The organism is Micromonospora sp. NPDC051006, from assembly GCF_044456245.1.
Taxonomy (GTDB): domain Bacteria; phylum Actinomycetota; class Actinomycetes; order Mycobacteriales; family Micromonosporaceae; genus Micromonospora.
Genome location: NZ_JBITFP010000027.1, coordinates 1 through 89,023, shown reverse-complemented (window position 1 = coordinate 89,023; position 89,023 = coordinate 1). Strand labels below are relative to the sequence as shown.

The following is an 89,023-nucleotide window of genomic DNA, read 5'->3' as shown; positions in this document are numbered from 1 at the left end:
ATCTGCGCCCGCTCCCCGGACGACAACCGCTTCCCCGGCATGAACCAACATCCTCACGAAGATCCATCCCGTTGCAACAACCACTTGAGCCCAAGACGATGGGAGGCCACTATTTCCTGGATCGAGCACGATCTTGCCGGGCACGACCGGGCCGACCGGGCCGGGCGGGCCGGGCGGGCCGGGCCGGGCGGGGTCGGGCCGGGACGGGGTGGTGGGGTTAGGCGGCGGTGGTCCAGAGGGAGCGGAAGGCGGCGGCCTCGCCGGCGAGCCAGCGTTCGACCTGGTCGGCCTTGACGCCGTCGGGCATCCGGTGCGCCTGGCCGCGCCGGACGTCGACCAGGACCGGCTCGGCGTGCGGGAGCACCGCGTCCATGTGCCGGGCCATCAGGTGGAGCGTGGCGAGCGCCGTCTCCTCGCTCGGCGGGGCCTCGTCGAAGTGCAGCCGAACGGCCTCGACGCGTCCGTCGTCGTGGCGTAGGCCGAAGTGCGGGTTGATCTTGACAGGCAGGTCGCCGAGCATGGCGAGCGCGTCGCGGGTCTGGGCCAGGTCGACCGAGGCGGGCTCGCCGAGGGAGTGCAGCCAGGTGGTCGCGCCGGGCACCAGCGCCTGGTAGAGCGCGCGCCAGCGCGGCTTGACCAGGTCGACCACCTGGTCGAGGTGGGTGCCGCCGGTGTGGAAGGCGATGTCGGCCTTGAGCGCCTTGACGAACTGGCCGTGCGGGTTGAAGCCGTGCCGGCTGGCCCGCTGCTTGCGCAGCCCGCCGACGAAGGTCGCCTTGGTCGGGCCGGTGCGGTCGACGTAGCGGGTGAAGCCGAGCAGCGTGGCGTAGGGGGTGAGCGGGGCGGAGGCGGGCGCGGTCACGGTCGTCCTCCCAGGTCAGGAACCGGTTTAGTACATACATTCTAATCGACGATCCTGACATCGCCCAGCGAACGAAAGGGGCCGTCCGGGCATCCCGGACGGCCCCTGAAAAAGAAGTTCTAGAGCTGGCCGACGGAGGTGATCCGGACGACGGCGGCGCCCACCTCGTCCGAGGCGACCAGGTCGATCTCGGCGCTGATCCCCCAGTCGTGGTCGCCGTCCGGGTCGTCCAGGATCTGCCGGACCGCCCACCGCTCCCGGCCCTGTTCGATCATGAGCAGCGCCGGTCCGCGGGCGTCCGGCCCGGTTCCGATCGAGTCGTACGACTCGAAGTAGGGCGCCAGCGCGTCCGCCCAGGCGTCGTAGTCCCAGCCGTCCGCGGCGTCGAGTTCGGCGAGCAGGTCCCAGCGGCGCAGCGCGGCCAGCTCCACCCGGCGGAACAGGGCGTTGCGCACCAGCACCCGGAACGCGCGGGCGTTGCGGGTGACCGCCGGCGGTCGATCGTCGAGGGCGGCGTGCGCCTCGGCCACCTCGGCGACGTCGGATGGGTTGCGCAGCCGCTCCCACTCGTCGATCAGGCTGGAGTCCACCTGCCGGACCAGCTCGCCCAGCCACTCGATGAGGTCGACCAGTTCCTCGGTCTTCGCGTCCTCGGGGACGGTCTGCCGCAGCGTCTTGTACGCGTCGGCGAGGTAGCGCAGCACCAGCCCCTCGGAGCGGGACAGCCCGTAGAACTGCACGTACTCGGTGAAGGTCATCGCCCGCTCGTACATGTCCCGCACGACGGACTTGGGGGAGAGCTGGTGGTCGGCCACCCACGGGTGCCCCTGCCGGTACATCTCGTAGGCCGCGTCGAGCAGCTCCGCGAGCGGTTTGGGCCAGGTCACCTCGTCGAGCAGTTCGAGCCGGGCCTCGTACTCGATGCCCTCGGCCTTCATCGCGGCGACCGCCTCGCCGCGGGCCTTGAACTGCTGGGCGGAGAGCACCTGCCGCGGGTCGTCGAGGATCGACTCGATCACCGAGAGCACGTCCAGGGGGTACGCCGGGGATTCCCGGTCCAGCAGCTCGATGGCGGCCAGGGCCAGCGGCGACAGCGGCTGGTTGAGGGCGAAGTCGAGCTGGAGGTCGACGGTGAGCCGCACCCGGCGCCCGGTCTCGTCCGGCTCGGGCAGCTCCTCGACCACGCCGCCGGCGCGCAGCGCCCGGTAGATGGCGATCGCCCGGCGGATGTGCCGGCGTTGGGCGGCCCGCTCCTCGTGGTTGTCGGTCAGCAGGTGCCGCATGGCGGCGAACGCGTCGCCGGGGCGGCCGATGACGTTGAGCAGCATCGAGTGGCTGACCTGGAAGCTCGAGGTGAGCGGCTCGGGCTCGGCCGCCACCAGCCGGTCGAAGGTGGGCTGCCCCCAGCCGACCGACCCCTCCGGCGGCTTCTTCTTGACCACCTTGCGCCGCTTCTTCGGGTCGTCGCCCGCCTTGGCCAGCGCCTTCTCGTTCTCGATCACGTGCTCGGGCGCCTGCACCACCACCCGGCCGATGGTGTCGAAGCCGGCCCGGCCGGCCCGCCCGGCGATCTGGTGGAACTCGCGGGCCTTGAGCAGCCGGGTCCGCACCCCGTCGTACTTCGACAGGCCGGTGAAGAGCACGGTGCGGATCGGCACGTTGATGCCGACGCCGAGGGTGTCCGTGCCGCAGATGACCTTGAGCAGGCCGGCCTGGGCGAGGGTCTCCACCAGGCGGCGGTACTTGGGCAGCATGCCCGCGTGGTGCACGCCGATGCCGTGCCGGACCAGCCGGGACAGCGTCTTGCCGAAGCTGGAGGTGAACCGGAACCGGCCGATCGCGGCGGCGATCATGTCCTTCTCGGCCCGGGTGCAGACGTTGACGCTCATCAGCGCCTGGGCGCGCTCCAGCGCGGCGGCCTGGGTGAAGTGCACGACGTAGACCGGGGCCTGCTTCGTCTCCAGCAGCTCCTCGAGGGTCTCGTGCATCGGCGTCATCGCGTACGAGAAGAGCAGCGGGACCGGCCGCTCGGCCGACCGGACGACGGCGGTCGGCCGCCCGGTGCGCCGGGTCAGGTCGTCGACGAACCGGGTGGTGTCGCCGAGGGTCGCCGACATCAGGATGAACTGCGCCTGGGGCAGCTCGATGAGCGGCACCTGCCACGCCCAGCCCCGGTCGGGCTCGGCGTAGAAGTGGAACTCGTCCATGATCACCTGGCCGACGTCGGCCCGGGCGCCCTCGCGCAGCGCCAGGTTGGCCAGGATCTCGGCGGTGCAGCAGATGATCGGGGCGTCGGCGTTGACGCTGGCGTCCCCGGTGAGCATGCCGACGTTCTCCGCGCCGAAGATCTCGCAGAGGGCGAAGAACTTCTCCGACACCAGCGCCTTGATCGGCGCGGTGTAGAACGTGGTCCGGTCGTCCGCCAGGGCCGTGAAGTGCGCCGCCACCGCGACCAGGCTCTTGCCGGAGCCGGTCGGGGTATTCATGATCACGTTCGCGCCGGAGACGATCTCGATGACCGCCTCCTCCTGGTGGGGGTAGAGGTCGAGGCCGCGCTCCTTCGCCCAGCCGGCGAACGCGTCGTAGAGGGTGTCGGGGTCTGCGCTTGCGGGCAGCGCGGCGGTGAGCGTCATATCCCGTCCATGGTGCCTGGATCATGCCCCTCCGCGCCAACCGGCCGCGGCCCGCCCCGTCAGCGGCGGTGGCGGATCAGGTCGAAGATCGGGCGTCCGGCGGTGAGCGCGCGCCGTTCGAACTTCGTCACCGGCCGGTGCGCCGGTCGCGGGGCGAACCCGCCGTGCGGGTCGACCAGCTCCGGGTCGGCGTCGAGGGTGGCCCGCATCACCTCGGCGTACTCGGCCCAGTCGGTGGCGCAGTGCAGGGTGCCGCCGGGGGCCAGCCGGCTGCGCAGCAGCGCCACGTGCGCGGGCTGGACGAGCCGCCGCTTGTGGTGCCGGGCCTTCGGCCACGGGTCCGGAAAGAAGATGTGCACCGCGTCGAGCGAGTCGACCGGCAAGCGGCGAACCAGCTCCAGGGCGTCGCCCCGGGCCACCCGGACGTTGCCCAGCCCGCGCCGCTCCACCAGGTCGAGCAGGTTGGCGATTCCCGGCGTGTGCACCTCGACCGCCAGGTAGTCCCGACCCGGGTCGGCACCCGCCATCGCGGCGGTGGTCTCGCCCATGCCCGAGCCGATCTCCAGCACCACTGGCGCGTGGCGACCGAACATCGCGGCGAGGTCGACCGGGCCGCCGGGCCCGTCCGGGACCTCCAGGCCGTACGCGGGAAAGAGCCGGCCCAGCGCGTCGGTCTGCCGGTCGGACATCCGCCCGCGGCGGGGGTGGAAGGTGCGGATGGCCCGGGGCGCCGCCGGGTGCTCCGCGGCGGCGCTGAGGTCGTTGTCGGTGAAGGTCACAGCGCTGCGAGCGTACGCGACCGTCCTGCCGGATCGGATGTGATGTGCGCCCGGGGATGAGAGGATCCATCTCGTACGGCAGACCGGGCGGTCCGCTGCCCGGCACGTCCGCGACGGTGTCGGGAGGGGGTTGGTTCAGTGACCCGCGCTGGCTTCGTGCTGTCGGCTCTCGTCGCCGGTGTGCTGCTCGCCGCCGGGCCGAATCTCGGCGAGAGTCAGCCGTTCGCCACCGGACCGCCACCGGCCGGTGGTCCGGCGATCACCGACGATCCCGCGCTCACCGTGGACCCGGTCGCGGCCGCCGAACCGACCCTCGGGGATGATGCCGCGCCGTCCGATGACCCGGCGCTGATCGTCGATCCGGCGTTGGCCGACGGCTCGACGCTCGCCGGTGACCCGTTGCTGGTCGGCGACGCCGCCCTGGCCGGCGGGTCGGCGCTGGCCGGTGCGCCGGCGCCCGGTGAGCCGGGCAGCTCGCAGCCGCCGCCGAACCCGGTCGTCGACGTCTTCGTCGAGGTCAGCCCGAGCACCGTCCAGGCGGGCTACCTGGTCGGCATCAAGGCCAGCTGCCGGGACAACTCGATCCCGGCCATCGTGGTGTCGGACGCGTTCGGCCGGGTGCAGGTGCAGCCGCAGCGGGGCCTGCTGACCGCGTCGCCGATGGTGCGTGAACGCACCCGCCCCGGCAACTACCGGGTCAAGCTGGAGTGCCGTGACGGGGAGACCGCCTCGACCATGCTCCAGGTGGTGAAGGCCGTGAAACCCAGCCGCGGTCCGGCCACCGGGTTCGGCGGCGGCGCCGGCGGCTTCACCGGGGGGCTGCTGCTGCCCGGTGGCATCGCGCTGACCATCGCCGGCCTCGTCGTCGCCGTCGTCGCGCTGCGCCGGCCGCGTACGGTGCGCGGCAGCAACCGGGGCTGAGCCCGCGATGCCGGCCCCCCGCCCCAGCCGCCCGCCCGTCGGGTCGCCGGCCGACCGCTCGGCGCTCGCCCAGCGGGTCTCCATCACCCACGCGATCACCGCGCAGCCAGCCCCGCCGGTACGCCCCGCCGCAGGCCGGGGCACCGGCGTTCGGAACCGGCGACCCGGGCGCTCGCCCTGGACGGTGCCGCTCGCCGTGGTGCTGGTGTTGGCCGGGGTCTTCGCCACCGGTGTCGGGCTGGGCCGCTCGGCCGGGCCGCTGGAGTGGGCCACCAGCGGCGCAGACCGGCCGGCCCGCAGCGACAGCGCCGCCGTGCGGGCCAGCCGTCCGGTGAGCCTCTCGGTGCCGACGATCAAGGTGTCCGCACCCGTCGCGCCGGTCGGGCAGGCCCGGGACGGCTCGATCGCCGTGCCGCCGCTGGAGCGGCACAACGAGACCGGCTGGTACGACCGGGGCCCCGTCCCCGGCGAGCCGGGCCCGGCGGTGATCGTCGGTCACGTGGACACCAAGAACGGCCCGTCGGTCTTCTACCACCTGGGCAGGCTGAAGCCGGGGGACACCATCGAGGTGGCCCGGGCCGACCGGTCGGTGGTCGTGTTCCGGGTCGACACGGTGGAGCACTTCCCGAAGGACCAGCTGCCGGCCGAGCGGATCTACGGCCACGAGGGCCCACCGGGGCTGCGGTTGATCACCTGCGGCGGCGAGTTCGTCGGCGGTCGCACCGGCTACACGGACAACATCATCGCCTTCGCCTCGCTGCAGTCCACCCGGAAGCCGTAGCCCCGGTCAGGGGACCTGTTGGATCACCTCGAACTCGAGGAGGGTGGCACCGGAGGCGACCGGGCGCTGCTGCTGCCCGGCGTGCGCGGCGCGGGACGGGCCGGCCGCCCAGGCCTGGTAGGCCTCCTCGGACTCCCACTTCGTGTACACGAAGTAGCGGCTCTCCCCGGCGACCGGGCGGAGCAGCTCGAACCCGAGGAAGCCGGGGGAGTTCTCCACCGCGCCGGCGCGGGCGGCGAACCGCTTCTCCAACTCCTCGCCGGCACCGGGCGGGACGTCGATCGCGTTGATCTTCACGACTGCCATGCCCCCACCCTAACCAGCGCCGGCCGGCTCAGAACGTCTCGACCGCCGGCACCAGGGCGGCGTCCACCACGACCGGCGCGTGGTCCGAGGGGCCCTTGCCCTTGCGCGCCTCCCGATCCACGTACGCCGAGCTGACCACCCGGACGAACGGTGCGGAGGCGTACACCAGGTCGATCCGCATGCCCTTGTTCTGATGGAACATCCCGGCCCGGTAGTCCCAGTAGGTGAACGGGTGCGGCCCCTTCATCGGGGTGGGCACCACGTCGCTCAGCCCCAGGTCGCGCAGCGCCGCCAGCGCGGCCCGCTCGGGGCGGGTGACGTGGGTGGAGTGGGTGAAGACCGCCGGGTCCCAGACGTCCGCGTCGGTCGGCGCGACGTTGAAGTCACCGCAGACCGCGAGCGGCAGCTCCCGGGTCAGCTCCTCCTCCAGCGCGTCGCGCAGCGCGGCGAACCAGGCGAGCTTGTACGCGTAGTGCGGGTCGTCGGGCGCCCGGCCGTTCGGCACGTACACCGACCAGACGCGCAGCCCGCCGCAGGTGGCCGAGATGGCCCGCGCCTCGGGTTCGGGGAAGCCCGGTTCGCCGGGGAACCCGACCGTCACGTCGGTCAGGCCGACCCGGGAGAGCAGGGCCACCCCGTTCCACCTGCCGTCGCTGTGGCTGGCCACCGTGTAGCCCAGCTCGCCCACCTCGGCCACCGGGAAGGCGCCGTCCGGGCACTTGGTCTCCTGGAGGCAGACCACGTCCGGGGCGGTGCCGGCCAGCCAGTCGAGCAGCCGGGGCAGGCGGGCCTTCACCGAGTTCACGTTCCAGGTCGCCAGGCGCATGGTCCCAGCCTGCCGCATCGCTGCCCGGGGCGCCGGCCGGCGCCCCGGGATGTCGCGCCATCGCGGGTCGGCCCCGGGGATGTCACGCCTTCGCGGGTCAGCTCCCGGGAGTGTCGTTCGGGCGGGTCTGCTCGGCCAGGAACCGCTCCAGCTCGGCGCCGAGCTCCTCGGCGGTGGGCAGCGGTCCGGCATCCGGGGCGAGCAGGTTCTTCTCGCCCCGTCCCCGGGCGAACGCGTCGTACTGCTCCTCAAGGGCCTGGACCAGCGCCGCGGCGTCCTCGGTCTGGGCGACCTGCCGGTCGATCTCGACCCGGACCACCTCGGCGGCGGAGCGCAGCCCGTCGCGGGGCAGCAGCAGCCCGGTGCTGCGCGAGATCGAGGAGAGCAGGACCTCCGCGGCGGCCGGGTACTCGGTCTGCGCCACGTAGTGCGGCACGTGGGCGGCGAAGCCGAGCGCGTCGCGGCCCAGCTCGCCGAGCCGGAACTCGAGCAGGTGACCGACGCTCGCCGGCACCTGCACCTGCTGCAACCAGGGTTCGTAGCCCGCGATCAGGTCCCGCCGGGTGGCGTGTGCGGTCACCCCGGTGGGCCGGGTGTGCGGCACTGCCATCGGGATCGAGTTGAGCCCGACGGTGAGCCGGACGTCCAGCCGGGCGGCGAGGCCGGCGACGGCCGCGACGAACCGCTCCCACTGCAGATCCGGTTCGGGGCCGGTGAGCAGCAGGAAGGGCGTCTCGTCGTCGTCGCGCAGCAGGTGCAGCTCGAGCTTCGGCGTGTCGTACGACTCCCAGTGGTCCTCGACGAAGGTCATCACGGGGCGCCGGGACCGGTAGTCGAAGAGCTGGTCGACGTCGAAGGTGGCGATGGGTCGCGCCTCCAGCGAGGTGAGCAGCTGCTCGCGGGCCAACCGACTGGCGTTGCCGGCGTCGACGAAGCCGGTGAGGGCCTGGATCAGGACCGGCTGACCGAGGTCGGGCAGATCGTCGGTGAGCTCGTAGAGCTCGTGTGGGTCGAGCACCGGTGCGGACCTCCCTGGGATGTGCCTGCGGGGCGCCACCGCGTGCCGTGACGCCCGGTTCCGGCAACGTACCCGCCATCCTGGCGCATTCCTTCCCCGGGCGGTCCGTTCTCGGGACCGGGATCAGGATCGGGCAAATCACCTCATTCCACCAGTCGGCCCGCCGATGGTGCCCGTTCGGACGATGCGGGCATGGGACGGACGGCCGAGTTTGATGATCACTCCGGCGGTCGCGTCCGAATGGTGGGTTTCCTCCCGGTCCTGCGCGGTCGGGTGGGGCAGGAGGTTTCTCCGGTCCGCGAGGTCCGTCCGCTGCTGACCCCGGCCCGGCCCGACCGTCCCCCACCCGGCCTGAATAGTGTGGCCAGGGCCACGAGATCACCGAGGGTAATCAGCGGCAGTGCCTGCCTAGCCTCGGCTGATGCGTGCCGACCACACCCCCGACGACCCGAACGCCCCCACCGACCCGTATGTCCAACCGGATGACCAGCCATCGGCCGAACGGCCGACCCGGTGGAGTCGCCTGCAAGCCGGTGGCGTCCGGGAGCTGAGCACCGCGCCGGGCCGAGTGCGGGTGGCGCTCGCCGCCGGCGTGGTCTGCTGCCTCGGTTTGGCGGCGGTCGCCCAGGTCGGCGACCGGACCGCCCAGGCGGATCCGCTGGCCGCCCGTGCGGACCTGGTCCAGCGGGCCGAGCAGGAGCGGGCCTCCCGCGGCCTCGACCGCACACCGACCGCGAAGCCCACCGCCTCCGCCACGACGCCGGCGGCGGAATCGGCCGCTCCCGCCCCGACCCGCCGCGACCCGGACACCGCCTCGGACCGGCCCGCGAAGCGGGTCGCGCCGGTGGCCGGCCTGAGCAGGGCGCAGATGGCGAACGCCGAGACGATCGTGCGTACCGGCCGGGAGATGGGCGTGCCGCGCCGGGGTCTGGTGATCGCGGTGGCGACCGCGATGCAGGAGAGCAACCTCTACAACTACGCCAGCGGCGTGCTGCCCGAGTCGCAGGACTACCCGCACCAGGCGATCGGCTGGGACCACGACTCCGTGGGGCTCTTCCAGCAGCGCCCCAGCAGCGGCTGGGGGCCGGTCGGCCGGCTGATGGATCCGGCGTTCGCCACCCGGCAGTTCCTCACCGCCTTGGAGCAGGTGCCGGGCTGGCGGCAGATGCGGCTGACCGAAGCGGCCCAGGCGGTGCAGGTCTCGGCCTATCCCGACCTCTACGCCCAGCACGAGTGGCGGGCCACCGAGGTCGTCGACGCCGTCGCTCCCGCCGGGCGTTAGCCGGCCCCGGCCGGGCGCTGGGTCAACCCGGCCGGACGGTACTCTCCGACCACTGTGGACGGTTGCGAGTCGGCCATCCCGGGTACATCCGTTGTCGGTTCCAGGTACACATGAGAGACGGCACACCGACTGGAGGACCGAGATGTCTCTGTTGCAGCGAATCAGCACCTTCCTGCGCTCCCCGAAGGGGCAGCAGCTCGTCGCGCGCGGGCGCCAGGAGCTGGCCAAGCCGGCAAATCAGCAGAAGCTGCGCGGGCTCGCCGCGCGACTGAACAAGCGCCGCTGAGCGCCGCCGGACCGTCGTACCCCCTGCGCCGACCTCCCCGGGAGTTTCTGTGACCGATTCCGTGCCCGCCGACGGCCAGCCGCCCACCTCCCTGCCGCAGCCGCCCGCGGTGCCGCCGGCCGCACCACAGGACGTCCCGGAGGCGCCGCCGGCCACCCTCTGGGACCGGATGCGCGACGATCCGCAGTACGCCCCGGAGCACCTCGCCCTGGAGGCGGTGCGCCGTCTCGGACCTGAGGCGGCGCAGTGGGCACGCCGGGCCCGGGCGGAGCAGCCGGGCGCCTCCGCCGACGTGCTGGCCGAGCAGGTGGTCCGCAAGTTCGTCAACCGGGCGCGGCTCTCCGGTGCCGTCTCCGGTGCGGCCGGGCTGCCCGGCGCGGTGATCGACGTGGGCGTGCTGGCCTGGACCCAGGCCCGGATGGTGCTGCACGTCGCCGCGGCCTACGACGTCGACCCGCTGCACCCCGACCGGGCCACCGACCTGCTCGTCCTCCAGCGGGTGCACAAGGTGGCCGAGAGCGCGCGGCTGGCGCTCGGAGTGGCCGCCGGCCGGGAACGCGCCGGCGCGCTGTTCGGCACGGGTGGGCAGCGTCCGCTGGGCAAGGTGATGCTGCGCCTCGGCGTCCGGCTGGCCCAGATGGCCGGGGTCCGGGCCGCCAAGCGGGTCTTCGCGAAACTCGTCCCCGGCGCCGCGATCATCCTTGGCACCTGGGCCAACTCCACGGCCACCACGGATCTCGGCGAGCGCTCCCGGGCGCTCTTCCGTCAGCGGGGCAACCCCGTGCCCGGTCCGCGCCGGTCCTGACCCGCGGCAGGGGTGTCGGGTCAGTCGGCGAAGCCGGAGGCGCGCCAGGTCACCTCGGCGAGGCGGTCCTGCCCGGCCGCGTTCGGGTGGAACCAGTCCAGCGGGTTGACCAGGTCCAGGGTGAACCGCACCCGGTGCACCGCCCCGCCGTCGTGCCGGCACCGCGACCCGTACGCCCGGCACGCGGCGACGAGTTGGGCGTTGTAGGCCGCGATCCGCTCCCGGAAGGCGGTCCGGCGGGCCCGGTCGGCGGGGGCGGTCGAGGTCGCCCCGGCCAGCAGGGCCGGGCAGACGCCGCGCCGCCAGGCCCGGACCGCCCGGGACTCGGTGTGCCCGACCTCCCAGAGCCGGTACAGGTCGGGGATGCTGACCACCAGCACCCGCGCCTTCGGCCGGCCGGCGCGCAGCGCACGTAGCCCCCGGTCCACACCGGCGCGGAACTCGGCCACCGGAGTCATCTCCTCGATCCGGCCGCGACAGGCGTCGTTCGCGCCGATCAGCACGGTCACCTGGTCGGGCCGGTCCCGGGCCGCGGCCCGGGCCTGCGCCTCGAGCGCCGCCGCCCGGGCGCCCGGCCGGGCGTGGTTGTACGCCCGGCCGCGGATCGCCGGATCGCGGTCGAGCAGCCGCCGGTAGAGGCTCTCCACCCGCAGACCGTCCCCCGTCGAGAAGGAGTTGCGCTGGCACGAGGTGAGCACCAGGCAGGAGCCGAAGCCGGTGGTGATCGAGTCGCCCAGGGCGGCGATGCCGCCGGACGAGCCGGGTGGCGGGGATTCCCGGGGCGGGCGGGTCGCACCCTCACCGCCGCCTTCGCAGGCGAGCGCGACCAACGCCAGCAGGCAGGCGACGGCGGTGACCCAGCGTCGAGGCATGACCTTCCCCGTCCGGCAGCGCAGAGCAACGGCGCGGTCACTCTATGCGTGGGCCGGGCGGTGGTGGGCGGCTGATGTCGGGTATGCGGCAGACCGGTGTCGCTGCCGACGCCCGCGTGGTACCGGCCCGCCACCGCCGTCCGGGTGACCTCGCGCCGAGGATTGACTTCGCGCGTTCTCGAAGTGGAACGCTTGGCCGAGTCGTCGCCGACATCCGCGCGCCGCGAGGAGGCTGTGGGACATGAAACTCGGTCTGCACTACTGGAGCTTCACCACCCCGCCGGAGCCGGGGCTGATCACACCCACCCTGGCCCGGACCGCGCAGATCGCCGACGAGACCGGGTTCGCCGCCTTCACCGTGATGGACCACTACTTCCAGATGGACGCCGTGGCGCGGGCCGAGGAGCCGATGCTGGAGGCCTACACCACGCTCGGCTACGTCGCCGCCAAGACCGAGCGGATGGCGCTCGGCGTGCTGGTCACCGGGGTGATGTACCGGTATCCGGGGCTGCTGGCGAAGATCGTCACCACCCTGGACGTACTCTCCAACGGTCGCGCCCGCCTGGGCATCGGCGCCTCCTGGTACGAGCGCGAGCAGAGTGGCCTCGGCGTGCCCGTGGTACCCGTGGGCGAACGGTTCGAGCGGCTCGAGGAGACGCTGCAGATCTGCCTGCAGATGTGGAGCGAGGACAACGGTCCGTTCGAGGGCAGGCACTACCGGCTGACCGAGACGCTCTGCGTGCCCGCCCCGATCCGCCGGCCCCGCCCGCCCATCATGATCGGCGGCAGCGGTGAGAAGAAGACGCTCCTCCTGGTCGCCCGGTACGCCGACTCGTGCAACCTCTTCGGCGGCGACACCGACGAGTTGCGCCACAAGCTCGGTGTGCTTCGGTCGCACTGCGAGGCCGAGGGGCGCGACTACGACAGCATCGAGAAGACCGTGGTGATGCGGGTGTCACCGCTGGACGAGCCGGACGCCTTCCTCGCCACCGCCGAGGAGTACGCCGCGCTCGGGGCGACCGAGCTCCAGGTCACCCCGGACCGGCACCCGGTGGAGTTCGCCGAACAGGTCGGCGAGCGGCTCCTGCCGAAGCTCGCCGACATCGGCTGACCGGGCCGGCGGTCAGCGGACCGGGCGAGGCGGCGCCACCTCGCCCGGCCGTTCCGGTTAACCCCGCCGATCCGGGGTAGGTCGGAAGAATGACGAGATCGCAGCCCCGGCGCGCCCGTGGCACGGTCGGGCACGCGTACAGCGCGCTGAACCTCCGGCTCGCGCTCGCCAGCTTCGGGCTGGTGATCATGGCCATCTTCGCGGTCCTGGCGTTCCTGGCCGGCGTGGTGTGGCTGGGCGTGGTCTGCGCGTTCTTCGCGGTCGTCGCCGTGGTCGACCTGGTCATCATCCAGCGTCGCCGCGCCGCCCGCCGCCGGGAGGAACCGGGCGCACAGCACTCACTGTTCGAGTGACAGGAGGACGAGATGTCCATCGCCACCACCAACCCCGCCACCGGACAGGTGCTCAAGTCGTACGACCCGATGTCCGCCGAGCAGATCGACGCCGCGATCGAGCGGGCCGACCTGGCGTACCGGCAGCTGCGCGGCACCACGATCGAGCAGCGGGCCGGATGGATGAACGCGGCGGCTGACCTGCTCGACGCCGAGCGCGACGAGATCGCGCGGATCATGACCACCGAGATGGGCAAGACGTACGCCGCGGCCAAGGCCGAGGTGACCAAGTGCGCCGCCGCCTGCCGGTTCTACGCGGGGCACGCCGCCGCGTACCTGGCCGACGAGCCGGCCGACGCGGCGGCGGTGAAGGCGCGCCAGGCGTTCATCCGCTACCAGCCGATCGGGCCGGTGCTCGCCGTGATGCCGTGGAACTTCCCGCTCTGGCAGGTGATGCGGTTCGCCGCGCCGGCGTTGATGGCCGGCAACACCGGCCTGCTCAAGCACGCCTCGAACGTGCCGCAGACGGCGCTGCTGCTGGAGGACCTGTTCCGCCGGGCCGGCTTCGCGGAGGGTGCGTTCACCACACTGCTGGTCGGCTCGGACGCGGTCGACACGATCCTCTCCGACCCCCGGGTGCGTGCGGCGACGCTGACCGGCAGCGAGGGCGCCGGCCGGTCGATCGCCCAGATCGCCGGCCGGGAACTGAAGAAGACCGTGCTGGAGCTGGGCGGCAGCGACCCGTTCGTGGTGATGCCCTCGGCCGACCTTGATCGGGCCGCCGAGGTGGCCACCACGGCGCGGTGCCAGAACAATGGGCAGTCCTGCATCGCCGCGAAGCGGTTCATCGTGCACACCGACGTCTTCGACGCCTTCGCCGAGAAGTTCGCCGCCGCCATGGCCGCGCTGCGCGTCGGCGACCCGATGGACGACGGGACCGACGTGGGCCCACTCGCCACCGAGCGGGGCCGCGACGAGGTGAACGGTCAGGTCCGGGACGCGGTCGAGAACGGCGCCACGGTGCTCGTCGGCGGTGAGCAGCCCGACCAGGACGGCTGGTGGTACCCGCCGACCGTGGTCACCGACCTGACGCCGGAGATGCGGATGTGGCGCGAGGAGGTGTTCGGCCCGGTCGCCGGCCTGTTCCGGGTCTCCTCCTACGAGGAGGCGATCGAGGTGGCCAACGGGACCAGCTTCGGCCTCGGCTCGAACGCCTGGACCCAGGATCCGGACGAGCAGCGGCGCTTCGCCACCGACCTCGACGCCGGCAACGTCTTCATCAACGGGATGACCACGTCCTTCCCCGAGCTGCCCTTCGGCGGGGTGAAGAACTCCGGCTATGGGCGGGAGCTCTCCGCGCTGGGCATGCGCGAGTTCTGCAACACCAAGACGGTCTGGGTCGGCGGCGGCGACATTGGCCCGGTGGGGTCGGCCGGGGCGCACGCCGAGTAGTGGTGCTTTAGCCGGGCGCCGTCCTGGGTACGGAACGCAGCCATGACGGTGTTCGGCTTCCACGCGTCCCACGAGCAGATCCATCCCCGCGCCCTGCTGGAAGCGGTGATCCACGCCGAGCGGGTCGGTTTCGACGCCGCCATGTCCTCGGACCACTTCTCGCCGTGGAGCACCCGCCAGGGCCACTCCGGCTTCGCCTGGTCCTGGCTCGGCTCGGCGCTGCAGGCCACCGGGCTGCCCTTCGGGGTGGTGAACGCGCCGGGGCAGCGATACCACCCGGCCGTCATCGCCCAGGCGATCGGCACCCTCGCCGCGATGTACCCGGGCCGGTTCTGGGCCGCGCTCGGCACCGGCGAGGCGAGCAACGAGCACATCACCGGTGACGGCTGGCCGCGCAAGGACATCCGCGCCGCCCGCCTGCGCGAGTGCGTGGACGTGATCCGGGCCTTGCTGGCCGGCGAGGAGGTCAGCCACGACGGGCTGGTCCGGGTGGACCGGGCCCGACTCTGGACCCGACCCGAGCAGCCGCCGGCGCTGATCGGCGCGGCGGTCAGCGTGGCCACCGCCCGCTGGTGCGCCGAGTGGGCGGACGGGCTGATCACGGTCAACGCGCCGGTCGAGCACCTGCGCCGGATGATCGACGCGTACCGCGACGCCGGCGGTCGGGGCCCGCTGCACCTGCAGGCGCACCTCAGCTGGGCGCCCGACCAGGCCGAGGCCGAGGCCGTCGCCCACGACCAGTGGCGCAGCAACGTCTTCGCCCCGCCGGTCTGCTGGGACCTGGAGACCGCCGAGCACTTCGACGCGGTCTCCGCCGACGTGCCCCTGGAGCGGGTGACCCGGGTGGTGAACGTCTCAGCCGACCTGGGCCGGCACGTCGGCTGGCTGGAGGAGTACCAGGCGCTCGGCTTCGACCAGATCGCCCTGCACCACGTGGGCCAGCAACAACGGCCCTTCCTGGACACCTTCGGCGCCGAGGTGCTGCCGAAGCTGCGCGCCGCCCACTGATCGTCCGCGCCCGGCGCGCCGCCTAGGCTCCTACCCCATGGAGGGACTCTTCGAGGTCGTCGTCTTCCTGGCGGTCGCGACACTCGGCGCCGCGCTGGCCCGCAAGCTCGGGCTGCTGGCGCCGATCGTCCTGGTGGTGGTGGGCCTCGTGCTCTCCTTCGTGCCCGGCTTCCCGCACGTCCGGCTCGAACCCGAGCTGGTGCTGGTCGGGATCCTGCCGCCGCTGCTCTACGTGGCGGCGCTGGAGACCTCCGTGCCGGCGTTCCGGCACAACCTGCGCCCGATCCTGCTGCTCGCCGTCGGGCTGGTGCTCTTCACCGCGGTCGCGGTCGGGTTGGTGCTGCATCTGCTGCTGCCCGCGGTGCCGTTCGCCGCCTGCCTGGCGCTCGGCGCGGTGGTCGCCCCGCCGGACGCGGTCGCCGCGACGGCGGTGGCCCGCCGCATCGGGCTGCCCCGTCGGGTGGTCACCATCCTGGAGGGCGAAAGCCTGCTCAACGACGCCACCGCGCTGGTGCTGTTCCGGGTCGCCGTCCTGGCCGCTGTCGGTTCGGCGGTCGGGGTGGCCGAGGTGACCAGGGAGGTGCTCGTGTCGGCCGGCGGTGGCGTGCTGATCGGCGCGCTCGGCGCGCTGGTCTTCGGTTTCGTGCACAAGCGGATCAGCGATCCGCTGCTGGACAACGCGCTGTCGCTGATCATCCCGTTCGCGGTGGTCTTCACCGCCGAGGAGATCCACGCCTCCGGAGTGGTCGCGGTGGTGGTCACCGGGCTCGCCCTGGGCCACAAGCTGCCGCGACTGCTGTCGGCCGCGTCCCGGCTTCAGGTGGGCGCGGTCTGGCGGCTGGTCCGGTTCCTCCTGGAGGGGCTGGTCTTCCTGCTGGTCGGGCTTCAACTGCCCGACGTGCTGCAGGATCTGGACGAGCCGGCCGGTCGCGTGGTCGGGGTCACCGCGGCGGTGCTCGGCGTCGTCATCGTGGCCCGCTTCGTCTGGCTCTTCCCGGTGACCTACCTCACCCGACTGGTGCCCCGGCTGCGGCGCGGCGAGGCGAAGCTCGCCAAGCCCGCGAAGTATCCGGCCGTGGTCGGCTGGGCGGGGATGCGCGGCGTGGTGACCCTGGCCGCCGCGCTCGCGCTGCCGCTCACCCTGGCCGACGGGGCGCCGTACCCCCGGGCGCTCTTCATCTGGCTGGCCTTCGCGGTGATCGTGGTGACCCTGGTCGGTCAGGGCGCCACCCTGCCGGCGGTGGCGCGACGGCTCAAGCTGCCCCCGGACGACGCGGTCCAGGACGCGCTCTCCGCCGCCGGGGTGCAGCAGCAGGCCAGCCGGGCGGCCCGGGAACGCCTCGACGAGTTGGCCGACAGCGCTCCGGAGCCGGTGGTGAACCGGCTGCGCCGGGCGGTGGACGATCGCACCAACATGGCCTGGGAGCGTCTCGGCAGCGCCGAACGGGAGACCCCCTCCCAGGCGTACGGCCGACTGCGGCAGGAGATGATCGACGCCGAGCGGGAGGTGTTCCGGGTCGCCCGGGACACCGGCCGGATCCCCGAGGAGGTGCTCGTGCGGGCCTATCGTGATCTGGACCTGGAGGAATCGTTGTTGAAGCAGGAGGGTGGCGAATGAGCTGCCAGCATCTGACCGAGGCCGGCACGGCCGAGCCGCGGGCCACCGGGGAGTGCCCGGACTGCGTGGCGATCGGCAACGCCGACTGGGTGCACCTTCGGGCGTGCCTCAGCTGCGGGCACGTCGGCTGCTGCGACTCCTCGCCCAACCGGCACGCGACCAAGCACTTCGAGCAGACCGGGCACCCGGTGATGCGTTCCGTCGAGCCGGGGGAGTCCTGGCGCTGGTGCTTCGTGGACGAGGAGATCGGCTGAGCCGTCGCCGCGGGCGGACGGGGACGGGAGTCAGGGCAGGCGGCGGGCGAGCACCTGGCCGGGCCACGGCTCCCGGCCCGGACGCCGGACGGTGAACGGGTCGGTGCGGGTGAAGCCCTGCCGCTCGTACCACCGCACCAGCGCGCCGTCGCCGCCGGCGTAGCAGTCCACCCGGAGCAGCCCGACGCCACGGTCGCGGGCCAGCTCGGCGGCGTGCGCCAGCAACCGACCCCCGATCGCCTGCCCGGTGTACGCGCGATCGGTGACCAGCAGGTTCACGTACAACTCCGGCTCCGTGGCGGCCGGCACGTATTCGGTGGCCGCGCCCACCACCAGGGCGCCGACCGGGCGTTCGCCGAGCACCGCCAGCCACAGCCCGCCCGACCCGGCCCACGTGTCCGCCTGGGCGATCCGGCGGGGATCCGCCGAGGCCGGCTCGGTGCCCCACTGGCCGGTCCGGCCCTGCGCCACCAGCCAGGCGGTCGCGTCGTCGAGCAGTCGCAGGACGGCGGGCGCATCCGTGGGGTCACCGGGCCGGATGGTCAGGTGCTGCGCAGCGGTCATGGCTGACATGTTCCTACAACGACGACCGTGGATGCTCGGCGTCATCCTGCCCGGCCGTCGCCGTGGCGAGCCGGGCCGACGGCGTCGCGTCACGATCGGGCGCACCGGCGGGCCGGGTGAGCAGCGCCCACCGGGTGAGCCCCGGCACGAGCAGCCCCACCAGGGCGAAGAGGGCGACCAGCCCGATCCAGCCGGCGCCGCCGCCGTCGAGGACCGCCCAGGTCAGCAGGGCCGGGCCGGCCGTCCGGGTCAGGCCGGTGAGCAGCCCGTCCACCCCCTGGTAGGCGCCGATCGCGGCCGGATCGGCCAGCTCGTAGGCGAGCCCGGCGCCGGCCGTGCCGTGCCACAGGTCGCCCACGGTGTAGACGGCCGTGCCGAGCAGCAGCAGCCCGATCGCCAGACCGGGTGACGCGCCGCCGGCGGCGGCGTAGAGCAGCATGGCCGCCGCGAGCACCAGCCCGGCGCGGCGCATGGTGCGGGCGGCCGGCAGGGCACTGCGGGCGCCGCGACTCAGCCGGACCGCGAGCAGCACGGTGAGCACCGTGTTGACCAGCAGGACCGCCGACACCGTCACCGGTGGCGCCCCGGCCCGGTTCACCGCCCAGAGCGGCAGCACCAGGGTGAGCACCACCCAGTGCAGCGAGAGCAGCGCCGACGCGCCGCTCACCGCCAGGAACGGCCCGTCCCTCAGCGCGCGGCCGACCCGGGGCGGCCCGCCGGCGACGCGGGCCGGCGAAAACGCCGGCAGCCGCATGATCAGCGCCACGGAGACCAGATAGCTCGCCACGTTCCCGAGCACCAGCAGGTGGTACGCGACGGGAGTGTCCGCCGCGAGCGCGAACGCGGCCAGCCCGGCGCCGAGCGCGATGCCGAGGTTGGCCACCGCGCGCAGGGTGGCGAAGGCGTGCACTCGCCCCTGTGGACCGCCCACCGCGGCGACCAGCGCCGCCCGGACGGCGAGGTTGCCCGAGACCAGCAGCGCGTCCAGCACCGCCACCGCGAGGAACACCGGAAACGAGCCCACCAGCAGGTACGACGCGGCGACGGCGGCCTGTAGCAGCTGGAGCGCGGCCCGCAGGGTACGCGGGTCGTACCGGTCGGCGAGCGCGCCCAGCGGCACGCTCGCGGTGAGCCCGACCAACCCGGCGACGGTCAGGCCCGCACCCACCTCGGCCGGGCTCAGCCCGACGATCCGGGTCAGATAGAGCGCGGAGCCGGTGAGCCAGAGGCCGAGCCCGACCGTGTTCGCCAGGGTGGCCGACGCCAGGGTGCGCAGGTGCCCGGGCGTCGGTACCGGCGAGGCCATCAGCGTCGCCTACGGACGGCGGCACGCGCGGGACCGGGCATGGCTCGACCGTAGGTCCGCACCGTCGGCTCTGGAGTGCCCGACGGGCGCGACGCCGGTCACAGCCGGCCGGCGCCCCGCCGGGTCACTGCCGCCGGCCTCACGTGTCCGGGCCGGCGTGGGCGGCCGTGCCGGGCCGATTGTCAGGGGGCGCCGCCGGACTCGCTGGTGACGCCGGCGTCGGTGGCCAGACCGTCGTTGCCGCCGTAGCCCTTGCCCCGGGTGCTGCCCCGGGAGCGGCGGCCCACGTCCCGCCGGCTCTGCCGGATCGCCTGGCGCGCGATCCGCAGCGTCTCATCCCGGCCGGCCCGGGCCCGCCGTCGCCGTCGTCGCACCGCCAACATCACCACCCCTGCGGCGAGGGCGAGCGCCGCGCCGGTCGCGAGCCACAGATAGGCGTCCATGACCGGAACGGTAGGCCGGGTCCGCCAGCACGGGTCCGCCCCGGCGCGACCGGGGTCGCGCCGGGGCGGGGTGTGCTCAGGACGATGCGCACCTGGTGCCGTTCAGCGTGACCAGGCCGGGAGGTGGGTTCGCGCCGCCGCCGGTGGTCGCGTTGAACCCGAAGGTCACCGTGCCGCCGGGGTTGATCCGGGCGTTGTACGACTCGTTCCGGGCGGTCACCGTGGCGCCGGCCTGGGTCACCTTCGCCAGCCACGCCTCGCGCACCTTCTGGTCGCCGGTGAACGCGAACCGGACGGCCCAGCCGTTCACCACCGTCGCGCCGGTGTTGCGGAGGGTCACCTGGGCGGTGAACCCGGTGCCGCCGTGCCAGGTGCCGTGGTTGGTGTACGTGACCGCGCAGGTCGCCCTTGGCACCGCACCCGCCTCGCCCTGGTCGGCGAGGAACGACGCGATCCAGGCCAGCGCCGAGTTCCAGTTGATCGCCACCTCGTTGGTCGCGTACGAGTTGATGTCGTCGACGTAGCAGAACATCGGCGCACAGCCGGCGAGCAGCTGCGCGGCGAACGGATCCTGGAGGGCGGCGTTCGCCCCGCCGGCCAACGAACCGGCGGGCGGGTTCGGCGAGGCGGGGTCGAGCTGGTGGGCGAAGATCCGGCTGTGCTGGTTCTGCGCGGCGTGCTCGCCCCACCCGGTCACGTACGAGATGTTGAGCGCGTTGCGGCCGAAGAGGTAGTCCGCCGCCTGCACCGCCCCGTCCCGGTAGCGCGCGTCCCCGGTCAGGTCGAAGGCGGTGGCCAGCACGACGGCGTTGTTGATGATGTTGCTGTTGCCGCCCCAGACGTAGCTCCCGGCGTCGCCCGGCAGCGGCAGCCCGTACGCCTGCCGGCCCAGCTCGGTGAGGTACTCGTCGGCGGCGGCGGTGACCGAGGCGCGCACCCGGGCCAGCTCGGCCGCGGGCAGCGCGTTCGGCACGGTGGCCAGGTCGAGCCGGCCCAGCGCGGCGACGCCCTGCCAGCCGAAGCCGCTCGGGTCGAAGACGTCCGCCGTGTGCTGCGGCGATGCGCTCAGGTCGGCCAGGTAGGCCGGCGCGCCGGTGGTCAGCCACAGCTCCACCGCCGCCCAGTAGAACTCGTCGGTCACGTTCGAGTCGTCGTACGCCCCGCCGCCGGTGCTGTCGGTCGGGCTCGCGTACCGCGTGGGGTTGGCCTTGGCCGCCGCGTAGGCGGTGGTGGCCGCGGCGCGGCAGCGGGCGGCGAACGCGGCGTCGTAGGGGGCGTACAGCCGGGCGCACTGGGCCGCGGTGGCGGCCAGGTTCAGGGTGGCGGCGGTGGACGGCGGATGCAGCTCGCGCGGCTGTGGGTCGTCCTGCGGCGCCAGCGGCAGGCCGGTCCAGTTCCGGTCGTGGATCTTGTGGTGGGCCATGCCGGCGAGCGGCCGGCCGGCGGGCACCTGCATGCGCAGCAGGAACTCCAGCTCCCATCGGGCCTCGTCGAGGATGTCCGGCATCCCGTTGCCGCGTTCGGGCACCCGCAGGGTGCTGTCGCCGAGCGCGGTCCCGCCGTCCGCGGTGGCCGCCGTCTTGGTCCGCTCGAACGCGTTCAGCAGCTGGTAGGTGGCGATGCCGCCGTTGACCACGTACTTGCCGTGGTCGCCGGCGTCGTACCAGCCGCCGCGCACGTCGAGCCGGTAGTCGCAGACGCCGGGTTGGCAGGGCACGTCGGTGTCGCCCTGGTTGGGCGCCACGCCGAGGTGCCCGGCCGGGCGGGCGTACTGCGGGCCGAGCAGTTCGCCGTCGATGGCGATGCCGCTGCGCTGGGCGTAGAAAAACTGGAGCGAGTCGGCGCGCAGCCGGTCGTAGAGGGTGCCGGAGATGTCGAACGGGTGGCTGGTTTCGCCGTCGGCCACCAGGGTCAGCCCGGCGCCGGGGCTGCGGTACGCGGAGAAGTCGATGCTCTGCACGTTCTGGCCGGAGGCGAGGTCCACCCCGCGCGGGTCGGTGCTGCCGCTGGCCAGCACCGCGCCGGAGGCGGACCGCAGCTGCCAGGGCAGTGGCCCGGTCGCCTCGGTGACCACGGTGGCGTTCTTCGGCCCGCCGGGAAGGTAGCCGACCTGGTTGACCCGCACCCGCGGCCCGGTGTCCGGCTCGTACGGCTCGGGCGGCTCGCCGCCGCGCAGCGAGATGTTGTCCAGGCAGGCGGTCTGTTCGTCGGCGCTCCCGCCGACCTGGAAGATCAGCTGCGCGGAGGGGTTGTCGTCCGGAACGGTGAAGGTCCGCTCGACCCGCTGGGCCGTGCCGCCGGCGGTGACGGTGACGCTGGCGTAGCCGGTGTAGGGCGCGCTGCCCAGTTGCAGCACCGCGGTGACCGGGGTGCCGGGGCTGGCGGAGACCTCGAAGGCGAGGGTGTATTCGGCGCCGGCGGTCAGCGCCACGCCGTCCTGGCCGATGCCGGCGTCCCACGGGTTGGCCAGCCCGCCGGGGACGGTGGCGCAGAGCCGGCCGTCGGTGATCCCGAGCGGGCCGGTTCCGTAGGAGAACCAGGGGGCGATGCCGGTACTGAAGTCGCCGTTGTCGATCTGTTCCGGTGCGTCCGGTGGCGGCTCGGCCTGGGCCGGGCCGGCGCCGACGCCGGTGAGGGCCAGGATGGTCGCCGCAGCGAGCAGCGCGCGGCGGCGTCGGGATGGCTTCACGGGGGGTCCTTCCGGGACGGTGGGCGGATCGGTGGTGGCGGCCGCAGGTGAACTGGGAGCGCTCCCAGCTTTCCGGTCGATGTTTCCAGTGGTCGGCGGCGCTGTCAATCGATCCTGCTGGATGAACTGCCAGGATCCGTGACGCCGGGAAGTCGGTGGAGGACAGTGAGATTCGCCGCGCCACGCGGCGTCGGCGTGATCTCCTAGAGACAACTGCGCCCTTCGCCTGGCAGGCTGCCTCCCATGACCCTGAAGCTGCGTTCCGTGGGAACGAGCGACCGTGGGCTGATCCGCAGCGGAAACCAGGACGCCCTGCACGCCGGCACCTGGCTGGTCGCCGTCGCCGACGGCATGGGCGGCATGGCGGCCGGCGACCTGGCCAGCGCGATCACCATCGACGCGGTGGCGCCGCTGGACGTCGAGACCCCGGAGGACGCACTGGTGGCCGCCCTGCAGAGCGGCATCGAGCTGGCCACCGCGCGGATCCGCCAGGCGGTCAGCGAGGATCCGGAGCGGCAGGGCATGGGCACCACGCTGACCGCCCTGCTCTTCGCTCGGACCGGCAGCTGCCTGGCGCTCGCCCACATCGGTGACTCCCGCGCCTACCTCTACCGCGAGGGCGTGCTCAAGCAGATCACCCGGGACGACACCTTCGTGCAGATGCTGGTCGACCAGGGCCTCATCACTCCCGACCAGGCCAGCAGCCACCCGCGGCGGGCCGTGGTGACCCAGGCCCTGCAGGGCGACGAGGTCTCCCCGTCGTACGCGACGATGGTGCCCCGCGACGGCGACCGGTGGCTGCTGTGCAGCGACGGCCTCTCCAACGTGGTCCGTCCGGACACCCTGGCCGAGGTGCTGGCGGAACATCCGGACCGGGCCGAGTGCGCCCGCCGGCTGATCGACCTGGCGCTGCGCGCCGGCGGCCCGGACAACGTCACGGTGGTCGTCGCCGACGTCGTCGAGGAGTGACGGCGGCTCAGCGTCTGCGCGGGGTGGCGTGCCGGGTCGGCGTCGCGGTGCTCGGATCCTCCGGCCAGGGATGCCGGGGATAGCGACCCCGCAGCTCGGCCCGGACCTGCGGATAGCCCACCCGCCAGAAGGAGGCCAGATCCGCGGTGACCGCGACCGGGCGGCCGGCCGGTGAGAGCAGGTGCAAAAGCACGGGCACCCGCCCACCCGCGATCCGGGGAGCGTCCCGCCAGCCGAAGGTCTCCTGCAACTTCACCGCCAGCACCGGCGCGGCCGGGTCCGCGTAGTCCACCCGGATCCGGGAGCCGGTGGGCACGGTGAGCCGCTCCGGCGCGACCTCGTCCAGGCGGGCCGCCAGGGCCCAGGGCAGCAGCCGGCGAAGGGCGGCCGCCACGTCCACCCGGGCCAGGTCCGCCCGGCGCCGCGCGCGGGCCAACTCCGGACCCAGCCAGACCGGCGCGGCGGCGAGCAGCGCGGCGTCGTCGACGTCCGGCCACTCGTCGCCGAGCGCGTGCCGGCAGAACGCCAGCCGTTCGCGAAGCGCCCGGGCAGCCGGGGTCCAGTCCAGCAGGCCCAGCCCCGTGCGACGCAGCCCGGTCAGCAGGGCCTCGCCGACCTCCGCCGGGTCCGGGCGGGTCAACGGGCGCTCGACCAGCTCGACCGCGCCCAACCGGACCACCTCCCGGGCCACCACGTCGGCGCCGGACCAGCCGACCTCCCGTTCCGTGCGCAGCAGCGGCCCGCCCGCCTCCCGGGCGGTGGCCTCGTCGAGCGCGGTGGCGAGCCGGATCCGCGCGCTCGGCGCGCCGGGGGAGCGGTCGGCCACGGCCACCGCCAGCCACTGCGACCCGGCCAGCCCCGACCCGGGCGTCAGCTCCGCCTCGGTGCCCCCGGTCATCAGATACGACGACCCGCCGGGGCGGCGCACCCGGGCCAGCCGTTCCGGGTGGGCCAGCCCGACCAGCAGCCCGGCGGCGAGGTCATCCGGCAGCCACTGCGAGCCGGACCGTCGCTGGCCGCCGGCGCCGGCCGATCCCGGTGGGCGCGCCGGTCGGGTGCCGCCCCGGTCGGGTTGCTCGGCGTCCCGGCCCGTGTCCGCGGTGGACCTCGCTCCGGTGCCGCCGGTCGCCGCGGGCAGGCTGGCGCGCAGCCGGCGTACCTCGGAGCGCCAGCGCGCGGTGGCCGCCGGGTCGACTCCGTCGCGCAGCCGGCGCCAGGCGGCCGTCAGATCGTCGCCCGGGCCGGCGACCGTGTCCTCGGCGAGCAGCGCGACCACCTCGGCCGCCCGGTCGGCGCCGACCCGGTCGGCACCGTCGAGCAGCGCCCGGGCCAGCCGGGGGTGGGCTCCCGCGGCGGCGATCGCCCGACCCCGTCCGGTGATCCGGCCCGCCGCGTCGACCGCGCCGAGGGTGGTGAGGGTGTCCCGGGCGACCGTCATCCCCGCCGTCGGTGGCGGGTCGGGCAATGCCAGCCCGGTCCCGTCCGGGCGGCCCCAGGCGGCCAGGTCCAGGGCGAAGCCGGTGAGGTCCGCCGTGGCGATCTCCGGTTCCGGCTGTGCGGGCAGCCGCTCATGGATCGCCGCCGACCAGCAGCGGTAGACGTATCCCGGCGCCTCGCGGCCGGCCCGGCCGGCGCGCTGGGTGGCCGCGGCCCGGGACACCGGCACGGTGACCAGCGCGCCGAGGCCGCGGGCCAGGTCCATCCGGGCCACCCGGCTCAGCCCGGCGTCCACCACCATCCGCACCCCGGGCACGGTCAGGCTGCTCTCGGCGACCGCGGTGGCCAGCACCACCCGGCGGTTGCCGGCGGCGTCCGGTCCTCCGCGCGCCGCGCCGTCAGACCTGCCGGGCCGGGATGGTCGTGGGCGCAGGGCCGCGTCCTGCTCGGCGGCGCGCTGGCGGCCGTGCAACGTCAGCACCTCGACGGTCTCGGGCAGGTCGGCCAGTCGACGGGCGACCGCGGCGATCTCACCCGCCCCGGGCAGGAAGGCCAGCACGTCGCCCTCGTGCTCGCGCAGCGCCCGGCGGACGGTCGCCGCCACGTGGTCGAGCAGGGCGCGGTCCACCGGGCCGGCCCCCGGCGCGAGCACCGGCCGGGGCGGCGGCGCCCAGATCCGGGTGACCGGGTGGAGCGCGGCCTCCGCCCGGACGATCGGGGCGGGGGTGGCCGCGCCGCCGAGCAGCGCGGCGAACCGGTCCGCCTGCGGGGTGGCCGACATGGCCAGCAGCCACAGGTCGGGGCGGAGCGCGCCGCGCGCCTCCACCGCGAAGGCGAGCGCGAGGTCGGCGTCGAGCTGCCGCTCGTGGCACTCGTCCAGCAGCACCGCGCCGGTGCCGGGCAGCTCGGGGTCGTGCTGCAACCGGCGGACCAGGAGCCCGGTGGTGACGACCTCGACGCGGGTGTCCGGGCCGACCCGCCGCTCGCCGCGGACCGCGTAGCCGATCCGGCCGCCGACCCGCTCACCGAGCAGGTCGGCCATCCGCCGGGCCGCCGCCCGCGCTGCCACCCGACGGGGCTGGGCGATCAGGACCCGCCCGTCGACCTCGTCGGCGACGGCCAGCGGCGCGAGCGTGGTCTTGCCGGTGCCCGGCGGGGCCACCAGGACGGCGGCGCCGCCCGCGCGCAGGGCCGCGACCGTCGCCGGCAGCACCGCCCGCACCGGCAGGTCCAGGCGTACGTCGGAGAGCACGGCCCAGTCTCGCACCGGCCCCGGCGGGGTCAGTCGGGGCGTACCCCGTCGACGCCGGCGACGAAGGCGCGCCACGCCGTCGGCGGGAAGACCAGCACCGGGCCGGACGGGTCCTTGCTGTCCCGCACCGCGACCCGGCCGGCGGTCGGGCCGACCTCGACACAGTTGCCGTTACCGCTGCTGCGGGAGCTGGTGCGCCAAGGCACCGGGTTCTTCTCGAGCGCGTTCATTCGCGGTACCCCCGTCTGGGCTGGCGTGCCGCGTCAGGCGGGTCACGCAAAGTAACGAGCAGCCTCCGCCAGGCGGGTCAACGACGCCGCCGGATCCAGTGCCATCCGGCAGAGCTCCTCGTGCACCAGGCTATACCCGCGCACATGATCGGCTTCCTCCAAGGCCAGCCCTAACGTGAGGTTATCCAGGTAAACCACGGACGCGTCGGCGGCGTCGGGGAAGTTCAGGACGACGTACGGAGTGCTCATGGCAGGGTGTCCGCCAGCGCTGAATGGAAGTACCTGGATTGTCACGTTGGGTAACTGGGCGACCTGACCCATGTGGACCAACTGCTCGGCCATCACGACCGCGCCGCCGACCGGGCGCAGCAGCACCGCCTCGTTCAGCACCACCGACAGCCGCACCGGGTCGTCCCGGCGGAGCACGTTCTGCCGGTGCAGCCGGGCGGCCACCTTGCGCTCCAGGCCCTCCTCGCCGGCGGTGCGCCGGTAGATCTCCCGGGCGTACGCCTCGGTCTGCAGCAGGCCGGGCACCGACTCGGCCTCGTACGTGCGCAGCTGCGCCGCCTCGGCCTCCAGTCCGACGTAGAACTCGAACCACTCGGGCAGCACGTCGCTGTAGGTCTGCCACCAGCCGCGCTGCTGCGCCCCGCGGGCGATCTCGATCAGCGCCTCCGCGTCGGCCCCGGTCACCTGGTAGAGCGCGAGGGCGGCCCGCACGTCGCGCGGCTTGATGCCGATCTGCGCGTTCTCGATCCGGGACAGGTTGCTCTTCGACATGTCCAGTTGGCGGGCGGCGACATCGAGGGTCATGCCCGCCCGTTCACGGAGCTGACGGAGTTCGCGGGCGATGCGGCGGCGGCGCACCGTAGGGCTGGCGGTCACCGTGCGAGTCTGCCACGGCAAGATCCGCAGGTCGCATGAGCACGCAGTGCAACTTTCAAAAGTGGGAGTTGCATTGCGAAAGCGGCGGGTGCATCCTTTCCCGGTCGCGGATCACTGTGGACACCCCTGCTCAGGAGGACCGTTGCTCATCGCCGACGAGTTCTTCCTGATCGCCCACAACGACAGCCGGGGCAAGGCGAAACTCCACCCGGCCGCGAACGGGCTCGGCCTCGCCGCCGGCCTGCTCGGTGAGCTGCTCCTGTATGGACACGTGATGGTCGCCGACGGGCTGGTCACCGTGCTCGACCGGCGCCCGCCGGCGGACGCGCTGGCACACACCGTGCTCGACCAACTGGTCGGTGAACCGCAGCACCAGGCGGTCCGCACCTGGCTGAGCTTCCTCGCCCAGACCTCCGTCGCCTCCGTCGGCGAGCGGCTGGCCCGGGCCGGCGTGCTGCGCCGCCAGGAGACCCGCCGGCTGCTGCGAACCTCGGTCAGTTATCTGCCGGTCGACCTGAACGCGGTGGCCTGGCCGGCGACCCGACTGCGCGCCCTGCTCGACCGCCCCGAGCCGCCGAGCGTCCCGGACGCGCTGCTGCTCGGCCTGATCGTGGCCGCGGGGCTCTCCCGCGAGGTGCTGTGGAGCGCCGGGCCGCGCGCCCACCACCGGCTCAACGTCCTCATCCCGGCGCTGCCCGCGCCGCTGAAGGAACTCGTCGCGCACACCGAGGCCGCGGTCGGCGCGGCGGTGCTGCGCCGCGTCACCTGATCCGGCACCCCTACCCCTCCCTTGCGAATCGGAGCAGCCGATGCCCCCGACAGCTACCGTCGAACGACCGAGCAACGTCTCCGAGTCACTGGCCCGAGGGCGTCTCGGCGTCCCCTCCGTGATCTTCTTCGTGCTCTCCGCCGCAGCGCCGCTGACCGTGGTGGCCGGCGTGGTCACCACCGGCTACGGCGTCATCGGGGTGACCGGCATTCCGCTGGCCTTCCTGGTGATCGCCGCGGTGCTGGCCCTCTTCTCGGTGGGTTACGTCGCGATGTCCCGGCGGGTGGCCAACGCGGGCGCCTTCTACGCCTACATCTCCCGAGGTCTCGGCCGGCCGGCCGGGGTCGGCGCCGCCTGGGTGGCACTGATCGCCTACAACGCCCTCCAGGTCGGGCTCTACGGCACGATCGGCATCGCCGCCGAGCCCGTCCTGGACCGGTTCTTCGGCATCACCCCGGCCTGGTGGGCGGTGGCACTGGTCGCCTGGGCGATGGTGGCGGTGCTGGGCATGCTCCGGGTGGACATCAACGGCATGGTGCTGGCCGCGCTGCTCATCGCCGAGATCGCGGTCATCCTCGTCTTCGACCTGGGGCAGCTCAGCCACCCGGCCGAGGGCGGGGTCAGCCTGGCCGCGCTCTCGCCGGAGAACCTGTTCGTGCCGGGCGTCGGCGCGCTGCTGGTCCTCGCCACCACCGGCTTCGTCGGGTTCGAGTCCTCGGTGGTGTTCAGCGAGGAGACCAAGGATCCGAAGCGGACGGTGCCGCTGGCCACGTACCTCTCGGTCGTCATCATCGCCGCGCTCTACGCGCTGTCGTCCTGGTCGATGACGGTGGCCACCGGGCCGGACCGGATCGTCGCCGAGGCGGGCGAGCAGAGCGTCGGGCTGATCTTCAACCTGGCCGGCGCGCACCTCGGCGACACCGCCGTCGCCATCGGTCAGGCGCTCTTCCTCACCTCGGTGCTGGCCGCCATGATCTCGTTCCACAACACCACCGCCCGGTACGCGTTCGCGCTCGGCCGGGAGCGGGTGCTGCCGGCGGTGTTCGGGCGGACCGCGCCGCGCTCCGGCGCGCCACGGGCCGCCTCGCTCGCGCAGACCGTCCTGGGTCTCGTGGTGATCCTGCTCTACGCGGCCAACGGCTGGGACCCGGTGGTCAAGCTCTTCTTCTGGGGCGGGACGGCGGGTGGGTTCGGTGTGCTGCTGCTGATCGCCACCACCTCGATCGCGGTGATCGCCTTCTTCGCCCGGGGCGCCGCCACCGAGACGCTCTGGCGGCGGGTCATCGCTCCGGGACTGGCCACCGTCGCGCTTCTGGTGATCGTCTGGCTGGCCGTGGCGAACTTCGCCGACCTGCTCGGCGTGGCCCCGGACTCGCCGCTGCGTTGGGCGATTCCGGCCGCCTACCCGGTCGCCGCGCTGCTCGGTGTGCTCTGGGCGCTGGTGCTGCGCGGCAGTCGACCGGACACGTACGCCCGGATCGGGCTGGGCGCGGAGAGCGCGGCGACGGCGGCGCTGCCGGTACCGCGTACGGGTGGAGACACCCCGACCGGTGCGGAGACGCGGCGGTGACCGGGGCGCAGATCGAGCGGCTCGGACCGGCGGAGACCGCGTTGGTCGCCGGGCGGATCGCCGAGGCGTTCAGCGTGCTCGACGTCACCGCCTGGCTGGTGCCCGACGCGGCCAAGCGGGAGGCGGTCCTGGCCGGCAACTTCGAGATCCTGGTCGAGCACGCGATGCGGCACGGCCTGGTGCACGGCACCGCGGACCGGGCGGCGGTGGCCGTCTGGTTTCCGTCGGTCGGCGAGCCGGCCCCGCCGCCGGAGGCGTACGACGCCCGGCTCGCCGCCGCCTGCGGCGAGTGGACCGAGCGCTTCCAACACCTCGACGAGCTCTTCGCCGCCCATCACCCGCACCCGGACCACCACCATCTGGCCTTCCTGGCGGTGCGACCGGAGCGGCAGCGGCAGGGGTTGGGCAGCGCACTGCTCCGTCACCACCACGCCTGGCTCGACGCCCATCGGATGCCGGGCTACCTGGAGGCGAGCAGCGAGAGCAGCCGTGACCTGTACGCCCGGCACGGCTACCGGGTCGCCGAGCCGTTCCGGCTGCCCGACGGCACGCCGTTCTGGCCCATGTGGCGGGAGCCCGCGGGCTGAAGCGGCTACACCGAGGACACCGGCGAGCGGGCCCGGTCACCCCGCTGACGGCGCGAGCCGGGCCGCCCGAAGGAGCGGCCCGGCTCGGGCGCATTGTCACGTGCACGTGACGCTGAGTTGGGGGTTCGCCCCGGACGTGACCGGTGTCGGGCCACGGGCTCGACCTCCGGTAGGAACCGTCAGTAGGCGCCGTCGAGCTGCCCCCGCAGCTTGGTCAGCGCGCGGGCCAGCAGCCGGGACACGTGCATCTGCGAGACGCCGATCTGCTCGGCGATCTGCGACTGGGTCAGGTTGCCGTAGAACCGCAGGGTGAGGATCTTCTGCTCGCGCTCGTCGAGGGAGGCCAGCGCGGGGCCGAGGGCGACCCGCAGCTCGGCCAGCTCGAACTCGCTGTCCTCGCCGCCGAGCATGTCGCCCAGCTCGGTGGCCCGCTCACCGTCACCGGTGGGGGTGGAGAGCGAGACGGCGTTGTAGGCGCGGGCGCCCTCCAGGCCCTCCAGCACCTCTTCCTCGGTGAGCTTGAGGTGGGCGGCGATGTCGGCGACCGTCGGCGAGCGGCCCAGGGTCTGCAACAGTGAGCTGTTGGCGTCGGAGATCTGCAGGCGCAGCTCCTGGAGGCGACGGGGCACCCGGATGTCCCAGGTGCGGTCGCGGAAGTGCCGCTTGAGCTCACCCACGATGGTGGGGATCGCGTAGCCAGCGAAGTCGACACCACGGGACGGGTCGAACTTGTCGATCGCCTTGATCAGACCGATCGCGGCGGTCTGCGTCAGGTCGTCGCTGGGCTCGCCCCGACCGCTGTAGCGGTGGGCGAGGTGGTTGGCGAGGGGAAGCCAGGCTTCGATCGCCTTGTCGCGCAGCGCGGCACGCGACGGGTGGTTGGTGGGCAGTGCGGCCATCGCGTTGAGCAGGTCGGTGGCGCTGTCGGAGAGCGACCGTGGGTCGAGCTTCCTGGTGCCGCTCGTCTGCTCGCTGATCGTTGGCGCGGTCATGGGTGGTCCTCCCTGCACCTCGTCCGCGGATAAAAGACGTGACGCTTTGGTTTAGCTTCGGATAGGCCGTTCGGGACTCACCTTAGCCTGATCGTCTTGCCGAAATCTAGCCGAACGGCTGATGTACTTAAGTGATTTGCTATCACGTTAGTGCACGAATCCGGCATAACTGTGGGGGCCTGTGAGACTGACTACGGGTTCACTCGGCCCACCCGCGGCCACCTGGACATCGCCCGGCGCCACCCGGACGGGTGAGGAGGTCCGCCGAGCGGTCAACGTGAAATCCGACATGAGGCGCGCACTGTCTACTTTCCGTCCTTGTCCCGTGTACGGGACCACCCGTAGGTTCGGCGCATACCCATTGGGATGGAGGCGCCGTGCTCGACCCTGCCGCTCCCCAGCTCGTCGTGAACAGCCGCACCCTCTACTTCAGCTGGCTGCCGGCGGACCCGGGCGCGGTCGCTGCGCTGGTGCCGGCCGGGCTGCGTCCTCGCCCGGACCGGCAGGTCTTCCTCAACCAGTACGTGGTCGACGACGAATCCCAGACCTCGGGCTTCGGCGCCTACAGCCTGACCTACCTCGGCGTGTCGCTCAGCGGAGTCGACGCCCCGGGTGGCATCAGCCCGGGCGGTTGGTGGACGAACTACGTCGCCTCCAGCCCCCAGGTGCTCGACTACGCCCAGGCCCGCGGCGCGCCCGCGCTGCTCGGCGGGACCGTCATCGACGTACACGACGGCACCCTGGTCGCCGAGACCGACCTGGACGGTGTCCCGGTGATCCGGGCCCGTTGCCGGGTGGGGGACACCGGCCACGTGATCAGCAGCGGCCACCACCGCTACTTCACCCGACGCAACGGGCGGCTGGTCAGCTCCGTCTACCCCTACCTCGCCGAACCGGTGACCCCGTTCGAGATCGAGTCGGTGGAGTTCCTCGAGCCGGAGCACCCGGTCTACGCGCTCCGCCCGGCCAACCCGCTCGTCATCTCCTGGGGCTTCTACTCCCCGCGGGCGTCGTTCGCCTACCCCGGCGGGCTGACCGTGCACGCCGGCGACGCCGCACTGCCGAGCGAGCGACTCGCCGGCTTACCGGTTCCGGCGGCCTGACCGTCCCGGCCACCCGAGGCTCACCAGGTGCCGGCCCGCCGGGCGTGCAACGGTCGCCCGTCCGGGTCGTAGAGCAGCCGGTACATCGGTAGCGCCCACGCCCGGGTGAACCAGCCCAGCCGCTCCGGACGGTGCGGTCGCAGCCGGCCGGGCGGCCGGGGGCCGGCCTGCCCGCCGTCGTACCACCCCTGCAGGGCGTCGGCGGCCGCGGACAGCGTGGCGACGGCCTCGGCCGGGTCGAGCAGGTCGGTGTCCTGCCCGCCGGCCGGGTCCCGGTCCAGGTGCTCGCGCCAAAGCCGCAACCGCAGCTCCCGGGCGAAGACCCGGGCGCCGTCGCCCCGTCCGGCCGGGTCGGTCGGCGCCCGGTCGTCCCGGGTGTCGTCCAGCACCGCGCAGGAGAGCTCGCTGTCGTGGGTCCACGAGCGGCGGTTGAAGTTGTCGCTGCCCACGCTGGCCCACACGTCGTCGACCACGCAGACCTTCGCGTGCACGTAAACCGGGTCGCCGGACGGGTTCTCCAGGTCGAAGACGTGCACCCGGTCGGGCGCGGCGCGTTCGCAGAGCGAGAGCGCCTGCTCCCGGCCGACCATGTTCGGCGGCAGCGCCAGCCGGCCGTCCACGTCCGGGTAGCGCGGCACCACCGCGACCAGGTGCAGCTCCGGGTTCTCCCGCAGCGCGCGGGCGAAGAGGTCGGCCACCTCCGCGGACCAGAGGTACTGGTCCTCCAGGTAGATCAGCCGGCGAGCCCGGCGTACCGCCTTGGTGTAACCCCGGGCCACCGTCCGCTCCCCGTCGGGGGCGAAGGAGTAGCGCGGCCGAACGGCCGGATAGGTGCGCAGCACCTGGATCTGGTGCGGCCCGCACGACGGGGGATCGGCCGGCTGTTCCGGCAGCGGATCCGGGCTCAGATCGGCCCCGCGCAGCCGGTCCCGCAGGAATGCCAGCGGGTTCTCCGAGTCCAGCGGCATCGGGTCGGTCCACCGCTCCCGGAAGAGCGTGTCCAGCGCGCCGACCACCGGCCCGCGTACCGCCAACTGCACGTCGTGCCACGGTGGATGCGGACCGTAACGGCTCGACATCTGTACCGCCTGCGGGTCGCCGCGGTGACCGGCGTCGTCCCGCCGGCTGTGGCACAGGTCGATCCCACCGGCGAAGGCGATGTCCCGCCCCGGCTCCGCCGGATGCCGCAGCACCACCAGCTTCTGGTGGTGCGAGCCGCCGCGGCGTACCCGCTGGTCGAGCAGGACCTCGCCGCCGGCCGCGGAGATCGTCTCGCTGAGGTCGCGGTTCTCCGCTTCGCTGTAGGCCAGGGCGTCCAGGTGCGAGCGCCAGATCAGGCCCTTCACCACCACGCCGCGCTGGGCCGCCTGGGCGAAGAGTTGGGCAACCGTGGGGCCGTCGGGGCGCATGAGCTGATCGGGGTCACCGCGCCAGTCGGTGAAGAAGAGGTGGTCACCGGCGGCCAGCGCCTCGACCTCGGTGACCAGCCGGTCGAAGTAGGCCGCGCCGTGAATTAACGGCTCGGCCAGGTTTCCACCGGTCCAGACGGGTAACACAGAGACTGGGTTGGCGCGTTCGGCTGCGGTGAGGAACCAGTCCTGCAGCGGCAACGTTCCGTCCCTCCCGAGGTCAACCACGTCCTCACGGTAGGACCCCCGCCGTGGGTCCGCACCCCGGCCGGTGGCACCTGTGCCCTGGCCGGCGTCCACCCCGAGTCAGACGCGAACAACCGAGGAGGCCACACCATGCCCAGCGAGACGACGAATCCCATGACCGAGCACCGCGAGCCGGCGGTGGAGGGCGAACGGGGAGCGCTGGTAGCCGTGTTCCTCATGGTCATCCTCGGAGTGGCTGGGATCTTCGCCGTCTCCTGACCGGTGACACGCGCGGGCGGCGGGGTCGACCCCCGCCGCCCTGCGCTGTGGGTCAGGGGCGAGGACCCTGACCGTCGGTGTGCGGCAGCCGCTCGGCCGGGATGACGCCGAGCTTGCCGGCCTGGAAGTCCTCGAACGCCTGGAGCAGCTCGTCGCGGGTGTTCATGACGAACGGACCGTAGTGCGCGACCGGCTCCCGGATCGGCTGCCCACCCATGATGTAGAGGTCCAGCGCCGGCGTGTGCGCGTCCTGGCTGGCGTCCGCGGTGAACCGGAGCGCGTCGCCCGGGCCGTGCACCGCGAGCTGACCGGTGTGCACCGGCCGCCGGTCGGTGCCGACCGTGCCGCGCCCGTCCAGCACGTAGACCAGGGCGTTGAACTCCGGCCGCCAGGGCAGGTCGACCTGCGCGCCCGGCTGAACGGTGACGTGGGTGATGGTGATCGGGGTGTGCGTCGAGCCCGGGCCGTGGTGCCCCGCGACCTCACCGGCGATCACCCGGATCAGCGCCCCGCCGTCGGGCGTGGTGAGCAGCGCCGACTCCTTGCCGCGGATGTCCTGGTAGCGCGGCGGGTTCATCTTGGCGATCTTGGGCAGGTTGACCCAGAGCTGGGTGCCGTGGAACAACCCACCGCTCATCACCAGGTGCTCCGGCGGGGCCTCGATGTGCAGCAGCCCGCTGCCGGCGGTCATCCACTGGGTGTCGCCGTCGGTGATGGTGCCGCCGCCGCCGTGCGAGTCCTGGTGGTCGAAGACGCCGTCGATGATGTACGTGACGGTCTCGAAACCGCGGTGCGGGTGCCACGGGGTGCCCTTCGGCTCACCCGGCGCGTAGTCCACCTCGCCCATCTGGTCGAGGTGGATGAACGGGTCCAGGTCGGTCATCGGCACTCCGGCGAAGGCCCGGCGTACCGGGAAGCCCTCGCCCTCGAAGCCGCTCGGGGCGGTGGTGAGCCGGCGGACCGGCCGGAAGGCGGTGGACTCGTCGAGCCGCGGCAGGCGGGGCAGGACGAGGACGTTGTCGACGGTGATCGCGGGCATCGGTGGCTCCTAGTTCTCGGCGTGGGTGACCGACGCGTCCCGGGCTGCCCGAAGGCGGTGACCGAGGCGTTCGAAGATCCGGGTGAGGCAGGCGACCTCGTCGTCGTCGAGGTCGTCCATGAGGTGGTTCCGCACCGACGCCAGATGGTGTGGTGCGGCGTCCCGCAGGGTCAGCAGACCGGCGGCGGTGAGCACCGCCTCGCTGCCGCGCCGGTCGTCCGGGCAGGGTTGCCGGGTGACCAGGCCCCGTCGCTGCATGGTGGAGATCTGGTACGTCAGCCGGCTGGGGGAGAAGACCAGCCGGCTGGCCAGCTCGCCCATCCGCAACCGCTGGCCCGGCGCCTCGGAGAGCAGCACCAGCACGTGGTAGTCGGCGAAGCTCAGCTCGCTGTCGGCGCGCAGGTCCTCTTCCAGCTGCGTGAACAGCCGTTGGCTGGACTCGATGTACGCGCGCCAAGCGGCGAGTCGGGCGCTGTCCAGGCTCTCGGTCACGGCACCAGGGTAGCACTCTTTCAAAATTTAACTAGTTGCCCGAATGTCGCGTGGCTCACGCTGATTTGAGCGTCCGGAAGAGTGGTGCAGGTTTGAAGAAACCCCGGTTCGATATCCGGCGGTGCCAGGCGAGCTGGTGTGCCAGACTGCGCGGCGTGGAGCACCTGGAACTGACCGCCGACGACCTGCTGCTGCGTCCCTGGCGGGAGGCGGACGCGCCGGCGGTCCGCAACGCGTTGCGCGATGCGGAGATCGCCCAGTGGAACCCGCAGGGCGGGCCGGTCGACGAGGAGTCGGCGCTGCGATGGGTCCGTCGCCGGGCGGACTGGTCGGCCGGCGACCACGTCTCGCTGGCGGTCACCGCCTCGGCGGACGGCGTCCTGCTCGGCTCGGTGTCGCTGCACCACATCAACGGCGACAACGCCGCGATCGGCTACTGGACGGTGCCCGAGGCGCGCGGACGGGGGGTCGCGTCGCGCGCGGTCGACCGGCTCACCCGCTGGGGCTTCGAGCGGCTCGGACTGCACCGGATCGAGCTCTGCCACGCCAGTGTGAACCCGGCCTCCTGCCGGGTCGCCGACCGCGCCGGCTACCTCGCCGAGGGGACGCTGCGCGAATCCTTCCGGTACGGCGACGGGCGCCGCTACGACGAGCACCTGCACGCCCGGCTGGCGACCGACCGGTGACCGGCCCGCCTCGCCGGCCCGCCCGCGCGGACTAGGCTCGCGGGGTGGACGACCTCGACCTGCTCGACTGGCGGGAACGGACCGCGCGGCTCTACCTCTCCGACGTCGACCTGGCGGGGTTCCGGGCGGAACGTGACCGGCTGTTCGCGAGCCACCCGCAGAGCCCGATCCCGCCGTCGGACCGCGCCGGTTTCACCGGGCTGCGCTATCACCCGCCGGATCCCACCGCGGTGGTCGAGGCGCCGCTGCGCCCCGCCGAGGGTGGACTCGACATCGACACCGGCGGCCCGGACGGGGTGATCCACTACCGGCGGGTCGCCATCGCCGACACCGCGTGGGGTCCGCTGACCCTCTGGTGGATCGCCGCGTACGGCGGCGGGCTCTTCGTGCCCCTGCGCGACGCCACCTGCGGGCAGGGGAGCTACGGCGGCGGTCGCTACCTCACCGACACGGTGAAGGGCACCTACGGGCGCGGGCTGACCGTGCTCCCCGGCGAGCGGGTGCGGCTCGACGCGAACTACCTCTACAACCCCTCCTGCGCCTACGACGACCGGTGGGCCTGCCCGCTCGCCCCGGCGGAGAACCGGGTCGAGGTGGCGCTGCGCGCCGGCGAGCTGGCCTACTCCGGATGAGCTGCCCGGGGTGACCGCTCACCCCGGCGCCGGGCGGGCGCCGGGGTGGACTTCCGACGTCCGGTCTCAGCGCATGCTCGGGTTCTGCGCCGTCATGTGCAGCTGGCCGAGCAGCTGCCGGGCCTGGTCGGCCAGGTTCGCGGTGACGATGACGGCGTACTGGCCGGCCCGTAGCGAGCTGGCCGAGGTGAAGTCCCGTTGGCCGCCCGTCATGGCGTGCGCCACCGCGCCGAAGATCGCACCCCAGATCGCGCCGATCACCAGCCCGATAACGATGACGGCGAGCCAGTTGCCGACGGTGAAGATGCCGAAGAGCAGGCCGATGAAGAGACCGAACCACGCCCCGGTGCCGCCGCCGACCAGCGCCGCGCGGCCGGTGGTCATCCGGCCGAGCACCGTCTCCACCAGGGTGAGGTTCGTGCCGACAATGGCGGTGTGCTCGACCGGGAAGCGGTTGTCCGCCAGATAGTCGACGACACGCTGCGCCGACGGGTAGTCCGGATACGACCCGATCGTCACGGTCGGCGGCCCACTCTCCGGGCCGTGGCCGTCGCCGGGTGTCGCCGGTCGTCCCGCCGGCCCTGACGGAAGCAGGTCACCGCCGGGCATGGCCGATCGCCAGCCGCCGGTCGAACCCGAAGAACTGGTCATGAGCTTCCTCCCTCGTCCAGCCGACCGGGTTCCCGCCCGCGCCGCCCGGTAACGCCCCGCCCGGCGCGGATGCGCCGCGCGGTCAGCGGACGGGTCGGCCCAGGTGGGCGGCGGTGGCCTCGTCGGCGGGGAAGAACGACTCGATGGAGAGTTCCTGGACGGTGACGTCCAGCGGTGTGCCGAACGTCGAGACGGTGCTGAGCAGCCGTAGCTCGCCGTCGTCGTGGCGCAGCCGCAGCGGCACCACCACGTCGCCGGGGCCGGGCAACTCGACCGCCGGCGTGCCGCCCGGATAGCCGCGCAACTCGTCGTGCAGCGCGGCGAGGTCAGCGTCCGCGGTCAGCCCGAGCTGGCGTCGCAACCGGCCGAGCAGGTGCCCGCGCCACTCGGCGAGGTTGACGATCCGGGGCGCCAGACCGTCCGGGTGCAGGGTCAGCCGCAGCGCGTTGACCGGCGGACGGAGCAGGTGGTCGGCGACGCCGGCCGTGAGCAGGGGCAGCGTGGCGTTGCCCGCTACCAGGTTCCAGAGCCGGTCGACCGCGACCGCAGGATATGGCTCGTGCGCCCGCAGCACGGTACGCACGGCGTCCAGCACGCGGCGTAGCTCCGGGCTGTCCAGCGGCGCCTGCGAGAAGACCGGCGCGTATCCGGCCGCGAGCAGCAGCTGGTTGCGGTCCCGCAGCGGCACCTCGAGGTGTTCGGCCAGCCGGAGCACCATCTCCCGACTCGGCGTGGACCGGCCGGTCTCCACGAAGCTGAGATGCCGGGCGGAGATCTCCGCCTCGATCGCCAGCGCGAGCTGGCTGAGCCGACGGCGCTCCCGCCACTGCTTCAGCAGCCGACCGACCGGCGGCTGCCGCCGCTCGGCGACCGTCTGCTCCACCGGCCCATCACAGCACACCGTCCGGCGGGCACGGGTTACCCGTCCCCGCCGGACGGCTCCGCCCGGCGGGGAAGCGCTGCCCGGCCCGCCCCGCTGGAACGACCCCGGAACGGCGTGGCCCCGGAAACCGCGGTACGGCGGAGAATGGGCGGATGCGCCTGGTGATCACCGCGGACACCCACGTGCCGAAGCGGGCCCGCGACCTGCCCGCGCCGCTCTGGGCGGCGATCGAGGAGGCGGACGTGGTGCTGCACGCGGGAGACTGGGTGGACGAGTCGCTGCTCGACGCGATGCTGGCCAGGTCCCGCCGCCTGGTCGGCGTCTACGGCAACAACGACGGGCCGCCCCTGCGGGCCCGGCTGCCCGAGGTCGCCCGGGTGGAGCTCGACGGGCTGCGCGTCGCCGTGGTGCACGAGACCGGGCCCCGTACCCGCCGGGAGGAGCGCTGCGCCGCCCGGTTCCCCGATGTCGACCTGCTGGTCTTCGGCCACTCGCACATCCCGTGGGACACCCGGGCGCCCGGCGGGCTGCGACTGCTCAACCCGGGCTCGCCGACGGACCGCCGGGCACAGCCGCAGGCCACCTACCTGACCGCCCGGGCCGCGGCGGGGCGGCTCGACCAGGTCGAGTTGCACCGCCTCCCGCCGCGTTGACCGGGTCGGGGTTCACTGGCCCCGGCCGGTCTCCTCCTGGAGCTCGTCGATCCGCTTGGACGCCTCCGCCTTGGTCAGCCCCTCCGGCACCTCGGCGTCGGCCTCGCGGGCGAGCGTGGCCAGGTAGGACTCCTGGGCCGCCGTCGGCGGCTCCGCGCCGGTCACCCACTCGTCCGGGTCCTTGACGGCGCCCTGCGGGTTGGTCTGGTCGCTGGTGTGGTCGGTCATCATCTCCACCTCTCTTCGAACAGGCGTGCCAATACCCCGATCGGCCCCGGTTCATGCCGGTTCCCGGCGCGTGGCGGCGGACCCCGATCCGACGATGCGGCGCTTACCATCAGCGGCGTGAACGCGGACCGGTCGGGCGTGGTGGTCGTCGGCGCCGGTATCGCCGGCGTGGCGTGCGCGGTGGAGCTGGCCCGAGCCGGCCTGCCGGTGCGGATCCGCGAGCGGGCCCACGTGCCCGGCGGCCGGATGGCCAGCAAACGCTTCGACGGCCGGCCCGCCGACCTCGGCGCCGCCTACTTCACCGTCAGTGACCCGGACTTCGCCGCCGTCGCCGAGAGCTGGCGAGCGGCCGGCCTGGCCAGGGAGTGGACCGACACGTTCGTGGCGTACGACCGGGACGGTCGGCGTGCGGTGCCCGGGCCGATGCGCTGGGCCGCACCGCGCGGGCTGCGCTCGCTGGTCGAGCACCTGGCCCGCGACCTGCCGGTGACGGTCGACCGGCTGGTGCTCGGCGTCGATCCGGGCCCGAGCGTGGACGGCGACCCGTGCGAGGCGGTCGTGCTGGCCATGCCCGGCCCGCAGGCGGCGCTGCTGCTGGCCCCGGCGCTGGCCGCCGCCACGGTGGCCGCGCAGTCGCAACGATGGTCGCCGTCGCTCGCCGGGGTGCTGCGGTTCCCGTCGCGGTGTTGGGAGGACTTCCGGGGCGCTTTCGTCAACGACCACCCGCTGCTGACGGTGGTCTGCGACGACGGCGACCGGCGCGGCGACGGCGCGCCGGTCCTGGTGGCGCACACCACGCCGGAGTTCGCCGCCGGCCATCTGGCCCAGCCGACCGGCGCCGGACCGGCGATCGAGGAGGCGGTCCGGGACCTGCTGGCGCTGCCCGAGCCGGCGGAGCACGTACACGTGCACCGCTGGACGTACGCGAAACCTACAGTCGCCGGCTCCGGCACCTTCCACCTCGACGCGGACGGCATCGGGCTGGCCGGGGACGCCTACGGCACGCCCCGGGTGCAGAGCGCCTGGCGCTCCGGCCGGGACCTCGGCCGCTCCCTGGTCGACCGGCTGCGCTGAGCCGCCCACCGCGCCCGCCGAGCTGGGTGACCGCGTGGGTGAGCGCCCGGAGCGGTCAGCTCGCGGTGGCGACGCTGGGCTCGGCGCGTCGTCCCTCGGCCGGGTCGCCGGTGCGTTCCCCGGCCCGGTCCAGCAGTTGCATCACCGGCGTCGCCGCGACACCGTGCACCACCACCGAGACGATCACCACCAGCCCGACGGTGGCCCAGATCAGCTCGGCCTGCGGGAAGTCGGCCTTCGTGGTGGCGTACGCGAGGTAGTAGAACGAGCCGACGCCACGGATGCCGAAGAGCGCGATGACCCAGTGCTCGGCCGGTCGGCCGGGGGCGCCGCGCAACGACAGCCAACCGACCAGCGGCCGGACCACGAAGACCAGCGCCAGCCCGACCGCCGCCGCCGGCCAGGTCAGCGGGCCGAGCAGCCCGTCCACCACCGCACCGCCGAAGAGCAGCAGCAGCAGGACGGTGAGCAGCCGCTCGACCTGCTCGGCGAAGTCGTGCAGCACCGAATGGAACTCGTGGGTCCGCTCGGCGGCCCGGATCGCCCGGGCGGCCACGAAGACGGCCAGGAAACCGTAGCCGCCGGCCACCTCGACCAGCCCGTACGCCAGGAACGTGGCGGCCAGCGCGAGGAAGCCCTCGGCGTGCCGGGCCAGTCGAAGCTTGCTCGGCGCCCGAAAGAAGAGCTTGCCGAGCAGCCAGCCGATCAGCAGACCACCACCGACGCCCACCCCGACCTTCCACACCACGTCGACGGTGAACCAGCCGGCCAGCCAGTCACCCGGGGCCAGGCTGGTGGTCGCGATGGCGATCGCCGCGTAGACGAACGGGAACGCCAGCCCGTCGTTCAACCCGGCCTCAGAGGTGAGCGCGAAGCGGACCTCGTCCTCCGAGTCCTCCACGTCGGTCGGCTCGCCGACCTGCACGTCGGAGGCGAGCACCGGGTCGGTCGGTGCGAGCGCGCTGCCGAGCAGCAGCGCGGCCGCCGGCACCAGGCCGGCCCACCACCAGCCGAGCAGGGCCACCGCGGCGATGCAGAGCGGCATCGCGATGGCCAGCAGCCGCCAGGTGGCCGACCACCGCGACCAGCTCAGCGGCCGATCGATCTTCAGCCCGGCGCCCATCAGGGCGACGATCACCCCGATCTCGGTCAGGTGGGTGGCCAGCTCGGGATGGGCCAGCGGATCCGGCGTCGGCAGCCCGGTGGGCAGCAGGAACACCGCCATGCCGAGGCCGAGGAAGGCGATCGGCATGGAGAGCGGCCGGCGCTCCAACACCCTGGGCAGGATCCCGGCGAGCAGGGCGCCGACGCCCACCAGCGCGAAAGCCACGTCTACCGGTTCCACCCGCACCACCCTCCGAGCGTGCCCGCGAGGGGCGGGCAGGTGGTGACACACCTTGCCCCGGCAGGCGGCCGGCTATGCCTGCCCGGCGCGGCCAACCCCCGGCGGCGTCATCGTGGCCGGGTCAGCGGCGAGTCGTCCAAGGTCGCCAGCAGCGCTGCCGGGTCGTCGTAGACCGCCACCGCCCCCGCTCCGGCCAGCTCGCCCCGGCTGGTGCCGCCGCAGGTCAGACCGACGCAGGGGATGTCGAGCTTCCCGGCGGCGGCGACGTCCCAGACCGAGTCGCCGACGAAGACCACCCGCTCGGCGGCCAGTCCGGACTGGTCCAGCGCGGCGATCAGGATGTCCGGCGCCGGCTTGCTCTGCTTCGCGTCGGCCGACGAGGTGACCGCGTCGATGACGTCGTCCGCGTCCAGCGCGCGGCGCAGCGCGCTGACCTCGTGCTCGGCCGCCGAGGTGGCGAGCACCACCCGCAGCCCCCGTTCGGCGCAGGCGCGCAGCAGGTCGGCCGCGCCGGGCAGCGGTGTCAGCCGCGCCCAGTACTCGGCGTAGAGGGTGTCGTGCGCGTCGCGCAGCTTCGGGTCGGCGTCCCGGTCCCGTTCCGGGCCGAGCAGGTGGTCGAGCAGCTTGTCCGAACCCATCCCGATGGCCCGGTGCACGTCCGCCATCGGCACCGGCCGTTCGGTCTGGCGCAGAGCCTCCCACCAGCTCACGGTGTGCAGGTACGTGGTGTCGACCAGGGTGCCGTCGACGTCGAACAGGACACCTGCCGGATGGTCGGTAGACATGGTCGTCCTCCTACCCGTTGTGGGCCCGCCTGACGCCCCCGGGCTCAGTCACTCGGGAGGAGGATCTCGAACCACACGGTCGAGCCGCGGACCGTCGGGTCCGTCCCCCAGGCGTCGCTGAGTTCCTCGATCAGCCCCAGCCCGCGGCCGCGGCTGCTCAGCGTGTCGGTCTGCGCCCGGGTGACCGTGCCCCGGGTGCCCGAGTCGGCGACCGAGACCAGCAGCCGTTCGGCACTGAGATCGATCTCCACCCGGGCCGCGGTGCCCGCGTGCAGCAGCGCGTTGGTGGTCAGCTCGCTGGTGCAGAGCACGGCCGCGCCGATCACCGAATCCGGCACCTGCCACTCGCCCAGCTGGGCGCTCATCCAGTGCCGGACCCGGCTCGGGGCGGTCGGCTCGGCCGGCACCTCCATGCCCGCCGAGCGGCTCGCCTTCAACGCGTGCTCGACGGCGAGCACGGCGACGTCGTCCTCGGTGGTGCCGGCGACCGCGCCGGTGGCCACCGCGCAGAGCGCGCGTGGATCGCTGCTGGTGGCGGCCGAGACCGCGGCGGCGAGCGCGCCGAGGCCGGCGGTGAGACTCTGCCGTCGCCGCTCCACCACGCCGTCGCTGTAGAGCAGCAGGGTGTCGCCCGGCGCGAATCGGACGGTGCCGGTGGCCGGCTGGGAGCCGAGGCCCAGCGGCGCGCCCACCGGCACGTCGAGGTATTCGGCGTAGGGGCGGTTGTCGGGGGTGCCACGGCGGATCAGCGGCGCCGGGTGCCCGGCGCTGGCCAGGGTGATCTCCTGCCGTTCGGCGTCGACCACGCCGAAGACCACGGTGACGAAGAGCTCGTGTGTGCCGGCCTCGGCGCCGAGGCTGGCGACCAGCCGGTCCAGCCCGGCCAGCACCGCGTCCGGGCTGGGGTCGGTCAGCGCCAGCGCACGCAGCGCGGCCCGGACCTGCCCCATCCGGGCGGCGGCCTGTACGTCGTGCCCGGCGACGTCGCCGAGCACGATGCCGAGCCGGCCGCTGGGCAGCAGGAAGGCGTCGTAGAAGTCCCCGCCGGCGGCGTTGCCGTCGACGCCGGGGTCGTAGCGGGCGGCGATGCGCAGCTGGGGGAGATCCGGCAGGTGCTCCGGGAGCATGCTGCGTTGCAGCAGCTGCGCGGTGCCGTGCTGGGTCTCGAACCGGCGTGCCCGCTCGGCCGCCTGGCCGATCAGCTCGGCCGAGGCGGCCAGCAGTGCCCGCTCCGCGGCCGACCAGAGACGTGCGGCCTGATGGCCGACCGACAGCCCGCCGCGTACCACCGTGGCCCGCAGCGGCACCGCGGCCAGCGAAACGATCTTCTGGTCGTGCCGGTCGGCGGCGGCCGCCCGCAGCGGCTGACCGTCGCCGGTGAACAGCGGCGCCCCGTTCGCCGCGGCCTGCACCACCGGGTCCGGCCAGTCGACGGAGGTACGCCGCCACAGCGGGGGCAGCCGCTCATCGGCCTCGTCCAACAGCTCGCCCCGGATCCGCCGGACCATCCGCCAGCCGCCGCCACCCTCGTCCACGGCGAACGCGACCCGGTCGGCGTCGAACGTGGTGATCGCATAGCGCAGCGCGACCCGGGCGACGTCGTCCAGGGTGAGCGTGCCGGCGAGTGCGGCAGCCACCTCGCTCAGGCTCTGCAACTGCTGGGTGGCGTGGGTGGTCTCGGCGGCCACGTTCAGCACACCGACGATCCGGCCGGTGCTGTCGCGCACCGGCGAGTAGCCCCGGGTGAAGATCGCCCGCTCGACCACGCCGCTGCGGCTGCGGACCAGCGGAAGGCTGGTCTCCCGCTCGAGGAAGGTCCTTCCGTCGCGGTGGACCCGATCGATCACGTCCCCGACGCCGGGCAGCTGCCACAGCTCGGCGAACACGTCGCCGGCCGGCCGACCGACCGCCGCGGGGTGCCGGTCGCCCATCAGCTCGGCGTAGCCGTCGTTGTAGAGCAGGACGTGGTCGTCACCGTGGGCGAGCGCCATCGGCACCGGTGAGGCGAGGATGAGGTCGACGACCGCGCGCACCGCCGGATCCCACGCCTGCCGCGGGCCGAGCGAGGTGCCGGCCCAGTCGTGGCCGAGGACGACGCCCGCCGCGCCGGTCCCGCCGGGTGCACCGGAGACCGGAGCTGGTGGCGTGGGGACTCGCCCGACCGTTCCTGGCATGCCCGCAGCCTAGCCCGAGCGCCCGCCGACTGTTTCCGATCATGTGCGGTGCGTCGCGAGCGTCGTTCCAGGTTCCGGACGGGCGCGTGGTGCGGGCCGCGGTTGCGGCGCGGGCGCGGTGGCCACCCGGCGATGCCCTCGCCGGCGTTGCGGCAGGTCAGGGTACTTGTGATCCGACTTGTCGGAAAAATCGTGCGGATCCGCCCGGCGTGCCGCTCGGGGGACTGGGTAAGCCGCGGCGCAGAGCATGTGACAGGGAGGGACAACATGCGGGAAACCCTGGCGGTGCAGCAGGTCGATATCGGAAATGCCGTCTCCGACGCGTGGCGGGAGGTGCTGCTCTTCGTACCGAAGGCCGTCGCCTTCATCGTGATCCTGGTGATCGGGTGGATCATCGCCCGGGTCGTCCTGAAGGTCGTGGACACGGTGCTGGAGCGGCTGGGCTTCGACAGGGCGGTCGAGCGGGGCGGGATCAAACGCGCGCTGGAGCGCAGCAAGTACGACGCCAGCGACATCCTGGCAAGGCTCGCGTACTACGCGGTGCTGCTGTTCACCCTGCAGTTCGCCTTCGGGGTGTGGGGTCCGAACGCGATCAGTGACCTGATCCGGGGCGTGGTGGCGTGGCTGCCACGGGCCTTCGTGGCGATCGTCATCGTGGTCGTGGCGGCCGCGATCGCGAACGCCGTACGCGATCTGGTCAGCGGGGCGCTCGGTGGACTGTCGTACGGCCGGGTCCTGGCCGACCTGACCGCGATCTTCGTCATCGCGCTCGGCATCATCGCGGCGCTGAACCAGGTGGGCATCGCCACCACGGTGACCACGCCGGTGCTGATCGCGTTCCTGGCCACGGTGGCCGGCATCCTGATCATCGGTGTCGGCGGTGGTCTGGTGCGACCGATGCAGTCCCGCTGGGACCGCTGGCTGGACCGGGCGGCGGAGGAGTCCCGGGCGGTGCAGGCGCACCGGCAGGCCAGGGCGGCCGGACGCGGCGACGTCGAGCGGCAGATGGCCGACCGGACCGGTGCCGAGCGCACCCAGGCAGCCCGGGAGGCGCAGCAGTCGACGATGGCCGGCGGACAGGGCACGTACCAGTCCGGCAACGTCACCGACGAGACCCAGCAGTTCCGGCCCTAGGGCTGCAACGGGTGACACCGGGGAGGGTTCCGCGCGCGGCGCGGGCGCCCTCCCCGCGTCGTCTCCGGCCCCGGTTCAGTCAGCCGTGGCCGAGCGGGCGGGCCAGCGCGCAGACCGCGAGCAGCCGGGTGAGCAGCCAGTCGGGGGCGGACCAGTCGACCGGGCCGGCGGGCGGTTGCCAGCCGTGCTCGAGCGCGGCGGCGCGGACGCCCTCCGCGTAGCCGGCCAGCGCCGCCACGGTCAGTGGCAGCCCGTCGGAGCCGAGGCTGTCCCGGACGGCCGCCGCATGCTGGTCGACCAGGGCGAGCAGGCCGGGCCGCTCGGCCGCGGCGGCGAGCCCCGCGGCGCCGACGGCGACGGTCAGGGCGGCAAGGGTGGACCGCGCCGAGTCGACGGCGGTACGGGAAACGACCCGGTTGAACGGCACACGCATGGGGAACGACGCTAACCGACCCGAATCCCGGTCGACCTCGGCCACCCGGTCGGTGTGCGCTCGGCCACCGGCCTGCCGAACTGGCCGACCGGACCAGCCCGGGGCGGGGCGGAACCGGCCGGACGGGCCCGGCACGGAGCAGGGAGGCACGGATGGGGCAGCAGGACGGACCCGACGAGCAGCATCGCCGGCCGGCCGGGGTCGACGACGAGACGGTGGCCGCGCTCGGCAAGCTCAGCGAAGCCCTGGAGTGCGTGGAGCGGGCCCGTGGGCACCTCTACTCGCTGCACCAGCTGATCGGGCACGCCGATCTGATGCTGGACGACGCGGTCGAGCGGTTTCGCTCCGCCGGGCACCCGGAGATCGCCGAGCGGATCTCCGACGAGCTGCTGGGGCGCAACGTCATCGCCGGCCGGTGGACGTTCCAGATCGTCGAGGACTTCGACGACGGCTACTACGCACTCTTCCGAGAGCTGGACCGGCGGGCCCGCGAGCAGCTGGTCGACGGCCGGCGTCACCTCTACGAGGCGGAGATGAAGGAGCGGCGGCGTACCCGGGGCCGTCCCGGGCACGAGGCGCGCCCGAGTGCCGCCGGCTAGTCGCCGGAGCTGGCGCCGGCCGGACGCCGGCGGGCGGCGTCGTCGGCGATGATCACTGTGGCCACCATCAGCGCGACGCAGAGGCTGAACAGCCAGGAGTCGTCGGAGACGAGCCAGGCCGAGACGGGCGCCTGGAGCGCGGCCAGCAGGAAGCCGAGCCAGGCGAGGCGGCGCTGACGTGGGGAGAGGATGCCGGAACCCTGTTGCATCCCGAAAGTCTTACGCGACACGGCCGGATTGCCGTCGTCCGTTCGGCCGATTCTGGATGAGCTGTCCGTTTTCCCGACCATCCGGGCGTCATTTCTTGTCGTGACGGGGGACCCGGCCGCCACCGGTCGCCGGGCCGGGCGGAAGATGTTCGTCCGTGTCCACCACCCCCGCGCCGCCCCGGGCATCCCTGCTCCTGCTGGCCTACCTCGCCTTCGTCAGCCTCGGCCTGCCGGACGGGCTGATCGGGGTCGGCTGGCCGTCGATCCGGGCGGACTTCGGCGTGCCGACCGAGGCGGTCGGCCTCGTGCTCACCGCCGGCACCGCCGGATACCTCACTTCGAGCGTGCTGGCCGGCTTCACGCTGGCCCGGCTCGGGGTGGGCTGGCTGCTCGCCGGCAGCACCCTGCTGGCCAGCCTGGCGCTGACCGGCTACACGGTCAGCCCCGGCCTGGCCCTGATGATCGGCTGCGCGCTCGTGCTCGGGCTGGGCTCCGGCGCGATCGACTCCGGGCTCAACGCGTACGCGGCCGGGGCGTTCGGGCCGCGACACATGAACTGGATGCACGCGTTCTTCGGGCTCGGTGTGGCGATCGGTCCACTGATCATGACCAGCGCGCTCAGCCTGGGGCTGGCCTGGCGGTGGGGGTACGGCATCGTGGCCGTGGCGCAGCTCGCCCTCGCCGCCGCCTTCGCGCTCAGCGTTCGGGCCTGGCGAGACAGATCCCGCCAGGCGATCCCGGACGCGCCCGCCGCGGTGGCCGACGCGGCCTCCGGGCCGGTGGGGTCGGTCGGCGTGGCGCCGACCGTCGGCACCACCGACGCCGACCGTGCGGCGGTCGGCACCGCCGGGCCGCCGATCGCCCGGCCCGTGCCGGTACGGGAGACGCTGCGGCTGCCGGCCGTCTGGCTGGGCGCGGTCGCGTTCGCGCTGTACGTGGCGATCGAGGTCGCCGCCGGGCTCTGGGCCTTCCTGCTGCTCACCGAGGCGCGGGGACTGGCCGACGCCACGGCCGGTCTCTGTGTCTCCGCGTACTGGGGCAGCCTCTTCCTGGGCCGAGTGGTGCAGGGTGTGGTGGCCGAGCGGCTGGGCGCGGCCCAGGTCCTGCGGGGCAGCCTGCTCGGCATGGCCGCCGGTGCCGCGCTGATCGCGCTGCCCGCCCCGGCCTGGGTGGCGGTGGCCGGGCTCGTCGTGGTCGGCTTCGCCGCGGCCCCGGTCTTCCCGCTGCTGACCCTCACCACCGCCGACCGGGTCGGCGCGGCGCACGCGGACCGGACCATCGGGCTGCAGATCGGCGCGGCCGGGCTCGGCGGGGCACTGGTCCCGGCGGGGATCGGAGTTCTGCTCGGCAACGTCTCGGTGCAGGCGCTCGGGCCGGCGCTGTTCGTGCTCGCCGTCGGGCTGATCGCCCTGCACGCGGCCGCTTCGCGCCGACCCGGGGTCGCGCGCTAGCCGTTGTCCGGGCCGGTGCGTCCGGTGGTCGACGGCCGGTAGGCGCGGTCCGGGTCGGTCGGCTCCCGGCCGGCGCCGGCGGCCTGCCCACCCCGGTCCGCCGCCTCCGGCCCGTGCCCGAACGCGGCCTCCTCACCGGCGTCGTTGCCGGTGACGTCGTCGGCCTGCCCGTCGATGCTCGAGCCCGCGACGGCCCGTTCCAGTTCCTCCAGCGGAGTCCGTTCCTCGTCCCGCCACACCCTGCCGTCGTCCGTCATGTCTTCGCGGTACCCCCGGGCCGTGATCGCAAACGGCGCCAGGGGCGCGGACGGCTCCGGGGCGCGGACAGCACCGGGCGCGGACGGCGATGGCCGCCGGAGATTCCGGCGGCCATCGGAGCTTCGTCTTCCCGGGGGATGGGGTCACGGCTGCGGGCGGTCGACCTGCCCGCGCCAGGCGCCCGTCTCCTGACGGCGGCGCTCGATGAACTGCTTGAACCGCTCCAGGTCGCCCTTGGCGCGCCGATCCACGATACCGAGCTTGTCACCGGCCTTCTCGACCACGCCGTGCGGCTCGAACTCGAGCTGCAGGGTGACCCGGGTGTTCGCCTCGTCCAGCCGGTGGAAGGTCACCACGCCGGCCTGCTGGGTGCCGCCGGTGGAGCGCCAGGCGACGCGCTCGTCGGGAAGCTGTTCGGTGATCTCGGCGTCGAACTCGCGCTTCACCCCGGCGATCTCGACGGTCCAGTGGGTCATCGTGTCCGACAGCTGCCGGACCTCCTGCACCCCCTCCATGAAGTGGGGGAACTCCTCGAACTGGGTCCACTGGTCGTACGCGGTCCGTACCGGGACGGAGACGTCCACATGTTCGGTCACGCCACTCATCAGCATCCTCCTCAGTTCGCCGGGGGCCGGCCGGGTCGGGTCCCGGCCGGTCACCAGCGAGTCGTCTCGTTCTTGTTGCCGAGCGCGGCCCAGACCTCGGAGATCGTCTGGTACCGGGTCCCCTCCGGCAGGCGCTCCAGGTCGGCGATGATGTCGTCCGGCGCTTCGTTGTTCCGCGCGTTGGCGATCAGCGCCTCACGGTCGCCGGGCAGGGCGGTCATCGTGATGAACCGTCCGAACCGGCTGCGCCGCTCGACGTCCTGCGAGCTCATTCCCTTGGGTGCGCCGCTGCGCAGCTCACCCGCGGGCGCCGTGGTCGCCTCCGGCTGGTCCTCGCCCGCCGGCTCCGGCACGCGCGACTCGTCGACTCGCGAGCCACCGGTTCCCGGCCCCTGGACGAGGCCGGCCACCTCCTGGCTCATCTGCTCGTCGATCCTCGGTCCGTGCTTGCTGTTGCCACGCTCCATGCCTTCTGCGCTACCCGGCGAGACCGGCGCTAAACCGGCAAGCGGTCACGAACCGGCCGGTGCCCGGGGCGGCAGCACGGGCTCCTCGGGCGCTGACTCGCCGGCCTGCAACCGCCGTCCCCGCTGCAGCTCGGCGTTGATCTGCACGCCCAGCATCAGCGCCGAGTTGGACAGGTAGAGCCAGACCAGGAACGCGATGACCGCACCGAGGCTGCCGTAGGTGGCGTCGTACGAGCCGAAGTTGGCCACGTAGAGGCCGAAGCCGAAGGAGGCCACCGCCCAGGCGACCAGCGCGACCGCTCCGCCCGGAGTCAGCCAGCGGAACCGGGGCTGACGCACGTTCGGCGCGATCCAGAACAGCAGTGACAGCAGCACCATCATGATCAGGGCGAGCACCGGCCACTTGGCCACGCCCCACACCGTGCGGGCCAGGCCACCGGCGTTGACCAGGTCGCCCACCGCGTCGGCGACCGGCCCGCTCACGATCAGCCCGACGGCGACCACGGCGAGCAGCACCAGCGTGACCGCAGCAAGCCCGATCTGCATCGGGCGCAGCTTCCAGACCGGCCGCCCCTCGGTCACCCCGTAGATCGCGTTGGAGGCGCGGGTGAACGCGCCGATGAACCCGGACGCGGACCAGAGCGCGCCGAGCAGACCGAAGCTCAGCAGCACCTTCGCCGAACTCTCCTGGTCGACCACGTCGCGGACCACGCCGACGAACCCCTCGTTCGCCACCACCGAGCCGGCGCCCATCTGCCGCGCCAGGTCCAGCACCGTGTCCACCGTGCGCTCGCCCTCGGAGACCAGCCCGACCAGCGAGACCACCACGACGGCGGACGGGAAGAGCGCGAGCACCCCGTAGTAGGTGAGCGCGGCGGCCCAGTCGGCACAGTTGTCCGAGAAGAAGTTCCGCACGCTGCGGACCAGCACCCCGCGCCAGGTCCGCCAGCTCAGTTGCCGGATCCGCCGAGGCAGGCGCAGTCCCCGCTGGTCACCGAGCGTCGCGCCGGGGTCCGTCGTCGTCATCTGCCGCTCCCTGTGCCCCCGACCGCCGGATGGTCCGGTCCGTCTGGCTGAGCCTGGCCCGGCCGGTACCCAGGGCGGAAACCCCGCAAACGGGCCGGGCCCGGGCGGGCGTGCCGGCGGTTTGCCGGGCCCGGTCGGGGGAACGGTCAGATGAGGATCGTGAGCACCCATCGACGCGGAGGAGGACGAGATGCCCGGGCGCGAGGTACTGCCCAGCACGCTGCGGCGCTCCCCGGACAAGGCGCAGCGCACCTGGGAGAAGACACACGACTCGGCGGTGGAGACGTACGGCGAGGGCGAGCGGTCGCACCGCGCCGCCTTCGCCGCCGTGAAGCACGAGTTCGAGAAGGTCGGCGACCACTGGGAGCCGAAGGGGCGCAAGGGCCCCAGCGACCGGCAGGCGGCCGGCGGTGGCCCGGCGCGTCGCGCGCCCACCGCGGGCGGCGTGGACGCCAACGCCACCAAGGACCATCTGATGGAGGTGGCCCGCAAGCTGGACGTGCCGGGCCGGTCCCGGATGAACAAGCCGGAACTGGTCAAGGCGATCGAGAAGGCCAACAACCGGCAGACCGCCAAGGCGCGGGGCCGCTGACGCCCAATCAGAAGTGCCGTGCGGGGTGGCTGTCCGGATACGGGCGGCCACCCCTCGTTTGGGTCACCAGTGCCCGCCGCCCGGCGCCTCGATGTGCACGGCCTTGGTGGCGGTGAACTCGTCGAGCAGTTCCGGGCCGTACCCGAAGCCCTGGCCGCTGCCGCGCCGTGGGTGTGCGGCGCCGCCGGGCGCGCCGCCGAAGACCGCGTTGACCTTCACGGTGCCCACCGGCAGCTCTTTCCAGGCCCGCTGCGCGTGACTCATCGAGCCGGTCAGCACCGTGGCGCCCAACCCGTACGGCGAGTCGGCCGCGCACCGCAGCGCCTCGCTGAACGAGTCGACGACCACCACCGGGGCGACCGGGCCGAACGTCTCCTCGCGCACCAGCGGCATGTCGTGGCGGCAGTCGGTGACCACGGTCGCCGGGTAGAACGCGCCCGGCCCGTCCGGCAGCGTGCCGCCGGTGCGGATCCGCGCCCCCTGTGCCACCGCCGCCGTCACCTGGCCGTGCACCCGGTCGCGGTGCTGCCGGTCGACCAGCGGGCCCAGCTCGGTCGCCGGGTCGCGGCCCGACCCCATCCGCAGCGCCTTGGCCCGGTCGACCAGCGCGGCCACGAAGTCCTCGGCGACGTCTCGGTGGGCGTAGATCCGCTCCACCGCGACGCAGATCTGGCCGGCGTTGGCGAACGCGCCCAGCGCTGCCTCCCCGGCCGCCCAGACCGGGTCCACCTCGGCGTCGACGATCAGCGGGTCGCTGCCGCCGTTCTCCAGCAACACCTTCGCGCCGGTGCGCGCGGCGGCAGCGGCGATCGCCCGGCCGGTCTCGGTGGAGCCCACGTGCGCCACCAGGTCCACCTCCTGGCCGGCCAGCGTGGCACCGGTCTCCGCCCCGCCGGTGAGCAGGGAGAGCACCCCGGGCGGCAGCGCCTGGTCCAGCGCCCGGGCCAGCAGCCAGCCGGTGGCCGGGGTGCGTTCGCTCGGCTTGTAGAGCACCACGTTGCCGGTGACCAGGGCCGCGCCGAGCAGCCCGCAGGAGACCGCCACCGGGTCGTTCCACGGGGTGATCGCGGCGACGACGCCGCGGGGCTGCGGCGCCATGAAGTCGATGGCGTGGTGACCGCCGTGCAGGGTCCGCCCGCCGCGCATCGGCGCCAGTTCGGCGTACTGTCGCAGGGTGCCGATGCCCGCCTCGACGCCACCGCGGGCGTCCGCCAACGGTTTGCCCATCTCCGCGGTGACCGCCGCGGTCAGCTCCTCGGTCATCGCCTCGACCGCGTCCGCGGCGCGGTGCAGGGCCGCCGCCCGTTCCGCCGGCGCTGTGCCCGCCCACTCCGCCGCGACCTCACGGGCCGCCTCCACCGCCTTGCCGACCACGTCGGCCGTCGCCACCGGCGCCGAGCTGACCGGGGAGCCGTCGGTCGGGTCGTGCACGACCAGCTCGCCCTGCTCGCCGCCCGCTCCCCAGACCCCACCGATGAGCTGCGCAACCGTGTACATGCGGCGCTGGATGCCCCGGTCTTGCCGAGACAAACGCGTTTCGCCTGGTTGCGCCCGGGGTAGGCGGGTCGGATGATTCCCACCGGGGCGGAGAGCGCCGACGCCGTCGTCGTCGGGGCCGGGCACAACGGTCTGGTGGCGGCCAACATGCTGGCCGACGCGGGCTGGGACGTGGTGGTGCTGGAGGCGACCGGGACGCCCGGCGGCGCGGTGCGTTCGGCCGAGGTGACCGCCCCGGGCTACCTGAGCGACCTGTACAGCTCGTTCTACCCGCTCGGCTACGCCTCCCCGGTGCTGCGACGCCTCGACCTGGGCCGTTACGGGCTGACCTGGCGGCACGCCCCGGACGTGCTGGCCCACCTGATGCCCGACGACCGGGCCGCGGTGATCAACCGGGATCCCGAGGTCACCGCGGCGTCGCTGGAGGCGTTCGCGCCCGGCGACGGTCAGCGTTGGCTGACCGCGTACGGCGACTGGATCAAGGTCGCCGAGCCGATGCTGGAGACGATCACCACCCCGTTCCCGCCGGTGCGCGGTGGGCTGACCCTGCTGCGCCGGCTGCGGATCTCCGGCGCGCTGCGGCTGGCCCGGCGGTTGGTGGTGCCGGTCCGCAAGCTGGGCGAGGAGGTCTTCGACGGCCCCGGCGGTCCCGCGCTGCTGGCCGGCTGCGCCCTGCACACCGACCTCTCCCCGGAGGAGGCCGGCTCCGGGGTGTACGGGTGGCTGCTCGCCATGCTCGGCCAGCAGGTCGGCTGGCCGGTGCCGGACGGCGGCTCGCAGCGGATCACCGACGCCCTGGTGGCCCGGCTGACCGAGCGGGGTGGCCGGATCCTCTACGGCGCCCGGGTGGACCGGGTACTCACCGCCCGGGGCCGGGCGATGGGTGTACGCACCGACGGCGGCGCGCTGTGGCGGGCCCGCCGGGCGGTGCTCGCCGACGTCCCCGCTCCGGCGCTCTACCTCGACCTGGTCGGCGCGGCGGCGCTGCCGCCCCGGTTGGTGGAGGACCTCGCGCACTTCCGCTGGGACGGCTCCACGCTCAAAGTGGACTGGGCACTCTCCGCGCCGGTGCCGTGGCGTAACCGGGCGGTGGCGACCGCCGGCACCGTGCACCTCGGCGCGGACGTGGACGGGTTGACCCTCTATTCGGCAGCGCTGGCCCGCGGGGAGCTGCCGCGGGACCCGTTCATGCTGGTGGGTCAGATGACCGTGGCCGATCCGAGCCACTCCCCGCCGGGCACCGAGTCGCTCTGGTCGTACACCCACCTGCCGTTCCGCCGGGAGTGGCGGGCGGAGGAGATCGCCGAGCACGTCGAGCGGATGGAGCGGGTGCTGGAGGAGGCCGCGCCCGGCTTCCGCAGCCTGATCGTCGGACGGCACGTGGCCGGCCCGGTCGAGTTGGAGCAGGGCGACCCGAGCCTGGTCGGCGGCGCGGTCGGCGGCGGCACCTCGGCCGCGTACCAGCAGCTGTTCCTGCGCCCGATCCCCGGCCTCGGCCGGGCGGACACCCCGGTCGACCGGCTCTTCCTGGCCAGCGCGTCCGCGCACCCCGGCGGTGGGGTGCACGGCGCGCCCGGTGCGAACGCCGCCCGGGCGGCGCTGGCTCGCGACGGCGCCCTGACCGGCGCCCTCTACGCGAGCACGATCGACGCGGCAAACCGCGCGATCTACAGCTGACCGCGGACCGACCGCCGACCGCGACCGCCGAGTCGTGACGGCTACCCGGCGTGAGGCAGGCTCCGCCCGAGGACACCACCTCCGACGCCTTTGCTCTGCTTCAGCCGAGGCAACAGCCACCCTGGGTGACAGCCTGGACGGACGTGCGCGGTCCCACCGTTCGCGACCGGCAGCTCAGCGTGGTGTTGCCCCCGCTGAAGCAGAGCAAAGCGCGGAGCGCGCAGCGCCCTAGGCGGGCGCGCCAGCTACCGAGGGTGATCTGACGCTGAGTGAGCGCGCCGTTGACGGTCCGGTCCGCCCGGCAGTCCGGGCGGTCCCGGCCGATGCGCTCAGCGCTCGATGTTGCGGTGCTTGCTGCGCAGCTTGAACGGCATCAGCGCACTCTCGATCTTCGTGGCGGTGGTCATCTTCGAGTCACCGTCCCGGCGCTCCTCGAAGCGGATCGGCACCTCCAGGATGGTGTGCCCGAGCCGGGTGGCGAGATAGTGCATCTCCACCTGGAAGCTGTAGCCGTTGGACTGCACCCGCTCCAGGCCGATGTCCCGCAGCGCGTCCGCCCGCCAGATCTTGAAGCCGGCGGTGAGGTCGCGGATCCGCACCCGCAGCAGGGTGTGCACGTAGAGGTTCGCCCAGCCGCTGAGCGCGCGCCGGTACAGCGGCCAGTTCTCGTCCAGCTCGCCGCCGGGCACGTACCGTGAGCCGATCACCACGCCCGCCTGCGTCGACAGCAGCGCGCCCAGCATGCCCGGCAGCGCCGCCGGCGGGTGCGAGAGGTCGGCGTCCATCTGCGCCACGTACTCGGCGCCGCCGTCGAGGGCGCGGCTGATTCCGTCCACGTACGCCCGGCCGAGGCCCTCCTTGCCCGGGCGGTGCACCACCTCCACCCGGTCCGGGTGCTCGATGGCCAGCTTGTCCGCCACCTCGCCGGTGCCGTCCGGCGAGTTGTCGTCGGCGACCAGGATCTTCAGGCCCGGCAGCGGCAGGGCGAGGAGCCGCTCGACCAGCACCGGGAGGTTCCCCGCCTCGTTGTAGGTGGGGACCACGACGGTCAGGCGTGCGTCCCGCCAGGGGGCGGGCAACTGCACGGGTTCGATCATGACGGACATCCTCGGTTTGCGGACAGGGATTCACTGAGAGGGTATCCAGTTGCCGCTTCGTCGTCGTAAAGGCTCCCCATCCGGTGGTTGTGCGAATGCCGACGAGCGCTCCCGCGAGGGCTTCAAGGAGCGGAATCAGCGGCGGTGACGAGCCACGCCGGCGAGGGCGAGAGCCGTGGCGGCCAGGGCGAGTCCGGAGAGCGCCGGCTTGTGGGTGCCCACCCAGAGCGCCGCCGACCTGGTACGCGCCTGGTCGCCGAAGACGCCGTCCGCGCCCCGGTCCTGGCGGTCGTCGACGGGCCGGTCGAGGTTGTCCCGCCAGGTGGCCGGGTCGATCGGGGTGTCGGTCTGCTGGCTGTCGTACCCGTCCCGGGCGAGCTTGCGGTCGAGCAGGCCGGGCAGCAGCATGTCGCCGAGCCGGGCCCGCCAGGTCGGGCCACCCACGTTCAGTTCCCGCGTTCCACGATCGGCGGCCCAGAGGATGGCCCGGGCGGCCACCTCGGGGGCGAAGATCGGTGGCACCGGCTGCGGGTGCCGGGGAAGCCGGGTGCGGACCCAGGAGAACTGCGGTGTGTTCACCGCCGGCAGCTGCACCATCGACAGCCGCACCCCCGGGCAGTCACGCAACAGCTCCGCCCGCAGCGAGTCGTTGAAGCCCTGGATGGCGTGCTTGCTCGCGCAGTACGCCGACTGCAGGGGAATGCCCCGGTAGGCGAGGGCCGAACCGACCTGCACTATCGCGCCCCGGCCGTGCGCCCGCATGTGCCGCAGCGCGGCCAGCGTGCCATGCACGGTGCCCAGGTAGTTGACCTCGGTGACCCGACGGAACTCCGCGGCGGGGATCTCCCACGACGGGGCGAAGACCGAGACCATCGCGTTGTTGACCCAGACGTCGATCCGCCCCCAGTGGTGCACCACGTCGTCGGCGGCCTGCTGCACCGCGCCCGCGTCGGCCACGTCGACCCGGTAGCTGCGCACCTCGGCCGCTCCGCGCTCGCGGCAGTCCCGTTCGGCCGCGGCCAGGCCCGCCTCGCCCCGGGCGATCAGGGCCAGCCGGGCGCCCCGACCGGCGTACGCCCGGGCGACCGCGCGGCCGACCCCCGCGCTCGCCCCGGTGACCGCCACGACCTGGGTCATCGCTGGGTCTTCTGCCGGGTGGCGATGTCCGAGAGCCGGTCGAGCGTCTCCCGGTTGCGCAGGTGCAGCACCAGGTCGTTGAGCTTGTTGCGGACCCAGCGCAGTGGTCCCGCGGCGAAGTCCTCCCCGATCCGCACCCGGGTGGCGTGCTCGCCGACCGGTTCCAGGGTGAACGTCACGATCGCCTCACCGGCCGGCCAGAGCCCGGCGCGCAGCACCAGCCGGTGCGGCGGCTCGGAGTGCAGCACCGTCGAGGCGTCCTGCAACGAGACCGGCCACGGTCCGGCGCGGTGGTGCAACTGGCTGCCGACCCGTGGCCAGTCGTCGTCCACGTCCCGGACGTGCGTGGTGCCGACCACCCAGTCGCTGTACGTCCATCCGTCGGCGAGCACGTCGAAGACCTGCTGCGGGGGAGCTTCGATAACTTTCTCCACAATCGCCACAGCACACCCGTACCCGCCCACCGACCGGGGCTAACGGTGCCGGCGGGTTAGCTTCTCAGGGGCGACGGGTAACGCCAGCGCGGGCGGCCGTGCGTGGGCGCCGGGCGTGCGCGGTGGTCCTGCCGCGTCGAAGATGATGTTTACTCCCCGGGGCGCCGGGAACCCGCCGGCTGTGCGACAGGACCAGGTGAAGCCGGATCAGCGCAGGTCAGCCCGGGTTTTTGCCGGTGCTGGCCGGGCTGGGTCCGGCTCGGTCCTGTTCGACGCGGTGCTGCTCGACCGGGACGGCACGTTGGTGGAGGACGTGCCGTTCAACGGTGACCCGGAGAAGGTGCGGCCGGTGCCGGGGGCGCGGGCGGCCCTGGACCGGTTGCGGGCCGCGGGGCTGCGACTGGGCGTGGTGACGAACCAGTCGGGGCTGGCGCGGGGGTACTTCACCGAGTCGCAGATGCACGCGGTGCACGCCCGGATCGAGCAGCTGCTCGGACCGTTCGACACGTGGCAGGTCTGCCCGCACGACGACAGCGACGGGTGCGGGTGCCGTAAGCCCGCGCCGGGGTTGGTGCACGCGGCGGCGGCGGAGCTGGGCACGGTCGCCACCCGCTGCGTCATGGTGGGGGACATCGGCCGGGACGTGTCCGCGGCGCTGGCGGCGGGCGCGACCGCAGTGCTGGTGCCCACGCCGGTGACCCGACCGCAGGAGGTCGCGGCCGCGCCGTGGCTGGCCGCGGACCTGCCGGGTGCGGTGGCGGAGATCCTGCGCCGGCAGCACGCCGTCATTCCGGCCGCCGGGCCGAGCCGCACCCGGGGAACCGTGCTGGTGGTGCGGGCCGATTCGGCCGGGGACGTGCTGGTCACCGGCCCGGCGATCCGGGCCGTCGCCGCCGGCGCCGACCGGGTCGTCATGCTCTGCGGGCCGCGCGGCCGCGCCGCCGCGGAGCTGCTCCCCGGCGTCGACGCGATCGTCGAGCACCGGCTGCCCTGGATCGATCCCACTCCCGGACCGGTCGATCCGGCCGACATGCACGACCTCACCGGCCGCCTCGCCGCCCTCCGCATCGACGAGGCGGTCATCTTCACCTCGTACCACCAGTCGTCGCTGCCGCTGGCGCTGCTGCTGCGCCTCGCCGGCGTGCCCCGGGTGGCCGCGATCAGCGACGACTACCCGGGCAGCCTCCTCGACCTTCGCCACCGGGTCCCCACCGGCGTACCCGAGCCGGAGCGCGCGCTCTCCCTCGCCGCCGCCGCCGGTTACGGCCTGCCCACCGGCGACGAACCTGGCCTCCGGCTGCGCCCGGAGGTCCACCGGCCCCCGGCCCGGCTCGGGACGCCCGGCTACGTCGTGCTGCACCCCGGCTCGTCGGTGCCCAGCCGGGCCTGCCCGCCCGAGCTGGCCGTGCGGATCGCCCGGTCGCTGGCCGACGCCGGGCACCGGGTGGTGGTCACCGGTACGCCGGACGAGCGGGAGTTGACCGCCGCGGTGGCCGGCTCGGGCGGGCTGGACCTGGGCGGCCGCACCGGGCTCGCCGAACTGGCCGCGGTGATCGCGGGCGCGGGTGCGGTGGTGGTCGGCAACACGGGCCCGGCCCACCTGGCCGCCGCGTTCGGTGTGCCGGTGGTGAGCCTCTTCGCACCGACCGTCCCGTTCGGACAGTGGGGCCCCTACCGGGTGCCCACCGTCCGGCTCGGCGACGCCACCGCCGGCTGCCGGGACACCCGGGCCGCCGCCTGCCCGGTCCCCGGGCACCCCTGCCTGGCCGGGATCGACCCGGCCGACGTGGTCGAGGCGCTGCGGCTGCTCGGCGTACCGGCCGATCCGGTTCGGACGGTGAGCGCCGGCGTGGGCCCGGCCGGCGCGACGGTGGTGTCCGCCAGCGGCGGGAGCGGCCGATGAACCTCCTGCTCTGGCACGTGCACGGCTCGTGGACCACCGCGTTCGTGCACGGCCGGCATCGGTATCTGGTCCCGGTCACTCCCGACCGTGGGCCCTACGGCCTCGGCCGCGCCCGCACCTATTCGTGGCCGGAGACCGCCGTCGAGGTGACCCCGGCCGACCTCGCCGACGTCGACGTCGACCTGGTCATCCTGCAACGCCCCGAGGAGATTGACCTCGCCGAGCAGTGGTTGGGTCGCCGCCCCGGGCGGGACGTGCCCGCCGTCTACGTCGAGCACAACACCCCGAAGGACGGCGACGTCCCGAACAGCCGGCATCCGATGGCGGACCGCGACGACCTGCTCGTCGCTCACGTCACAGGGTTCAACCAGCTCTTCTGGGACACCGGCGGCACCCGCACGACGGTGATCGACCACGGCGTCGTTCCGCCCACGGTGGAGTACACCGGTGAGCTGGACCGGCTCGCCGTGGTGATCAACGAGCCGGTGCGCCGCTGGCGGGTCACCGGCACCGACCTGCTGCCCCGGTTCGCCGAGATCGCCCCGCTGGACGTCTTCGGCATGAAGGTGGCCGGCCTGGCAGCAGAGCTGGGCCTGCCACCCGAGCGCGTGACCAGCTACGACGACGTGCCGCAGGCCCGGATGCACGCCGAGCTGGCCCGGCGGCGGGCGTACCTGCACCTGTGCCGGTGGACGTCGCTCGGGCTGAGCCTGATCGAGGCGATGACGATGGGCATGCCGGTCGTCGCGCTCGCCACCACCGAGGCGGTGATGGCGGTGCCACCGGGCGCCGGCGCACTCGCCACCCGGATCGACACCCTGCTGGACGCCGCCCGCCGGTTCGTGGTTGAACCGGAGTTCGCGCGGCAGGCCGGCGCGACGGCCCGGACCGCCGCCCGCGACCGGTACGGCCTCGACCGTTTCCTCGCCGACTGGGACCGGCTGCTGGAGGAGGAAGTATGCGCATCGCGATGATCTCGGAGCACGCCAGCCCGCTCGCCATCCTCGGCGGCGAGGACGCAGGCGGCCAGAACACGCATGTCGCGGAGCTCTCCGCCGCGCTCGCGGCCGCCGGGCACGACGTACGGGTGTACACCCGGCGCGACGCGGTGGACCTGCCGGTGACGGTCCGCGCGCCGGACGGGTACGACGTCGTGCACGTACCGGCCGGGCCGGCCGAGCCGGTGGCCAAGGACGCGCTGCTGCCGCACATGCGGGACTTCAGCGACTGGCTGGTGGAGCGGTGGCGGGGCGGCGACTGGATGCCCGACGTCATCCACGCGCACTTCTGGATGAGCGGGTTGGCGGCGCTCGCGGCCAGCCGGCAGACCGGGGTGCCGGTGGTGCAGACGTACCACGCGCTCGGCACGGTGAAGCGGCGCTACCAGGGCGTGCAGGACACCAGCCCGGCCCGGCGGGTGGCGTACGAGCGGGAGCTGGGCCAGTCGGTGGACCGGGTCGTCGCCCAGTGCCAGGACGAGGTGGGGGAGCTGGTCCGGATGGGCGTGCCCCGGTCCCGGATGACGGTCATCCCGTCCGGGGTCAACCTCAGCTCCTTCGCGCCGCTCGGGCCGGCGGCCGACCGGGAGCCGGGACGGGCCCGGATCCTGACCGTCGGCCGGCTGGTGGAGCGCAAGGGCTTCCAGACCGTGATCCGGGCGATGGCGCTGGTCCCCGACGCCGAGTGCGTCGTGGTCGGCGGCCCGCCGGCCGGGCTGCTGGAGAGCGACCCGTACGCCCGGCGGCTGCGGGCGCTCGCCGGCACCTGCGGGGTGGCCGACCGGGTGCGCCTGGTCGGCGCGGTGCCGCGCGAGGAGATGGGCCGCTGGTACCGCTCGGCCGACATCCTGGTCGCCGCCCCCTGGTACGAGCCGTTCGGGCTCACCCCGTTGGAGGCGATGGCCTGCGGCGTGCCGGTGGTCGGCACCGCGGTGGGCGGGATCAAGGACACCGTGGTCGAGGGGGTCACCGGCGATCTCGTTCCGGCCCGCGACCCGCGCGCCCTGGGCGCCGCGATCCAGGGTCTGCTCGACGACCGGATCCGCCGCTTCGCGTACGCCACGGCGGCCCAGGAGCGGGCCCGGCTGCGCTACTCCTGGGCGGCGACCGCGGAGCGGCTGGTGGAGATCTACGCCGAGGTGGCCGCGGTGCGTCGGCCGACCCGGGTGGTGGCCTGATGGCGGCGGGCTCGCTGCTCGAGACCCACCTGGCGAACCTGGCCACGGCCCTGCTGCCGTTCCGCGACTACGAGCGGATGCTCACCGGGTGGGGTGAGACGCTGGCCCGGCGGCTGGCCGGTGGTGGTCGGCTGCTGGTGGCGGGCAACGGCGGCAGCGCCGCCGAGGCCCAGCACCTCACCGCCGAACTCGTCGGCAAGCTCCGCGACGACCGGCAACCGCTCTCCGCGATCGCCCTGCACGCGGAGACCTCCGCGATGACCGCCATCGGCAACGACTACGGCTACGACGAGGTCTTCGCCCGTCAGGTCCGCGCCCACGGTCGCGCCGGGGACCTCCTGCTCCTGCTCTCCACCAGCGGGACCAGCGCCAACCTGCTCACCGCGGCCCAGGCCGGCCGCGATGCCGGGCTCAGCTGCTGGGCCTTCACCGGCCCGGCGCCCAACCCGCTCGCCGACGCCTGCCACGAGGCGCTCGCCATCGCCTCGCCCGACAGCCAGGTGGTGCAGGAGCTGCACCTGGTCGCCACCCACCTGCTCTGCGAGTACGTGGACCAGGCCCTACCCGCCGTGCTCGGCGCGTCGGTCGGTGTCACCCCGCCCTCGATCGAGCCGGTCCGCTCCGGCGGCGTGCGTACCGGGGTGGAGGTGGTGCTGGACGGCGGGGCCGGGCAGGGGGTGCAGGCGCGAGGATGAGGGGGGAAGCGTGACGGGACCCGTGGTGGTGGTCGGTGACACCCTGCTCGACCGGGATGTCGAGGGGGTGGTCAACCGACTCTGTCCGGACTCTCCGGTGCCGGTTCTCGACGAGACCGAGTACGTCGACCGGCCGGGCGGCGCCGGCCTGGCCGCGGTCTTCGCGGCCGCCCAGGGTGCCGAGGTGGTGCTGGTGACGGCGCTCGCCGACGACGCCGGGGGCGCCCGGCTGAGCGCGCTGCTCAACGCGGCCGGCGTGCAGGTGTACGCGCTGCCGCTGGCCGGGTCCACGCCGGAGAAGATCCGGCTGCGGGCGCGTGGCCGGGTGCTGCTGCGCCACGACCGGGGCGGCCCGGCCGGCGACCCGGGTGAGCCGAGCGAGGCGGTGCTCCGGGTGATCGCGAACGCCTCCGCCGTGCTGGTGAGCGACTACGGCCGGGGTGTGGCCCGGCATCCGGCGCTGCGCGCGGCGCTCGCCGCGACCCGGGCGCCGGTGGTCTGGGATCCGCACCCGCGGGGGCCGGCGGCGGTGCCCGGTGTGCACCTGGCGACGCCGAACGAGTCCGAGGCCCGCGAGCTGATTCCCGCGTTGCCCGGGGCGACCCGGCTGGCGACCGCCTCCCGGGGCGCGCAGGGGCTGCGCCGGCGGTGGCGGGCCGGCGCGGTAGCGGTCACCCTGGGCGGCGACGGCGCGCTGCTCTGCCACGCGGGGTCGACGCCGCTGGTGGTGCCCGCCCCGAACAGCGCCGAGGGGGACACCTGCGGCGCCGGCGACCGGTTCGCGGCCACCGCGAGCCTGGCCCTGGCCCGGGGCGCGCTCGTCTCCGAGGCGGTGCAGGCGGCGGTAGCCGAGGCGTCCGCGTACGTGGCCGGTGGGGGAGTGGCGACGGCGCTGCCGCCCCCGGTGCGGCCGGTGGTCAACACCGCGGCCGCCGTGGGCGGTGACCGGGTCGGCGTCGCCGCGGTGGCCGGGGTGCTCGCCGAGGTACGCGCCGCCGGCGGCACGGTGGTGGCCACCGGGGGCTGCTTCGACCTGCTGCACGCCGGTCACGTGGCGACGTTGCAGGCCGCCCGGCGGCTCGGGGACTGCCTGATCGTCTGCATGAACTCGGACGCCAGCGTCGCCGGCCTGAAGGGCCCGGAGCGCCCGGTCGTCCCGCAGGGTGACCGCAGCCGGCTGCTGGCGGCGCTGGGCTGTGTGGACGCGGTGATGATCTTCGACGAGCCGACACCACACGCCGCGCTGTCCTGGCTGCGCCCGGACATCTGGGTGAAGGGCGGGGACTACGCGAGCGGCGCGGGCGACGCCCCGGCCCTGCCCGAGGCGGAGATCCTGGGTCGCTGGGGCGGGCACACGGTGGTGGTGCCGTACCTGGACGGGCGTTCCACCACCGACATGATCGCCGCAGCCCGCGCCGGCGGGCAGCCGACCGGGGCGTGCTGCGCCGAGAGCGCGCACCTGGCCGCCTGGTCGGCGACGGCGACGGCGCCGGAGCCGCCCAGTTGGCCCGGCGGGACGTCGGCGACGACGGAGCGGGCCCGGTGACCGGCACCCCGCCCGTGACCGGGCGCAGCGTGCTGGTGACCGGCGGGTCGAGTGGCCTGGGCGCGGCGGTGGTCACCGCGGTGGCCCGCGCCGGCGGCCGGCCGCTGGTCATCGACCGGCAGCCGCCCGGCGACGGGGTGCCGTGGGTCGAGTGCGACCTGGCCGACACCCGGGCCGCCGAGGCGGCCACCCGGCAGCTCGCCGAGCGCTCCGGCGGCCTGGACGCGGTGGTCACCGCGGCCGGGATGGATGTGCCGGGCCGGCTGATCGACGTCCCGGCCGACACCTGGGAGCGGATCGTGACGGTGGACCTGCTCGCCACGGTGGCGGTGGTCCGGGCCGCGCTGCCCTTTCTGGAGAGTTCCCGGGGCAGCATCGTCACGGTCGCCTCGACGCTCGGTGTCAAGGCGGTCAGCGACGCCACCGCGTACTGCGCGGCGAAGTTCGGGGTGGTCGGCTTCACCCGCGCTCTCGCCGCCGAGCTGGCCGGGCAGGTCAATGTCACGCTGCTCATCCCCGGTGGCATGCGGACCGCGTTCTTCGACGAGCGGGACGAGCAGTACCGGCCGGGGCCGGACGCGAGCCTCAACGACCCGGCCGACAGCGCCGCCGCGGTGATGTTCGCGCTCGCCCAGCCGCCCGGCTGCGCGGTCCGCGAGATGGTGGTCTGCGCCGAGCAGGAGACGTCCTACCCGTGATCCTCGTGCTGCGCGCGCTGGGCGTCGGCGACCTGGCCACGGCCGTGCCGGCGCTGCGTGCGCTGCGGACGGCGTATCCGGACCGGCAGTTGGCGCTCGCCACGCCGGCCTGGCTGGCGCCGCTGGTCGAGCTGGTGGGCGGCGTCGACCAGTTGCTCGACACCCCCGGGCTGGGGGCGGCCGGCTGGCCCGCCCCGGCACCGCGGCTCGCGGTGAACCTGCACGGCAGAGGCCCGCAGTCGCACCGGATGCTCGCCGCCGCCGAGCCGGGACGGCTGCTCGCCTTCGCGAATCCGGCGGCCGGTTTCACCGATGGGCCGGCGTGGGACGAGACCGAACACGAGGTGGACCGCTGGTGCCGCCTGCTGGCCTGGTACGGGATTCCGGCCGACCGGGCCGACCTGGCGCTGCGCCGGCCGCCGGCGACCGGCCTGCCGGCCGGGGTCACCGTGCTGCACCCGGGTTCGAAGATCGCCGCGAAACGGTGGCCCGCCGACCGGTTCGCCGCGCTGGCCGACCGGCTGGCCGCCCGGGGGCACCGGGTGGTGCTGACCGGGTCGGCCGACGAGCGCCCGCTGGCGACCCGGGTGGCCGCCGTCGCCGGGTTGCCCGCCGAGGCCGTGCTGGCCGGGCGCACCGACCTCGGCGAGCTGGCCGGGGTGGTCGCGTACGCCCGGGTGGTGGTCAGCGGGGACACCGGGGTAGCGCACCTGGCGACCGGCTTCGGTACCCCGTCGGTGGTGCTCTTCGGGCCGGTGCCGCCGACCCGCTGGGGCCCGCCGCCGGAGCGTCCCCGGCATCGGGTGCTCTGGGCCGGGGACGGTGATTGGCCCAGCTGGGACGGGGTAGGTAGCCACCCGACATTGGCGGCGCTCGGGGTCGACGAGGTCTCCGCCGCGGTGGACGAGGTGGAACGGGTGGTGCGGGTCTCCGGTGCGGTTGCGGCGTAGTGATCCGGGCGGGCCGGGGTACCGGCGCCGCCGGCGTGGGAGTGGCTGGCTCTTCCTGGGTCCGGAGGGCGACCCGGTCCGCGACCCGGACGAGTTGACCCGGCTGCGCGGCCTGGTCATCCCGCCGGCCTGGCGGGACGTGTGGATCTCGCCGTATCCGAACGGGCACATCCAGGCCACCGGGATCGACGCGGCCGGCCGTAAGCAGTACCTGTACCACCCGGCCTGGCGGCAGAAGCGGGACGAGGCGAAGTTCGACCACGTGCTGGAGGTGGCCCGTCGCCTGCCGACGCTGCGCGAGCAGGTGGAGCAGGATCTCGACGGGCGTGGGCTGAACCGGGACCGGGTGCTCGCCACCGTCGCCCGGCTGCTGGACATGGGGATGTTCCGGGTCGGCAGCGACCAGTACGCCGCCGGCGACGACCCGACGTTCGGGGTGGCCACCCTGCGCCCCGAGCATGCCCGGTCCCGGGCTGGCTGTGTGGTCTTCGAGTTTCCGGCCAAGGGCGGGATCGAGCAGGTGCGCCGGATCGAGGACCCGGAGCTGTGCCGGGTGCTGCTCGACCTGCGCCGGCGTCGCCGGCAGGCGGACCGGCTCTTCGGCTACTGGGACGGCCACGACTGGCGCGACGTGCGGGCCGACGAGGTCAACGAGTACCTGCGCGATGCCAGTGGCGGGGAGATGACCGCCAAGGACTTCCGCACCTGGCACGCCACCGTGCTGGCCGCGATCGAACTGGCCACGGCGGGGCCGGCCCGGTCGGTGACCGCCCGTCGCCGGGCCGTGTCGGGGGTGATGCGGGAGGTGGCGGAGCTGCTCGGCAACACCGCGACCGTGGCCCGTACCTCCTACGTGGACCCGCGGGTGGTCGACCTCTACCACGACGGGGTGGTGGCCGAGGTGGACCCGGCGGCCCCCCGGGAGGAGGCCGAGCGGGTGGTGCTGGAGCTGCTCGAGGACGCCTGAGCGGTCCGGTCCGCTGCCCGCGGCCCGGCCGGCCGGCAGCCTCACTCCGCGGCCGGCCCGGCCCGCGGCCTCAGCCCGCGGCGCGGCTCGTCACCAGCGCCTCGATGCCGTCCAGCAACCGGTCGAGACCGAAGACGAACTCGTCGTCGGGGTCGTCGTCCCGTTCCAGCACGCCGGCGGCGATCACCGCGTGCAGCGCCGGGAATCGGCCCGGGTCGGCCACCCGGGCGACCAGTCGCGAGTACTCCGCCATGGTCTCGTCCATCCGCCGGCCCGACGCGGCGCTCGCCTCCTGCACCTGCGCCATGAGCAGCGCCTCGTTGCGTACGTAGCCGGTGAGCAGCAGCATCACCGACATCTTCTCGGCGCCGGTCAGCCCGGTGCCGTCGAGACAGCGCAGCCCGTCCTCCAGCCAGCCGAGTGTGTGCGGGGTGAGCGGTGGGCCGCTGATCGGGACCCGGACCACCCACGGATGCCGTTGCAGCGCCGCGCGTTCGGCCCAGGACCATCGGGCCAGCCCGGCCCGCCAGTCGGGCCCGGTGCCGCCCGGGCCGGGCGGCTCGCCGTACGCGGCGTCCACCATCAGGGTGAGCAGCTCCTCCTTGGCGCCGACGTACCGGTAGAGGGCCATGGTCCCGGCGCCCAGCTCCTTGGCGACCCGGCTCATCGAGACGGCACCGAGCCCTTCGGCGTCGGCCACGGCGACGGCGGCGGCCACGATCCCGGCCAGCGTCAGCCCCGGTCGCGGCCCCTTGGGCGCGCGCTCGCGCAGCCCCCAGGCGGCCTCGATGACCGGCGGCAGCGGCGGGTCGGTCTCGTCAATCGTCGGCTCCACGATTCCTCCTTGCCGACACATCCTAGTTCTGCGTATGGTCTACGCAATTAAGCGTACGCCATACGCAGAAGGAGTGCCCCTCATGACTTCGACCCCGCGCGCGGGACGCCGGGAGTGGATCGGGTTCAGCGTGCTGATGCTGCCCCTGCTCCTGGTCTCCATGGACGTCTCGGTGCTCTACTTCGCGGTCCCGTTCATCAGCGCCGAGCTGCGCCCGACCGGCACCGAGCAGCTCTGGATCTTCGACATCTACGGCTTCGTCCTCGCCGGGCTGCTGATCACCATGGGCTCGCTGGGCGACCGGATCGGGCGCCGCCGGCTGCTGCTCTGCGGCGCGCTGGCCTTCGGTGCGGCGTCGCTGCTCGCCGCGTACGCCGACAGCGCCGGCACGCTGATCGCCGCCCGCGCGCTGCTCGGCGTCGGTGGCGCCACCCTGATGCCGGCCACCCTCGCGCTGGTCCGCAACCTGTTCCACGACGAGAAGCAGCGCGGCACCGCCATCGCCATCTGGACCGCCACGCTCACCGGCGGCATCGCCCTCGGGCCCGTGCTCAGCGGAATCCTGCTCGAACACTTCTGGTGGGGCTCGATCTTCCTGATCAACCTGCCGGCGATGCTGATGCTGCTCCTGCTCGCCCCGGCGCTGGTGCCGGAGTTCCGGGATCCGGCCGCCGGCCGGTTCGACGTGCTCAGCTCGGTGCTCTCGCTCGGCGCGCTGCTGCCGATCATCTACGGCGTCAAGGAGTCCGCTCGCGCCGGCTGGGCGGCCGGCCCGGCGCTGGCCATCGTCGCCGGGCTGCTGGTCGGCGTGGTCTTCCTGCGCCGGCAGCGCCGGCTCACGCATCCGATGGTCGACCTCGCGCTGGTCCGCCGCCGGGCGGTCGGCGGGGCGCTCGCGGTCAACCTGGTCGCCATGTTCGCCATGGTCGGCTTCGCCATCTTCACCACCCAGCACCTGCAGTCGGTGCTCGGCTTCAGCCCGCTGCGCGCGGCACTGTGGAGCCTGCTGCCGTCCCTCGTGGTCGGTGGGGTCGCGCCGGTCGCCGCGGCGCTGGCCCGGCGGATCGACCGGGCGTACCTGATCGGGGCGGGCTTCGTCATCGCGGCCGGCGGCTTCGTGCTGCTGACCCGGGTGCCGGTCGACGACGGCCTGGTCACCCTGCTGCTCGGCGCCAGCGTCTACGCCGCGGGCCTGGTGATGGTGATGTCGCTGGTCACCGAGCTGGTGCTCGGCGCGGCGCCGCCGGAGCGGGCCGGGGTCGCCTCGGCGCTGACCGAGTCGGGCAGCGAGCTGGGCGGCGCGTTGGGCATGGCGGTGCTGGGCAGCGTCGGCAACGCCGTCTACCGGCGGGAGGTGGTCGACGGGCTGCCGGGTGGCCTGCCGGCCGACGCGGTGGGCGCGGCCAAGGAGACCCTGGGCGGGGCGCTCGCGGTCGCCGGGAACCTGCCCGCCGACGCGGCTGCCGTGGTGCGGCACGCGGCAACGGCCGCGTTCACCGACGGTCTGCACCTGGCCGCCGCCGTCGCCGGCGCGCTGATGCTGCTCGCCGCCGCCCTGACCGTGGCGACGCTACGGGGAGTAACCGTCCGCACCGAAGCCCCGACCCCCACCCCCGAACCGACCCCAGCCCCCACGCGCTGACCGCACGCCGCGGTCGATCATGCAGTTGTGGTGCCTCGCGAAAGGGGCGAAGGCGAAGACATCGCCCACCACAACTGCATGATCGACCGCGATGGGGCGGGGGTCAGTCGTTGAGGACGTGGGAGAGGCGGTCGCGGAACCGGCGCTCGGAGTCGCTGACCACGTCGCCGCCGAGGCCGAGGATGCCGCCGGTGGAGGCCGCGCCGACCACCTGCTCGGCGATCTCCACCAGCCAGTGCTTGTACGCACCCGCCTCGCCCTCGTCGACCCGGGCGGCCAGCAGCGCGGCGGCCTCGCCGGCCCGGCCGAGCACGTCGTCGATCATCGCCTTCGGGTCGGCGGGGGAGATGGCCGGCAGCTCCTCGCCCGCCTCCGGGTCGCCCACCCGGGTCACGATCTCGCCGGCCACCGCGGCGACCAGCGGGCTCGCCGACTCTCGGCCCGCGGCGATGGTCTCCAGGCCGGCCGCGTTCTCGGCCATGGTGCGCCGGGCGCCGTCGGACTCGGCCGCGCTCGCCGCGGTCAGCACCGACTGCGGTAGGCCGACCAGCAGCCCCCACTCCCCGTCGGAGAAACCGAACCCCGTGTACGCCGGCTGTTCGATCACGGCAACGCCCCTTCCAGCTGTCTGTTGCGGTACGTCCCTCGGCGCGCGCCGGCAGCGGCGCGGCGCCCGGCTCAGGCTAGTCCAGCGTCAGCAGGCCCTGTTCGGACACCACGCGCACGGACAGCGTCTTGTACCCCACCTCGTCGAAGAGAACCGTCATCCGGTCCTCCTCGTAGTTGAGCACCAGCCCGGCGCCCCACTCGGGGTGGCGCACCTGGCTGTGCACCGGGAACGGCCCGACCGCGCCGTTGCCGGCGGTGCTGGTGCCGGCGTGGCAGTTGTCGCAGTGCCCGCAGACCTCGGTCATCTGCTCGCCGAAGTACGCCAGCAGGGCCTGCATCCGGCAGCCCGTGGTCTCGGCGAAGGCGCGCATCATGTCGGTCCGGGACCGGGTCACGCTCTGCTGCCGCTCCGCCTCGGCGAGCGCCGCCGCCGCGGCGTCCACCGGAGCGGGGGAGTAGCGGGGGGCGCCGATGCGTCCCTTCGAGCGGGGCTCGGCGGCGCCGACGTGCTCCAGCAGCGACAGGTACTGGCCGAGCTTGCGCGGGCCGAGCCCGGTCAGCTCGCGCAGCTCCTTCTTGTTGCCCGGCTTTTTGCGCAGCAGCGCGGCCAGGTCGCGCAGCTCGCCCGCGTCGGGCAGTCCGCCGGTGAAGAACCGTTGCAGGCCCACGTCCTCGGCCTGCCAGAGCAGCAGCAGTCGGGCCGGATCGCCGTTGCGGCCGGCGCGGCCGATCTCCTGGAAGTAGCTGTCCGGCGAGTCGGGCAGCGCCATGTGGACCACCCAGGCGATGTTCGGCTTGTCGATGCCCATGCCGAACGCCGAGGTGGCCACCATGATCGGCACCTGGTCGGCGAGGAACGCCTCGTGCAGTTCGCCGCGCGCCCCGGCCGGCATCCCGCCGTGGTAGTACTGGGACGGGTAGCCGGCATCGGTGAGCTTCGCGCCCAGCTCCTCGGCGGCGCGCCGGGTGGGCACGTAGATGATGCCGGGTCGGGTGTCGTCGCGGAGCAGGGCGATGAGCCGCCGCCACCGGTAGTCCTCGGTGGGGCAGTAGGCGACCTCGAGGAAGAGGTTGGGCCGGTCCAGCCCGGAGACCACCACCTCGGGGTCGCGCAGCCGTAGCCGGGCGATGATGTCGTCGCGGACCGGCGGTGAGGCGGTGGCGGTCAGCGCCACCACCGGCGGCCGGCCGATCCCCTCGATCAGATGGCCGAGCGCCAGGTAGTCGGGGCGGAAGTCGTGCCCCCACGCCGAGATGCAGTGCGCCTCGTCGATCGCCACCAGGGCCGGCTTCAGCGATCGGACCTCGGCCATCCGGTCCGGGTTGCTGAGCTGCTCCGGGGTGATGAAGAGGAACTCGGCCCGGCCGGCCCGGATCTCCTCGATCGCCTCGGCCTGCTGGTTCGGGGTCTCGTCGGAGCTGATCCGCACCGCCCGCAGCTCCGGGCGCTGCCGCTCGTTGAGCGCCGCGATCTGGTCCTGCTGGAGGGCGAGCAGCGGCGAGATCACCACGGTCGGACCGGGGATCAGGCTGGCCGGGATCTGGTAGATCGCCGACTTGCCGGCGCCGGTGGGCAGCACCACCAGGGCGTCGCGGCGCTTCATGACCGCGCGCATGGCGGCCAACTGGTTGGGCCGCAGCGCGTTCCAGCCGAAGAGGCTTCGCGCCGCGCGGCGCAACGTCATCGAGTGCGTGGACAGCTTCATCGAGGGCCGGAGGTACCCGAGCTGATCAGCGCCGAAACACGTCCTTCCGCGTTGACAGCAGGGGTGCTCCACACCACTTTCACGGACAAGGAGGAGCTCCTCGCTCCCGCCCGGCACGCGACGACCGTGGCGGCCCTGCCCGATCCGCTCGGCGGGCGGGCTGCGATGGCCCGGCGAGACCGTCGCCGCTCCGCTCCAGCTTGATCTCGATCGTGGTGCCAGGCACGTGGGCCGCGAGTTCAGTAGCCGTAGCGGGCACGCAGATACACGCCGAGATCCTCATCCTCCTCGTTCGCGACCACGTCGGCGGTCACCGGGTTGCCCGCCCTTTGGAACACCAGGTAGGAATCCGCGTCGAAGCGCCATCCGAAGGTGCCCGGCACGGACGAGGCGGGGAACGGGAAGGCGGCGTCCGTCGGAGCCATGACGGCGGGCTGCGCCGGCGCGGCGCCGAATCCGCCCAGGATGCGGTCCAGACACTCCGGCGACGCGGTGAAGTGCAGGTAGAGCTCGCCCATCGGCCCGGTCATGTCCTCGACGTTGGCGTAGCGGAGACCGTCGACGTCGCACGGGAGGCTCAGCTGATAGTGCGGCAGGATGTCGTCCTCGAAGTCACCCCGCGTCACCCCGAAGATTCCGTCCGGGTGCCGGTAGGGCCGAGGCCCCCAGAAGTGGGCCGGGGGATAGAGCCACACCGCCAGCCCGACGGCCGCCACTGCGGCCGCACCCCACCGCCACAGTCGAGCCCGGTGCCACCAAGGAATCCCCGTCATGTCGAGCGACCCTATTCCCGAGGCGCAAACCTCGCGGCCTCACCAGAACTGTCGCCCGAACCTGTGTCAAACTCCGGCAATGCTCCGATCCGTAGAGATCAACACGGTCGTCGTCCTGCCGGAGTCGCCCTTCCACAACGTCCATTGGTGCGACTCACTGGAACTGAGTCTGGACTGCTTCATCTGCCAGCGCAGCGGCCGCACCACCGTCTTCGTCACGGGGGCGGAACGGGCCGTCTGCTCCGGCGACGACCAGACCGAAGAGCACTACACCGCCGGGCGAATCGCCGCGTTCGACCATACGCAGGAAGACCGCCGAACCAGCCTTCGAGCCGTGGTCGATTACTGGTGGGCGCCCTTCCACGATGCGAAGCGGGATGAGCCTGCCACCGCTCTCACCCGGAGACCGTGGGTCCGGCACCACCTCGGCTATTACTGCCCGGAGCAGAACAAGTCGGGCCAGCTCGACCTCCAGACGAACGTGATTCGACCGGTCTCGAGTTCCTGTGAACACTGCTCCGCGCCCCTCATCCAGAGCCAGGAGGCGCCGCACATTCGGCTGTTGACCTAGCTCCCCAGAATCAGGCGGGCTGGTGATCTAGCGGTGGCAACCAACGCCGTGGAGGGTGGGAACTGTGGGCGCCGATGCCGAGATCTTCCTGTTCGACTACGAGCGCTACCGCGACAAGGTGGTGCCGGCGCTGACCGAGCTGCTGCGTACCGGCACGGTTGTGCCGTGGCTCGGCGACGTGTTCGAGTCCGCGACACCGATCGGTGAGTACGGCTACGACGTGACCTGGCCGCGGTTGGCCGCGCAGCTGCATGAGCGGCCCGTGGATCTCGCCCGACACCGCACCTGGCTGGGTTCCGACCTGCGCTACGTCGGCGAGCAACGGCCCCAGCGCTCCCTCGGGCACCAACTCAGCTGCCCGCCTGCCGGGTGCCCGGAGGGCGAGTGGTGTCGGTTACATCTGGACGGCGAGCCGCATGCCGTCGAGGAGTTGAACGCACTCCACGAGGCGCTCGTGGCGCTGCACTGCCTCGGGCCCGCGCAGTTCCTCGGCCGCTCCGTCACTCCGGACTTCTACCTGCCGGTGCTCGACAGTCAGGGGGTTGCGGCCGAAGACCCGCTGCGGAGCCTGCTCACCGCGCTGGCAACCCGCGGTGCGGCGCTGGGTTACCAGTTCGGTGTGACGGAGGGCACCCACGGATGGCTGGACCTCCCCGAGACCGCCGAGCTGGCCGTACGCCTCGACCGTCTGGACCTGCCCCGCTACGAGCCGACTCTCGCCGCGATGAGCGACCATGCGAAGCGCGGTGGGTTCACGGCCGGCGAATGGCGCGAGACGAGCCTGTCATTCGTACGCACCATGGCGACGATCGCCGCCGGCGAGGGTCGCGCGGTGCTGTGGGGCAACGACGTGTCACCCCGTACCTGGCGCGAGACCCTCGGCGCGGTCACGTCACCGTAGGCCGAGCCGCCTGGCGATTCCACGCTGGCGATCACGTCCAGGCGTCAGTCCCGTGTGGTCGTGCAGGGTGCCGCCGTCGCGGTGCCGGGTCACCGGAAGCGGGGCAGGATCTCCCGCTGGTAGAGGTCGAACAGGCCCTGGTGGTTGGGCCCGGTGTTGGCCACGTAGATCTCGTCGAAGCCGGCCTTGGCGTACTGGTCGATCATCTCCAGGTGGGCGTCGACGCTGTTGCCGCAGACGAAGGTCTCCTTCATCATCTCGGGCTTGACCAGCTGCGCCGCCTGCTCGAAGTGGCGCGGTGAGGGGAGCACCTGGGACAGCTCACCGGGCACCCCCGAGTTCGGCCACCGCTCGTACGCGATCCGCATCCCCTCCTCCTCGCTGTCGGCGTACGCCGCCTTGAAGCCGGCCTGGCACGGCTTGTCGCCGCCCCCGCCGTCGCGGAAGCGCTGGACCAGCTCGGCGTCCGGGATGGTGCTGACGTAGCCGTCGCCGAGTCGGGCGGCGAAGTCGACGGCCTTCGGGCCGAAGCCGGAGACGTAGATCGGCGGCGGGGTGTCCGGCAGGGTGTAGATCCGGGCCTGCTCGACCGTGTAGTGCTTGCCGTGGTGGTTGACGAAGCCGCCGGCCCACAGCTCACGCAGCACGCCGATCGCCTCCTCCAGCATTTCCAGCCGGACGTCGGTCTGCGGCCAGGCGTCGCCGAAGATGTGCTCGTTGAGCGCCTCGCCGGTGCCGACGCCGAGGACGAACCGACCGGAGTGCAGCACCGCGCTGGTGGCCGCCGCCTGGGCGATGACCGCCGGGTGGATCCGGACGGTCGGGCAGGTGACCGCGGTCGTCACCGGGAGCCGGCAGACCTGGCTGAGCGCGCCGATCATCGACCAGACGAACGGGCTCTGCCCCTGGGCGTCGACCCAGGGGTGGTAGTGGTCGGAGATCCACAGTGCCTGAAAGCCGGCCCGTTCGGCGCCGCGGGCCTGCTCCAGCAGCTCGGCCGGCCCGTACTCCTCACTGGACAGGAAGTAACCGATCTTCATCGTGCCCCCCCTCGCACCGTCTACCCGGTCAACGAGGAAGGCGGTACCCCGGCTCAGCGCCGCCGGAACATCGCGCGGATCGCGGCCAGCAGCAACAGGCCGCCCACCACCAGCCCGAGCAGGCGTACGCCGGGGATGTCGGCCGGGCTGGTCGCGTCGGCCAGCAGCGTCGGTTCCATCCCCGCACTTTGCCCACCGGAGGCCCCGGCCGGCAACTGTAAGGTTTATTGACTATTCGAACCCGCAGTGTGACCATGGCAGCACCGCCCGCCCGGGCGGACCGCCAGGCGCGGAAGAGTGGGGGTACGGGGCCGCATGAGCGAGCGCATGCAGCGGACGGTCGGGCGGGGCGCAGGAGCGCCCGCGAACGCCGACCGGCGGGAGGCGTCAGCATGAGCCTTCCGGCGGGCAACCTGGCCGCGCTCGCGGCCGCCGTCCTGCAACCCGGATTCGTCGGCGTCACGCCACCGCCCTGGGTCTGCCGGTGGCTCGGCGAAGGGCTCGGGTCGGTGGTGCTCTTCGCCCGCAACGTGGTCGACCCGGAGCAGGTCGCCGCGCTCACCGCGGCGCTGCGCGCGGAGCGCCCCGACGTCATCGTCGCGATCGACGAGGAGGCCGGCGACGTCACCCGGATCGAATCCGGCCGGGGCAGCTCACGGCCGGGCAACTTCGCCCTCGGCGCGGTGGACGACCCGGAGCTGACTGAAGCGGTCGCCCGGGATCTCGGCGCCGACCTGGCCGGCCTCGGCATCACCCTGAACTACGCCCCGGACGCCGACGTGAACTCCAACCCGGCCAACCCGGTGATCGGGGTCCGCTCCTTCGGCGCGGACCCGGAGCTGGTCGCCCGGCACACGGCCGCCTGGGTGCGCGGGCTGCAGACCGGCGGGGTGGCGGCCTGCGCCAAGCACTTCCCCGGCCACGGCGACACCCGGGTGGACTCACACCATGACCTGCCGCTGATCACCGGCGGCCGGGACCGACTGGACGGCACGGAGCTGGCCCCGTTCCGGGCCGCGGTGGGGGCCGGGGTGCAGGCGGTGATGACCGGCCATCTGCTGGTCCCGGCGCTGGATCCGGAGCTGCCGGCCACGTTGAGTTCGCGCATCCTCGGCGGGCTGCTCCGCGACGAACTCGGCTTCTGCGGCGTGGTGGTCACCGACGCGGTGGAGATGCGGGCGGTCGCCGACCGGTACGGCTTCGCCGGCGCCACGGTCCGGGCCCTCGCGGCCGGTGCGGACGCGATCTGCATCGGTGGCGAGCGGGCCGACGAGGCCGCCGCTCAGGAGCTGCGGGACGCCATCGTCGCCGCGGTGATCGCCGGCGAACTGCCGGAGGAGCGGCTCGCCGAGGCGGCCAAGCGGGTCGGGCAGCTCGCCGCCTGGAGCGTCGCCGCCCGCGCCGAGCTGCCCGGTCGGGCCGGCCACCGGGCCGACGGCTCGCACGTGGGACTGGTCGCCGCCCGCCGCGCCCTGCGGATCACCGCGACGCCGGCCGCCGCCCGGCGGATCCCGCTGACCACCCCGGCCTACGTGGTGGAGTTCGAGCCGCCGCGCAACATCGCGATCGGGGCCGAGACGCCGTGGGGGATCGGCGCGCCGCTCACCGAGCTGCTCCCCGACACCGTCACCCACCGCTACGCCGAAGCGGACGTGCCGGCCGACCCGATCGTCGGGGCGGGCGCGCGGCCGGTGGTGCTGGTGGTCCGCGACCTGCACCGGCACGACTGGATGCGCGACGCGGTCGGCCGGGCGCTGGCCGCCCGACCGGACGCGGTGGTGGTCGAGCTGGGCGTGCCCGAGCTGGTGACCGGCGCGGTGCACGTGGCGACCCACGGGGCCACCCGGGCCAGCGCGCGAGCGACCGCCGAGCTGCTCGTCGGCGCCGGCTGAGGCGGCCGTCCCGGCCGCCGGCAACGTGCTCAGCGGTCAGGGTTGGACGGCCACCATGGTCGCGTACTCGGGGTGCCGGTCGATGAAGGCGGCCATGAACCGGCACACCGGGACGACCTTGCCGCCGCGCTCACGCACCTGATCGAGGGTCTGGCGGACCAGCGCCGCCCCGACGCCCATGTTCTGGAACCGGGGATCCACCTCGGTGTGGGTGAAGACCAGCAGCTCGCCCCGCGGCTCGTACGCGGTGAACCCGGCCAGCGCGTCGTCGACCAGGATCTCGAACCGGTGCTTGGCGGGGTTGTCCTCGACCAGGGTGCTCACCCGGCCATTGTCCCCGCCCCGCCGGCCAGCCGGTCCAGTTCGCCGAGCAACCGGTCGACCTCGTCGGCCGTGTTGTAGTGGTAGATGCTGGCCCGCACCGCGCCGCCGCTGTCCCGCAGCCCCATCGCGGTGAAGTACTCGTAGGCGTAGTAGTCGCCGGCCGAGAGGCAGACGCCGACGGCGCCGAGCGCCGCCTGGGTCTGCGCCGGGGACATCCCGGCGAGCCGGAACGAGACGGTGGGCCAGCGCCGGGCCGGCGAGCCGTAGACGGTGACCGCGGGCCGCGCGGCGAGCCCGGCGAGGAGCCGGTCCAGCAGCGCCTCCTCGTAGGCCTGCGCGGCGGTCAGCCCGGCCCGGACCCGGGCCCGCCGGTCTCCGGTCGCCGCCGGATCCAGCCCGGCCAGGTGGTCCACCGCGGCGGCCACCCCGGCGAGCAGCGGAAAGCTCGGCGTGCCGTACTCGAAGCGCTCCGGCACCGCGTCGGAGGAGGGGATCAGCTTCGCCGGGCGCAGCGCCGCCCAGAAGGCCGGGTCGGCCACCATCGCGGCCAGGTGCGGCCCGGACCACTTGTAGGCGCTGGTGACCAGCACGTCCGCGCCGAGCGTCGCGAGGTCGGTCGGCGCGTGCGGCACCGCGTGCACGCCGTCCGCGACGACCAGCGCGCCGACCGCGTGCGCGGTCTTGGCGATCGCCGGCACGTCCGGGACGGTGCCGATGGCGTTGCAGCCGGCGGTCACCGCGACCAGCCGGGTCCGCTCGGTGACCAGGTCGGCGTACTGGTCGGCGGGCAGCTCGCCGGTGGCCCGGTCGAACTCCGCCCACCGCACGGTCGCCCCGGCGGCCTCGGCGGCCTGCACCCAGGGCCGTACGTTCGCGTCGTGGTCGAGCCGGGAGAGGACCACCTCGTCGCCGGGGCGCCAGCCCGCGCCGAGGGTGCGGGCCAGGGTGTAGAGCAGCGCGGTCGCGCTCGGCCCGAGTACCACCCCGGCCGGGTCGCCGCCGACCAGGTCGGCCACCGCCGACCGCGCCCCGGCCACCAGCTCCAGCGATCGCTGGCCGGGGCGGAAGGCGGTGCTGCGGTTGCCGGTCGCGGCGCGCATCGCCGCGCTGACGGCGTCGATCACCGAGCCGGCGGTCTGGGTGCCACCGGCACCGTCGAGGTGGACGAAGCCCTCGGCCAGGGCGGGGTAACCGGCCCGGACCCGGGTGATGTCGAACGGCATGTCGCCGACCCTATCCGCCGTCGCCGCCCGGCCCGTTCGCGGGCGTCTCGTACCCTTGGCCGGGTGACGAATCGACTCGGCAACTCCCCGCTGACCCCCACCCGCCGCGCCGCCGGCCTGTTGGCCGGCCTGGCGCTCGGCGTCGCCGTGCTGGCCGGCTGCAGCTCAGAGGGCGCCTCCACCGACTGCAGTCTCGCCGGCTCCTGCACGGTCACCTTCCAGCGTGGCGTCGAGGCGAGCGCCAACATCCTCGGCGTCGAGGCCAAGCTGGTCGGCGCGCAGGACGACCAGGTGACCGTCGAGGTCGCCGGCGAGCAGGTCACCCTGATCACGGGCCAGCAGGCCGCCGAGGTCGCGGGCCTGGCGGTCACCCTGGACAGCGTCAGCGACCAGGAGGTCAAGATCCGCGTTTCGCAGAATTCCGGCAGCTGACAGCGCCGCGGGCGGCGGTGGCCGACGTTTGGGAATCTTCGCAATCGGAGATTGAGGGCGGCATGTCTCTCACCCGGAACGCCGAAGCCACCGCCTCCCGTACGGCGAACAGCAGGTGGCTGGAACTCCTCGCCCGGGCCGGATTCATCGGCTACGGCATCGTGCACCTTCTGTTCGCCTGGCTGGCACTGCAGATCGCGTTCGGAAAGTCCGCCGCCGACGGCGACCAGTCCGGCGCCCTGCGTACGCTCGCCGAGCAGCCGCTGGGCAAGTTCCTGGTCATCGCGACCGCCGTCGGCCTGCTCGCGATGGCGATCTGGCAGGCCCTGGAGGCCGCGGTCGGGCACCGTGCGGAGCGCGGCAAGGAGCGCGTGTGGGAGCGGCTCGCCTCGGCCGGCCGCACCCTGGTCTACCTCTACTTCGCCTGGACGGCCTACAAGGTCTTCTCGGACGCCGGTTCGAACTCCGCGGACAAGCAGGAGGCGCTCACCGGGCAGGCGATGCACTCCTCCGGCGGTCGCTGGCTGGTCGGGCTCGCCGGGCTGGTGCTCGCCGGGATCGGGGTCGGTCTGGTGATCTACGGCCTGGTCAAGCGCTTCGAGAAGCACCTGAAGACCGGCGAGATGAGCCCGCGGACCCGTAAGACCGCGCGCCGGCTGGGCATCGCCGGCTACGTGGCCAAGGGCATCGCGTACGCCATCGCCGGGGTGCTGGTCGTCGTGGCCGCGGTGACCTACGACCCGGAGAAGGCCCGCGGCCTGGACGCTGCGCTGCGCACGCTGCGCGAGCAGTCCTACGGCAGTCTGCTGCTGACCCTGGTCGCCCTCGGCATCGCCGCGTTCGGCGTCTTCTGCTTCCTCCAGTCCCGCTACCGCAAGGTCTGAACTGGTCGATACCGGTGACGCCGGGCACGATAGGGGTTTTGCCCGAGGCCCCCTCGCGCCCGGCCCGGAGGGAGAGAGTCTGTGCAGAGTTACCTCGGGACGATCGTCGTCGCGCTCGCCGCGGCGGCGATCGCCCTTCTCGTGGTGGCGGTGGTACACCGGATGATCCGGCGCTTCGGCCGCCGGTCCCGGCTGATGACCGAGCTGACCGACCACGCCCACCGCCCGTTCCAGGCGGCCGCCACCGTGCTGGCGGTCCAGTTCGCCGTCCGGTTCAGCACCGGTTACGCGGTCGGCACCTCGTGGCGGCGGACGCTGCTGCACCTGCTGGTGCTCGCCGTCATCGCCAGCGCCGCCTGGCTGGTCGCCGCGCTGCTGGTGGTGGTCGAGGACACCGCGTTGGCCCGCTTCCGGGTCGACGTGCCCGACAACCGGCACGCCCGCCGGGTGCGTACCCAGGTGGTGATGCTGCGCCGGCTGACCATCGCGGTGATCGTGATCCTGGCGGTCGGCGTGATGCTGATGACCTTCCCCAGCGTGCGAGGCATCGGCGCCGGCGTGCTGACCAGCGCCGGTGTGGTCGGTGTGGTCGCCGCGCTGGCCGCGCAGAGCCTGCTCGGCAACGTCTTCGCCGGGCTCCAGCTGGCCTTCAGCGACGCGGTACGGCTCGACGACGTGGTAGTCGTCGAGGGGGAGTGGGGACGGATCGAGGAGCTGACCCTCAGCTACGTGGTGGTGCAGATCTGGGACGACCGCCGGCTGATCCTGCCCACCTCGTACTTCACCAGCAAGCCGTTCCAGAACTGGACCCGGACCGAGGCGGCGGTGCTCGGCACCGCCGAGTTCGACGTCGACTGGGCGATCCCGGTGCAGGCGATGCGCGAGGAGCTGCGCCGCCTGGTCGAGAGCACCGAGCTCTGGGACGGCCGGGTCTGCGTCCTGCAGGTGACCGACGCGACCGGTGGCACGATCCGGGTCCGGGCGCTGGTGAGCGCCGCCGACGCCGGCAGCCTCTGGGACCTGCGCTGCCTGGTCCGCGAGCACCTGGTCGCCTGGGTGCGCGACCAGCGTCCGATGGCGATGCCCCGGATCCGCACCGAGGTCGGCGACGCCGGCAGCCAGCTGCCGTGGCAGTGGGTGCAGCCGCGCCGCCCGGCTCGGCGGCTGGCCGACGGTGACGTGCCCGACGACGCCCGGCTCTTCGGCGGCAGCGACGACGGGGACGCCCGCAGCGAGGCCTTCGTCGGCCCGGACGAGCCCGCCGAGTCCCGCCGCTGACCCGACCGTCTCCGACGCCCCCGGCCCGACGGCCGGGGGCGTCCACGTTTCCTGCCGACGGGTGACGGCGTTTTCCGTGACGGGGGGACTGAGCCGCCCCGCGGGGAGTCGCCCGATCCGGGAGGTTTGACCGCGCGGTGACGGGGGACGTGCTGCCGGACGTCTAGCTCCGAATCCGGCGGTCCACGCACAGGATTGGCGAGCGGCGACTCCGGGCATACAGCGCGGTGACGACGAAAGGAGGACAGCATGGCTGACGTGGCGAACGCCCGCACATCCCGCAACGGGAGCGAGCCCTCCACCGCCGAGCTGGTGCAGCGGGCGACCGAGCAGGTCTCCCGGCTGGTGCGGGACGAGCTGGCGCTGGCCAAGGCGGAGTTGACCCAGAAGGGCAAGCACGCCGGCATCGGCCTCGGCCTCCTTGGCAGCGGCGGTGCCCTGGCGTTCTACGGCCTGGGCGCGCTCTGCATCACCGTGGGGCTGCTGCTGGATCTGGTGCTGCCGGGCTGGGCCGCCGCGCTGATCGTCGCGGCCGGCCTCTTCCTCGTCGCCGGCATCATGGCCCTGGTCGGTGCGCTGCAGGTCCGCCGGGCGGTCCCGCCGGTACCGGCGGCGACGGTCCGCAGCCTGCGGGCAGACGTGGACACGGTCGCCGCCGCGGTGAAGGACAGGGGACGGTCATGACAGGCAACGGGCGGGGCGACACCGAGGCACTCCGCGAGGAGATCCGGCGGACCCGGGTGGAGCTGGGCGAGACGATGGAGGCGCTGGCCGCGAAGGCCGACGTCAAGGCCCGGCTGCGGGAGTCCGCCGACCACGCGAAGCAGCGAATGCGGGAACAGGCCGCGGGGACCGTGGCCCGGGTACGCGGGCAGGCGGCGCAGAAGGCCCAGGCGGCCCGCACCCAGGCGCACGAGAAGGCCCAGGTGGCCCGCGCCCAGGCGCACGAGAAGGGTGGCAGCCTCCGGGACAGCCCGGTGCCGTGGGCCGCGGTCGCGGCCGGCGCGGTGGCCACCATGATCGTGCTGTTGATCATCCAAGGGAGGCGCAGGTGAGCAAGGCCATCGGCAGGGCCGCGTACCGGCCGGTCGGCGTGCTGCTGGGCATCGCGGCCGGCACGGTAGCCGGCGCGATCTTCCGCCAGGTCTGGAAGATGACCGCGGGCGACGGCGACGCGCCCAGCGCCACCGACGAGGACCGCCGTTGGGGCGAGATCCTCGCCGCCGCGGCGTTGCAGGGCGCCATCTTCGCGGTCGTCCGGGCGGCGGTGGACCGGGGCGGCGCGGTGGGCGTCCGCCGGCTCACCGGGCGCTGGCCGGACTGACCGGACATCGAGTGGGGCCCCCTCTCCGGGCAGCCGGGGAGGGGGCCTTTCGCGTGCCGTGCAGCGCCACCCAGCGGGTCTCAGACATCCGTCAGGTCACATGTCGGAGAAATTCGTCGGTTAGGTCGTGCAGAGTTTTTGCGTACGTGATTTGCTGTCTCGGCTGTTGCGAGATGGCGTGGGTTGAGAGAAGTCTCCTTCGTGGGGGCCGCCTCAGGCGCCGCTGCTCGAAAACGGCCAATCGGCCGCACGGCGTGCAAGGCCGCCAGTTTTAGAAGGAGATACACATGGCGCAGGGAACCGTGAAGTGGTTCAACGCTGACAAGGGCTTCGGCTTCATCACCGTCGACGGCGGGGGTGCTGACGTGTTCGTCCACTTCTCGGCCATCCAGACCAGCGGCTACCGCACGCTGGAGGAGAACCAGCGGGTGGAGTTCGAGATCGCTCAGGGTCAGAAGGGCCCGCAGGCTGAGCAGGTCCGCCCCATCTGAGCACTATCGGCCGGCCCCCGCCGGCCAACGGGCCGATCCACATTCGGATCGACAGTGGAACCCCGCATCCCGCCCCCGGGATGCGGGGTTTTCCCGTTGACCCACACCGTTTCCCCGGCGCCAGGCCGGTGGCGGTCAGGACCGGCGCCGGGCCCGCAGGCCGAGCCAGAGCACCACCAACCCGGCCAGCGCCACCACCGGCCCGATCACCACCCAGATCCGCTCGCCGGTCATCACGCTGCCGCTGACGAAGCCGAGACCCTGGACCGTCCAGACTGCACCGATCACCACCGCCAGCACGCCGAGCGTGAGCGGGAACCAACCCCTCATCGCGTCCCCCTCTCCCCGCACCCCGGGCCTCCAGCATCCCCGGCCGGCGCGCCCGCGGCGAGCACCCGCGGTGGGCGGGTCACCACCGGTCGTGCACCCGGGGACGGATCAGCTCGTCGTAGACCTCGCGGACGCCGGTCAGCTGCTCCTCGGTGAGCGGCGGCAACTCGGCCGCGGCCACGTTGCGCCGGGCCTGCCCGGCGTCGCGGGCGCCCGGGATGACCACCGTGACCCCGGGCTGGTCCAGCACCCACCGCAGCGCGAACTGCGCCATGGTGCGGTCCGCGCCGACCAGCGGCGTCAGCCGCCGCACCGCGGCCAGCCCCAGGTCGAAGTCGACCCCGGAGAACGTCTCGCCCACGTCGAACGCCGCGCCGTGCCGGTTGTAGCTGCGGTGGTCGTCCGCCGGGAAAGTGGTGTGCTCGTCGTACCGGCCGGAGAGCAGGCCGCTGGCCAGCGGCACCCGGGCGATGATGCCGACGCCGGCCGCGGCGGCCGCCGGCAGCACCTGCTCCAGCGGCTTGTGCCGCAGCGCGTTGAGGATGATCTGGACGCTCGCCACCCCGGGCCGGGCGATCGCGGTGAGCGCCTGGTCGCAGGTCTCGACGCTCACTCCGTAGCCGGCGATCGCCTTCTCGGCCACGAGCGTGTCCAGGGCGTCGAAGACCACGTCGTCGGCGAACACGGCGGTGGGTGGGCAGTGCAGCTGGACCAGGTCCAGGGTGTCCACCCCGAGGTTGCGCCGGGACCGGTCGGTCCACTCCCGGAAGTGCGCCAGGGTGTACGCCTCCGGCCGCTGCTCGACCCGGCGGCCCATCTTGGTGGCCACGGTGAGCGCGGCGTCCGGCCGGGTGCGCAGGAAGCGACCGATGAGCCGTTCGCTGCGACCGTCGCCGTAGACGTCGGCGGTGTCCAGGAAGGTGACCCCGGCGTCGACGGCGGAGGCGAGGATCGCCATCGCGTCGTCCTCACTCACCGTGCCCCAGTCGGCGCCGAGCTGCCAGGCGCCGAGGCCGACGACGCCGACGGTCCGGCCGAGCCGGTCGAAGGTGCGCTGCTCCATGCACTGAGCCTAGTGATCGCCTTGCCCGGCCGACCACCGGGCCGTACGGTTAACAAGACGGACGTACGGTTTGGGAGGCGGCCATGTGGGATCCAGCGACGTACCTGCGCTACGGCGACGAGCGGTCCCGGCCGTTCCATGACCTCCTCGCCCGGATCCCGGCCGACCGGCCGCGGACGGTGGTCGACCTCGGCTGCGGTCCCGGCCAGCTCACCGCGACCCTGGCGACCCGCTGGCCGGGCAGCCGGGTGCTCGGGCTGGACTCCTCACCCGAGATGATCGAGAAGGCCCGCGAGCTGGGCGCACCGGTCGAGTTCGCCGTCGGGGACGTGCGTGACTGGCGGTCCGGGCCCGACACCGACGTGGTGATGAGCAACGCGGTCCTCCAGTGGATCCCCGGTCACCAGGAGCTGCTGGGCCGCTGGGCGCGGGAGTTGCCCGCCGGGGCCTGGCTGGCGGCGCAGGTGCCGGGCAACTTCGACGCGCCCTCGCACCGGGCGCTGCGCGAGGTCGCCGGTCGGCCGGCCTGGCGGGCCGAGCTGCTTCCGCTGCTGCGTGCGGCCCCGGTCGACGACCCGGCCGACTACGCCGCGCTGCTGACCGGTGCCGGCTGCGCGGTGGACGCCTGGGAGACTACCTACGTGCACCTGCTCCCCGCCGGCGCCGACGCCGCGCACCCCGTGCTCGCCTGGATGGAGGGCACCGCGCTGCGCCCCGTCCGCGCCGCGCTGGACGCCGCGCGGTGGGCCGACTTCCGGGCCGAGCTCGAGGTACGCCTCGCCGAGGCGTACCCGACGCGCCAGGGCCAGGTGTACTTCCCGTTCCGCCGAGTCTTCGTCGTCGCCCGCACCGGCGCCCGTGCCGAGGAGAACCTGTGACCGATCTGTCCACCTTCATCGCCGGACTGCCCAAGGTGGAGCTGCACGTGCACCACGTGGGCTCCGCCTCACCCCGGATCGTCGCCGAACTGGCCGCCCGCCACGAGGGGCGCAGCCCGGTGCCGGCGGATCCGGCGGCGCTGGCCGACTACTTCGCGTTCCGCGACTTCGCCCACTTCATCGAGGTCTACCTCAGCGTCGTCGATCTGATCCGCGATCAGGAGGACGTCTGGATCCTCACCCACGAGGTGGCTCGTGAACTGGCCCGCCAGCAGGTCCGCTATGCAGAGCTGACCATCACCCCGTACTCGCACGTGCACCGGGGCATCCCCGCGCCGGCGTTCTGCGAGGCGATCGAGGACGCCCGCAAGCGGGCCGAGGCCGACTTCGGCATCGAGCTGCGGTGGTGCTTCGACATCCCGGGCGAGGCGGGGCTGCCGGCGGCCGAGGAGACCCTGCGCATCGCGCTGGAGGAGCGCCCGGACGGGCTGATCAGCTTCGGCCTGGGCGGGCCGGAGATCGGGGTGCCCCGGCCGCAGTTCAAGCCGTACTTCGACCAGGCCCGGGCGGCCGGGCTGCGGTCGGTGCCGCACGCCGGCGAGACCACCGGCCCGCAGACTGTCTGGGACGCGCTGCGCGAGCTCGGCGCGGAGCGGATCGGGCACGGCATCTCCGCCGCCGACGACCCGGAGCTGCTGACCTACCTCGCCGAGCGGCGCATCGCCCTGGAGGTCTGCCCCACCTCCAACGTACGCACCCGGGCCGTGACCGGCCTCGACGCGCACCCGCTGCCCCGGCTGGTCGACGCCGGGGTGCTGGTCACCATCAACTCCGACGACCCGCCGATGTTCGGCACCACCCTCAACGACGAGTACGCGGTGGCGGCCCAGCTGCTGCGGGTCGGACCGGAGGGGATCGCCGCGCTGGCCCGCGACGCCGTCACGGCCTCGTTCCTGGACCCGGCCGGCAAGCAGCGGATCACCGCCGAGATCGACGCGTACCTGGCCACGGCCGGGCGCTGACCGCTCGCCGGCGGCGACCCGCGGCCAGCGGGTCGGTGAGTCGGGCGCAGCGGGTGGCGGCGCAGGGGCGGAACGGCGACGAGGAGGGCGCGCGGCGGGAGCTGGTGTGGGGGGACCTGTCTCCCGCCGCGCGCGCGGCTCCACCGACCGGTGGGTGCGCGAGGCGCTGGCCGGTGGAACTGATGGGTTCGTACCGGAATCCTGTCAGCCGGCGGCCCGGTCCGCGCCGTCGTTAACCCGGATCTAAGGAAGACTTGCGCCAGCCCACAACCCGGGCCGCAGCCGGTGCCGGACCGCGGGCCGTGGCCGGTGCCGGATCAGGGCTGGTCGGGCCGCTGCCGGGGCCAGCGGCGACCGGCGGACTTCTGCTCGCGGGCCTCCCGCGCCATCCGGCCGACCAGCCCGAACCGGTTGACCTGCCGGGGGGTCGCCTCCGGATCGGCGAGCAGCATCACCACGCTGGCCCCGCCCAGCCGGGCCCGGTCGATGCTCACCGAGCCGTTGGCCTGCAACGAGACCCGCTTGGCGATGTCCAGGCCGAGGCCGGTGGAGCCCTGGTCGCTGGCGCCCCGGCGCAGCGCCCGATCCGGATTGGCGATGCCGGGGCCGGCGTCGTCGACGCGGATCGCCACGTAGCCGTCCCGCCGGGAGACCGCCACCTCGAACGCGGTGCCCTGCGGGGTGTAGCGGAAGACGTTGCCGATCACCGCGTCCAGCGCGGCGGCCAGCTCGGCCCGCGGCACCGGCGCCGGGGTGCGCAGCTGCGCCCCGATCACCCGGTGCGGCCGGTTCTGGTCGCCGGCGAGGGCCGCCCAGAACACCATCCGGTCCCGGACCACCTCGCTGACGTCGCACATCGCCGGCCCGGTCTCGTGGGCGACCGCCTTGCGAGTGGTCTTGATCAGTACGTCGATCTCGCCCTCGAGCGTCACGATGGCCTGCCGGATCCGCCGGATCCCGCGCCGGCGGTCCAACTCGGCCTCGCTGAACGTGCCCACGCTGGTGTCGTCGGACTCCAGCGCCTCGGCGTCCAGCCGCAGCACCGTCAGCGGGGTACGCAGTCGATGCGACAGGTCGGCGACCAGCTCACGCTCGTCGGTGTGGGCCGCGACCAACCGCTCGGCCATCCGGTTGAACGCCAGCCCGGCCTCGGCCAGCTCGCGCGGGCCGTTCGGCTCGACGCGGGCCCCCAGGTCACCGTCACCGACCGCGAGCGCGGCCTCGACCAGCCCTCGGGTGGCGTCCACCGTGCGGGTGGCGACCCGGTCCACCACCACGACGGCCGCGCCCACCAGGACGGCGGCGACCCCGAGGAGCAGCAGCCAGCGACCCTCGCCGCCCAGCGCGTCGTCGGGCACGAACACCTCGACCACCGCGACCCGGTCACCGAGCACCACCGGGTCGAGCCGGACGAGACCGCCGGCCACCTCCACCACCACCGAGCGCCGCTGCGCGCGAGCCTCGTCGAGCTGCGCCGGGTCGGCCCGGCCGGCGGAGGCGTCCACGTCGAGACCGTGCACCACCGGACGGGTGGCCTGGTCGCCGCCGGTGGCCGCCACCGCGCGCTCGATCACCGCCGCGTCGGTGCTGACCGCCAGCGCCCCGGTGACCAGGGCGCTGCGCCGGGCGGCGTCGGCGATGGCCTCCTCCCGGGCCCGGTCGCCGAGACCGAAGCCGAGCGGAACGAGGAAGGCGAGCGCCGCGAGGGCGCACATGCCGGCCGTGACGAGGGCCAGCGTCGTCCTCAGTCCGGCGCCACCAGGCGAAAGCCGACCCCCCGCACGGTGCGCAGGTAGCGCGGCTTCGCCGCGGACTCGCCCATTTTGCGGCGCAGCCAGTAAAGGTGAACGTCGATGGTCTGATCCTCGCCGACCGATGGCTGCCGCCATACCTCCTCCAAGAGCTCCCGGCGGGACACTACCCGCCCGGGACGTGCGGCGAGATACGCCAGCAGGTCGAATTCCTTGCGGGTCAGCGCCAGCGGCTCACCGTCGAGCTGGGCGCTGCGCTCACCGACGTCGACCCGGAGACCGCCGACGACGTGCACGGCGGGCTGGACGATTCGGCTGGCCCGGCCGGCCCGGCGCAGCACGGTGGTGATCCGAGCGTCCAGGTGGGCGCCGGTGAACGGCTTGACCATGTAGTCGTCGGCACCCGCGCGCAGCAGCTTCACCACCGACTGCTCGTCGTCGCGGGCGGTGGCGATGATGATCGGCACGTCGGTGATGCCGCGCAGCATCCGCAGCGCGTCCGAGCCGTCCAGGTCGGGCAGGCCCAGGTCGAGTACGACCAGGTCGGGCGTCTCGGCGGCGACCCGGCGCAGCGCGTCCAGCGCCGTGCCGACGGCGTGCACCGCATGCCCCCGATCGGCGAGGGAACGCAACATCGCGCCGCGTACGACGTGATCGTCTTCGACCAGGAGGACGGTGGCCACCCCAAGACGGTACTTGGCCTGGCAAGTTGATCGCGTTGCGGCGCACCTCGGAACCCGGCAAGCTGGTACAACGATGTCCTTCACGCTCTTCGACGACGCGCGCCTGGCGCTCGCCCGGGACAGCCTCGCCGGTCTCTCCGTCGGCGACGCGCTCGGCTCACAGTTCTTCGTCCCCGGCCGGCACCCGGCCGACCTGGCCGCCGGCCGGCTCCCGCCGCCGCCCTGGGAGTGGACCGACGACACCGAGATGGCGTGCTCGGTGGTGGCGGAGCTGGCCGAGTCCGGCCGGGTCGACCGGGACCGACTGGCCCTCGCCTTCGCCGAGCGCGCCGAGCCCTACCGGGGGTACGGGCCGGGCGCGGTGACCATCCTGCGGCTGATCCGCACCGGCACGCCCTGGCCGATCGCCGCCGCCTCGGCGTTCGACGGGCAGGGCTCCTGCGGCAACGGCGCGGCGATGCGGGTCGGTCCGCTCGGCGCGTACTTCGCCGACTCGACCGCCCGGGCCGCGGCCCAGGCCAGCGCCGCGGCCGAGGTGACCCACGCGCACCCGGAGGGGATCGCCGGCGCGGTGGCCGTGGCGGTGGCGGCCGCCCTGGCCGCCCGGGGTCGGCTGGACGGCAGCCGCCCCGCCGCCGACCGGCTGCTCGCCGGGGTCGGCGCCACCCTGAACCCGGGCACCGAGGTGCACCGCCGGGTACGCCGCGCCGCCGACCTGCTCGGCCGGCCGCTGTCCCAGGCGGTGGCGACGCTCGGCAACGGCTCGGGGGTGACCGCGCAGGACACCGTGGGCTTCACCCTCTGGGTGGCCGCCACCCACCTGGACGACTATCCGGCCGCGATCCGGGCGTGCGTCGAGGCGGGCGGGGACGTGGACACCACCGCCGCCATCGTGGGCGCGGTGGTGGCCGCGTACGCCGGCGTCGGCACACCGGGTGGTGTCCCGACCGACTGGCTGGCCGCCCGGGAACCCCTGCCCGACTGGCTGCCCTGACCAACCCCGCCCTGACCAACCTGGCCCTGACCAACCCGGTCCTGACTGGCTCCGAGCTGGCCGATCCGAGCGTGGCCGATCCCGGCGGCCGGACCGGCCGGGCCTGGCCGACGCGGGCCTGGCCGACGCGGGCCCGGCCGGCCCGGGCCTGGCCTGCCTCGGGTGGGTGATCAACGCCAGTTCGCCGACATGGGGGTATCCGGTGGGCTTGGGCTCAAGTGGTTGTTGCAACGGGATGGATCTTCGTGAGGATGTTGGTTCATGCCGGGGAGACGGTTGTCGTCCGGGGAGCGGGCGCAGATTGAGGTGTTGTTCGGGCAGGGGTTGTCGTTTCCGCAGATCGCGGTGGTGATCGGGCGGGACCGTAC

General features: G+C 73.7%; 95 protein-coding genes. 49 read left to right on the top strand and 46 right to left on the bottom strand.

Annotated features, from left to right (window positions below; genetic code table 11):
- Positions 1-217: 217 nt before the first annotated feature.
- The 3 genes from ACIBBA_RS29355 to trmB all read right to left on the bottom strand — a co-directional run bounded on the left by ACIBBA_RS29355 (position 218) and on the right by trmB (position 4,184).
- Positions 218-862, bottom strand: a complete 645-nt coding sequence (locus tag ACIBBA_RS29355) for a hypothetical protein (protein WP_396701488.1) — start codon at positions 860-862, stop codon at positions 218-220.
- A gap of 119 nt (positions 863-981) precedes the next feature.
- Complete coding sequence (locus tag ACIBBA_RS29350) at positions 982-3,495, bottom strand: DEAD/DEAH box helicase (protein WP_396701486.1); 2,514 nt, start codon at positions 3,493-3,495, stop codon at positions 982-984.
- Positions 3,496-3,554: 59 nt separating this feature from the next.
- On the bottom strand, positions 3,555-4,184 hold the full coding sequence (trmB, locus tag ACIBBA_RS29345; RefSeq protein WP_396701502.1) for a tRNA (guanosine(46)-N7)-methyltransferase TrmB: 630 nt from the start codon (positions 4,182-4,184) through the stop codon (positions 3,555-3,557).
- Positions 4,185-4,622: 438 nt separating this feature from the next.
- Between trmB and ACIBBA_RS29340 the strand changes: the two genes are divergently transcribed.
- Both ACIBBA_RS29340 and ACIBBA_RS29335 read left to right on the top strand, forming a co-directional pair.
- Positions 4,623-5,195: a hypothetical protein gene (locus tag ACIBBA_RS29340; protein WP_396701500.1), complete on the top strand. Its 573-nt coding sequence runs from the start codon at positions 4,623-4,625 to the stop codon at positions 5,193-5,195.
- Positions 5,196-5,202: 7 nt separating this feature from the next.
- On the top strand, positions 5,203-5,976 hold the full coding sequence (locus ACIBBA_RS29335) for a class F sortase (protein WP_396701484.1): 774 nt from the start codon (positions 5,203-5,205) through the stop codon (positions 5,974-5,976).
- A 6-nt stretch (positions 5,977-5,982) separates the two neighbouring features.
- On the opposite strand, the gene ACIBBA_RS29330 is transcribed toward ACIBBA_RS29335, so the two are convergent.
- The 3 genes from ACIBBA_RS29330 to ACIBBA_RS29320 all read right to left on the bottom strand — a co-directional run bounded on the left by ACIBBA_RS29330 (position 5,983) and on the right by ACIBBA_RS29320 (position 8,126).
- Positions 5,983-6,282, bottom strand: a complete 300-nt coding sequence (locus ACIBBA_RS29330) for an antibiotic biosynthesis monooxygenase (protein ID WP_350873085.1) — start codon at positions 6,280-6,282, stop codon at positions 5,983-5,985.
- Positions 6,283-6,310: 28 nt separating this feature from the next.
- Positions 6,311-7,108 (bottom strand): exodeoxyribonuclease III, encoded by a 798-nt coding sequence (locus ACIBBA_RS29325; RefSeq protein ID WP_396701482.1) that lies wholly within the window; start codon positions 7,106-7,108, stop codon positions 6,311-6,313.
- A gap of 97 nt (positions 7,109-7,205) precedes the next feature.
- Positions 7,206-8,126, bottom strand: a complete 921-nt coding sequence (locus tag ACIBBA_RS29320) for a PAC2 family protein (RefSeq protein ID WP_357058000.1) — start codon at positions 8,124-8,126, stop codon at positions 7,206-7,208.
- A gap of 421 nt (positions 8,127-8,547) precedes the next feature.
- On the opposite strand from ACIBBA_RS29320, the gene ACIBBA_RS29315 reads away from it, so the two are divergent.
- The 3 genes from ACIBBA_RS29315 to ACIBBA_RS29305 all read left to right on the top strand — a co-directional run bounded on the left by ACIBBA_RS29315 (position 8,548) and on the right by ACIBBA_RS29305 (position 10,499).
- Positions 8,548-9,408: a peptidase M23 gene (locus ACIBBA_RS29315; RefSeq protein ID WP_396701479.1), complete on the top strand. Its 861-nt coding sequence runs from the start codon at positions 8,548-8,550 to the stop codon at positions 9,406-9,408.
- Between the two features lie 142 nt (positions 9,409-9,550).
- Complete coding sequence (locus ACIBBA_RS29310; RefSeq protein WP_350873081.1) at positions 9,551-9,694, top strand: hypothetical protein; 144 nt, start codon at positions 9,551-9,553, stop codon at positions 9,692-9,694.
- Positions 9,695-9,743: 49 nt separating this feature from the next.
- Positions 9,744-10,499 (top strand): hypothetical protein, encoded by a 756-nt coding sequence (locus ACIBBA_RS29305; RefSeq protein WP_396701477.1) that lies wholly within the window; start codon positions 9,744-9,746, stop codon positions 10,497-10,499.
- A 20-nt stretch (positions 10,500-10,519) separates the two neighbouring features.
- Here ACIBBA_RS29305 and ACIBBA_RS29300 read toward each other — a convergent pair whose 3' ends face one another.
- Positions 10,520-11,371: a GDSL-type esterase/lipase family protein gene (locus ACIBBA_RS29300; RefSeq protein ID WP_396701475.1), complete on the bottom strand. Its 852-nt coding sequence runs from the start codon at positions 11,369-11,371 to the stop codon at positions 10,520-10,522.
- 241 nt (positions 11,372-11,612) lie between these two features.
- Here ACIBBA_RS29300 and ACIBBA_RS29295 point away from each other — a divergent pair, with 241 nt between their 5' ends.
- The 6 genes from ACIBBA_RS29295 to ACIBBA_RS29270 all read left to right on the top strand — a co-directional run bounded on the left by ACIBBA_RS29295 (position 11,613) and on the right by ACIBBA_RS29270 (position 17,146).
- A complete protein-coding gene (locus ACIBBA_RS29295; protein WP_396701473.1) occupies positions 11,613-12,482 on the top strand; it encodes an LLM class F420-dependent oxidoreductase in 870 nt (289 codons plus the stop codon).
- An 89-nt stretch (positions 12,483-12,571) separates the two neighbouring features.
- A complete protein-coding gene (locus ACIBBA_RS29290; RefSeq protein ID WP_396701471.1) occupies positions 12,572-12,835 on the top strand; it encodes a DUF6343 family protein in 264 nt (87 codons plus the stop codon).
- A 12-nt stretch (positions 12,836-12,847) separates the two neighbouring features.
- A complete protein-coding gene (locus ACIBBA_RS29285) occupies positions 12,848-14,266 on the top strand; it encodes an NADP-dependent succinic semialdehyde dehydrogenase (protein WP_396701469.1) in 1,419 nt (472 codons plus the stop codon).
- A gap of 42 nt (positions 14,267-14,308) precedes the next feature.
- Positions 14,309-15,274 (top strand): TIGR03885 family FMN-dependent LLM class oxidoreductase, encoded by a 966-nt coding sequence (locus ACIBBA_RS29280; protein ID WP_396701467.1) that lies wholly within the window; start codon positions 14,309-14,311, stop codon positions 15,272-15,274.
- A 37-nt stretch (positions 15,275-15,311) separates the two neighbouring features.
- Positions 15,312-16,892: a Na+/H+ antiporter gene (locus tag ACIBBA_RS29275; RefSeq protein WP_396701465.1), complete on the top strand. Its 1,581-nt coding sequence runs from the start codon at positions 15,312-15,314 to the stop codon at positions 16,890-16,892.
- A complete protein-coding gene (locus ACIBBA_RS29270) occupies positions 16,889-17,146 on the top strand; it encodes a UBP-type zinc finger domain-containing protein (protein WP_396701463.1) in 258 nt (85 codons plus the stop codon). The genes ACIBBA_RS29275 and ACIBBA_RS29270 overlap by 4 nt, the downstream gene beginning before the upstream one ends.
- Positions 17,147-17,176: 30 nt before the next feature.
- On the opposite strand, the gene ACIBBA_RS29265 is transcribed toward ACIBBA_RS29270, so the two are convergent.
- The 4 genes from ACIBBA_RS29265 to ACIBBA_RS29250 all read right to left on the bottom strand — a co-directional run bounded on the left by ACIBBA_RS29265 (position 17,177) and on the right by ACIBBA_RS29250 (position 22,148).
- Positions 17,177-17,710 carry a GNAT family N-acetyltransferase gene (locus ACIBBA_RS29265; RefSeq protein WP_396701461.1) on the bottom strand — a complete coding sequence of 178 codons (534 nt, stop codon included), beginning with the start codon at positions 17,708-17,710 and terminating at the stop codon, positions 17,177-17,179.
- 13 nt (positions 17,711-17,723) lie between these two features.
- Positions 17,724-19,016: an MFS transporter gene (locus ACIBBA_RS29260; protein WP_396701459.1), complete on the bottom strand. Its 1,293-nt coding sequence runs from the start codon at positions 19,014-19,016 to the stop codon at positions 17,724-17,726.
- A gap of 182 nt (positions 19,017-19,198) precedes the next feature.
- Positions 19,199-19,459 (bottom strand): hypothetical protein, encoded by a 261-nt coding sequence (locus ACIBBA_RS29255; RefSeq protein WP_396701457.1) that lies wholly within the window; start codon positions 19,457-19,459, stop codon positions 19,199-19,201.
- A gap of 76 nt (positions 19,460-19,535) precedes the next feature.
- On the bottom strand, positions 19,536-22,148 hold the full coding sequence (locus ACIBBA_RS29250) for a glycoside hydrolase family 9 protein (protein ID WP_396701455.1): 2,613 nt from the start codon (positions 22,146-22,148) through the stop codon (positions 19,536-19,538).
- 243 nt (positions 22,149-22,391) lie between these two features.
- On the opposite strand from ACIBBA_RS29250, the gene ACIBBA_RS29245 reads away from it, so the two are divergent.
- The gene (locus ACIBBA_RS29245; RefSeq protein WP_396701453.1) at positions 22,392-23,117 is read left to right on the top strand and encodes a PP2C family protein-serine/threonine phosphatase; all 726 of its coding nucleotides are present in this window, start codon (positions 22,392-22,394) and stop codon (positions 23,115-23,117) included.
- A 7-nt stretch (positions 23,118-23,124) separates the two neighbouring features.
- Here ACIBBA_RS29245 and ACIBBA_RS29240 read toward each other — a convergent pair whose 3' ends face one another.
- From ACIBBA_RS29240 to ACIBBA_RS29230, 3 genes are read right to left on the bottom strand one after another with little or no spacing between them, the layout of a single operon-like run.
- Entirely contained in the window at positions 23,125-25,806 is a 2,682-nt protein-coding gene (locus ACIBBA_RS29240; RefSeq protein WP_396701498.1) for an ATP-dependent RNA helicase, read from the bottom strand.
- Between the two features lie 29 nt (positions 25,807-25,835).
- Complete coding sequence (locus ACIBBA_RS29235; protein ID WP_396701451.1) at positions 25,836-26,036, bottom strand: DUF397 domain-containing protein; 201 nt, start codon at positions 26,034-26,036, stop codon at positions 25,836-25,838.
- 42 nt (positions 26,037-26,078) lie between these two features.
- Complete coding sequence (locus ACIBBA_RS29230; RefSeq protein ID WP_396701449.1) at positions 26,079-26,921, bottom strand: helix-turn-helix domain-containing protein; 843 nt, start codon at positions 26,919-26,921, stop codon at positions 26,079-26,081.
- Between the two features lie 142 nt (positions 26,922-27,063).
- Here ACIBBA_RS29230 and ACIBBA_RS29225 point away from each other — a divergent pair, with 142 nt between their 5' ends.
- The 3 genes from ACIBBA_RS29225 to ACIBBA_RS29215 are packed head-to-tail and all read left to right on the top strand — an operon-like array spanning position 27,064 to position 29,847.
- On the top strand, positions 27,064-27,690 hold the full coding sequence (locus tag ACIBBA_RS29225; protein WP_396701447.1) for a GPP34 family phosphoprotein: 627 nt from the start codon (positions 27,064-27,066) through the stop codon (positions 27,688-27,690).
- 40 nt (positions 27,691-27,730) lie between these two features.
- Entirely contained in the window at positions 27,731-29,260 is a 1,530-nt protein-coding gene (locus tag ACIBBA_RS29220; RefSeq protein WP_396701445.1) for an APC family permease, read from the top strand.
- Positions 29,257-29,847, top strand: a complete 591-nt coding sequence (locus ACIBBA_RS29215; protein ID WP_396701443.1) for a GNAT family N-acetyltransferase — start codon at positions 29,257-29,259, stop codon at positions 29,845-29,847. The genes ACIBBA_RS29220 and ACIBBA_RS29215 overlap by 4 nt, the downstream gene beginning before the upstream one ends.
- A 179-nt stretch (positions 29,848-30,026) precedes the next feature.
- Here ACIBBA_RS29215 and ACIBBA_RS29210 read toward each other — a convergent pair whose 3' ends face one another.
- On the bottom strand, positions 30,027-30,839 hold the full coding sequence (locus ACIBBA_RS29210; RefSeq protein WP_396701441.1) for a SigB/SigF/SigG family RNA polymerase sigma factor: 813 nt from the start codon (positions 30,837-30,839) through the stop codon (positions 30,027-30,029).
- Between the two features lie 377 nt (positions 30,840-31,216).
- Here ACIBBA_RS29210 and ACIBBA_RS29205 point away from each other — a divergent pair, with 377 nt between their 5' ends.
- Positions 31,217-31,942, top strand: coding sequence for a hypothetical protein (locus tag ACIBBA_RS29205; RefSeq protein WP_396701439.1), 726 nt, complete (start codon positions 31,217-31,219; stop codon positions 31,940-31,942).
- Between the two features lie 20 nt (positions 31,943-31,962).
- Here the strand turns inward: ACIBBA_RS29205 and ACIBBA_RS29200 are convergent, their stop codons facing one another.
- Positions 31,963-33,552, bottom strand: coding sequence for a phospholipase D family protein (locus tag ACIBBA_RS29200; protein ID WP_396701496.1), 1,590 nt, complete (start codon positions 33,550-33,552; stop codon positions 31,963-31,965).
- A 135-nt stretch (positions 33,553-33,687) separates the two neighbouring features.
- Between ACIBBA_RS29200 and ACIBBA_RS29195 the strand changes: the two genes are divergently transcribed.
- Positions 33,688-33,816: a hypothetical protein gene (locus ACIBBA_RS29195; protein WP_350873060.1), complete on the top strand. Its 129-nt coding sequence runs from the start codon at positions 33,688-33,690 to the stop codon at positions 33,814-33,816.
- A 52-nt stretch (positions 33,817-33,868) separates the two neighbouring features.
- Here ACIBBA_RS29195 and ACIBBA_RS29190 read toward each other — a convergent pair whose 3' ends face one another.
- Entirely contained in the window at positions 33,869-34,855 is a 987-nt protein-coding gene (locus ACIBBA_RS29190; RefSeq protein ID WP_396701437.1) for a pirin family protein, read from the bottom strand.
- A 9-nt stretch (positions 34,856-34,864) separates the two neighbouring features.
- Complete coding sequence (locus ACIBBA_RS29185; RefSeq protein ID WP_396701435.1) at positions 34,865-35,347, bottom strand: MarR family winged helix-turn-helix transcriptional regulator; 483 nt, start codon at positions 35,345-35,347, stop codon at positions 34,865-34,867.
- 155 nt (positions 35,348-35,502) lie between these two features.
- On the opposite strand from ACIBBA_RS29185, the gene ACIBBA_RS29180 reads away from it, so the two are divergent.
- The gene (locus ACIBBA_RS29180; protein WP_396701433.1) at positions 35,503-36,033 is read left to right on the top strand and encodes a GNAT family N-acetyltransferase; all 531 of its coding nucleotides are present in this window, start codon (positions 35,503-35,505) and stop codon (positions 36,031-36,033) included.
- Positions 36,034-36,077: 44 nt separating this feature from the next.
- Positions 36,078-36,665 (top strand): DUF1684 domain-containing protein, encoded by a 588-nt coding sequence (locus tag ACIBBA_RS29175; protein WP_396701431.1) that lies wholly within the window; start codon positions 36,078-36,080, stop codon positions 36,663-36,665.
- Between the two features lie 66 nt (positions 36,666-36,731).
- On the opposite strand, the gene ACIBBA_RS29170 is transcribed toward ACIBBA_RS29175, so the two are convergent.
- Positions 36,732-37,316: a general stress protein gene (locus ACIBBA_RS29170; protein ID WP_396701429.1), complete on the bottom strand. Its 585-nt coding sequence runs from the start codon at positions 37,314-37,316 to the stop codon at positions 36,732-36,734.
- A gap of 82 nt (positions 37,317-37,398) precedes the next feature.
- The gene (locus tag ACIBBA_RS29165) at positions 37,399-38,199 is read right to left on the bottom strand and encodes a helix-turn-helix domain-containing protein (protein ID WP_396701427.1); all 801 of its coding nucleotides are present in this window, start codon (positions 38,197-38,199) and stop codon (positions 37,399-37,401) included.
- Between the two features lie 152 nt (positions 38,200-38,351).
- Here ACIBBA_RS29165 and ACIBBA_RS29160 point away from each other — a divergent pair, with 152 nt between their 5' ends.
- Complete coding sequence (locus ACIBBA_RS29160) at positions 38,352-38,852, top strand: metallophosphoesterase family protein (protein WP_396701426.1); 501 nt, start codon at positions 38,352-38,354, stop codon at positions 38,850-38,852.
- A gap of 12 nt (positions 38,853-38,864) precedes the next feature.
- Here ACIBBA_RS29160 and ACIBBA_RS29155 read toward each other — a convergent pair whose 3' ends face one another.
- Positions 38,865-39,083 carry a DUF3072 domain-containing protein gene (locus ACIBBA_RS29155; protein WP_396701424.1) on the bottom strand — a complete coding sequence of 73 codons (219 nt, stop codon included), beginning with the start codon at positions 39,081-39,083 and terminating at the stop codon, positions 38,865-38,867.
- Between the two features lie 135 nt (positions 39,084-39,218).
- Here ACIBBA_RS29155 and ACIBBA_RS29150 point away from each other — a divergent pair, with 135 nt between their 5' ends.
- Entirely contained in the window at positions 39,219-40,154 is a 936-nt protein-coding gene (locus tag ACIBBA_RS29150; RefSeq protein ID WP_396701494.1) for an NAD(P)/FAD-dependent oxidoreductase, read from the top strand.
- Between the two features lie 55 nt (positions 40,155-40,209).
- Here the strand turns inward: ACIBBA_RS29150 and ACIBBA_RS29145 are convergent, their stop codons facing one another.
- From ACIBBA_RS29145 to ACIBBA_RS29135, 3 genes are all read right to left on the bottom strand, one after another.
- On the bottom strand, positions 40,210-41,499 hold the full coding sequence (locus ACIBBA_RS29145; protein ID WP_396701422.1) for a cation:proton antiporter: 1,290 nt from the start codon (positions 41,497-41,499) through the stop codon (positions 40,210-40,212).
- Between the two features lie 107 nt (positions 41,500-41,606).
- The gene (locus tag ACIBBA_RS29140) at positions 41,607-42,284 is read right to left on the bottom strand and encodes an HAD family hydrolase (RefSeq protein WP_396701420.1); all 678 of its coding nucleotides are present in this window, start codon (positions 42,282-42,284) and stop codon (positions 41,607-41,609) included.
- 44 nt (positions 42,285-42,328) lie between these two features.
- Positions 42,329-44,458 (bottom strand): SpoIIE family protein phosphatase, encoded by a 2,130-nt coding sequence (locus ACIBBA_RS29135; protein ID WP_396701418.1) that lies wholly within the window; start codon positions 44,456-44,458, stop codon positions 42,329-42,331.
- Positions 44,459-44,725: 267 nt separating this feature from the next.
- Here ACIBBA_RS29135 and ACIBBA_RS29130 point away from each other — a divergent pair, with 267 nt between their 5' ends.
- Positions 44,726-45,592 carry a hypothetical protein gene (locus ACIBBA_RS29130; protein WP_396701416.1) on the top strand — a complete coding sequence of 289 codons (867 nt, stop codon included), beginning with the start codon at positions 44,726-44,728 and terminating at the stop codon, positions 45,590-45,592.
- A gap of 79 nt (positions 45,593-45,671) precedes the next feature.
- On the opposite strand, the gene ACIBBA_RS29125 is transcribed toward ACIBBA_RS29130, so the two are convergent.
- Positions 45,672-46,025, bottom strand: a complete 354-nt coding sequence (locus ACIBBA_RS29125; RefSeq protein ID WP_396701414.1) for a DUF6401 family natural product biosynthesis protein — start codon at positions 46,023-46,025, stop codon at positions 45,672-45,674.
- A gap of 152 nt (positions 46,026-46,177) precedes the next feature.
- On the opposite strand from ACIBBA_RS29125, the gene ACIBBA_RS29120 reads away from it, so the two are divergent.
- Positions 46,178-46,624 (top strand): hypothetical protein, encoded by a 447-nt coding sequence (locus ACIBBA_RS29120; RefSeq protein ID WP_396701412.1) that lies wholly within the window; start codon positions 46,178-46,180, stop codon positions 46,622-46,624.
- Here the strand turns inward: ACIBBA_RS29120 and ACIBBA_RS29115 are convergent.
- Complete coding sequence (locus ACIBBA_RS29115; protein ID WP_357057930.1) at positions 46,621-46,833, bottom strand: hypothetical protein; 213 nt, start codon at positions 46,831-46,833, stop codon at positions 46,621-46,623. The genes ACIBBA_RS29120 and ACIBBA_RS29115 overlap by 4 nt on opposite strands.
- 155 nt (positions 46,834-46,988) lie before the next feature.
- On the opposite strand from ACIBBA_RS29115, the gene ACIBBA_RS29110 reads away from it, so the two are divergent.
- Positions 46,989-48,284 carry an MFS transporter gene (locus ACIBBA_RS29110; protein ID WP_396701410.1) on the top strand — a complete coding sequence of 432 codons (1,296 nt, stop codon included), beginning with the start codon at positions 46,989-46,991 and terminating at the stop codon, positions 48,282-48,284.
- Here the strand turns inward: ACIBBA_RS29110 and ACIBBA_RS29105 are convergent.
- The 4 genes from ACIBBA_RS29105 to ACIBBA_RS29090 all read right to left on the bottom strand — a co-directional run bounded on the left by ACIBBA_RS29105 (position 48,281) and on the right by ACIBBA_RS29090 (position 50,640).
- On the bottom strand, positions 48,281-48,541 hold the full coding sequence (locus tag ACIBBA_RS29105) for a hypothetical protein (RefSeq protein WP_350873043.1): 261 nt from the start codon (positions 48,539-48,541) through the stop codon (positions 48,281-48,283). The two genes, ACIBBA_RS29110 and ACIBBA_RS29105, sit on opposite strands and share 4 nt — an antisense overlap.
- A gap of 144 nt (positions 48,542-48,685) precedes the next feature.
- Positions 48,686-49,147, bottom strand: coding sequence for an SRPBCC family protein (locus ACIBBA_RS29100; protein ID WP_396701407.1), 462 nt, complete (start codon positions 49,145-49,147; stop codon positions 48,686-48,688).
- A gap of 50 nt (positions 49,148-49,197) precedes the next feature.
- Positions 49,198-49,614, bottom strand: a complete 417-nt coding sequence (locus ACIBBA_RS29095) for a DUF2795 domain-containing protein (protein ID WP_350873041.1) — start codon at positions 49,612-49,614, stop codon at positions 49,198-49,200.
- Between the two features lie 45 nt (positions 49,615-49,659).
- Positions 49,660-50,640 carry a YihY/virulence factor BrkB family protein gene (locus ACIBBA_RS29090; RefSeq protein ID WP_396701405.1) on the bottom strand — a complete coding sequence of 327 codons (981 nt, stop codon included), beginning with the start codon at positions 50,638-50,640 and terminating at the stop codon, positions 49,660-49,662.
- Positions 50,641-50,830: 190 nt separating this feature from the next.
- Here ACIBBA_RS29090 and ACIBBA_RS29085 point away from each other — a divergent pair, with 190 nt between their 5' ends.
- Positions 50,831-51,232: a ChaB family protein gene (locus ACIBBA_RS29085; RefSeq protein ID WP_350873039.1), complete on the top strand. Its 402-nt coding sequence runs from the start codon at positions 50,831-50,833 to the stop codon at positions 51,230-51,232.
- Positions 51,233-51,295: 63 nt separating this feature from the next.
- Here the strand turns inward: ACIBBA_RS29085 and ACIBBA_RS29080 are convergent, their stop codons facing one another.
- Complete coding sequence (locus ACIBBA_RS29080) at positions 51,296-52,729, bottom strand: aldehyde dehydrogenase family protein (RefSeq protein WP_396701402.1); 1,434 nt, start codon at positions 52,727-52,729, stop codon at positions 51,296-51,298.
- A gap of 72 nt (positions 52,730-52,801) precedes the next feature.
- Here ACIBBA_RS29080 and ACIBBA_RS29075 point away from each other — a divergent pair, with 72 nt between their 5' ends.
- Positions 52,802-54,406, top strand: coding sequence for a phytoene desaturase family protein (locus ACIBBA_RS29075; RefSeq protein ID WP_396701400.1), 1,605 nt, complete (start codon positions 52,802-52,804; stop codon positions 54,404-54,406).
- A 329-nt stretch (positions 54,407-54,735) separates the two neighbouring features.
- On the opposite strand, the gene ACIBBA_RS29070 is transcribed toward ACIBBA_RS29075, so the two are convergent.
- The 3 genes from ACIBBA_RS29070 to ACIBBA_RS29060 form a co-directional block, all read right to left on the bottom strand.
- Positions 54,736-55,503 (bottom strand): polyprenol monophosphomannose synthase, encoded by a 768-nt coding sequence (locus ACIBBA_RS29070; protein ID WP_350873036.1) that lies wholly within the window; start codon positions 55,501-55,503, stop codon positions 54,736-54,738.
- A gap of 135 nt (positions 55,504-55,638) precedes the next feature.
- Positions 55,639-56,640 carry an SDR family oxidoreductase gene (locus ACIBBA_RS29065; protein WP_396701398.1) on the bottom strand — a complete coding sequence of 334 codons (1,002 nt, stop codon included), beginning with the start codon at positions 56,638-56,640 and terminating at the stop codon, positions 55,639-55,641.
- Positions 56,637-57,083: an SRPBCC family protein gene (locus tag ACIBBA_RS29060; RefSeq protein ID WP_396701396.1), complete on the bottom strand. Its 447-nt coding sequence runs from the start codon at positions 57,081-57,083 to the stop codon at positions 56,637-56,639. Before ACIBBA_RS29060 ends, ACIBBA_RS29065 begins: the two co-directional genes overlap by 4 nt.
- A gap of 268 nt (positions 57,084-57,351) precedes the next feature.
- On the opposite strand from ACIBBA_RS29060, the gene ACIBBA_RS29055 reads away from it, so the two are divergent.
- Genes ACIBBA_RS29055 through ACIBBA_RS29020 form a run of 8 tightly spaced genes read left to right on the top strand, consistent with a single transcriptional unit; the run spans position 57,352 to position 66,009 of the window.
- Positions 57,352-58,977 (top strand): HAD-IIIA family hydrolase, encoded by a 1,626-nt coding sequence (locus ACIBBA_RS29055; RefSeq protein ID WP_396701394.1) that lies wholly within the window; start codon positions 57,352-57,354, stop codon positions 58,975-58,977.
- Positions 58,974-59,951 carry a glycosyltransferase gene (locus ACIBBA_RS29050; RefSeq protein WP_396701392.1) on the top strand — a complete coding sequence of 326 codons (978 nt, stop codon included), beginning with the start codon at positions 58,974-58,976 and terminating at the stop codon, positions 59,949-59,951. The genes ACIBBA_RS29055 and ACIBBA_RS29050 overlap by 4 nt, the downstream gene beginning before the upstream one ends.
- Positions 59,936-61,153: a glycosyltransferase gene (locus ACIBBA_RS29045; RefSeq protein WP_396701390.1), complete on the top strand. Its 1,218-nt coding sequence runs from the start codon at positions 59,936-59,938 to the stop codon at positions 61,151-61,153. The genes ACIBBA_RS29050 and ACIBBA_RS29045 overlap by 16 nt, the downstream gene beginning before the upstream one ends.
- Positions 61,150-61,848 (top strand): SIS domain-containing protein, encoded by a 699-nt coding sequence (locus ACIBBA_RS29040; RefSeq protein ID WP_396701492.1) that lies wholly within the window; start codon positions 61,150-61,152, stop codon positions 61,846-61,848. The genes ACIBBA_RS29045 and ACIBBA_RS29040 overlap by 4 nt, the downstream gene beginning before the upstream one ends.
- A gap of 10 nt (positions 61,849-61,858) precedes the next feature.
- The gene (locus ACIBBA_RS29035) at positions 61,859-63,394 is read left to right on the top strand and encodes a PfkB family carbohydrate kinase (RefSeq protein WP_396701388.1); all 1,536 of its coding nucleotides are present in this window, start codon (positions 61,859-61,861) and stop codon (positions 63,392-63,394) included.
- Positions 63,391-64,092, top strand: coding sequence for an SDR family oxidoreductase (locus tag ACIBBA_RS29030; RefSeq protein ID WP_396701387.1), 702 nt, complete (start codon positions 63,391-63,393; stop codon positions 64,090-64,092). The genes ACIBBA_RS29035 and ACIBBA_RS29030 overlap by 4 nt, the downstream gene beginning before the upstream one ends.
- Complete coding sequence (locus tag ACIBBA_RS29025) at positions 64,089-65,042, top strand: glycosyltransferase family 9 protein (RefSeq protein ID WP_396701385.1); 954 nt, start codon at positions 64,089-64,091, stop codon at positions 65,040-65,042. The genes ACIBBA_RS29030 and ACIBBA_RS29025 overlap by 4 nt, the downstream gene beginning before the upstream one ends.
- Positions 65,026-66,009: a DNA topoisomerase IB gene (locus tag ACIBBA_RS29020; protein ID WP_396701383.1), complete on the top strand. Its 984-nt coding sequence runs from the start codon at positions 65,026-65,028 to the stop codon at positions 66,007-66,009. The genes ACIBBA_RS29025 and ACIBBA_RS29020 overlap by 17 nt, the downstream gene beginning before the upstream one ends.
- Positions 66,010-66,079: 70 nt before the next feature.
- Here the strand turns inward: ACIBBA_RS29020 and ACIBBA_RS29015 are convergent, their stop codons facing one another.
- Positions 66,080-66,844, bottom strand: coding sequence for a TetR/AcrR family transcriptional regulator (locus ACIBBA_RS29015; RefSeq protein WP_396701381.1), 765 nt, complete (start codon positions 66,842-66,844; stop codon positions 66,080-66,082).
- A gap of 82 nt (positions 66,845-66,926) precedes the next feature.
- Between ACIBBA_RS29015 and ACIBBA_RS29010 the strand changes: the two genes are divergently transcribed.
- A complete protein-coding gene (locus ACIBBA_RS29010; protein ID WP_396701379.1) occupies positions 66,927-68,486 on the top strand; it encodes an MFS transporter in 1,560 nt (519 codons plus the stop codon).
- A gap of 103 nt (positions 68,487-68,589) precedes the next feature.
- Here the strand turns inward: ACIBBA_RS29010 and ACIBBA_RS29005 are convergent, their stop codons facing one another.
- The 3 genes from ACIBBA_RS29005 to ACIBBA_RS28995 all read right to left on the bottom strand — a co-directional run bounded on the left by ACIBBA_RS29005 (position 68,590) and on the right by ACIBBA_RS28995 (position 71,574).
- Positions 68,590-69,093, bottom strand: a complete 504-nt coding sequence (locus ACIBBA_RS29005; RefSeq protein WP_350873025.1) for a hypothetical protein — start codon at positions 69,091-69,093, stop codon at positions 68,590-68,592.
- Positions 69,094-69,169: 76 nt separating this feature from the next.
- The gene (locus tag ACIBBA_RS29000; protein ID WP_396701377.1) at positions 69,170-70,801 is read right to left on the bottom strand and encodes a RecQ family ATP-dependent DNA helicase; all 1,632 of its coding nucleotides are present in this window, start codon (positions 70,799-70,801) and stop codon (positions 69,170-69,172) included.
- A 239-nt stretch (positions 70,802-71,040) separates the two neighbouring features.
- Positions 71,041-71,574, bottom strand: coding sequence for a hypothetical protein (locus ACIBBA_RS28995; RefSeq protein WP_396701375.1), 534 nt, complete (start codon positions 71,572-71,574; stop codon positions 71,041-71,043).
- A 79-nt stretch (positions 71,575-71,653) separates the two neighbouring features.
- On the opposite strand from ACIBBA_RS28995, the gene ACIBBA_RS28990 reads away from it, so the two are divergent.
- Positions 71,654-72,145, top strand: a complete 492-nt coding sequence (locus ACIBBA_RS28990) for a hypothetical protein (RefSeq protein WP_396701373.1) — start codon at positions 71,654-71,656, stop codon at positions 72,143-72,145.
- Between the two features lie 64 nt (positions 72,146-72,209).
- On the top strand, positions 72,210-73,046 hold the full coding sequence (locus ACIBBA_RS28985; RefSeq protein WP_396701371.1) for a hypothetical protein: 837 nt from the start codon (positions 72,210-72,212) through the stop codon (positions 73,044-73,046).
- Between the two features lie 89 nt (positions 73,047-73,135).
- Here the strand turns inward: ACIBBA_RS28985 and ACIBBA_RS28980 are convergent, their stop codons facing one another.
- Together ACIBBA_RS28980 and ACIBBA_RS28975 are read right to left on the bottom strand one after the other, a co-directional pair.
- Positions 73,136-74,086: a TIGR03557 family F420-dependent LLM class oxidoreductase gene (locus ACIBBA_RS28980; protein WP_396701369.1), complete on the bottom strand. Its 951-nt coding sequence runs from the start codon at positions 74,084-74,086 to the stop codon at positions 73,136-73,138.
- A 53-nt stretch (positions 74,087-74,139) separates the two neighbouring features.
- The gene (locus ACIBBA_RS28975) at positions 74,140-74,265 is read right to left on the bottom strand and encodes a hypothetical protein (protein WP_357057883.1); all 126 of its coding nucleotides are present in this window, start codon (positions 74,263-74,265) and stop codon (positions 74,140-74,142) included.
- Between the two features lie 213 nt (positions 74,266-74,478).
- Here ACIBBA_RS28975 and ACIBBA_RS28970 point away from each other — a divergent pair, with 213 nt between their 5' ends.
- On the top strand, positions 74,479-75,978 hold the full coding sequence (locus ACIBBA_RS28970) for a glycoside hydrolase family 3 protein (protein WP_396701367.1): 1,500 nt from the start codon (positions 74,479-74,481) through the stop codon (positions 75,976-75,978).
- 36 nt (positions 75,979-76,014) lie between these two features.
- Here the strand turns inward: ACIBBA_RS28970 and ACIBBA_RS28965 are convergent, their stop codons facing one another.
- Positions 76,015-76,302 carry a GNAT family N-acetyltransferase gene (locus ACIBBA_RS28965; protein ID WP_396701365.1) on the bottom strand — a complete coding sequence of 96 codons (288 nt, stop codon included), beginning with the start codon at positions 76,300-76,302 and terminating at the stop codon, positions 76,015-76,017.
- A complete protein-coding gene (locus ACIBBA_RS28960) occupies positions 76,299-77,525 on the bottom strand; it encodes a cysteine desulfurase-like protein (protein WP_396701363.1) in 1,227 nt (408 codons plus the stop codon). The genes ACIBBA_RS28965 and ACIBBA_RS28960 overlap by 4 nt, the downstream gene beginning before the upstream one ends.
- 63 nt (positions 77,526-77,588) lie before the next feature.
- On the opposite strand from ACIBBA_RS28960, the gene ACIBBA_RS28955 reads away from it, so the two are divergent.
- From ACIBBA_RS28955 to ACIBBA_RS28925, 7 genes are all read left to right on the top strand, one after another.
- The gene (locus ACIBBA_RS28955; protein ID WP_396701361.1) at positions 77,589-77,957 is read left to right on the top strand and encodes a hypothetical protein; all 369 of its coding nucleotides are present in this window, start codon (positions 77,589-77,591) and stop codon (positions 77,955-77,957) included.
- A gap of 62 nt (positions 77,958-78,019) precedes the next feature.
- A complete protein-coding gene (locus ACIBBA_RS28950) occupies positions 78,020-78,841 on the top strand; it encodes a DUF1206 domain-containing protein (protein WP_396701359.1) in 822 nt (273 codons plus the stop codon).
- Positions 78,842-78,922: 81 nt separating this feature from the next.
- Positions 78,923-80,119, top strand: coding sequence for a mechanosensitive ion channel family protein (locus tag ACIBBA_RS28945; RefSeq protein WP_396701357.1), 1,197 nt, complete (start codon positions 78,923-78,925; stop codon positions 80,117-80,119).
- 249 nt (positions 80,120-80,368) lie between these two features.
- Positions 80,369-80,803, top strand: coding sequence for a phage holin family protein (locus ACIBBA_RS28940; protein ID WP_396701355.1), 435 nt, complete (start codon positions 80,369-80,371; stop codon positions 80,801-80,803).
- Positions 80,800-81,174 (top strand): DUF3618 domain-containing protein, encoded by a 375-nt coding sequence (locus ACIBBA_RS28935; protein WP_396701353.1) that lies wholly within the window; start codon positions 80,800-80,802, stop codon positions 81,172-81,174. The genes ACIBBA_RS28940 and ACIBBA_RS28935 overlap by 4 nt, the downstream gene beginning before the upstream one ends.
- Positions 81,171-81,443, top strand: coding sequence for a DUF4235 domain-containing protein (locus ACIBBA_RS28930; protein WP_396701351.1), 273 nt, complete (start codon positions 81,171-81,173; stop codon positions 81,441-81,443). The genes ACIBBA_RS28935 and ACIBBA_RS28930 overlap by 4 nt, the downstream gene beginning before the upstream one ends.
- Before the next feature lie 287 nt (positions 81,444-81,730).
- Positions 81,731-81,934: a cold-shock protein gene (locus ACIBBA_RS28925; RefSeq protein ID WP_007075740.1), complete on the top strand. Its 204-nt coding sequence runs from the start codon at positions 81,731-81,733 to the stop codon at positions 81,932-81,934.
- A 135-nt stretch (positions 81,935-82,069) separates the two neighbouring features.
- Here ACIBBA_RS28925 and ACIBBA_RS28920 read toward each other — a convergent pair whose 3' ends face one another.
- Entirely contained in the window at positions 82,070-82,264 is a 195-nt protein-coding gene (locus tag ACIBBA_RS28920; RefSeq protein WP_350873008.1) for a hypothetical protein, read from the bottom strand.
- Positions 82,265-82,343: 79 nt separating this feature from the next.
- Complete coding sequence (locus ACIBBA_RS28915; protein WP_396701347.1) at positions 82,344-83,327, bottom strand: aldo/keto reductase; 984 nt, start codon at positions 83,325-83,327, stop codon at positions 82,344-82,346.
- Positions 83,328-83,410: 83 nt separating this feature from the next.
- Here ACIBBA_RS28915 and ACIBBA_RS28910 point away from each other — a divergent pair, with 83 nt between their 5' ends.
- Together ACIBBA_RS28910 and ACIBBA_RS28905 are read left to right on the top strand one after the other, a co-directional pair.
- Positions 83,411-84,205, top strand: coding sequence for a trans-aconitate 2-methyltransferase (locus tag ACIBBA_RS28910; RefSeq protein ID WP_396701345.1), 795 nt, complete (start codon positions 83,411-83,413; stop codon positions 84,203-84,205).
- A complete protein-coding gene (locus tag ACIBBA_RS28905) occupies positions 84,202-85,227 on the top strand; it encodes an adenosine deaminase (protein ID WP_350873005.1) in 1,026 nt (341 codons plus the stop codon). Before ACIBBA_RS28910 ends, ACIBBA_RS28905 begins: the two co-directional genes overlap by 4 nt.
- A 317-nt stretch (positions 85,228-85,544) precedes the next feature.
- Here the strand turns inward: ACIBBA_RS28905 and ACIBBA_RS28900 are convergent, their stop codons facing one another.
- Both ACIBBA_RS28900 and ACIBBA_RS28895 read right to left on the bottom strand, forming a co-directional pair.
- A complete protein-coding gene (locus ACIBBA_RS28900) occupies positions 85,545-86,942 on the bottom strand; it encodes an ATP-binding protein (protein ID WP_396701342.1) in 1,398 nt (465 codons plus the stop codon).
- Between the two features lie 29 nt (positions 86,943-86,971).
- Positions 86,972-87,661, bottom strand: a complete 690-nt coding sequence (locus ACIBBA_RS28895) for a response regulator transcription factor (RefSeq protein ID WP_396701340.1) — start codon at positions 87,659-87,661, stop codon at positions 86,972-86,974.
- A 73-nt stretch (positions 87,662-87,734) separates the two neighbouring features.
- Between ACIBBA_RS28895 and ACIBBA_RS28890 the strand changes: the two genes are divergently transcribed.
- Positions 87,735-88,655 carry an ADP-ribosylglycohydrolase family protein gene (locus ACIBBA_RS28890; protein WP_396701338.1) on the top strand — a complete coding sequence of 307 codons (921 nt, stop codon included), beginning with the start codon at positions 87,735-87,737 and terminating at the stop codon, positions 88,653-88,655.
- A 261-nt stretch (positions 88,656-88,916) separates the two neighbouring features.
- A partial coding sequence (locus ACIBBA_RS28885) for a helix-turn-helix domain-containing protein (protein WP_396701490.1) occupies positions 88,917-89,023 on the top strand: 107 nt, incomplete at its 3' end.

Excerpts from the sequence above, each read along its gene's own strand:
- ACIBBA_RS29310 (WP_350873081.1), top strand. The coding sequence starts at position 9,551 with ATGTCTCTGTTGCAGCGAATCAGCACCTTCCTGCGCTCCCCGAAGGGG.
- ACIBBA_RS29105 (WP_350873043.1), bottom strand. The coding sequence starts at position 48,541 with ATGACGGACGACGGCAGGGTGTGGCGGGACGAGGAACGGACTCCGCTG.
- ACIBBA_RS29170 (WP_396701429.1), bottom strand. The coding sequence starts at position 37,316 with ATGACCAGTTCTTCGGGTTCGACCGGCGGCTGGCGATCGGCCATGCCC.
- ACIBBA_RS28915 (WP_396701347.1), bottom strand. The coding sequence starts at position 83,327 with ATGGAGCAGCGCACCTTCGACCGGCTCGGCCGGACCGTCGGCGTCGTC.
- ACIBBA_RS29010 (WP_396701379.1), top strand. The coding sequence starts at position 66,927 with ATGACTTCGACCCCGCGCGCGGGACGCCGGGAGTGGATCGGGTTCAGC.
- ACIBBA_RS28925 (WP_007075740.1), top strand. The coding sequence starts at position 81,731 with ATGGCGCAGGGAACCGTGAAGTGGTTCAACGCTGACAAGGGCTTCGGC.
- ACIBBA_RS29100 (WP_396701407.1), bottom strand. The coding sequence starts at position 49,147 with ATGAGTGGCGTGACCGAACATGTGGACGTCTCCGTCCCGGTACGGACC.
- ACIBBA_RS29210 (WP_396701441.1), bottom strand. The coding sequence starts at position 30,839 with ATGACCGCGCCAACGATCAGCGAGCAGACGAGCGGCACCAGGAAGCTC.
- ACIBBA_RS29335 (WP_396701484.1), top strand. The coding sequence starts at position 5,203 with ATGCCGGCCCCCCGCCCCAGCCGCCCGCCCGTCGGGTCGCCGGCCGAC.
- ACIBBA_RS29120 (WP_396701412.1), top strand. The coding sequence starts at position 46,178 with ATGGGGCAGCAGGACGGACCCGACGAGCAGCATCGCCGGCCGGCCGGG.
- ACIBBA_RS29140 (WP_396701420.1), bottom strand. The coding sequence starts at position 42,284 with ATGTCTACCGACCATCCGGCAGGTGTCCTGTTCGACGTCGACGGCACC.
- ACIBBA_RS29050 (WP_396701392.1), top strand. The coding sequence starts at position 58,974 with ATGAACCTCCTGCTCTGGCACGTGCACGGCTCGTGGACCACCGCGTTC.
- ACIBBA_RS29095 (WP_350873041.1), bottom strand. The coding sequence starts at position 49,614 with ATGGAGCGTGGCAACAGCAAGCACGGACCGAGGATCGACGAGCAGATG.
- ACIBBA_RS29080 (WP_396701402.1), bottom strand. The coding sequence starts at position 52,729 with ATGTACACGGTTGCGCAGCTCATCGGTGGGGTCTGGGGAGCGGGCGGC.
- ACIBBA_RS29280 (WP_396701467.1), top strand. The coding sequence starts at position 14,309 with ATGACGGTGTTCGGCTTCCACGCGTCCCACGAGCAGATCCATCCCCGC.
- ACIBBA_RS28890 (WP_396701338.1), top strand. The coding sequence starts at position 87,735 with ATGTCCTTCACGCTCTTCGACGACGCGCGCCTGGCGCTCGCCCGGGAC.
- ACIBBA_RS29300 (WP_396701475.1), bottom strand. The coding sequence starts at position 11,371 with ATGCCTCGACGCTGGGTCACCGCCGTCGCCTGCCTGCTGGCGTTGGTC.
- ACIBBA_RS29075 (WP_396701400.1), top strand. The coding sequence starts at position 52,802 with ATGATTCCCACCGGGGCGGAGAGCGCCGACGCCGTCGTCGTCGGGGCC.
- ACIBBA_RS29245 (WP_396701453.1), top strand. The coding sequence starts at position 22,392 with ATGACCCTGAAGCTGCGTTCCGTGGGAACGAGCGACCGTGGGCTGATC.
- ACIBBA_RS29125 (WP_396701414.1), bottom strand. The coding sequence starts at position 46,025 with ATGCGTGTGCCGTTCAACCGGGTCGTTTCCCGTACCGCCGTCGACTCG.
- ACIBBA_RS28960 (WP_396701363.1), bottom strand. The coding sequence starts at position 77,525 with ATGCCGTTCGACATCACCCGGGTCCGGGCCGGTTACCCCGCCCTGGCC.
- ACIBBA_RS29350 (WP_396701486.1), bottom strand. The coding sequence starts at position 3,495 with ATGACGCTCACCGCCGCGCTGCCCGCAAGCGCAGACCCCGACACCCTC.
- ACIBBA_RS29065 (WP_396701398.1), bottom strand. The coding sequence starts at position 56,640 with ATGACCCAGGTCGTGGCGGTCACCGGGGCGAGCGCGGGGGTCGGCCGC.
- ACIBBA_RS28935 (WP_396701353.1), top strand. The coding sequence starts at position 80,800 with ATGACAGGCAACGGGCGGGGCGACACCGAGGCACTCCGCGAGGAGATC.
- ACIBBA_RS29135 (WP_396701418.1), bottom strand. The coding sequence starts at position 44,458 with ATGCCAGGAACGGTCGGGCGAGTCCCCACGCCACCAGCTCCGGTCTCC.
- ACIBBA_RS28995 (WP_396701375.1), bottom strand. The coding sequence starts at position 71,574 with ATGACGGGGATTCCTTGGTGGCACCGGGCTCGACTGTGGCGGTGGGGT.
- ACIBBA_RS29070 (WP_350873036.1), bottom strand. The coding sequence starts at position 55,503 with ATGATCGAACCCGTGCAGTTGCCCGCCCCCTGGCGGGACGCACGCCTG.
- ACIBBA_RS29220 (WP_396701445.1), top strand. The coding sequence starts at position 27,731 with ATGCCCCCGACAGCTACCGTCGAACGACCGAGCAACGTCTCCGAGTCA.
- ACIBBA_RS28940 (WP_396701355.1), top strand. The coding sequence starts at position 80,369 with ATGGCTGACGTGGCGAACGCCCGCACATCCCGCAACGGGAGCGAGCCC.
- ACIBBA_RS29195 (WP_350873060.1), top strand. The coding sequence starts at position 33,688 with ATGCCCAGCGAGACGACGAATCCCATGACCGAGCACCGCGAGCCGGCG.
- ACIBBA_RS28975 (WP_357057883.1), bottom strand. The coding sequence starts at position 74,265 with ATGGAACCGACGCTGCTGGCCGACGCGACCAGCCCGGCCGACATCCCC.
- ACIBBA_RS29330 (WP_350873085.1), bottom strand. The coding sequence starts at position 6,282 with ATGGCAGTCGTGAAGATCAACGCGATCGACGTCCCGCCCGGTGCCGGC.
- ACIBBA_RS28980 (WP_396701369.1), bottom strand. The coding sequence starts at position 74,086 with ATGAAGATCGGTTACTTCCTGTCCAGTGAGGAGTACGGGCCGGCCGAG.
- ACIBBA_RS29000 (WP_396701377.1), bottom strand. The coding sequence starts at position 70,801 with ATGAAGCTGTCCACGCACTCGATGACGTTGCGCCGCGCGGCGCGAAGC.
- ACIBBA_RS29235 (WP_396701451.1), bottom strand. The coding sequence starts at position 26,036 with ATGAACGCGCTCGAGAAGAACCCGGTGCCTTGGCGCACCAGCTCCCGC.
- ACIBBA_RS29115 (WP_357057930.1), bottom strand. The coding sequence starts at position 46,833 with ATGCAACAGGGTTCCGGCATCCTCTCCCCACGTCAGCGCCGCCTCGCC.
- ACIBBA_RS28910 (WP_396701345.1), top strand. The coding sequence starts at position 83,411 with ATGTGGGATCCAGCGACGTACCTGCGCTACGGCGACGAGCGGTCCCGG.
- ACIBBA_RS29155 (WP_396701424.1), bottom strand. The coding sequence starts at position 39,083 with ATGATGACCGACCACACCAGCGACCAGACCAACCCGCAGGGCGCCGTC.
- ACIBBA_RS29255 (WP_396701457.1), bottom strand. The coding sequence starts at position 19,459 with ATGGACGCCTATCTGTGGCTCGCGACCGGCGCGGCGCTCGCCCTCGCC.
- ACIBBA_RS29295 (WP_396701473.1), top strand. The coding sequence starts at position 11,613 with ATGAAACTCGGTCTGCACTACTGGAGCTTCACCACCCCGCCGGAGCCG.
- ACIBBA_RS28970 (WP_396701367.1), top strand. The coding sequence starts at position 74,479 with ATGAGCCTTCCGGCGGGCAACCTGGCCGCGCTCGCGGCCGCCGTCCTG.
- ACIBBA_RS29285 (WP_396701469.1), top strand. The coding sequence starts at position 12,848 with ATGTCCATCGCCACCACCAACCCCGCCACCGGACAGGTGCTCAAGTCG.
- ACIBBA_RS28990 (WP_396701373.1), top strand. The coding sequence starts at position 71,654 with ATGCTCCGATCCGTAGAGATCAACACGGTCGTCGTCCTGCCGGAGTCG.
- ACIBBA_RS28950 (WP_396701359.1), top strand. The coding sequence starts at position 78,020 with ATGTCTCTCACCCGGAACGCCGAAGCCACCGCCTCCCGTACGGCGAAC.
- ACIBBA_RS29160 (WP_396701426.1), top strand. The coding sequence starts at position 38,352 with ATGCGCCTGGTGATCACCGCGGACACCCACGTGCCGAAGCGGGCCCGC.
- ACIBBA_RS29270 (WP_396701463.1), top strand. The coding sequence starts at position 16,889 with ATGAGCTGCCAGCATCTGACCGAGGCCGGCACGGCCGAGCCGCGGGCC.
- ACIBBA_RS28920 (WP_350873008.1), bottom strand. The coding sequence starts at position 82,264 with ATGAGGGGTTGGTTCCCGCTCACGCTCGGCGTGCTGGCGGTGGTGATC.
- ACIBBA_RS29315 (WP_396701479.1), top strand. The coding sequence starts at position 8,548 with ATGCGTGCCGACCACACCCCCGACGACCCGAACGCCCCCACCGACCCG.
- ACIBBA_RS29325 (WP_396701482.1), bottom strand. The coding sequence starts at position 7,108 with ATGCGCCTGGCGACCTGGAACGTGAACTCGGTGAAGGCCCGCCTGCCC.
- ACIBBA_RS29130 (WP_396701416.1), top strand. The coding sequence starts at position 44,726 with ATGCGGGAAACCCTGGCGGTGCAGCAGGTCGATATCGGAAATGCCGTC.
- ACIBBA_RS29190 (WP_396701437.1), bottom strand. The coding sequence starts at position 34,855 with ATGCCCGCGATCACCGTCGACAACGTCCTCGTCCTGCCCCGCCTGCCG.
- ACIBBA_RS29085 (WP_350873039.1), top strand. The coding sequence starts at position 50,831 with ATGCCCGGGCGCGAGGTACTGCCCAGCACGCTGCGGCGCTCCCCGGAC.
- ACIBBA_RS29290 (WP_396701471.1), top strand. The coding sequence starts at position 12,572 with ATGACGAGATCGCAGCCCCGGCGCGCCCGTGGCACGGTCGGGCACGCG.
- ACIBBA_RS29045 (WP_396701390.1), top strand. The coding sequence starts at position 59,936 with ATGCGCATCGCGATGATCTCGGAGCACGCCAGCCCGCTCGCCATCCTC.
- ACIBBA_RS29090 (WP_396701405.1), bottom strand. The coding sequence starts at position 50,640 with ATGACGACGACGGACCCCGGCGCGACGCTCGGTGACCAGCGGGGACTG.
- trmB (WP_396701502.1), bottom strand. The coding sequence starts at position 4,184 with ATGTCCGACCGGCAGACCGACGCGCTGGGCCGGCTCTTTCCCGCGTAC.
- ACIBBA_RS29260 (WP_396701459.1), bottom strand. The coding sequence starts at position 19,016 with ATGGCCTCGCCGGTACCGACGCCCGGGCACCTGCGCACCCTGGCGTCG.
- ACIBBA_RS28900 (WP_396701342.1), bottom strand. The coding sequence starts at position 86,942 with ATGTGCGCCCTCGCGGCGCTCGCCTTCCTCGTTCCGCTCGGCTTCGGT.
- ACIBBA_RS29275 (WP_396701465.1), top strand. The coding sequence starts at position 15,312 with ATGGAGGGACTCTTCGAGGTCGTCGTCTTCCTGGCGGTCGCGACACTC.
- ACIBBA_RS29265 (WP_396701461.1), bottom strand. The coding sequence starts at position 17,710 with ATGACCGCTGCGCAGCACCTGACCATCCGGCCCGGTGACCCCACGGAT.